The 113,999-nt window shown below is 64.7% G+C and carries 99 protein-coding genes and 2 tRNA genes (2 of these 101 running past the window's edge); 52 read left to right on the top strand and 49 right to left on the bottom strand.

Features of this window, described 5'->3' with window-relative positions; all coding sequences use genetic code 11:
* Both bla and Q8L25_RS25020 read left to right on the top strand, forming a co-directional pair.
* A protein-coding gene (gene bla / locus Q8L25_RS25015) for a subclass B3 metallo-beta-lactamase (RefSeq protein WP_308921972.1) crosses the window boundary here: on the top strand, positions 1 to 453 show its 3' portion. 402 nt of this gene lie to the left of the window's left edge; 453 of the gene's 855 nt are visible here — the last part of the coding sequence; its start codon lies off the left edge, out of view; it ends in the stop codon at positions 451 to 453.
* A 73-nt stretch (positions 454 to 526) separates the two neighbouring features.
* The gene (locus Q8L25_RS25020) at positions 527 to 997 is read left to right on the top strand and encodes an META domain-containing protein (RefSeq protein WP_308921973.1); all 471 of its coding nucleotides are present in this window, start codon (positions 527 to 529) and stop codon (positions 995 to 997) included.
* On the opposite strand, the gene epsC is transcribed toward Q8L25_RS25020, so the two are convergent.
* Positions 998 to 1,933 carry a serine O-acetyltransferase EpsC gene (gene epsC / locus Q8L25_RS25025; RefSeq protein WP_308921974.1) on the bottom strand — a complete coding sequence of 312 codons (936 nt, stop codon included), beginning with the start codon at positions 1,931 to 1,933 and terminating at the stop codon, positions 998 to 1,000.
* A 191-nt stretch (positions 1,934 to 2,124) separates the two neighbouring features.
* On the opposite strand from epsC, the gene Q8L25_RS25030 reads away from it, so the two are divergent.
* Positions 2,125 to 3,303 (top strand): multidrug effflux MFS transporter, encoded by a 1,179-nt coding sequence (locus Q8L25_RS25030; RefSeq protein WP_308921975.1) that lies wholly within the window; start codon positions 2,125 to 2,127, stop codon positions 3,301 to 3,303.
* Positions 3,304 to 3,356: 53 nt separating this feature from the next.
* Here the strand turns inward: Q8L25_RS25030 and Q8L25_RS25035 are convergent, their stop codons facing one another.
* Together Q8L25_RS25035 and Q8L25_RS25040 are read right to left on the bottom strand one after the other, a co-directional pair.
* The gene (locus tag Q8L25_RS25035; protein ID WP_308921976.1) at positions 3,357 to 3,653 is read right to left on the bottom strand and encodes a hypothetical protein; all 297 of its coding nucleotides are present in this window, start codon (positions 3,651 to 3,653) and stop codon (positions 3,357 to 3,359) included.
* Between the two features lie 79 nt (positions 3,654 to 3,732).
* Positions 3,733 to 4,173, bottom strand: coding sequence for a carboxymuconolactone decarboxylase family protein (locus Q8L25_RS25040; protein WP_308921977.1), 441 nt, complete (start codon positions 4,171 to 4,173; stop codon positions 3,733 to 3,735).
* Positions 4,174 to 4,269: 96 nt separating this feature from the next.
* Between Q8L25_RS25040 and Q8L25_RS25045 the strand changes: the two genes are divergently transcribed.
* Entirely contained in the window at positions 4,270 to 5,712 is a 1,443-nt protein-coding gene (locus Q8L25_RS25045; protein WP_308921978.1) for a PLP-dependent aminotransferase family protein, read from the top strand.
* Here the strand turns inward: Q8L25_RS25045 and Q8L25_RS25050 are convergent, their stop codons facing one another.
* Positions 5,713 to 6,300 (bottom strand): DUF1287 domain-containing protein, encoded by a 588-nt coding sequence (locus Q8L25_RS25050; protein ID WP_308921979.1) that lies wholly within the window; start codon positions 6,298 to 6,300, stop codon positions 5,713 to 5,715.
* A gap of 130 nt (positions 6,301 to 6,430) precedes the next feature.
* On the opposite strand from Q8L25_RS25050, the gene Q8L25_RS25055 reads away from it, so the two are divergent.
* Together Q8L25_RS25055 and Q8L25_RS25060 are read left to right on the top strand one after the other, a co-directional pair.
* A complete protein-coding gene (locus Q8L25_RS25055; protein ID WP_308921980.1) occupies positions 6,431 to 6,910 on the top strand; it encodes a hypothetical protein in 480 nt (159 codons plus the stop codon).
* 98 nt (positions 6,911 to 7,008) lie between these two features.
* Complete coding sequence (locus tag Q8L25_RS25060; RefSeq protein ID WP_308921981.1) at positions 7,009 to 7,413, top strand: barstar family protein; 405 nt, start codon at positions 7,009 to 7,011, stop codon at positions 7,411 to 7,413.
* 16 nt (positions 7,414 to 7,429) lie between these two features.
* Here Q8L25_RS25060 and trxC read toward each other — a convergent pair whose 3' ends face one another.
* Positions 7,430 to 7,879 (bottom strand): thioredoxin TrxC, encoded by a 450-nt coding sequence (trxC, locus tag Q8L25_RS25065; protein ID WP_308921982.1) that lies wholly within the window; start codon positions 7,877 to 7,879, stop codon positions 7,430 to 7,432.
* A 72-nt stretch (positions 7,880 to 7,951) separates the two neighbouring features.
* Positions 7,952 to 8,557 carry a LysE/ArgO family amino acid transporter gene (locus tag Q8L25_RS25070; RefSeq protein WP_308921983.1) on the bottom strand — a complete coding sequence of 202 codons (606 nt, stop codon included), beginning with the start codon at positions 8,555 to 8,557 and terminating at the stop codon, positions 7,952 to 7,954.
* A 227-nt stretch (positions 8,558 to 8,784) separates the two neighbouring features.
* Between Q8L25_RS25070 and Q8L25_RS25075 the strand changes: the two genes are divergently transcribed.
* Positions 8,785 to 9,675, top strand: a complete 891-nt coding sequence (locus Q8L25_RS25075) for a LysR family transcriptional regulator ArgP (RefSeq protein ID WP_308921984.1) — start codon at positions 8,785 to 8,787, stop codon at positions 9,673 to 9,675.
* A 76-nt stretch (positions 9,676 to 9,751) separates the two neighbouring features.
* Complete coding sequence (locus tag Q8L25_RS25080) at positions 9,752 to 10,696, top strand: alpha/beta hydrolase (protein WP_308921985.1); 945 nt, start codon at positions 9,752 to 9,754, stop codon at positions 10,694 to 10,696.
* Positions 10,697 to 10,791: 95 nt separating this feature from the next.
* Here Q8L25_RS25080 and phaP read toward each other — a convergent pair whose 3' ends face one another.
* The 7 genes from phaP to Q8L25_RS25115 form a co-directional block, all read right to left on the bottom strand.
* A complete protein-coding gene (phaP, locus tag Q8L25_RS25085; RefSeq protein WP_308921986.1) occupies positions 10,792 to 11,415 on the bottom strand; it encodes a TIGR01841 family phasin in 624 nt (207 codons plus the stop codon).
* Positions 11,416 to 11,664: 249 nt separating this feature from the next.
* Positions 11,665 to 11,979 (bottom strand): DUF2628 domain-containing protein, encoded by a 315-nt coding sequence (locus Q8L25_RS25090; RefSeq protein WP_308921987.1) that lies wholly within the window; start codon positions 11,977 to 11,979, stop codon positions 11,665 to 11,667.
* Positions 11,980 to 11,986: 7 nt separating this feature from the next.
* Complete coding sequence (locus tag Q8L25_RS25095) at positions 11,987 to 13,261, bottom strand: YncE family protein (protein ID WP_308921988.1); 1,275 nt, start codon at positions 13,259 to 13,261, stop codon at positions 11,987 to 11,989.
* A 60-nt stretch (positions 13,262 to 13,321) separates the two neighbouring features.
* The gene (locus Q8L25_RS25100; protein ID WP_308921989.1) at positions 13,322 to 14,170 is read right to left on the bottom strand and encodes a creatininase family protein; all 849 of its coding nucleotides are present in this window, start codon (positions 14,168 to 14,170) and stop codon (positions 13,322 to 13,324) included.
* Positions 14,171 to 14,313: 143 nt separating this feature from the next.
* Positions 14,314 to 15,951 (bottom strand): methyl-accepting chemotaxis protein, encoded by a 1,638-nt coding sequence (locus Q8L25_RS25105; protein ID WP_308921990.1) that lies wholly within the window; start codon positions 15,949 to 15,951, stop codon positions 14,314 to 14,316.
* A 73-nt stretch (positions 15,952 to 16,024) separates the two neighbouring features.
* Entirely contained in the window at positions 16,025 to 17,134 is a 1,110-nt protein-coding gene (locus tag Q8L25_RS25110; RefSeq protein WP_308921991.1) for a patatin-like phospholipase family protein, read from the bottom strand.
* Between the two features lie 303 nt (positions 17,135 to 17,437).
* Positions 17,438 to 18,355 (bottom strand): LysR family transcriptional regulator, encoded by a 918-nt coding sequence (locus tag Q8L25_RS25115; RefSeq protein WP_308925802.1) that lies wholly within the window; start codon positions 18,353 to 18,355, stop codon positions 17,438 to 17,440.
* Positions 18,356 to 18,460: 105 nt separating this feature from the next.
* Between Q8L25_RS25115 and Q8L25_RS25120 the strand changes: the two genes are divergently transcribed.
* The 11 genes from Q8L25_RS25120 (at position 18,461) to Q8L25_RS25170 (ending at position 33,516) form a co-directional block, all read left to right on the top strand.
* Positions 18,461 to 19,972, top strand: a complete 1,512-nt coding sequence (locus tag Q8L25_RS25120; protein ID WP_308921992.1) for an MFS transporter — start codon at positions 18,461 to 18,463, stop codon at positions 19,970 to 19,972.
* A gap of 169 nt (positions 19,973 to 20,141) precedes the next feature.
* Positions 20,142 to 21,362 (top strand): carbohydrate porin, encoded by a 1,221-nt coding sequence (locus Q8L25_RS25125; protein ID WP_308921993.1) that lies wholly within the window; start codon positions 20,142 to 20,144, stop codon positions 21,360 to 21,362.
* Positions 21,363 to 21,632: 270 nt separating this feature from the next.
* Positions 21,633 to 22,643 (top strand): substrate-binding domain-containing protein, encoded by a 1,011-nt coding sequence (locus Q8L25_RS25130; RefSeq protein WP_308921994.1) that lies wholly within the window; start codon positions 21,633 to 21,635, stop codon positions 22,641 to 22,643.
* A 259-nt stretch (positions 22,644 to 22,902) separates the two neighbouring features.
* Positions 22,903 to 24,543, top strand: coding sequence for an alpha-amylase family glycosyl hydrolase (locus Q8L25_RS25135; protein WP_308921995.1), 1,641 nt, complete (start codon positions 22,903 to 22,905; stop codon positions 24,541 to 24,543).
* An 81-nt stretch (positions 24,544 to 24,624) separates the two neighbouring features.
* On the top strand, positions 24,625 to 25,719 hold the full coding sequence (locus Q8L25_RS25140; RefSeq protein WP_308921996.1) for a sn-glycerol-3-phosphate ABC transporter ATP-binding protein UgpC: 1,095 nt from the start codon (positions 24,625 to 24,627) through the stop codon (positions 25,717 to 25,719).
* A gap of 94 nt (positions 25,720 to 25,813) precedes the next feature.
* Positions 25,814 to 27,034, top strand: a complete 1,221-nt coding sequence (gene malE / locus Q8L25_RS25145) for a maltose/maltodextrin ABC transporter substrate-binding protein MalE (RefSeq protein WP_308921997.1) — start codon at positions 25,814 to 25,816, stop codon at positions 27,032 to 27,034.
* A gap of 152 nt (positions 27,035 to 27,186) precedes the next feature.
* Positions 27,187 to 28,698 (top strand): maltose ABC transporter permease MalF, encoded by a 1,512-nt coding sequence (gene malF, locus Q8L25_RS25150; protein ID WP_308921998.1) that lies wholly within the window; start codon positions 27,187 to 27,189, stop codon positions 28,696 to 28,698.
* Positions 28,699 to 28,708: 10 nt separating this feature from the next.
* Complete coding sequence (gene malG / locus Q8L25_RS25155; RefSeq protein WP_308921999.1) at positions 28,709 to 29,599, top strand: maltose ABC transporter permease MalG; 891 nt, start codon at positions 28,709 to 28,711, stop codon at positions 29,597 to 29,599.
* A 1-nt stretch (position 29,600) separates the two neighbouring features.
* Positions 29,601 to 31,229 carry an alpha-amylase family glycosyl hydrolase gene (locus Q8L25_RS25160; protein WP_308922000.1) on the top strand — a complete coding sequence of 543 codons (1,629 nt, stop codon included), beginning with the start codon at positions 29,601 to 29,603 and terminating at the stop codon, positions 31,227 to 31,229.
* Positions 31,226 to 32,137 (top strand): PfkB family carbohydrate kinase, encoded by a 912-nt coding sequence (locus Q8L25_RS25165; RefSeq protein WP_308922001.1) that lies wholly within the window; start codon positions 31,226 to 31,228, stop codon positions 32,135 to 32,137. The genes Q8L25_RS25160 and Q8L25_RS25165 overlap by 4 nt, the downstream gene beginning before the upstream one ends.
* Before the next feature lie 92 nt (positions 32,138 to 32,229).
* Positions 32,230 to 33,516: an aminotransferase class I/II-fold pyridoxal phosphate-dependent enzyme gene (locus Q8L25_RS25170; protein ID WP_308922002.1), complete on the top strand. Its 1,287-nt coding sequence runs from the start codon at positions 32,230 to 32,232 to the stop codon at positions 33,514 to 33,516.
* A 133-nt stretch (positions 33,517 to 33,649) separates the two neighbouring features.
* On the opposite strand, the gene Q8L25_RS25175 is transcribed toward Q8L25_RS25170, so the two are convergent.
* From Q8L25_RS25175 to Q8L25_RS25230, 12 genes are all read right to left on the bottom strand, one after another.
* Entirely contained in the window at positions 33,650 to 34,687 is a 1,038-nt protein-coding gene (locus tag Q8L25_RS25175) for an AAA family ATPase (RefSeq protein ID WP_308922003.1), read from the bottom strand.
* Entirely contained in the window at positions 34,684 to 36,060 is a 1,377-nt protein-coding gene (locus Q8L25_RS25180) for a capsule biosynthesis protein CapK (RefSeq protein WP_308922004.1), read from the bottom strand. Before Q8L25_RS25180 ends, Q8L25_RS25175 begins: the two co-directional genes overlap by 4 nt.
* Positions 36,057 to 36,650: a hypothetical protein gene (locus Q8L25_RS25185; RefSeq protein ID WP_308922005.1), complete on the bottom strand. Its 594-nt coding sequence runs from the start codon at positions 36,648 to 36,650 to the stop codon at positions 36,057 to 36,059. Before Q8L25_RS25185 ends, Q8L25_RS25180 begins: the two co-directional genes overlap by 4 nt.
* A gap of 3 nt (positions 36,651 to 36,653) precedes the next feature.
* A complete protein-coding gene (locus Q8L25_RS25190; protein WP_308922006.1) occupies positions 36,654 to 38,444 on the bottom strand; it encodes a VWA domain-containing protein in 1,791 nt (596 codons plus the stop codon).
* Positions 38,441 to 39,391 (bottom strand): hypothetical protein, encoded by a 951-nt coding sequence (locus Q8L25_RS25195; RefSeq protein ID WP_308922007.1) that lies wholly within the window; start codon positions 39,389 to 39,391, stop codon positions 38,441 to 38,443. The genes Q8L25_RS25190 and Q8L25_RS25195 overlap by 4 nt, the downstream gene beginning before the upstream one ends.
* A 3-nt stretch (positions 39,392 to 39,394) precedes the next feature.
* Positions 39,395 to 39,862 carry a hypothetical protein gene (locus Q8L25_RS25200; RefSeq protein WP_308922008.1) on the bottom strand — a complete coding sequence of 156 codons (468 nt, stop codon included), beginning with the start codon at positions 39,860 to 39,862 and terminating at the stop codon, positions 39,395 to 39,397.
* Positions 39,859 to 41,439 carry an AAA family ATPase gene (locus tag Q8L25_RS25205; protein ID WP_308922009.1) on the bottom strand — a complete coding sequence of 527 codons (1,581 nt, stop codon included), beginning with the start codon at positions 41,437 to 41,439 and terminating at the stop codon, positions 39,859 to 39,861. Before Q8L25_RS25205 ends, Q8L25_RS25200 begins: the two co-directional genes overlap by 4 nt.
* Before the next feature lie 74 nt (positions 41,440 to 41,513).
* A complete protein-coding gene (locus Q8L25_RS25210; protein ID WP_308922010.1) occupies positions 41,514 to 42,191 on the bottom strand; it encodes a DUF1906 domain-containing protein in 678 nt (225 codons plus the stop codon).
* A 68-nt stretch (positions 42,192 to 42,259) separates the two neighbouring features.
* The gene (locus Q8L25_RS25215) at positions 42,260 to 43,393 is read right to left on the bottom strand and encodes an ABC transporter permease (protein WP_308922011.1); all 1,134 of its coding nucleotides are present in this window, start codon (positions 43,391 to 43,393) and stop codon (positions 42,260 to 42,262) included.
* The gene (locus tag Q8L25_RS25220; protein ID WP_308922012.1) at positions 43,390 to 44,574 is read right to left on the bottom strand and encodes an ABC transporter permease; all 1,185 of its coding nucleotides are present in this window, start codon (positions 44,572 to 44,574) and stop codon (positions 43,390 to 43,392) included. The genes Q8L25_RS25215 and Q8L25_RS25220 overlap by 4 nt, the downstream gene beginning before the upstream one ends.
* A 6-nt stretch (positions 44,575 to 44,580) precedes the next feature.
* Positions 44,581 to 45,555 (bottom strand): HlyD family efflux transporter periplasmic adaptor subunit, encoded by a 975-nt coding sequence (locus tag Q8L25_RS25225; RefSeq protein ID WP_308922013.1) that lies wholly within the window; start codon positions 45,553 to 45,555, stop codon positions 44,581 to 44,583.
* A complete protein-coding gene (locus Q8L25_RS25230; protein ID WP_308922014.1) occupies positions 45,552 to 46,952 on the bottom strand; it encodes a TolC family protein in 1,401 nt (466 codons plus the stop codon). The genes Q8L25_RS25225 and Q8L25_RS25230 overlap by 4 nt, the downstream gene beginning before the upstream one ends.
* Positions 46,953 to 47,202: 250 nt before the next feature.
* Here Q8L25_RS25230 and Q8L25_RS25235 point away from each other — a divergent pair, with 250 nt between their 5' ends.
* Positions 47,203 to 47,481 carry a heavy-metal-associated domain-containing protein gene (locus Q8L25_RS25235; RefSeq protein WP_308922015.1) on the top strand — a complete coding sequence of 93 codons (279 nt, stop codon included), beginning with the start codon at positions 47,203 to 47,205 and terminating at the stop codon, positions 47,479 to 47,481.
* On the opposite strand, the gene Q8L25_RS25240 is transcribed toward Q8L25_RS25235, so the two are convergent.
* From Q8L25_RS25240 to Q8L25_RS25250, 3 genes are all read right to left on the bottom strand, one after another.
* Complete coding sequence (locus Q8L25_RS25240) at positions 47,478 to 47,966, bottom strand: SCP2 sterol-binding domain-containing protein (protein WP_308922016.1); 489 nt, start codon at positions 47,964 to 47,966, stop codon at positions 47,478 to 47,480. The genes Q8L25_RS25235 and Q8L25_RS25240 overlap by 4 nt on opposite strands.
* Positions 47,967 to 47,982: 16 nt before the next feature.
* Positions 47,983 to 48,897 (bottom strand): U32 family peptidase, encoded by a 915-nt coding sequence (locus Q8L25_RS25245; protein WP_308922017.1) that lies wholly within the window; start codon positions 48,895 to 48,897, stop codon positions 47,983 to 47,985.
* A 125-nt stretch (positions 48,898 to 49,022) separates the two neighbouring features.
* Positions 49,023 to 50,060: a peptidase U32 family protein gene (locus Q8L25_RS25250; RefSeq protein WP_308922018.1), complete on the bottom strand. Its 1,038-nt coding sequence runs from the start codon at positions 50,058 to 50,060 to the stop codon at positions 49,023 to 49,025.
* Positions 50,061 to 50,221: 161 nt separating this feature from the next.
* On the opposite strand from Q8L25_RS25250, the gene Q8L25_RS25255 reads away from it, so the two are divergent.
* The 7 genes from Q8L25_RS25255 to Q8L25_RS25285 all read left to right on the top strand — a co-directional run bounded on the left by Q8L25_RS25255 (position 50,222) and on the right by Q8L25_RS25285 (position 59,244).
* Positions 50,222 to 50,635: a hypothetical protein gene (locus Q8L25_RS25255; protein WP_308922019.1), complete on the top strand. Its 414-nt coding sequence runs from the start codon at positions 50,222 to 50,224 to the stop codon at positions 50,633 to 50,635.
* Between the two features lie 122 nt (positions 50,636 to 50,757).
* The gene (locus Q8L25_RS25260; RefSeq protein WP_308922020.1) at positions 50,758 to 52,518 is read left to right on the top strand and encodes a ribonucleoside triphosphate reductase; all 1,761 of its coding nucleotides are present in this window, start codon (positions 50,758 to 50,760) and stop codon (positions 52,516 to 52,518) included.
* Positions 52,515 to 52,712 carry an anaerobic ribonucleoside-triphosphate reductase gene (gene nrdD, locus Q8L25_RS25265; RefSeq protein WP_308922021.1) on the top strand — a complete coding sequence of 66 codons (198 nt, stop codon included), beginning with the start codon at positions 52,515 to 52,517 and terminating at the stop codon, positions 52,710 to 52,712. The genes Q8L25_RS25260 and nrdD overlap by 4 nt, the downstream gene beginning before the upstream one ends.
* On the top strand, positions 52,712 to 53,419 hold the full coding sequence (locus tag Q8L25_RS25270) for an anaerobic ribonucleoside-triphosphate reductase activating protein (protein ID WP_308925803.1): 708 nt from the start codon (positions 52,712 to 52,714) through the stop codon (positions 53,417 to 53,419). Before nrdD ends, Q8L25_RS25270 begins: the two co-directional genes overlap by 1 nt.
* 148 nt (positions 53,420 to 53,567) lie before the next feature.
* Positions 53,568 to 57,614, top strand: coding sequence for a Pls/PosA family non-ribosomal peptide synthetase (locus Q8L25_RS25275; RefSeq protein ID WP_308922022.1), 4,047 nt, complete (start codon positions 53,568 to 53,570; stop codon positions 57,612 to 57,614).
* A complete protein-coding gene (locus Q8L25_RS25280; protein ID WP_308922023.1) occupies positions 57,611 to 58,138 on the top strand; it encodes a 4'-phosphopantetheinyl transferase superfamily protein in 528 nt (175 codons plus the stop codon). The genes Q8L25_RS25275 and Q8L25_RS25280 overlap by 4 nt, the downstream gene beginning before the upstream one ends.
* Positions 58,139 to 58,335: 197 nt before the next feature.
* Positions 58,336 to 59,244, top strand: coding sequence for a LysR substrate-binding domain-containing protein (locus Q8L25_RS25285; RefSeq protein WP_308922024.1), 909 nt, complete (start codon positions 58,336 to 58,338; stop codon positions 59,242 to 59,244).
* Here the strand turns inward: Q8L25_RS25285 and Q8L25_RS25290 are convergent.
* From Q8L25_RS25290 to Q8L25_RS25305, 4 genes are all read right to left on the bottom strand, one after another.
* Positions 59,229 to 59,906: a phosphoribosylanthranilate isomerase gene (locus Q8L25_RS25290; RefSeq protein WP_308922025.1), complete on the bottom strand. Its 678-nt coding sequence runs from the start codon at positions 59,904 to 59,906 to the stop codon at positions 59,229 to 59,231. The genes Q8L25_RS25285 and Q8L25_RS25290 overlap by 16 nt on opposite strands.
* Positions 59,907 to 60,472: 566 nt before the next feature.
* Positions 60,473 to 61,432 carry an IS110 family transposase gene (locus tag Q8L25_RS25295; protein WP_308921843.1) on the bottom strand — a complete coding sequence of 320 codons (960 nt, stop codon included), beginning with the start codon at positions 61,430 to 61,432 and terminating at the stop codon, positions 60,473 to 60,475.
* 327 nt (positions 61,433 to 61,759) lie between these two features.
* Entirely contained in the window at positions 61,760 to 62,788 is a 1,029-nt protein-coding gene (locus Q8L25_RS25300) for an RNA methyltransferase (protein ID WP_308922026.1), read from the bottom strand.
* Positions 62,789 to 62,807: 19 nt separating this feature from the next.
* Positions 62,808 to 63,149 carry a zinc ribbon domain-containing protein YjdM gene (locus Q8L25_RS25305; RefSeq protein ID WP_065308841.1) on the bottom strand — a complete coding sequence of 114 codons (342 nt, stop codon included), beginning with the start codon at positions 63,147 to 63,149 and terminating at the stop codon, positions 62,808 to 62,810.
* A gap of 242 nt (positions 63,150 to 63,391) precedes the next feature.
* Between Q8L25_RS25305 and Q8L25_RS25310 the strand changes: the two genes are divergently transcribed.
* Entirely contained in the window at positions 63,392 to 64,837 is a 1,446-nt protein-coding gene (locus tag Q8L25_RS25310; RefSeq protein WP_308922027.1) for an NAD-dependent succinate-semialdehyde dehydrogenase, read from the top strand.
* 22 nt (positions 64,838 to 64,859) lie between these two features.
* Here Q8L25_RS25310 and dmeF read toward each other — a convergent pair whose 3' ends face one another.
* Together dmeF and Q8L25_RS25320 are read right to left on the bottom strand one after the other, a co-directional pair.
* Positions 64,860 to 65,825: a CDF family Co(II)/Ni(II) efflux transporter DmeF gene (gene dmeF / locus Q8L25_RS25315; protein ID WP_308922028.1), complete on the bottom strand. Its 966-nt coding sequence runs from the start codon at positions 65,823 to 65,825 to the stop codon at positions 64,860 to 64,862.
* A gap of 13 nt (positions 65,826 to 65,838) precedes the next feature.
* The gene (locus Q8L25_RS25320; protein WP_308922029.1) at positions 65,839 to 66,117 is read right to left on the bottom strand and encodes a metal/formaldehyde-sensitive transcriptional repressor; all 279 of its coding nucleotides are present in this window, start codon (positions 66,115 to 66,117) and stop codon (positions 65,839 to 65,841) included.
* A gap of 204 nt (positions 66,118 to 66,321) precedes the next feature.
* Here Q8L25_RS25320 and Q8L25_RS25325 point away from each other — a divergent pair, with 204 nt between their 5' ends.
* Both Q8L25_RS25325 and Q8L25_RS25330 read left to right on the top strand, forming a co-directional pair.
* The gene (locus Q8L25_RS25325; protein ID WP_308922030.1) at positions 66,322 to 67,890 is read left to right on the top strand and encodes a methyl-accepting chemotaxis protein; all 1,569 of its coding nucleotides are present in this window, start codon (positions 66,322 to 66,324) and stop codon (positions 67,888 to 67,890) included.
* Positions 67,891 to 67,931: 41 nt separating this feature from the next.
* Positions 67,932 to 68,519, top strand: a complete 588-nt coding sequence (locus Q8L25_RS25330; protein WP_308922031.1) for a hypothetical protein — start codon at positions 67,932 to 67,934, stop codon at positions 68,517 to 68,519.
* A gap of 5 nt (positions 68,520 to 68,524) precedes the next feature.
* Here the strand turns inward: Q8L25_RS25330 and Q8L25_RS25335 are convergent, their stop codons facing one another.
* Complete coding sequence (locus tag Q8L25_RS25335; RefSeq protein WP_308922032.1) at positions 68,525 to 69,229, bottom strand: DUF2325 domain-containing protein; 705 nt, start codon at positions 69,227 to 69,229, stop codon at positions 68,525 to 68,527.
* Positions 69,230 to 69,457: 228 nt separating this feature from the next.
* On the opposite strand from Q8L25_RS25335, the gene Q8L25_RS25340 reads away from it, so the two are divergent.
* Both Q8L25_RS25340 and Q8L25_RS25345 read left to right on the top strand, forming a co-directional pair.
* Positions 69,458 to 69,640 carry a type II toxin-antitoxin system HicA family toxin gene (locus Q8L25_RS25340; protein WP_308922033.1) on the top strand — a complete coding sequence of 61 codons (183 nt, stop codon included), beginning with the start codon at positions 69,458 to 69,460 and terminating at the stop codon, positions 69,638 to 69,640.
* Between the two features lie 8 nt (positions 69,641 to 69,648).
* The gene (locus Q8L25_RS25345; protein ID WP_308922034.1) at positions 69,649 to 70,032 is read left to right on the top strand and encodes a type II toxin-antitoxin system HicB family antitoxin; all 384 of its coding nucleotides are present in this window, start codon (positions 69,649 to 69,651) and stop codon (positions 70,030 to 70,032) included.
* Positions 70,033 to 70,053: 21 nt separating this feature from the next.
* Here Q8L25_RS25345 and Q8L25_RS25350 read toward each other — a convergent pair whose 3' ends face one another.
* Positions 70,054 to 71,400: a glucoamylase family protein gene (locus Q8L25_RS25350; RefSeq protein WP_308922035.1), complete on the bottom strand. Its 1,347-nt coding sequence runs from the start codon at positions 71,398 to 71,400 to the stop codon at positions 70,054 to 70,056.
* A 78-nt stretch (positions 71,401 to 71,478) separates the two neighbouring features.
* Here Q8L25_RS25350 and Q8L25_RS25355 point away from each other — a divergent pair, with 78 nt between their 5' ends.
* Both Q8L25_RS25355 and Q8L25_RS25360 read left to right on the top strand, forming a co-directional pair.
* Positions 71,479 to 71,904, top strand: a complete 426-nt coding sequence (locus Q8L25_RS25355) for a MarR family transcriptional regulator (protein WP_308922036.1) — start codon at positions 71,479 to 71,481, stop codon at positions 71,902 to 71,904.
* Complete coding sequence (locus Q8L25_RS25360) at positions 71,897 to 73,660, top strand: chloride channel protein (RefSeq protein ID WP_308922037.1); 1,764 nt, start codon at positions 71,897 to 71,899, stop codon at positions 73,658 to 73,660. The genes Q8L25_RS25355 and Q8L25_RS25360 overlap by 8 nt, the downstream gene beginning before the upstream one ends.
* A gap of 9 nt (positions 73,661 to 73,669) precedes the next feature.
* Here the strand turns inward: Q8L25_RS25360 and Q8L25_RS25365 are convergent, their stop codons facing one another.
* The 7 genes from Q8L25_RS25365 to cysS all read right to left on the bottom strand — a co-directional run bounded on the left by Q8L25_RS25365 (position 73,670) and on the right by cysS (position 80,844).
* Entirely contained in the window at positions 73,670 to 74,152 is a 483-nt protein-coding gene (locus tag Q8L25_RS25365) for a VOC family protein (protein ID WP_308922038.1), read from the bottom strand.
* Between the two features lie 341 nt (positions 74,153 to 74,493).
* Positions 74,494 to 74,586 (bottom strand) — tRNA-Ser (locus tag Q8L25_RS25370).
* 110 nt (positions 74,587 to 74,696) lie between these two features.
* The gene (locus tag Q8L25_RS25375) at positions 74,697 to 75,944 is read right to left on the bottom strand and encodes an aspartate kinase (RefSeq protein ID WP_308922039.1); all 1,248 of its coding nucleotides are present in this window, start codon (positions 75,942 to 75,944) and stop codon (positions 74,697 to 74,699) included.
* A gap of 164 nt (positions 75,945 to 76,108) precedes the next feature.
* Positions 76,109 to 77,527 carry a tRNA lysidine(34) synthetase TilS gene (gene tilS / locus Q8L25_RS25380; RefSeq protein ID WP_308922040.1) on the bottom strand — a complete coding sequence of 473 codons (1,419 nt, stop codon included), beginning with the start codon at positions 77,525 to 77,527 and terminating at the stop codon, positions 76,109 to 76,111.
* A gap of 170 nt (positions 77,528 to 77,697) precedes the next feature.
* Positions 77,698 to 78,672 (bottom strand): acetyl-CoA carboxylase carboxyltransferase subunit alpha, encoded by a 975-nt coding sequence (locus Q8L25_RS25385; protein WP_308922041.1) that lies wholly within the window; start codon positions 78,670 to 78,672, stop codon positions 77,698 to 77,700.
* A gap of 73 nt (positions 78,673 to 78,745) precedes the next feature.
* Positions 78,746 to 79,450, bottom strand: coding sequence for a DNA-3-methyladenine glycosylase 2 family protein (locus Q8L25_RS25390; RefSeq protein ID WP_308922042.1), 705 nt, complete (start codon positions 79,448 to 79,450; stop codon positions 78,746 to 78,748).
* Positions 79,447 to 80,844 carry a cysteine--tRNA ligase gene (gene cysS / locus Q8L25_RS25395; protein WP_308922043.1) on the bottom strand — a complete coding sequence of 466 codons (1,398 nt, stop codon included), beginning with the start codon at positions 80,842 to 80,844 and terminating at the stop codon, positions 79,447 to 79,449. The genes Q8L25_RS25390 and cysS overlap by 4 nt, the downstream gene beginning before the upstream one ends.
* A gap of 289 nt (positions 80,845 to 81,133) precedes the next feature.
* Here cysS and Q8L25_RS25400 point away from each other — a divergent pair, with 289 nt between their 5' ends.
* The 16 genes from Q8L25_RS25400 (at position 81,134) to Q8L25_RS25475 (ending at position 106,814) form a co-directional block, all read left to right on the top strand.
* Entirely contained in the window at positions 81,134 to 81,760 is a 627-nt protein-coding gene (locus Q8L25_RS25400) for a peptidylprolyl isomerase (protein WP_308922044.1), read from the top strand.
* A gap of 78 nt (positions 81,761 to 81,838) precedes the next feature.
* On the top strand, positions 81,839 to 82,330 hold the full coding sequence (locus Q8L25_RS25405) for a peptidylprolyl isomerase (RefSeq protein WP_308922045.1): 492 nt from the start codon (positions 81,839 to 81,841) through the stop codon (positions 82,328 to 82,330).
* 90 nt (positions 82,331 to 82,420) lie between these two features.
* Positions 82,421 to 83,176, top strand: coding sequence for a UDP-2,3-diacylglucosamine diphosphatase (locus Q8L25_RS25410; RefSeq protein WP_308922046.1), 756 nt, complete (start codon positions 82,421 to 82,423; stop codon positions 83,174 to 83,176).
* 69 nt (positions 83,177 to 83,245) lie between these two features.
* Entirely contained in the window at positions 83,246 to 83,965 is a 720-nt protein-coding gene (locus Q8L25_RS25415; protein WP_308922047.1) for a DUF72 domain-containing protein, read from the top strand.
* A 130-nt stretch (positions 83,966 to 84,095) separates the two neighbouring features.
* Positions 84,096 to 84,461: a GntR family transcriptional regulator gene (locus Q8L25_RS25420; protein ID WP_308922048.1), complete on the top strand. Its 366-nt coding sequence runs from the start codon at positions 84,096 to 84,098 to the stop codon at positions 84,459 to 84,461.
* The gene (locus tag Q8L25_RS25425; RefSeq protein WP_308922049.1) at positions 84,458 to 85,333 is read left to right on the top strand and encodes an ABC transporter ATP-binding protein; all 876 of its coding nucleotides are present in this window, start codon (positions 84,458 to 84,460) and stop codon (positions 85,331 to 85,333) included. The genes Q8L25_RS25420 and Q8L25_RS25425 overlap by 4 nt, the downstream gene beginning before the upstream one ends.
* On the top strand, positions 85,330 to 86,322 hold the full coding sequence (locus Q8L25_RS25430) for a hypothetical protein (protein ID WP_308922050.1): 993 nt from the start codon (positions 85,330 to 85,332) through the stop codon (positions 86,320 to 86,322). Before Q8L25_RS25425 ends, Q8L25_RS25430 begins: the two co-directional genes overlap by 4 nt.
* Positions 86,323 to 86,838: 516 nt before the next feature.
* Positions 86,839 to 87,048, top strand: a complete 210-nt coding sequence (locus tag Q8L25_RS25435; RefSeq protein ID WP_308922051.1) for a hypothetical protein — start codon at positions 86,839 to 86,841, stop codon at positions 87,046 to 87,048.
* A gap of 39 nt (positions 87,049 to 87,087) precedes the next feature.
* A complete protein-coding gene (locus Q8L25_RS25440; protein WP_308922052.1) occupies positions 87,088 to 91,470 on the top strand; it encodes a hypothetical protein in 4,383 nt (1,460 codons plus the stop codon).
* Positions 91,471 to 91,805: 335 nt separating this feature from the next.
* Complete coding sequence (locus Q8L25_RS25445; protein ID WP_308922053.1) at positions 91,806 to 96,629, top strand: hypothetical protein; 4,824 nt, start codon at positions 91,806 to 91,808, stop codon at positions 96,627 to 96,629.
* 87 nt (positions 96,630 to 96,716) lie between these two features.
* Positions 96,717 to 98,018, top strand: coding sequence for a TolC family protein (locus tag Q8L25_RS25450; protein WP_308922054.1), 1,302 nt, complete (start codon positions 96,717 to 96,719; stop codon positions 98,016 to 98,018).
* 22 nt (positions 98,019 to 98,040) lie between these two features.
* On the top strand, positions 98,041 to 100,188 hold the full coding sequence (locus tag Q8L25_RS25455; protein ID WP_308922055.1) for an ATP-binding cassette domain-containing protein: 2,148 nt from the start codon (positions 98,041 to 98,043) through the stop codon (positions 100,186 to 100,188).
* The gene (locus tag Q8L25_RS25460) at positions 100,185 to 101,366 is read left to right on the top strand and encodes an HlyD family type I secretion periplasmic adaptor subunit (protein WP_308922056.1); all 1,182 of its coding nucleotides are present in this window, start codon (positions 100,185 to 100,187) and stop codon (positions 101,364 to 101,366) included. Before Q8L25_RS25455 ends, Q8L25_RS25460 begins: the two co-directional genes overlap by 4 nt.
* A gap of 101 nt (positions 101,367 to 101,467) precedes the next feature.
* Positions 101,468 to 103,804: a DUF3274 domain-containing protein gene (locus Q8L25_RS25465; protein WP_308922057.1), complete on the top strand. Its 2,337-nt coding sequence runs from the start codon at positions 101,468 to 101,470 to the stop codon at positions 103,802 to 103,804.
* Between the two features lie 28 nt (positions 103,805 to 103,832).
* Positions 103,833 to 105,455: a DUF2875 family protein gene (locus Q8L25_RS25470; RefSeq protein ID WP_308922058.1), complete on the top strand. Its 1,623-nt coding sequence runs from the start codon at positions 103,833 to 103,835 to the stop codon at positions 105,453 to 105,455.
* 210 nt (positions 105,456 to 105,665) lie between these two features.
* Entirely contained in the window at positions 105,666 to 106,814 is a 1,149-nt protein-coding gene (locus tag Q8L25_RS25475; protein ID WP_308922059.1) for a GGDEF domain-containing protein, read from the top strand.
* 187 nt (positions 106,815 to 107,001) lie between these two features.
* Here the strand turns inward: Q8L25_RS25475 and Q8L25_RS25480 are convergent, their stop codons facing one another.
* From Q8L25_RS25480 to rnr, 6 genes are all read right to left on the bottom strand, one after another.
* Positions 107,002 to 107,184, bottom strand: coding sequence for a type II toxin-antitoxin system YafQ family toxin (locus Q8L25_RS25480; protein ID WP_308922060.1), 183 nt, complete (start codon positions 107,182 to 107,184; stop codon positions 107,002 to 107,004).
* A 116-nt stretch (positions 107,185 to 107,300) separates the two neighbouring features.
* Positions 107,301 to 107,579, bottom strand: coding sequence for a type II toxin-antitoxin system RelB/DinJ family antitoxin (locus tag Q8L25_RS25485; RefSeq protein ID WP_308922061.1), 279 nt, complete (start codon positions 107,577 to 107,579; stop codon positions 107,301 to 107,303).
* An 87-nt stretch (positions 107,580 to 107,666) separates the two neighbouring features.
* Positions 107,667 to 108,359, bottom strand: a complete 693-nt coding sequence (locus Q8L25_RS25490) for a YceH family protein (RefSeq protein ID WP_308922062.1) — start codon at positions 108,357 to 108,359, stop codon at positions 107,667 to 107,669.
* A gap of 16 nt (positions 108,360 to 108,375) precedes the next feature.
* The gene (gene cysE, locus Q8L25_RS25495; protein WP_308922063.1) at positions 108,376 to 109,125 is read right to left on the bottom strand and encodes a serine O-acetyltransferase; all 750 of its coding nucleotides are present in this window, start codon (positions 109,123 to 109,125) and stop codon (positions 108,376 to 108,378) included.
* Positions 109,126 to 109,327: 202 nt separating this feature from the next.
* The gene (rlmB, locus tag Q8L25_RS25500) at positions 109,328 to 110,071 is read right to left on the bottom strand and encodes a 23S rRNA (guanosine(2251)-2'-O)-methyltransferase RlmB (RefSeq protein WP_308922064.1); all 744 of its coding nucleotides are present in this window, start codon (positions 110,069 to 110,071) and stop codon (positions 109,328 to 109,330) included.
* Positions 110,072 to 110,086: 15 nt separating this feature from the next.
* Entirely contained in the window at positions 110,087 to 112,555 is a 2,469-nt protein-coding gene (gene rnr, locus Q8L25_RS25505; RefSeq protein ID WP_308922065.1) for a ribonuclease R, read from the bottom strand.
* A gap of 369 nt (positions 112,556 to 112,924) precedes the next feature.
* Between rnr and Q8L25_RS25510 the strand changes: the two genes are divergently transcribed.
* Positions 112,925 to 113,009: transfer RNA gene (locus tag Q8L25_RS25510), tRNA-Leu, on the top strand.
* 199 nt (positions 113,010 to 113,208) lie between these two features.
* Positions 113,209 to 113,999 carry the 5' portion of an NF038122 family metalloprotease gene (locus tag Q8L25_RS25515; RefSeq protein ID WP_308922066.1) on the top strand. Its footprint extends 295 nt past the window's final position, so the window shows 791 of its 1,086 coding nt (coding positions 1–791); its start codon is at positions 113,209 to 113,211; the stop codon falls past the right edge of the window.

Here is a 113,999-nt window from a genome sequence, read left to right on the forward strand (position 1 = left end):
GCGGCCGCCACATTCCCTCCCGTGAGCGACATGCGCCTGGCGCGCGACGGCAACCATTTTACGGCGGGCCCACTCAAGCTGACGGCGCATGCCACGCCCGGCCATACGCCGGGCGGCCTGTCGTGGAGCTGGCAATCGTGCGAGGCCGGCCGCTGCCTGGAGATGGTGTATGCGGACAGTCTGGAACCCGTGTCGCGCCCCGGCTTCAAGTTCAGCGCCAGCAGCGAATATCCGAACGCGCTGGACGACTTCGCGCACAGTTTTGACCTGCTGGAAAAGCTGCCCTGCGATGTGCTGGTGTCGGCGCTGCCGCAAGCATCGACGCTGTGGCAAAGGCTGGCGGCGAGCGCCGACAAAGGGGTTGACGCGTTTGTCGATGCCGGCGCCTGCCGCGCCTATGCGGCAGCCGCGCGCAGCGCGCTGGCCACGCGCCTGGACAGCGAAAAACAATAAGCGCCGGGCAAGCGTACGCACCTGCAGGCGCACTTCTGCTAATCTGCCGCCATTCTTTACACTGAGGACCGCCATGTTGACGTTTTCCCGCACCCTGTCCCTGCTTGCCGCAGCCGCCCTGATCGCCGGCTGCGCGCAAACCCCGCCCGCCGGCCAGGCCGCCGGCGCGCCTGTCGCCAATACTCCCGCCAAGCCGGCGCCGCCGCTGGCCGGCACCATCTGGAAGCTCAAGCAGTTCAATGGCCAGCCGGTGACGCGCACGCCGCCGCGCCAGCGCGACGTGACCATCGTCTTCAACGACGGCCGTGTCAGCGGCCACAGCGGCTGCAACCAGATGATGGGCGCCTACGGCACCAACGGCAGCAGCACGCTGACGTTCTCGCAGTTCGCCGGCACCATGATGGCCTGTGAAAAAGCCGACATGGACCTGGAAAACCAGCTGCTGAAAAGCCTGGGCACCGTCAATGGCTACCGCTTTGACGGCCAGCAGCTGCTGCTGTTGAAGGATGGCGTGGCGGTGGCGCGCTATGAGGCGGTGAAATAATCAATCATGCCGTGACTGGGCCTGCGACACATTGCTGTTCGCCGGCACGCTATGCGTCAGCCACACATTGCCGCCCACGGTGCTGCCGGCGCCGATCGTGATGCGCCCCAGCACCGTGGCGCCCGCGTAGATCACCACGTCGTCTTCGACGATGGGGTGGCGCGGCGTGCCCTTGATCAGCACGCCCGATGCGTCGGCCGGGAAGCGCTTGGCGCCCAGGGTCACGGCCTGGTACAGGCGCACGCGCTCGCCGATGATGGCCGTCTCGCCGATCACCACGCCGGTGCCATGGTCGATGAAGAAGCTCGCGCCGATCCGCGCGCCAGGGTGGATGTCGATGCCGGTCAGGGTATGGGCGATATCGGCCACCAGGCGCGCCAGGAACGGTGAGCCGAGCGTGTGCAGCCGGTGCGCCAGGCGGTGGTACAAGATGGCGATGGTGCCCGGATAGCACAGCATGATCTCGGCCACCGAGGTGGCGGCCGGGTCGCCCGCGTAGGCGGCCTGCACGTCGGACACCAGCAGCGCGCGTATGTCGGGCAGGCTGGCGGCGAACTCGCGCGTGATGTCGCGCGCTTTTGATGCCAGCGCGTCGTCGCTGGCCTCGGTGTGTGGATCCCCCGGCGCCACGGAAAACAGCAGGCCGCGCCGCACTTGCTCGCTCAAGCGGTTGAGCGTGGTGTTGAGCGTGTCGCCGACAAAATAATCGATGCTTTCATCGGTCAGGTTGGGCCGCCCGTAATGGGTGGGAAACAGCGCCGCCGACAGGCCGTTGACGATGGTGGTCAGGGCCTCGCGCGACGGCAGTTCGCGCACGCGGCCATTGTGGCGGATCTTGTGCTTTTCTTCGCGCGACACGCGCAGCGCGGCGATCACGGGACCTAGGTTCCACTGGACCGTGTCGTCGACGCCGGCCGGAGTATCAATGCTGTGCATGGCTGTTCATTTCAAATAAAACGGCGCGCAGGCCGGGTCGCCCCAGCTTAGCGGCTGCGGGCCGCAAGTCCAAGGAAGCATTTCATGCATCGATATGCGAAAAACGCATATCGGCAGCCGGAACAAGGCGGCCGCCAACAGCATCCGGCCCGCTAGCGTAAAATGGCGGACTAACAAAATCACTGTAGAACATGACTAAATTATTAACCTGGATACTGGCGGGCCTGGCGATGGTCGGACCGCTGGCCATCGATACCTATCTGCCGTCTTTCCCCGCCATCGTCCACGACTTCAACGCCAGCCCCTTGCTGGTGCAGCAGACCCTGAGCTTTTTCCTGTTTTGCTTTGCCTTCATGATGCTGTTCTACGGCACCCTGTCAGACTCGTTCGGCCGCCGCCCGGTGATCCTGGTGTCGCTGGTGCTGTACGTGATCGCCTCGGTCGGCGCCGCGCTGGCGCCCTCGCTGGGCGCTCTGCTGGCCTGGCGCGTGCTGCAGGGCCTGTCGGCCGGCGCCGGTTCCGTCATCGGCCGCGCCATCGTGCAGGACCGCTACTCGGGCGCCGAAGCGCAAAAAATCCTCTCGCACATCATGATGGTGTTTGCGCTGGCGCCGGCGATCGCGCCCGTGCTGGGCGGCTGGCTGCAGGTGGGCCTGGGCTGGCGCTGGATCTTCTGGTTCCTGACTGCCTTCGGCGTGCTGATGTTTGTCGTCGTCTGGCGCGCCCTGCCGGAAAGCCTGCCGAAGGAACAGCGCCACGCCTTCCACCTGGGCAGCATCGCCGTCAACTACTGGAATGTGCTGCGCCACCGCCAGTTCCTGCTGCTGTCGACGGCCATCGGCGCGGCCTTCGGCGGCTTCGCCCTGTATATCGGTTCGGCCGCCTACTTCATCATCAATATCCTGCACCTGCCGGAAACGGCGTTTGCCTGGCTGTTCATTCCCTTGATCAGCGGCATGGTGTTCGGTTCGGCCCTGTCGAGCAAGGTCGCCCACCGCTACAGCCAGCGCCAGATGGTGTGGGCCGGCTTTGCCCTGATGCTGGTGGCGGCCGCCGTCAATATCGTCTATAACTATTTCTTTGCCGCCGAAGTGCCATGGGCCGTGCTGCCCTTGTTCTTCTACTCGTTCGCCCTGTCGCTGGCGATGCCGCCGATGACCCTGATGGCGCTGAACCACTTCCCCAACAACAGCGGCCTGGCGTCGTCGATGCAGTCATTCATCCAGATGCTGCTGTTCGCGCTGGTGTCGGGATTGGTCGCGCCGCTGCTGTTCGACAGCGCCTTGAACCTGGCGTATGGGGTGATGGGTGGACTGGTGGTGGCGCTGGCGTGCTGGGTGCTGGCGCAGGGAATGCGTAGGTCGGATTAGCGCTACGCGCGTAATCCGACAACATTGTTAACGCGGCCAACGGTGGTGTCGGATTACGGCCAGGGCGCCGGTGTCACATCGCGGTACTGCGCCCCGCCATCCTCCGGCTCCGCTTCGCCCTGTTGCGACGGCTGGCCCAAGGGCCCGGCCGGCGAGCGCAGGCCGAGGATTTCCTTGCGCGACTCGACGAAGTCGGCCGAACTCAGGGGATGCTGCTGGTCGGGCCAGTGGCCCACCGCCCATTCCTGCAAGGCTTCGAAGCGCCGCCACAGTTCGGCGATGAACTCGCGGCGTGCCGCTTCCTGCTGCTCGGACGTCTTTTCGGTAACGTCGCCCACATTTGCTTCCATGGCTGCTCCTGGCTGATAAGTCGTGCCCTCAGCTTAAGCACGGCCACGGCCAGCGTCTGTACGCGAACGAACGCTCAGCTTATGCCGGCATCTTGCCGAAACCCACGGCCAGGCGATTCCAGGTATTGATGGCGCCGATGGCCAGGGTGACGTTGACCATTTCGGCCGGCGTCAGTTCGGCCGCCAGCGCCGCATACGCCTCGTCGGACGGATGGGCTTGCGCGATCAGGGTCTGCGCTTCGGTCCAGGCCAGCACCGCCCGTTCGCGCGCGGTGAAGAACGGCGTTTCGTGCCAGACCGAGACGGCGTACAGGCGACGCTCGGTTTCGCCGGCCTTGCGCGCGTCGTTGGTATGCATGTCGACGCAAAAGGCGCAGCCATTGATTTGCGAGGCGCGCAGGCGGATCAGTTCCATCAGCGAATGCTCGATACCGAGTTTGGCGATGGCCGCTTCGAGCGCATACATGGCCTTGTTGGCGTCGGGCGAAGCCTGGGCAAAATCGTGTCGTTGCTGTGTCATGATGGCTTTCCTTGATAAAGTAGAGATGCACCATTGTAGAAGCGCGGCCACTGGCCGCGGCAGGCCAATTTCCCCTGAAAACAGCAGACCATCACCATGGAATTACATATCAGCCTGGAAGGCAGGCGCGACCTGGGCGGCCAGTTGTACCGCCAGTTGAGCGAGGCGATACGCGGCGGGCGCCTGGCCGACGGCCAGCAACTGCCGCCGTCGCGCCTGCTGGCCAGCCAGCTGGGGCTGTCACGCAAGACCGTCTCGGACGTGTATGACAGGCTGGGCTATGAACAGCTGCTGGTGGGCAAGGTCGGCGTCGGCAGCTTCGTGCAGGCGCCGCCAGCTTCACCGCCGCCCCGCCCTTCCGGCGCCCCGCTTGCCAGCAGCGCACGCCTGGCGCACTGGGACGCCATGCCGCTGCCGCTGGTGCAGGGCCCGCGCAGCGAATTTCCGCGCTACACCTTTATCGGCGGACGCGCCACGCCGGCCCTGTTTCCGCACGACGAATGGCGGCGCTGCGTGCAACACGCGCTGCGCGAGGAGCGCGGCGAGCGCGGCAACTACGCGCCGGTGGCCGGGCTGCCGGTGCTGCGCACGGCCATCGCCGGCCACGCGGCATTCAGCCGCGGCATCGTCTGCACTCCCGAACAGATCGTGGTCACCAATGGCGCCCAGCAAGCCTTGTCGCTACTGGCACAGGCCCTGCTGGAAGCGGGCGACATGGTGGTGGTGGAAGAGCCGGGCTATCCGATGGCGCGCCAGCTGTTCGAGGCCATGGGCGCGCATGTGGTGGGCGTGGAGGTGGACGAGGAAGGCATGGTGGTGGCGCAAATTCCCGATGGCGCCAGGCTGATCTATGCGACGCCGACCCACCAGTTCCCGCTCGGCATGCCGATGAGCACGGCGCGCCGCCAGGCGCTGCTGGCGCGCGCGGGCGAGTTGGGCGCCATCATTATCGAAGACGATTACGACAGCGCCTTCCGCTACGAAGGCCGGCCCACCGACGCGCTGCAAAGCATGGACCGCCACGGCCTGGTGGCCCATGTGGGCAGTTTTTCCAAGACCATGCTGCCGGAATTGCGCATGGGTTATGTGGTGCTGCCGCCAGCGCTGGTGCGCGCCGTGCAGACCGTGAAACACCTGACGGACTGGCACACGCCCAGCCTGGTGCAACTGGCGCTGGCCCGCTTTATCGAGGACGGCCACTTGCTGCGCCATATCCGCCGCTGCCACGATGTGTATGCGGGCCGGCGCGAACGGCTGCGGCACTGGTTCGACGGCCCGCTGGCGCCGTGGTTTGCACTGGTGCCGGCCACGGCCGGCTTTCACGTGGCCGCGCTGGTCAACGAACACGTGCCGCTCGATGTGGCGCAACTGCTGCGCCGCGCGCGCCGGGACGGCGTGGGGCTGCTGTCGATCGCGCCGTTTTATCACGGCGTGCCACACCGGCAAGGGCTGTACCTGGGTTATGGCGCCATCGACACGCTGGACATCGATGCGGCGCTGGGCATACTGATGGGCATCTTGCAGGACATGGCGCCCTGATTATTTGCCCTGCCAGCGGTAATGGCCGGTGACGGGATAGGCGAACAGGATGTTTTCTTCCCTGGCGCCGGCGCCGATATTGTGGATCACCAGCGGCACGCCGCCAGCGGCCTGTTTGTCGCTGACGATGCCGATATGCGTGAGGTTGCCCGGCAACATCCAGGTCACGATATCGCCCGGCTTGTAGTTGCCGCCATCCTTGCTGACCGGCAGGCTGCTGCCGTGGCGGCCGAAAAACGTCGCCAGGTTCGGTACGCGGCGGTGATCGATATTGCGGTCCGGCGCCTTCATCTGCCAACGCCCCTTCTTCTGGTAGACCTCCCACGCCTGTTTCATGTCCTGGTGCACCAGCACCTGCAAGTCGGCCCCCAGCTTGCGGTAGGCGCGCACCACCACGTCGGTGCACACGCCGCGCTCGAGCGGCACGTCGCCACCCGGATAGGCCAGCCGTTCGTAGCGCGGATCGTAAGACAGGGTCACGCCGACCTGGCTGCGGGCGGCGGCCACCAGGCCAGTGGCGGAGGTGCTTGCCAGCGCGCCAGACGACAGCACTGCCAGCAGGATCATCGGTAACAGTTTGACGCGCATAAATGTGCTTGACCGGTAAAGGAAACAGGCGGACTGTACACCATCGGCCCGGCATGCGGCGCACCACGCCAGCCCGAGGCGCCTGGGCTATACTCCCAGCCTTTACTTCATGCCAGAAAGTTTTTCACCCATGTCAACAGCGGCCGAATTTTTCCACGCGATACTGCGCGCGGCGATCGACGATATCAAGTCGCGCAACGTCCCCGTGTACACCTTTGCGTTTTACCATGACCATGCAGCGCGCGCCGTCTCGGTCTGCGTCGATACGAAAGCGAGCTCGCAACGCGCGGTGCAGGAATCGAACTCGGTCAGCCTCGAGTATTTCCTGGAAGCGCTGGCCGACGGCGACCTCAAGGAGGCAAGCCAGTGGCCGGCCAATGGCGGCAGAAGCCTGACGCTGGGCGACTTCGCCCTGGTCAATGTCGCGCGCCAGGAGATCGTCGACCTGCGTGTCAACAAACAGTTTCATGGCCAGATGATACGGGCGGTGATGGCGTTCCAGGATGAAATCGCCACCTTGTCGCAGGAACCCGCGGAGCTGCTGCTGACATGCTCGGGCGTTGACGAAGAAGTCGAGTATGTCTGGTCGCTGCCGCCGGCCGGCCAGTAATGGCTGGTCCCTGCGCAGGCAGTGATGCCGGCCAGGGCACGGATACGGCCGACAAGCAGGCCTTACACACACACTGCATGTCCAGGAAATGAACACCCATGAAACCCGCTATTTATATCGATGGCGAACGCTTTTCCACGCTTGACGAGTTTTTCAGGCATTTTCAGGAGCAGGCGCTGGGAGGCGCACGCTGGGGCAGCAATCTCGATGCGTTCCACGATGTCCTGCGCGGCGGCTTCGGCACGCCTGAAGACGGCTTTTTGCTCATCTGGAAAAACCATCTGTTATCCGGAAGCCGTCTTGGATATGCCGAGACGCAACGGGTACTGCGGCGGCGGCTCACGACCTGTCATCCAGCCAATCTTGACCATGTGCAGGCAGAGCTGGCGCTCGCGGAACAGCATCAGGGGGAGACTGTGTTCGACTGGCTGGTGGAGATCATCAGGATGCACGGCCCTGGCGGGTTGGAACAGGAAGACGGCGTCGAACTATTCCTGCAGTGAATCACTCCGGCCATGCCTACCGCGCCTTCGACCGTGCCCAGCTGATGATGGTATTGGCATCGACCGCCCCGGGCTGGCGCGCCACTTCCATGCCGTTCTGAAACAGTGCCAAGGTGGGAATGCTGCGGATGGCGAAGCGGGCGGCGATATCCTGCGACGCTTCGGTATTGACTTTGACCACGCGAAAGGCCGGCTCCAGGGTCTTGGCGGCCTGGGCGTAGAACGGGGTCATGGTGCGGCACGGGCCACACCATGGGGCCCAGAAGTCGACCAGCACGGGAATGTCGGTGCGCTCGATATGCTTCAAAAAGCGTGCGCTGGACAGGTCGACCGGCAGGCCGGTGAACAGGTCCTTCTGGCATTTGCCGCAGGTGGGCTGTTCACGCAGGCGCGCCGGTGGCAGGCGGTTGACGGCGTCGCAATGGGGGCAGACGATATGCAGGGCTTCTGGCGGGGTCGGGGTCATGATAATGGAGCCGTTGGCTGATTCATAAAACCCTACCTTAGCAGAAATCCCTGCCGCCTTCCGCAGGCGTGCTTACAGGAACAGCGAAGCGGCAATCGCCCACATCACCAGCGCGATGATGCCGTCGAGCACGCGCCAGGCCACGGGCTTGGCGAACACGGGCGCGAGGTAGCGCGCGCCAAAACCCAGCACGAAAAACCACAGGGCCGAGGCCATGATGGCGCCGCCGGCAAAATACACGCGGCCGCTGCCTTCGTGCTGGCCGCCGATCGAACCGAGCAAGATCACCGTGTCGAGAAAGGCGTGCGGGTTCAGCAGGCTGAACGCCAGCGCCGCGCCGATCACGGCCCAGTAGCCGTCCGGCGCCTTGGCGGTCGAGGCCGTCAGGGCGGCGGGACGCCAGGCCGATTTCGCCGCCCGCAGCCCGTAGGCGATCAGGAAGGTGGCGCCGCCAGCCTTGGCCCACAGCAGGAAGCTGGGGTTGTTGGCGATCACCGTGCCCATGCCGGCCACGCCGGCCGAGATCAGCAAGGCGTCGCACACCAGGCAGACCAGGATGCAGGTCAGCACATAATGGCGTTTCAGGCCCTGTTTCAGCAAGAACGCGTTTTGCGTGCCGATGGCCACGATCAGGCTGGCGCCCAGGCCCATGCCTTTCAAGAAGATTGCGCTATCCATGATAATTCCTTTATCGATGCTTTCCCCTGGCGCGCAGCTGCCCACGCCCGGCCGGCAAGACGCTCGGCGAGGCTGTAAAAGGTAGAAGACGGTGGGCGCGAATGTCAGCGTTGCCGGCAGTGCCGGCGGTGCCGCGCGCGGAGGAAGTTGTTACCCTAAGACAGCAGTGTAAAGAAAAAGTAAATATAAGTATAATCAATGATTCTAACTATATATAAGAGATACTTATGCGCGTGGTCGATTACCGTGGGCTGGCGGCGCTCGACGCCGTGATCGGCCTAGGCAGTTTTGAAAAGGCCGCGCAGTCGCTGGCGATCAGCCAGCCGGCCGTGTCGCAGCGCATCCGCACCCTGGAAAACCTGGAAGGCACTTTGCTGGTCATCCGCAGCCACCCGCCGCTGCCGACCGAAGCGGGCCAGCGCCTGATCGCCCACTACCGCCAGGTCAAGCTGCTGGAGGCGGCGCTCGACGCCCAGCCCGGCCCCTCTACCCGCTTGCCCGAGCTGGCGATCGCCGTCAACGCCGACAGCGCCGCCACCTGGATACCGGAAGCGCTGGGGCCGCTGTTGACGCCGCCATCGTGCCTGCTCGATATTCGCCTCGATGACCAGGATCACACCCTGAGCCAGTTGCGCGAGGGACGCGTATTTGCCTGCGTTACCAGCGCCACCGACCTGGTGGCGGGCACCACCGCCACCCCGCTGGGCGGCATGCGCTATCTGTGCGTGGCCGCGCCCGCGTTTGCCCAGCGCTGGTTCGGCGACGGATTTACCGCCGAGGCCGTCAGCCAGGCGCCCGCCATCACCTTCGGCAGCAAGGACGCGCTGCACGAGCGCTACCTGGAACACCGGCTCGGCTATACGGGCCGCTACCCGCACCATGTGCTGGGCTCGGCGCGCGACTTCGTGCGCCTGATCGAAATGGGCTACGCCTATGGCATGGTGCCGCTGCTGCAGGCGGAAACGGCGCTGGCCGCCGGCCGGCTGGTCGACGTGGCGGCCGGCCAGGCGCTCGACGTACCGTTGATCTGGCATGCCTGGGATATCCAGACGCCGCTCACGCGCACCTTGTCCGACGCGGTGATCGCGACGGCCCGCAGATGGCTGCTGCAGCCATGAACATTGACACCAGCAGTGTGCGCCTGCAGTCCCGCTTGACCTACACTGAGGCAACAATGACAAACAGGCGGATCCCATGAGCATTGCGCGCACCTCCATGCTGGCTTTGCTGGCCATCCTTCCCCTGACGGCCAGCCTGGTCGCCTGTACACCGCTGACCGCCATCAACGCGCTGTCCTCCAGCAGCGAGTCGAGCGTCACGCCTGAGCTGCCGTACGGCCCCCTGCCGCGGCAAAAACTCGATGTGTATGCGCCGAAAAGCCATGCGGGCCTGGCACCGGTGGTGGTGTTTTTTTACGGCGGCAACTGGAGCACCGGCGAGCGGGCCGACTACGCCTTTGTCGGCCATGCGCTGGCCTCGCGCGGCTATGTGGCCGTGATCGCCGACTACCGTTTGTATCCCGAGGTGCATTACCCGGAAATATTGCAGGACGCGGCGCGCGCGGTGGCCTGGACGGCGGTCGAAGTACGCCGTTATGGTGGCGACCCGGCCCGCCTGTTCGTGATGGGCCATAGCGCGGGCGCCTATAACGCGGCCATGGTGGCGCTCGACGCCAGTCTGCTGGGCCGCCACGGCATGCGCCCGCAAGACTTGCGCGGCTGGATCGGCCTGGCCGGCCCGTATGACTTTTTGCCGATCGAAAACCCGGACGCCAGGCCCGTGTTTTTCTTCCCCGACACCCCCGCTTCCTCGCAGCCGATCAACCATGTGACGGCGGGGGCGCCGCCGGCGCTGTTGATCGCGCCCCAGCCCGGCCACGACAAGCTGGTCAATCCGCAGCGCAATACCGGTGGCCTGGCCGCCGCCCTGCGCGCGCAAGGCCGGCCCGTGACGGAACAGTATCTCGATGGCGTCAGCCACGCCACCCTGGTCGCCTCGCTGGCCAGTCCCCTGCGCATGCTGGCGCCCACCCTGGACCGGGTCAGCACCTTTATCGACGCCAACAGCACACCCGAGGCGAACGCCGGCAACAGCACCCTGGCCCAGCCGGCGCCGCAAACAAAAACGCCCGTCCGGTAAGGGACGGGCGTACGAGGTCAGGCATCGCCTATGGACTTGCACCGCCAGTCCGGGTCTCGGCCCCCGTGCAGGCGGTTCAGTCCTGGCCGGCAGGATTACTCCTTGCGGCTGCTGGCCTTGCTTTGCGTGCCGGTAGCCTGGCTGGCCGACGCTTGCGCACCTTCACTGGCCGACTGGGCGCTGCCCTGGCTGCCGCTTTGCAGGCTTTGACCTTCACGGCCCTGTGCGCCGCGCTGGTCACGGCTGAAGCCGTTGCCATTCTGGAAGCCCTGGAAAGGCTCGGCGATGCGCTGCATGGTTTCCTGCTGCTTGCGCAGGTTTTTTTCCGTTTCTTCCGATGCCGTACGGGCTACTTCCTCGGCCAGCGCCTTGGCCGTGCGGCTGGTTTCGGACACATGCTGTTCAGCCACATTGGCCAGTTCCACCTGGGCGTCGGCAGCCACGCGCGACAGTTGTTGCTGATACACACGCAGCTGTTCGGCGGCCGGCTGGCCGGCGGCGGCGGCCACGCGGAACGCATCTTCCGGACGTTCCACCGTGATCAGGTTATGCGTGGCGATGGTGGCTTCTTCCAGCAGGCTTTGCGCCAGTTGCACATGCAGGTCGCTGATTTGCTGCACCGAATGGAACAACGATTTCGAGATACCGTTAAAGAACGACAATTGGGCTTCCAGGTGGTTTTTGGCGGCAGGGGTGACATTACGCGAGTATGGATACATGGAGTTTCCTTTAACGTGAACATGGGGTTGAGATGCCAAAGCGGCATCAGGCAATACGCGAGAAACATGACTGCTGTTGGAGGACAGCTGCTTGGCAACGCGAGTCCCAAGGCTACGTGAGCACGACTGGCGCGGGATGATCTATATCAAAGATGCGCAGGGCTGCGCAAAGAATGTTGAGGAGGCGGCACGCCCTTGGCGCGGCGCAAAATAGTGGAGGAGAAACTATGCGAACCGGGTAGAAACTTCTCAGGCGACCCGCGTGTAGCCCTGGCGCATGAGTGATGCTTCCAGCCAGCGGTTGCCATACCAGCCGCGCAGCAGCAGGTAGGACAGTTGCACGCTGCTGGCCAGCAGCATCGCCGCCTCCCTGCCCTGGATGTCGGCCAGCCCGCTGCAGGCCGACAAGGCCAGGTCCAGGCACAACATCGGCAGCAGCCACCACCAGCGCCGCTTGGCGATCGCCCACAGGGTGCCGAGGAAAAACGCGGGCCAGGAAAAGCCCGCGTGCACATAGGCATAACGGCCGGCGCCGTCAGCGTACAGGGTACTGCCTGGTTTCATGCCATCCTTAACGCAGGTTGCCCGTATGGCCCAGCGAATAGCGGCCCGGCTGCGGCCACACGGTCAGGCCGTGCGGCTCCTGGCCCACTTTCACTTTCGACACCTCGCCGCTGGTGGTATTGATGCGGTAGACCACGTCGTCGAAGCGGCCGGACAGCCACAGGTATTTGCCGTCGGCCGACACATTGCCCATGTCGGGACTGCCGCCGCCCGGGATCACCCACTGCGTCACCACTTTTTCGGTGGCGAAATCGATCACGCTGACGCTGCCCTTGCCATTGCGCTTGCCATGGATGCGGTGCGTGCCGCGGTTGGCCACATACAGCTTCTTGCCGTCGCGGCTCGGGTACAGGCCGTGCGCACCGACGCCGGTCTGGATAAAGCCGATTTCCTTCAGGGTGGCGCCATCGACGATGTGCACGCCGTCGGCGTCCATGTCGGCGATAAAGAATTTCTTGCCGTCAGGCGAGATGCGTATGTCTTGCGGCATGCCCTTCTTGACGCTGCAGATTTCATTCGCCGGGCCGCCCACCGGGCCGGACTCGGCAAAACGCTTGGCCGGCATCTGCAGTTTCAGGTAGCCATCGACCTTGCGATTGACCAGGTCGATCTTGGCGATGGTGCCGTCGAACTCGCAGGTAAACATGGCATAGCGGCCGTCGTTCGAGAAATCGGCATGGTTGATGCCGCCGCACTGGGGCGTGTCGATCGAATACTGCACTGCCATGGTCTTCGGATCCCTGAAGTCCAGGCGGTGGCGCGCTTCGGCCACCACGATGGCCGACTTGCCGTCCGGCGTGTAATACATATTATACGGGTCGTCGACCGCCACTTCCTTGCCGTGCTTGCCCGTCAGCGGGTCGATCGGCGTCAGGCTGCCCTTGTCGGTACGCTCGGCATTGTTGGCCACCCACAGGGTGCGCAAGTCCCACGACGGCACCACGTGCTGCGGGCCCAGGCCGACCTTGAACTTGTCGACCACTTTCAGGCTTTCCTGGTCGATCACGTACACATCGTTCGAACGCAGGTTGGGCACATAGACGCGCGGCAAATGGTCCTTCACCACGGCGCTCATGTTGGACGGGCCGATGCTGCCGTAGACATTTTTCGGGTCGACCAGCGGCGGCATGCCGGGCAGCGGAGAATAGGCTGGCGCGGCGGCAGGCGCCGCTGCAGGCCCGGGAACCGCCGCGCCGATGACCTGGCTGGCCACGCCCAGGCCGGCGAGTGCGGCGGCCAGGGCGGAAACGGTGACGATGGTGCGTCGTTGGAGTGTTTTCATGTCAGTTCGCGTGTTTTCGTTGCAAATGCCGGACGCCCACTGGCGTCCGGGTGGAAAAAGTTATTTGTGCTGCAGCAATTGCTTGATGGCCGCCACCGAGGTGTCGACCTGCAGCTTGATGCCGATCTGGCCCAGTTCGGCCGTGGCCCGCGTGGCGTCGCCGCGCACGCCGTCGGCCACGCCTGGTTTGATGCCATGGGCCATGGCCTCACTGCGCACCATGGTGGGATCGGTTGCCAGCATCAGCGCCGCGTCGGCCAGGCCCGCATGCAGGCCGATGTCGGCCGCGCTGAAACCGCGCTTCTGCAGTTCGGCAATATATTTTGTCTGGGTAATGTCATAGTAGTCGAGCAAGGCCCAGGCGCGCGCATCTTGCCCTTTGCCGCCCTTGCTCCAGGCACGGTTCAGTTTGGCGGCGACATTCTGTTCGTTCTTCTGGTAGCCGCCATGGTCGCCGATAAAAATAATGTCGCGAAAGCCATGCTGGCGCAGGCTGGCGGCCGCGCCCTCGAGCACGGCCTCAAACGCGGCCGGCGGTATCGAGATGGTCCCCGCATGGCGCATATGGCCGGCCGGCGGGGAAATGCCGCCTTCCGGCACGTAGCTCACGACCGGCGCGACGATGGTATTGCCCAGCTTTTGCGCGATCTGGCGCGCCAGCATGCCGGCACGTACATTGTGCTTGCCCAGCGCGATATACGGACCGCTCTGCTCGACGCCGCCGATCGGAATCAGCACCGTGGTGGCGCCGTGATTGATGCGATCGCGCAATTCGGTACTGGTCAGTTCTTCCAGCACCACGCTGGACGACGGCGCGGCCAGGCACGACAAGGGCAAGGCAAAGGTCAGGGAGAGGGCAAGCAGGCAGGCGCGTGGCGCCAATGGCAGGCGGTACTGCAAATTCATCATCAAACTTCTTTCGTGGTCATCAAGCGTGACGCCCTGCCTGGCGAGACCAGGCAAGCTGCTGCCACGAGGAATTGTATTCCATCGGGGCAGCAACAGCACGTTAATTTGACACGATTTGGTGCGAATTGACTACAGGCAAACTTTTAGGCCAGCAGGCGCTGCGCAGGCTCCGAGGGACGGCGTGGCGCCTGTTGCTCCGGCAAACCACCCGCCACGCTCAGCTTGCGGCCACCCGCTTCGCCGCGCAGGCGGAACACGGCCACCACGTCGACCAGTTCCACGGCGCGATCCTGCAGCGAAGCGGCGGCAGCGGCGGCCTCTTCCACCAGCGAGGCGTTCTGCTGGGTGACCTGGTCCATCTGCGAGATGGCCTGGTTGACCTGCTCGATGCCGGCGCTCTGCTCGTGGCTGGCGTTGGCGATCTCGCCCATGATATCGGTGACGCGGCGGATGCTGATGACGATCTCTTCCATCGTGGCGCCGGCCTGGTCGACCAGCGCGCTGCCGGTGTTGACTTTCTCGACCGAATCCTCGATCAGTCCCTTGATTTCCTTGGCCGCCGCCGCGCTGCGCTGCGCCAGGTTGCGCACTTCGGTGGCGACCACGGCAAAGCCACGGCCCTGTTCGCCGGCTCGCGCCGCTTCGACCGCCGCATTCAGCGCCAGAATATTGGTCTGGAAGGCAATGCCGTCGATCACGCCGATAATGTCGGCGATCTTCTTCGCCGACGCGTTGATCGAGCCCATCGTGCCGACCACTTGCGCCACCACGGCGCCGCCCTTGCTGGCCACTTCCGAGGCCGACACGGCCAGGGTATTGGCCTGGCGCGCATTGTCCGTGTTCTGGCGCACGGCCGAGGTCAGTTCCTCCAGGCTGGACGCGGTTTCTTCCAGCGACGAGGCTTGCTGCTCGGTACGTACCGACAGGTCGGCATTGCCGGCCGTGATCTGGCCGGCGGCCACGCTGACCGTATCGGCCGAGGTGCGCACGGTGGCGATCACGTCGACGATGCGCTCGAGGAACTGGTTGAAGGCGGTCGCCGTGCGGCCCACTTCATCCATGCGCGCCACGGGCATGGCCGACGACAGGTCCAGGGTCGAGCTGACGCGCTCGAGCGTGCTCTGGATATTGCCCAGGCCGCCACTGATGGTGCGGTAGATATGCCAGGCCAGGGTGCCGGTCAGCAGCATGGCCACGGCCAGCACGGCCAGCATGGTGTACAAGGAGGTATCGTAGGCGGCCAGGCTTTCGGCCTTGACGTCCGACACCAGTTTGTTGTTGTAGGCAATATGATCATCCAGGCTTTTCTTGGCGGCGGCGGCCGTCAGGGCCAGCGGCGTACCGGCGAGCAAGGTGGCGCGCACGCCCTCGATGTCGTCCGCATAGGCGGCGGCAAAGAACGGCACCAGCGCGCGGCGATACGCTTCCATCGCGGCCTGGTCGGCGTCGAGCATCTTGCGGTCGGTTTCATCGTAGATGCGTTCGGCGCGGTATTTGGCGACCAGGTCGTCGAAATCCTTGTTGGCGGCGGCCAGCGACTTGTCCAGCGCGGTCTTGTCGGCCAGGTTCGAAAACACCGACAGGCGGTAGCCGGCCAGGCGCGAGTCGGTCAGAGCGGCCTTGGCCGCGTTCAAGCCCTGGATGCTGGGAATAATGCGGTTTTGCACGGTGTCAAAACGCTCTTGCGCGCGCTTGAGCTGGACGGCGCCGCCGGCGCCCAGCAACAGCAGGGCCAGCAAGGCGATGGATAAAGTCAGTATTAATTGCTTGGTGATATTCATGGTGTGCTCATCAGTGAAGCAGAACTAGGTAAATGAAGTAACTACGTAAAGTGACTCAGTGACATTGAATGCATCATGCCGCCAGCGCCGAGTCTTCGGCTGTGCGGCGCAGCAGATCGCCATGTTCGCGGCAGAAGGCGGCGCCCGCCTTGTAGCCCACGTCGAACAGCAGTTGCATGTTCGAACTGGACCAGTCCAGCGTATCGGGCCAGTGCTGTTCCGGGATGCCTTTCATCAGGTCGAGCTTGAGCAGGCGGCGCTTGGGCTGGCCCGTGCGCGCGTCCGTGTTGTGCTCGAGCTCGAACAGGCGCAGCTCGGTCTTGGAAATTTTCACCAGGGGCGTGATGATGGAACGCACCCAGGCGTCATACAGGTTGCGCGGCTTGCGCAACAGGCGTTCATCGCCGAGGATATCGAGGATGACCAGGGTATCGGCGTCGTGGTGTTCGCCTTTGCCTTCGATAAAAGGGTCGAAATTGAGCGTGTCGAGCGCCGCGCCTTCGATATAGTCGCTGCCGGCGATGTTGGTCGGCGCGTACAGGAAGGGAAACGACAGCGCCGCGCGCACGTGCTCGGGGGCGATTTCATGCTTGCCCCAGTTCTGCATGCGGTGTTCGGTCAGGTTGTAGGCATTGATGTAGAACTGCGGGCGCATGGTTTTCACGCCGGAAAAATCCACCGCCTTTTCCAGGAAGGGCAAATGCGCGCACAGGCCCAGGCTTTTCGACGACAGGTCCGATGGCGACAGCGACGACAGCATCAGCTTGCCCCAGTCCGACCAGGCCGTCGGCGCACCCGCAAACGTATGCTTGAACGCTTGCACGAAGGGGTTGCTGGCCGGTGGCTGGAACGCGTCGCGGAAGGTGCTTGCCTGCATGCCCGGCTTCTGGAAAATCTTGTAGTTAATCGGGATCATCTTGTAGATGCTGTCGGCCACGCCCGTATCGGCCCAGCTCTGCAGCGCCTGGCGTGGCGTGGCCTCGTGCGGCGTGGTGTACAGCAAACCCATCAACACGCCCGCACCCGAGGCCGAAATCACGTCGAACTCCAGGCCGTCGTCGACAAAGGCGGCCAGCGCACCGGCGATCAGGGTGGAATTGGGCGCACCACCACCGAGCAGCAAACCGGTCTTGCGGGCCGGCATCGAGCTCACGGCGGGGGCTTTTACATTGACTGATTTCATGCACACTCCTGTATGGCGGAGCAGACCTGCGCCCCTGGGATCAAACATCGCTCGACTTGTACACCACATTATTCCAGCGGAACAATGTTGCAAAATGAGATATTAAATTAACATAAATAAATTCCACATGGCAATTTAGTTAACGTATATGTGACATTCAGAAAGGACATAAGTCGTGCCCATGCGGCTTGCGGGTGCTGCGGTGCAGCAAAAAAAAATTATAAAAGACTGATAATAAGTGTTGCTACATAGAAAATTTAACAACTTCGGGCAAGCACGCGAACGTGGTGTCGGGACACCGCCTCAACGACGGGCGGAAAAATGCAGATGGGTGCACAGGAAGTCGACAAAAACCCGCAACTTGGGCGACAGGTGACGGCTCGATGGCCACAGTACCCAGAATTTGCTCGACGTTAGCAGATATTGTTGCAATACAGGCTGTAGTTCGCCGCGCGCGACGGCGTCCGCCACGATAAAGTCGGGCAGGTAGGCCAGGCCGACGCCCTGGCTGGCCGCGCCGATCAGCGCCTCGATATTGTTGCAGGTGAGCGCGGTACGCAGGCGCAACTCCGGTGCGCCCGCGCTTTCCGCATCGCCCTGCCGCAGCGCCCACTCCTGCAATTTGCCGGTACTGGGAAATTTGTAGCGCACGCAGGCATGCGATTCCGCTTCCAGTGCCTGCGGCGTGGCCGGCACGCCATGGCGGGCAAAATAGGCCGGGGAACCGACGATGGAAAACGCGAACGGCCCCAACTCGCGCGCCATCAGGCGCGAATCGGTCAGGGTGCCGCTGCGCACGGCCACGTCGACGCCCTCGGCCACCACGTCGACCAGGCGGTCGTTGAAATCGAGGTCGAGTTCGATCTCGGGATACTGGCGCGTAAATTCGGCCAGCAGCGGCAGGACGATGCGGTAGCCGATCACCGGCAGGCTGACCTTGAGCTTGCCGCGCGGCGCCTCGGCCAGGTGCGACAGTTCCGCCTGCGCATCATCGATATCGGCCAGGATGCGCAGGCAGCGCTCGTAGAACAGCGCGCCCTCATTGCTGAGACTGATCCTGCGCGTGCTGCGGTTGAGCAGCCGCACGCCCAGCTTTTCCTCCAGCCGCGCCACGCTCTTGCCCACCGCCGAGGCCGATACACCGAGCAGGCGCCCGGCCACCACAAAGCTGCAGGTTTGCGCCGCCTGCACGAAGGCGGCAATGCCGTTGAGCTGATCGATTGCCATGATTAGAGCGTTTTTGTCCGTTATGAATGGATTTACAGCCACTTTTTCTATGATTCCAGCCATCCTATCATGGAATCCCCCTCTTACTGGATGTTTCCCATGACCCATATTTCCCACAAGGCGCGCCGCCTGCTGGTGCTGGCCGCCGTCTGCCTGGCCGCGCTATGCATGCCGTTCAGCTTTACCGGCCCCGCGATTGCCATCCCGGCGATCGCCCTTGACCTGCACGGCAGCCCGCTGGCGCTGGCCTGGATCAGCAATGCCTTCATGCTCAGCTTTGGCGGCTGCCTGATGGCGGCCGGCGCCCTGGCCGACCGCTATGGCCGCAAGCGTTTGTTCCTGCTCGGCTTGTCCGTATTCACCGCCGCCGCCCTGGCCCTGGCGTGCGCGCCGACTATCGAAGCGCTGGGCCTGCTGCGCGCGGTGCAGGGCCTCGGCTGCGCGCTGGCCCTGTCCAGCGGCCTGGCGGCGCTGGCCCAGGAATTCGACGGCGCGGCCAGGGCGCGCGCCTTCAGCCTGATCGGCACGGCGTTCGGCGCCGGCCTGGCCTTCGGCCCCATCGTCGCCGGTACCCTGGTCGCGGCCAGCGGCTGGCGCAGCCTGTTTGCCGTCACGGCGCTGGTGGGCCTCTCGGCGCTGCTGCTGGCGGCACGCACCCTGCGCGAATCGCGCGATCCGCATGCGGCCGGGCTGGACTGGGCCGGCGCGCTCGGCTTTACGGGCGCCCTGTCGCTCCTGACCTATGGCCTGCTGCAGGCGCCGCACAGCGGCTGGACCAGCCTGGCCAGTTGTGCCCTGCTGGGCGGCGCGGCGCTGCTGCTGGCCGTTTTTGTCGCGCTCGAAAAACGCCAGCCGCAGCCCATGCTGGACCTGTCGCTGTTCCGCCTGCCCGCGTTTGCCGGCGTGCAGCTGCTGGCGGCCGCGCCCGCGTTTTCCTATGTGGTGCTGCTGGTGCTGCTGCCGGCGCGCCTGATCGGCATCGAAGGCTACAGCGCAACGCAGGCCGGCGGCATGATGCTGGCCCTGTCGGCTCCCATGCTGGTGCTGCCGATGCTGGCCGGCCTGGCAGCGCAACGCATCGCCGCCGCCCATATCTGCGGCGCCGGCCTCCTGATCACCGGCGGCGGCCTGCTGTGGCTGTCCCACTGTGCGCCGGGCCTGCCCGCCACTACCCTGCTCGGCCCGCTGCTGCTGATCGGCGCCGGCATCAGCCTGCCCTGGGGCCTGATGGATGGGCTGGCAGTGAGCGTGGTGCCGGTGGAACGGGCCGGCATGGCGGCCGGCATCTTCAACACCACGCGCGTGGCTGGCGAAGGCATTGCGCTGGCCATCGTCGCCGCGCTGCTGGCGACATTGACCGTGACGGCACTGCACGCGCTGCCCGGCGTGACGGCGCAGGACGCCACCCTGGCGGCGCCCTTGCTGGCGATCGGCGAACTGCGCCAGGCTGGCGTGCTGCTGCCGCACGCCAGCGTGCAGGAGCTGTCGCAGGCCTATGGCGCGGCGTTTCGCCAGTTGCTGCAGGTGCTGGCAGGCATCAGCACGGCCTCGGCGCTGCTGATCCTGGTCTTCCTGCGCCAGAGCGCCGGCGCCCCGGCCACCGCGCGCTGACGTTTCTTCGCAACACGCATCGCAATCTCCGGGCTTAAACGAGTTTACTTATCAAAGCGCTTTGAACTATACTCCAAAGCGCTTTGAAACATAACTAAAGCGCTTTGGCTACGCCAGTTCATGCAATGAACGGCGCCGGCCCTGCCCCTATAAAAATACTGGAGATACGATGAACAAGCATTTCTTGAAAACCTTGCCGGCCGCCGTCGCCCTGGCCCTGAGCACCTCCGCTGCCCAGGCCGCATTGCCGATCGATTTCGGCGGCTACTTCCGCTCGGGCTTCGGCACCAGCAGCGAAGGCGGCAAGGAATCATGCTTCGGCCTGGCCGGCGCCTCGTCGAAATACCGCCTGGGTAACGAGTGCGAAACCTACGGCGAATTGAAATTCGGCGGCGAAGCCTTCAAGGCCGCCAACGGCACCACCTTCCGCATCAATACCCTGGTGGCGTTTTCCGTCAACCAGAACTTCGACTGGGAACAATCGGACCCGGCCTGGCGCGAAATGAACGTGGTGGCCGACAAGATCGGCACCGGCGCCTTCGCCGAAGCGCGCGCCTGGGTCGGCAAGCGCTACTACGACCGCCAGGACGTGCATATCACCGATTACTACTTCTGGAATAACAGCGGCCCAGGCGCCGGCCTGGAAAACATCGACCTGGGCGCGGCCAAGCTGGCCTACGCCATCGTGCGCACCGCCGACGACACCGACAGCAAGCGCATGGCGCTGTCGCACGACCTGCGCTTCTCCGGCATCAAGGTCAACCCGGACGGCGAGCTGACCGTCGGCGCGCAATTCAACCAGAAGCGCAACGCCGACGGCGCCGCGCCCGTCGCCAGCGGCCACCTGCTGACCCTGATGCACACACAAGGTAATCTGCTGGGCGGCTACAACAAGGTCGCGCTGCAGTACGGCAAGGGCAGCGGCGCCAACACGGGCGGCGCCACCCTCTCCGCCAACCGCGACGACAAGGTGCTGCGCCTGACGGAACAGCTGATGGTGCAGCCGAAAGGCGCCTGGTCCGGCATGGCCACCTTTGTCTACGAAGACAAGGAAACGGCTGGCGTCAGCAGCAAATGGACCTCGGTCGGCGCGCGTCCGATCTACCATTTCACCGACAACTACAGCCTGGCGGTGGAACTGGGCCACGACATCGTCAAGCCGGAAGGCGACAAGACGCGCAATCTGACCAAGCTGACCATTGCGCCGCAACTGTCGGCCGGCAACAGCTTCTGGTCGCGCCCGGTGCTGCGCGCCTTCTACACCTATGCCAAATGGAACAAGGCGGCCCAGTCGGCGGCCGTGGCCGAATCGGCCCTGTCGTCGACCGGCGTGTTTGGCGGCAAGACCAATGGCAGCTCGATGGGTTTCCAGGTCGAGAGCTGGTGGTAAGAACAATGGCCGCGTTTTCATAAGCGGCCACTGGCAGCAACACCGCAGTCACCGGAACCACCATCGCAACGCTGCATGCCATGGCCGGCAGTTTCATTGTAGTGATTCAGCAATCCTCTTTTTGCGCGGGCGCCCTCGGGTTGGCCCGCGTCTTTTTTTGCGCCCGCCGCTGCAACGGTTCCCTGATCACGCGCGCCATTATCAGATAAACTACCTGCCATTCCACCGCGCCGGCCACCGGCCGCGGCATTCACCCCTGACGCAGCATCCATGAACCTCAAAAATCTCGCCAAAACGCTAGGAATTTCCGAAACCACCGTCAGCCGCGCCTTGAATGGCTATCCGGAAGTGAGTGAACGCACGCGCGAACGGGTGCTGGCCGCCGCGCAGGCGGCCGGCTACCGGCCCAATCCGATGGCGCGCAGCCTGGCCGTAGGCCGCACCAATATCGTCGGCATCATCTACCCGCTGCTGCCGAACGACCTGGCCGACCCGATGTTCATCGATATCGTCGGCGGCATGTCCGAAGTGCTGGAAGCGCAGCAGATGGACATGATGATCTCGCCCGCCTCGGCCACCAACGAGTTCCATACCTATGAACGGATGGTCAAGGGCCGCCGCATCGACGGCCTGATCGTCGGGCGCACCAAGCCGTTCGACGAGCGCATTGCCTACCTGGCGCAGCAGAACATGCCGTTCGTGGCCCACGGCCGCACCCAGCTGAACCAGCCGCACGCCTGGTTCGACTACGACAACGAAGCCGGCATGCGCCTGGCCGTCGAGCGCCTGATGTCGCTGGGGCACCAGCGCATCGGCCTGATCAGCGCCACGCCCGACCTGAACTTCGTGCGCCAGCGGGTGGAGAGTTTTCAGCACGCCATGCGCGACGGCGGCCTGCCGGTCGATCCCGACAACCTGGTCGACAACGCCCATGACCGCCGTGCCGGCTACCAGGCCATGCAGCGCCTGCTGGCCCGCTCGCCGCGCCCCACCGCCATCATCGTCGACAACCATATGTCGGGCGTGGGCGCCGTGCGCGCCCTGCTGGACGCCGGCGTGGCCATCGGCAGCGATATGTCGCTGATCGTCTGGGGCGTGATGGAGGATTCCCTGGCCGGCCACAACGTCACCACCGTGGTCCAGCCCGACCCGCGCGGCGCCGGCGCCAAGATGATCCAGATGCTGCTGGCCCTGCTGGACGGCACGCCGGCCACCGACCTGCAGGAACTGTGGCCTTGCGAGCTGTTGCCGGGGGAGTCGGCTGGGCGTATACTCAGCTAGCAGGTTGAAAACCCTACCGTAGTCCGCAGCGGAAATCTGGGGCCAGTCACTTCGTGATCGGAATGCGTCCCACTGGGACGCATTCCCCCTTCGGGTCTGACCCCGGCCTTTTTCATCCATACCTCCAATACAAATTTACGACTTCGAACGGGTATTCGCTTTACTTTTCAAAGCGCTTTGAACTATACTCATTTCAAATCCAAAGCGCTTTGAAATTCAAACAAGACGCTACCACCCAACCAGCGTTCAGAAATCATCCATGCCGACCATCAAGAACAATCTCGCCAACCTGCCCGCCGACTGGTGGCGCAGCGCCGTCATCTACCAGGTGTATCCACGCAGCTTCCTCGACAGCAATGGCGACGGCATCGGCGACCTGCCCGGCATCACCTCGAAACTCGATTACATCGCCGCTCTGGGCGCCGACATTGTCTGGATCTCGCCTTTCTTTACCTCGCCGATGAAGGACTTCGGCTACGACGTGGCCAACTTCTGCGATGTCGACCCGATGTTTGGTACCCTGGCCGATTTCGACCGCCTGGTGGCGCGCGCCCATGAACTGGGCCTGAAAGTGATGATCGACCAGGTGCTGTCGCACTCGTCCGACGACCATCCATGGTTTGTCGAAAGCCGCGAAAGCCGCGACAATCCGAAAGCCGACTGGTATGTATGGGCCGACCAGCAGCCGGACGGCACGGCGCCGAACAACTGGCTGTCCGTGTTTGGCGGTTCGGCCTGGCAATGGGAGCCGCGCCGCGGCCAGTATTTCCTGCACGACTTCCTGGCCAGCCAGCCCGACCTGAATTTCCATAACCCGGCCGTGCAGCAGGCGCAGCTGGACAACCTGCGCTTCTGGCTGGAACGCGGCGTCGACGGTTTCCGTTTCGACTCCTGCAATTTCCCCTACCACGACCAGCTGCTGCGCAATAATCCGCCAGCCGTCCAGCGCGACGCCAGCAGCGTCTCGGCCATCAATCCGTACGGCATGCAGTCCCACGTCTACGACAAGACCCAGCCGGAAAACATCGCCTACCTGCAGCGCGTGCGCGCCGTGCTCGACGAATACCAGGCCATCTCGATCGGCGAAGTGGGCGACGACGATGCGCTGGCCACCATGGCGGCCTACACCACGGGCGGCGACAAGCTGCACATGGCCTACAGTTTCAACCTGCTGACGGCCGAGTTTTCGGCCGCGCATATCCGCAAGCAGGTGGAAGAATTCGAAGCCAAGGTCACCGACGGCTGGGCCTCCTGGTCGGTGGGCAACCACGACAGCGTGCGCGTGATGACGCGCTGGGGCGGCAACAACCCTGCGCCATCGCTGGCCAAGGTGGTGCTGGCGGTGCAGGCCGCGCTGAAAGGCACGCCATGTTTGTACCAGGGCGACGAACTGGCGCTGACGGAAGCGGACATTCCTTTCGAGGCCTTGCAGGACCCGTACGGCATTCCGTTCTGGCCGCAGTTCAAGGGCCGCGACGGCTGCCGCACGCCGATTCCGTGGGTCGCCGACGCGCCACACGGCGGTTTTACCACTGCCAAGCCCTGGCTGCCGGTGCCGCCCGAACATCTGGCGCGCGCAGTCGATGTGGAAGAAAACGACGCCACTTCGCCACTGCGCTTTGCGCAAAATATCCTGGTCTGGCGCCGCAGCCAGCCGCAGCTGCTGCGTGGCGAGATCGTCTTCTTCGACGCCCCGGAACCGGTGCTGGCCTTCCGGCGCGACCTGGACGGCCACCCCGCCATCCTGGCCGCCTTCAACCTCGGCACCGAGGCCGTGACGTTCGACTGGCCAGCGGCGGCCACAGCGACTGACCTCGCCGGCCACGGCCTGGCGGGCAGCGCGCAAGGCGCCAGCATCACCCTGCCCGCACACGGCGGCTGGTTCGGCACCCTCGATTGAAGACACCTTGGCGGCAGGGCCGCCGACTACAATAATGAGCCCCGCGTTTCAGCGGGGCCGGATTGACATAGTGAGGACGACATGGCTGGACTGAAGTTAACGGGCTTGAAAAAAGCCTATGGCGACGTGCAAACCCTGCACGGCATCGACCTGGAGATCGCCGACGGCGAGTTCATGGTCTTCGTGGGGCCGTCCGGTTGCGGCAAATCGACCCTGCTGCGCAGCATCTGCGGGCTGGAAGAAATCAGCGGCGGCGACCTGTATATCGGCAAGACGCGCATGAACGACGTGCCGCCTGCCAAGCGCGGCATCGCCATGGTGTTCCAGAGCTATGCCCTGTACCCGCACATGAGCGTGGCGCAGAACATGGCCTTCGGCCTGAAACTGGCCGGCATGAACAAGGTGCAGATTGCCGACGCCGTGCAGCGCGCCGCGCAGATCCTGCGTATCGAGCCGCTGCTGGAACGCAAACCGAAAGACCTGTCCGGCGGCCAGCGCCAGCGCGTGGCCATCGGCCGCGCCATCGTGCGCAAACCCGACGTGTTCCTGTTCGACGAACCGCTGTCCAACCTGGACGCCTCGCTGCGCGTGCAGATGCGCATCGAACTGGCGAACTTGCACCGCGAACTGCGCTCGACGATGATCTACGTCACCCACGACCAGGTCGAAGCGATGACCCTGGCCGACCGCATCGTGGTGCTGAACGCGGGCCGCATCGAGCAGGTGGGCGCGCCCCTGGAACTGTATCACCACCCCGCCAACCTGTTCGTGGCCGGCTTCCTCGGTTCGCCGCGCATGAATTTCTTGAAAGGCAAAATCCAGTCGCACGCCGATGGCGTGGCGACGATTGCCACCACGGCCGGCGGCCTGCTGCAGGCCAACCTGGCGCAGCCGCTGCCGAACGGCGCGGCAGTGACGGTCGGTGCGCGTCCCGAACATGTGCAGGCCTGCGCGCCGGGCACGGTGGCCTCGGCCTCGGCGATCAAGGCAACCGTGCAGGCGGTGGAAAAACTGGGCGACATCAGCTATCTGTACGTGGCGGTACCGGGTGGCGACGAGCCGCTGGTAGTGCGCGCCGACGCCGAAACCGACTGGGCCATCGGCCAGCAGGTGGCGCTGCAGGTGGCTGCCTCGCGCGTGCACGTGTTCGACGAACACGGCCAGACGCGCACCTGACATATTGAACTTTCGGGCCAGGCGCTACGGGCGCCGCCTGGCCGCTTGCATTTTCAGCCTTGACACCATCATAAAAACAGCACTGGAGATCGACATGTCCTTACAGAACACAAAACGCAGCCTCATCAAAACCACCCTGCTCGCCGCCGCGCTGGCCGGCATCGGCAACCTGGCCGCCGTCACCATGGCGCAGGCGGCCGAAGCGGGCACCCTGCTGATCTGGATCAATGGCGACAAGGGCTACAAAGGCCTGGCCAAGGTCGGCGAGGAATTTACCAAAAAGACCGGCGTGAAAGTCGTGGTCGAGCATCCGGAAGACGCACCGAACAAATTCCAGCAGGCGGCCGCCGCCGGCAAGGGCCCGGACATCTGGATCTGGCCGCATGACCGCCTGGGCGGCTGGATCGACGCCGGCCTGCTGCAGCCGGTCAACCCGGGCAAGGACGCGCGCGCCGCCATCCTGCCGCTGGCATGGAACGCCTTTACGGTGGGCGGCAAGACCTGGGGCTACCCGATGTCGATCGAAGCCGTGGCCCTGGTCTACAACAAGGACCTGGTGCCGACCCCGCCGAAAACGTTTGAAGAAATCGCCGCGCTGGACAAAAAGCTGTCCGCGCAAGGCAAGAAAGCCATCCTGTGGGATTACACGAACACCTATTTCACCTGGCCGCTGCTGGGCGCCGGTGGCGGCTTCCCGTTTGAAGTCAAGGCCGATGGCCGCTACGACGCGTCGAAAACGGGCGTCAACAACGCCGGCTCGGTGGCGGGCGTGAATGCCGTCATGAACCTGATCAACAGCGGCGCCATGGCCAAGGGCGCCGGCTACGCCGAAATGGAAGCGGGCTTCAACCAGGGCAAGATCGCCATGATGATCAACGGTCCATGGTCGTGGGACAATGCGCGCAAATCGAAGATCAACTTCGGCGTGGCGACCATTCCTACCGTGGCCGGCAAAACCGCCACGCCATTCGTGGGCGTGCTCGGCGCGATGATCTCGAAAGCCAGCCCGAACAAGGACCTGGCCGTCGAATTCCTGGAAAACCAGATGTTGCAGATCAATGGCCTGAAAACCATCAACGCCGACGTCCCGCTGGGCACGCCCGCCAACAAGGCGCTGTTCGCGGAACTGAAGTCGAATCCGAACATCCAGGCCACCATGGAAAGCGCGCAGGCCGGCCGCCCGATGCCGAACAACCCGGAAATGGGCCGCTTCTGGTCGTCGATGCAGTCGGCGCTGGAAAATATCACGCAGGGCCGCCAGTCGACCAAGGAAGGCCTTGATGCGGCGGCGAAGCGCATTACCACCGCCAATTAAGACATATTTTGATTGAGCGTAGGTCGGATTAGCGCGTAGCGCGTAATCCGACATGTGCCGCCAACAATGTTGTCGGATTACGGCCCTTCGGGCCTAATCCGACCTACGCCAAAACGCATCATATTCAGCACCATTCTCACAGGTATCCCATCGTGCGCAAGTTTATCGGCCCTACGGTACTGACCATCAGCATGGCGCTGGGTCTGTACCTGCTGTTCCTGTTGTATCTCTCCGGCCAGACCATGCTGGCCGCCGTCTTCCTCGGCCTGCTGACCCTGACGACGTTTGTCTTCACGTCGCCGCGGGCCTATGCCTACCGCTATCTGTTCCCCGGCATCACGGCGGTGATCGTCTTCGTGCTGCTGCCGCTGGTGTACACGGTGTCGATCGGCTTTACCAACTTCAGTTCGCGCAATCTGCTGACCTACGAACGCGCCACGCAATACCTGCTGGACGAAACCCAGCGCGTGGAAAGCGCCGGCTATGCGATGACGGTGCACCGCGACGACAATCAATACCGTTTGCGGCTGGAAAGCCCGGACACGGGCGAAGTGCTGCTCACCGCCCCGCTGGCGCTGAAGCGCGCCGTGCCACTGAACGTGGACGTCGCTCCTGCCGATCCTGTGCAAGCGCCCGTGCTGGCCGAGCCGCTGGGTATCAAGGACATTATCGCCCTGCAAAAAGATTTGAAGATGCTCACCTTGGTCTTGCCCAACAAGATAGAGCTGCGCATGGTGGGCCTGCGCGAATTCGGCCCGGTCGCGCATGTCTACAAGCAACTGCCGGACGAGACCCTGAAAAAAGTCGCCACCGGCGAGCTGGTCAAACCCAATTTCAAGACGGGTTTTTATGAAATGCCGGATGGCACAAAACTGGAGCCGGGCTTCAAGGTCAATGTGGGCTTCGCCAACTTCGTCAAGATCTTCTCGGACGAAGCGTTCCGTGGCCCCTTCCTGCGCATTTTCGTGTGGACCATCGTGTTCGCCCTGATCAGCGTGGCCACCACCACCGGTCTCGGCATGGTGCTGGCCGTGCTGCTGAACTGGGACGCGCTGCGCTTCCGTGGCCTGTACCGCACCCTGCTGTTCCTGCCGTATGCCGTGCCGGGCTTTATTTCCATCCTGGTGTTCAAGGGCCTGTTCAACAATAACTTCGGCGAGATCAACCTGGTGCTCGACGCCCTGTTCGGCATCAAGCCGGCCTGGTTCTCCGACACCACCCTGGCCAAGGCCATGATTTTGATCGTCAATACCTGGCTGGGCTACCCCTACATGATGGTGGTGTGCATGGGCCTGATCAAGGCGATTCCGGCCGACCTGTACGAAGCGTCGGCGCTGGCCGGCGCCGGGCCGCTGACCAACTTCTTCAAGATCACCCTGCCCCTGATCATCAAGCCGTTGATGCCGCTGATGGTGGCCAGCCTGGGCTTCAATTTCAATAATTTCGTCTTGATCAGTTTGCTCACCGGCGGCCGCCCCGACTTCCTCGACACCACCCTGCCGGCCGGCACCACCGACCTGCTGGTGTCCTACACCTACCGCATCGCGTTCGAGGATTCGGGCCAGAACTTCGGTTTGGCCGCCGCCATCTCGACCCTGATTTTCTTCCTCGTGGCCGCGATTTCGCTGGTCAACATGCGCCTGACACGCATGAACAAAGCATAAAGGACAGCATATGGCTATCGTTGTCGACCGTTCCAACCGCTGGCGCATCGTCGCGGCCCACGTCGCCGTGATCGCGCTGATCGCGCTGGTGATGTTTCCCTTCCTGATGATCCTGTCGATCTCTCTGCGCCCGGGCAATTTCGCCTCGGGCAGTTTGATCCCGCCCGAGATCAGCTTCGAACACTGGCGCCTGGCGCTGGGCATGTCCTACCAGGCGCCCAACGGCACCCTGGTCGAACCCGACTTCCCTGTGCTGCTGTGGCTGTGGAATTCGATCAAGGTGGCCACCATGAGCGCCACACTCACCGTGCTGCTGTCGACCACCTGCGCCTATGCGTTTGCGCGCATGCAGTTCCGCTTCAAGTCGCAGACCCTGTCCGCGCTGCTGCTGTTGCAGATGTTCCCGGCCGTGCTGGCGCTGGTGGCCATCTATGCCATTTTCGACCTGCTGGGCAGCTATGTGCCGTGGCTGGGCATCGACCACCACGGCAGCCTGGTGCTGGCCTACACGGGCGGCATCGCCATGCATATCTGGACCATCAAGGGCTATTACCAGACCATCCCGATCGAGATCGAGGAAGCGGCCAAGGTCGACGGCGCCTCGCAGTGGCAGGCCTTTGTCTACGTGCTGCTGCCGATGACGGTGCCGATTTTGATGGTGGTGTTTTTGCTGTCATTTATCGGCGCCATCATCGAATACCCGATCGCCTCCGTGCTGCTGCATGAACAGAACAACCTGACCTTGGCGGTCGGCTCCAAGCTGTTCCTGTACGAGCAAAAATACCTGTGGGGCGACTTCGCCGCGGCGGCCATCCTGTCCGGCCTGCCGATCACGGCCGTGTTCCTGCTGGCGCAGAAATGGATGATTTCCGGCCTGACGGCTGGCGGCGTGAAAGGCTGACATGAAGACCGTCCTGGCCACCCTCGCCGTCCTGCTTGCCAGCCTGCCGGCGCAGGCGGCAAGTTTCGCAGACAATCCGATCGTCTACTTTGCCGTCACCGACCGTTTCGCCAATGGCAACCCGGGCAACGACCACAGTTATGGCCGCGCGGCCGACCCGGAAGGCGGCGATATCGGCAGCTTCCATGGCGGCGATATCGCCGGCATCACGCAGAAACTGAAAGCTGGCTGGTTCAAGGAGCTGGGCGTCAACGCGCTGTGGATCACGGCGCCGTACGAGCAGATCCACGGCTGGGTGGTGGGCGGCAAGCAGCAGTTCAAGCACTATGCCTACCACGGCTACTGGGCGCTCGACTACACCACCATGGACGCAAACATGGGCACGCGCGAGGAACTGCGCGAGATGATCACCACCGCACACGCACAGGGCATCCGCGTGCTGTTCGACGTGGTGCTCAATCACCCCGGCTATGCCGACCTGCGCACCCTGGCCGAGTACAAGGTGCCGGTGCTGTGGCCCGGCCATGAACAGGCCAACCTGCGCGACTATCACAGCTTTGTCGACTATAACAATTTCGACTTCAGGCAGTGGTGGGGGCCGGACTGGGTGCGTGCCGGCCTGCCCGGCTATCCCGATGGCGGCCAGGATGACTATACGATGCAGCTGGCTTACCTGCCGGACTTCCGCACGGAGAGTACCAAGGCCGTGGGACTGCCGCCGATTTTGCAACGCAAAAACGATACGCGCGCCATCGCCAGGCCAGATGCGACCGTGCGTTCTTACCTGGTCGGCTGGCTGGCCGACTGGGTGCGCGAATTCGGCGTCGACGGTTTCAGGGCCGACACCGTCAAGCATGTGGAACCGGCAAGCTGGCTGGCCCTGCGCGCGGCCGCCACCGAAGCGCTGGCCGACTGGAAGGCGCGCCACCCGAAACAGGCCATCGATGATGCGCCGTTCTGGATGACGGGCGAAGCCTGGGGCCATGGTCCCGAGCGCAGCAGCTGGCACGACGCCGGCTTCGATTCGATGATCAATTTCGACTTTCAACACCGCGCTGGCGGCGGCTGGAAAGCCATCGACGGCGTGTATCGCCAGTATGCGCAGCTGCTGGGCCAAGGTCCTCGGTACAATATCCTGTCGTATATCTCCTCGCACGACACCAGCCTGTTCCCGCGCGATCAATTGAAGCATGGCCTGTCGGCCCTGCTGCTGGCGCCCGGCGGCGTGCAGCTATTCTATGGCGATGAAAGCGGCCGCCTGCCGGGCACGGCGCCTGCGGGCGACGAGCAGCAGGCGACCAGGTCTGACATGAACTGGACCTCACTCGACAGCGCCATGCTGGCCCATGCCCACAAACTGGGCCAGTTCCGCCTGCGCCATGCTGCGCTGGCGCGTGGCGAGCATCGCTTGAACAGTGAAGCGCCGTATGCGTTTGCCCGCGTGACGGCCGATGACCGCGTGATCGTCGCGCCCGACGCGCAGGGCGCCATCACGTTGAAAGTGCACGGCGTGTTCGCCGATGGCGCCACCGTGCGCGATGCCTATTCCAATCAAATCTACACCGTAAGCAACGGCGCCGTCGCCATTAACGCGACCGGCACCGTCCTGCTGGAGACAACAACACCATGAGCAACTACGATATTTTAGTGGTCGGCGGCGCCGGCATCGACACCATCGTGCGCGTCCCCGACCTGCGCCTGCCCGTCACCGACTCCGTGCATGTGCCGCCGATTATTGATTACGTGGCCCATACGGGCAACGGCGTGGCGCTGGCCAGCCATGCGCTGGGGCTGCGCTGCAAATTCATCGATTTTATCGGCGACGATGCGCAGGGCGCAGCCATCCTGCGGCGCTACCAGGAGGCCAGGCTCGATTTCAGCCATCTGGTCGAACCGTCCGGCACGCGCCGCAGCGTCAACCTGGTCGATCCGCAAGGGCGGCGCTTGTCGCTGTACGACGGGCGCCATCCCGATGATCTGCGCATGCCGGCCAACTTCTACCTGCCCTACCTGGGCCCGGCGCGCCATGCGCACTTTTCCATCATGGCGTGGGTGGCGCATCTGTATGACGATGCTGTGGCCAGCGGCACCACCGTCTCGACCGACCTGCACGACTGGGATGGCCTCAACCCGCACCATCGGGTGTTTGCGCTGCGCTCGGACCTGGTCTTTCTCAGCACGGCGGCATTGGGAGAGCGGCGCGACGAGGTCATGCGCAGCATCGTGGACCAAGGCCGTGCGCTGGCCGTGATCGCCATGGCCGGCGGCGACGGCGCGTATCTGCTGGAACGCGGCAGCGATACGGTACGCCATTTTCCGTGCGCCGACCTCGGCCTGCCGGTGGTCGACACGAATGGCGCCGGCGACTCGTTTGTGGCCGCCTTTTTGCACGCCTGGCTGGCTGGGGAAAGCGTGGACACGGCCATGCGCCAGGGCGCCATCGGCGGCGCGTTTGCCTGCGCCCAGCATGGCACGCATGAGCGTTTCCTGACCGGATCTGAAATGGTTCGCTTAGATCAAGACCGCACTAGCTTATGACTTAAAATTCTATCAAGCATGGCGGCATGCTAACGCCCTCATGGCACAATGGCTGCGGATTTCACCACCTTAGACTTGAAACCGGAGACCCCATGAGAATCGAAACCCTGGCCGTGCATGCCGGCTATTCCCCCGACCCCACCACCAAGGCCGCCGCCGTCCCCATCTACCAGACGGTGGCCTATGCCTTCGACAATGCCCAGCATGGCGCCGACCTGTTCGACCTCAAGGTCGCTGGCAATATCTACACGCGCATCATGAACCCGACCCAGGACGTGCTGGAAAAGCGCGTCGCCGCGCTCGAAGGCGGCGTGGCGGCACTGGCCGTGGCGTCGGGCATGGCGGCGATTACCTATGCGATCCAGACCATCGCCGAAGCGGGCGACAATTTTCTGTCCGCCAGCCAGCTGTACGGCGGCACCTACAATCTGTTTGCCCATACGCTGCCGCAGATCGGCATCGAGGTGCGCTTTGCCGATGCGCGCCAGCCGGAGACTTTCGCCGCGCTGATCGACAGCCGCACCAAGGCGATTTTCTGCGAATCGATCGGCAACCCGCTGGGCAATGTGACCGACGTGGCCAGGCTGGCCGAGATCGCCCATGCGCACGGCATTCCGCTGATCGTCGATAACACCGTGCCGAGTCCCTATCTGTTCCGCCCGATCGAGCACGGCGCCGACATCGTGGTGCACTCGCTGACCAAATACCTGGGCGGCCATGGCACCACGGTGGGCGGCGCCATTGTCGACAGCGGCAAGTTCCCGTGGGCCGAACATAAAGAGCGCTTCAAGCGCCTGAACGAACCGGACGTGTCGTATCACGGCGTGGTCTACACGGAAGCGTTCGGCCCGGCCGCCTTTATCGGCCGCGCCAGGGTCGTCCCGCTGCGCAATATGGGCGCGGCGATTTCTCCGCTGAGCGCCTTCCAGCTGATCCAGGGCATCGAGACCCTGGCCCTGCGCATGGACCGCATCTGCGACAACACGCTGGCGCTGGCCAAACACCTGAAGCAGCATCCGAAAGTCGCGTGGGTCAATTACGCTGGCCTGGAAGACCATGCCGACTACGCGCTGGTGCAGAAATACATGCAGGGCCGCGCCTCAGGCATTCTGTCGTTCGGCCTGAAGCTGGCGGGAGACGAAGATCCGCGCGCAGCCGGCGCCCGCGTGCTCGACGCGCTGCAGCTGTTTACGCGCCTGGTCAATATCGGCGACGCCAAGTCGCTGGCCACACATCCTGCATCGACCACCCACCGCCAGCTGAACCCTGAAGAACTGGCCAAGGCGGGCGTGTCGGAAGACATGCTGCGCCTGTCGGTCGGCATCGAGCATATCGACGATCTGCGCGAGGATCTTGAGCAGGCGCTGGCGGCGGCATAATCCGGAAAACCGCTGGCAGCGCCAACGATGTTGTCGGGTTACGCGCAAGCGCTAACCCGACCTACGGGCGCATGTATCCCAGCGTAGGTCGGATTAGGCGCGCAGCGCCGTAATCCGACAACATTGTTGGCCGTCATACGTGAGGCAACAAGGTAGCTACTTGCCTGATCCGCTGCGCCACGCTGCCCGTCACATCGACATACGCAATCCCCCGCCGCGCCAGCTCTTGCTGGTACCACGCATGCTGGCGCGCGCGAAAATCCTCGTCGCGGCGCGTGCCGTCCTGGATAAACGGGAAGTCCGGTGCGCACAGCAGCACCAGGTCGTAGCGGTGTTCGGCCAGCCGCGCCAGTTCCGGCTCGGCCTTGCCGAACATCTCGACGCAGTAAAAGTAAGTGGTCATGGGCGAGGTGTCGCAGAACAGCCAGCGCCGCGCCTGCCCTGCCGCCAGCTCCTCGCGCCTGAGCTGTTCGCGGCCGATTTTCAGCAGGTCATCGTAGGCCAGCACGCCGTCCTGGCTTTCCCACAGTTCGCGGCCGTATTCGGCCACCCAGGCGGTGTCGAAATGGGCGGCCAGCGCGGCGGTGAGCGTGGTCTTGCCGCTCGACTCGCCGCCCAGCACGCAGATGCGCGTGACCAGGCTGGCGTAGACCAGCGGCGACAGAAAGGCGCGCTGTCCATGCGGATCAAAGCGCACCGCCGTGCCGGACACCGGCACCAGTGTTCTCGCCTGGTCGACGCTGACATGCGCCACTTTTGAGCTGGCATAAAACTCGCCCAGCACATCGGCAAAACCGGGGCCATAGTCCTCGCTGCTAAATACCACATCGACCGGCAGCTTCAACACCGTCCAGCATAGCCAGCCCATAAAGTGGCGGTGCACATCGCCATCGTCGAGGTCATTGTGCGGCAAGGTGCGGGCCGCGACGCCGCGCACCGCGCACAAAGCCGCCAGGCGCTCGTCATCGAGCACGACGACGCTTGCCTGCGGATACAGCGCGCGCAGCCATTGCTCCCTGCGCGCTGGCTCGATGCCGGGAAATTCGGGCTTGGTATAGCTGACGATCAGCAGTTCTTCGCAGGCGTCCCGGGCGCGATTGATCAGAAGTTCATGGCCCTGGTGCAGCGGGCAGAATTTGCCCACCACCAGGCCGCGTTTGTAAAGGTTCATGCCGCCGCTTCCTGCAAATCCGAGGTGTATTGAATGATCTTGTCTTCCGCCAGCAAGGCCGCCACCGTGATGTCGCCGAAGAATGGCGCCAGCAAGGCGCAGGCCTGGGGCGCCTGCGCCATGGCGCCAGGCGCCAGGCGCAGCACGATGGAACCATCCTGCCGCTGGTGCACGCCGAACAGTGCGATGGCCAGCGGTTTCAGCGCGTGCGTGATATCTATATTGTTGATCCATGCGCCGCTGCTGCTGCGGTAGCGCAGCGGGCTGCGCCCGGCCAGGCCCACCAGCACCGGGCCATGCGGGCCGTGCGCCAGCGAGGCATGGTCGCCGGTGCGGTAGCGCAGCAGCGGCAGGCAGAAATTGAAGCCACCGGTGACCGTGATTTCGCCACGCACGCCATCGGGCACCGGCCTGCCGTCGCCATCGAGAATTTCCACATACAGCCGGTGCTGCAGCAGCACATGGCCGCCGGCCGCTTCATCAAACACGGCGACCGGCCCCACTTCATTGAGCGAATAGATATCGAGCACGGGGCAGTTGAACCGCTGCTCCAGCCGCGCGCGCATGCCCGGCAACAGCATCATCGAGACCGACATCAGGGCGGCCGGGCGGTGCGTCATCGGTATGTTGAGCAGCTCGGCAAACGAGATCGGGTCGCCCGCGATCAGCTCGGGCGCCATCGCATCCAGGTACCTTGCGCGGTCATCGGGATGGCGCCAGTCGTCAACGTGCAGGTTCAGCTTGGCCAGCCCCGATTCGCCCATGGTCGGTGTCACCGAAACATAGGTGAAGCAGCGGCGCTGGTGCCCCAGCAGCATCACGCCCACCTGCCCCGCGCCATGGCGCAGTGTCACGCCAAAACGCTTGAGCGCGCGCTTGTGGAAGGCCAGGTAACGCCCCGCCACCACCGGGTGCGAGGCGATCAGCAGCGGGTGGCCCGTCGTTCCCGTGGTATGGAAGTTGATCATGCGCGCCAGGTCGGCGTCGTCCGGCACGAATGCGGCGATATCGTGCGACAGGTCGGCCCGGCTGATGGGTGGCACGTCGAGCAGCCGCGCGGGTGGCGAACCGCAGGCGCGGTAATGCGGCACGGTAGTCCAGGCATGGCGCAGGAAGCCGGCCATCCAGGCTGGCGGCTGGGCCGGCCGCCAGCCGATGACGGCGTCCATCACCTCCTGTTCATATGCGCGCAAGGCGTCCACCTCGCCGGCCAGCAGCTTGTTGCCGCTGCGGTTGCTGTAAACAGGCGCCGCCGGGTGGCTGCGCAAGTGAGCCAGCATGCGCCGGCCCGCCTGCGTCAGGGTGGGACAGTAATCGAGGTCGCTGTCCCAGGCGCCGGCAGGCAGGTTCGCGTCACTATGCAACAAGGTCATTCGCGCGACCATTTGTCGGCCGATTCCTGGGCCGCTTTTTTGGCCAGCGCCTCGCGGATCTCGCGCGAGCGCTGTTCCGCCACGCGGCTCGCCTCCAGCAGGCGGCGCCGCTCGGTGCCGCTGATCGCGGACAGCCGGTCGATGGCTTGCGCCTCGCTTTCGTCACGGGGACGAAAACCCAGGCGCGCCAGCACGATGCGCGCCAGTTCCTCGCGCCGCTCGGGGTCCTGCGTGTATTGATGCGCCGGCGACGCCGCCGCCAGCTCGCGCGCCGCCTCGCCCAGCACCTGCAGCACATCTTCCTGCGCCAGCTTGCCCTCGACAAACCAGTCGTCGGCCAGCAGCCAGCACATGATCATTGCCAGCGCCAGGCGGTTGCGGTCGGCCTTGACCTGGGCGCCGTGAAAGCCCTGCAGCGAGGCGGCCGGCGCGCGCGCGCCGTGCAGCAGCAGGATATCGTTGACCAGCGCGGCCACCGCCACGGCTTGCGGGTTGTGCACGCCGGCGATGCGAGGCTCGCGCAGGAATTCCGCAGGCGTGTCGGCCAGGCGGTGGGTTAATACTTCAAGGTGGGGACCGGAGTGATTCATGCGTTAACTCTTCATATAGTGCCGCTGGCTGAACAGGCGCGCAAACTCGAGCAAATCCTCGTACTGCGCCACGGCATGGATATCCCAGCCCTGCTCGTCACGCGCGCGTTTCAGGGCGCCGAAGATTTTCTGCATCCAATGGGCGCCGCCATCCTGGTCCCAGCTGGTCGAGATATTGAGCGCCATGGTGCCGCCGGCACCGCCGTTCTCCATCGCCTTGGCCGAAATGTCCCAGCCACTGTTGCCCAGTTCATCCTTGTCAAACATGGTGGTGATGCCGTCGTCGGAAATCATCAGGATATGCGTGGGCCGCTTGCGCTTGGCCGCATACGTCTCGCGCAGGCAGTGAATCGGGAATGCCGTGCCGCCGCCATAAAAATCGGTCAGCACGCCGAGTATCATGTCTTCGTCGCGCACGAAACCGGGGGTGCGCATCACCTCGCGCTTGCCGCTCCATAAGGTCACCTGTACTGTCGAGCCGGCGCGCAGCGCGGACAGCGCGATCACGGCGCCAGCCAGGGTCAGCCAGGACGTGTGCTGCTGCGGGTTGGGCATGGAGCCGGAGCTGTCGACATACATGTCCAGGTCAACGGGCATATGGTCGGCCTCGCGCGCCGGTTCGCGCCCATATTCGCGGCGCACGGTGGTCACGCCGGGGATGGGCCGCGGCGACTGCATCACCGATTGCAGCCAGTCGACGTCATCGAGCGGGTCGCCGATATCCCATGGCGACAAGCCTTCCATCTGCGGCTCGGTCGATTCGGGCGCCGGCCGCGAAGGAAAGCGCACCAGGTGCGGCAAGGCCCGTTCACGGTAATAGCGGATGGCGATTTCATGGTCGGTGAGGTCGATGCCGGACGCTTTTAAAATGTCGCCCAGCTCGAACGGCTCGCGCAGCTGGCCACCGCCCTGCTTCTGTGCCTTTTCCTCCGGTTCCTCGCCCACGGCATCGCCTTCGAGTCCCGAGATGCGCTTGTCGTGCACCGGGTGGATGGCGCCGTTTTCCTCGTCATCCTCGATCTGCTGCGCGCCATAGGTCTGGCAGCCGCGCGCCGCGTCGCGAGTGTCGTGGAAATAGCGGCTCGGGTCAATGCCCTTCAAGGCGCCCGTATCGTCCACCAGGTAAGGCAGCAGCAAGGTGGCGAAGCGCCCCGCCGCCAGCATCCAGTCGTTGGCGTAGACGCGGATCAGGCGCGCGCCCAGCCAGGCGTCGGTATCGAGGCGTTCATCGGCGCCGTTATCACTACCTGCGCCACCCAGGTCCCCTTTCGGCAACTGCCACAGGTTTTCATAGATGCGCATATAGAGCAGCCAGACCTTGCCTGGCGCCGGGCTGTCTGTCGCCTTGCCCTGTTCGAGCTTGCGGTAGATATCGGCCATGCGCAGGCCGGCCTGGCGCTGCAGGCGGTCGTTGATGAACAGGTCGGTGTACAGATTGGCCACCATCGGCGCATGCTGCTCCAGCGTCGGCAGGGCGCGGCGCATGCGCGCCAGCAGGCGGAACTGGTCGCCGGCGCTGCCGGGCGCCAGGATATGGTGGCCGATCTCGTGCGCCAGGATTTCCAGTCCATAGTCCTGCAGCCCCAGCTCCACCACCAGCGGCAGGTCGACCACCACACTCTGGTCGAGCAAGCGGATCATGGCAAAACTTCCGCTCAGGCCTTCCTTGCTGGCGGCCACGCGGCTGGCGCACAGGGCCGGGTCGCGCAGGCGCGTGAATTTGCTCCACACGTCCAGCGCCCGCGGCCAGGCGGCGCGCCATTGCGCGATCAGGTCGGCATGCTGGCCTCTCATGGCAAGGGCAGCAGGCGGATCGCATGCGTGTAGGGCGAGGTGATGGCCAGCGTCTGCGCATTGGCGGCCAGCGCAATCTCGCCGGCCGGCAGGTCCGGCGCCAGCTGACGCGCGCCGGCCTGCACGGCGGCGGAGACATCGCCCGAGGCCTGTGCAAATTCGTCCGCGGTGGCGCCATGCAGCACGGCGCCGTGGGCATCGGCCACCAGCAAATAAAAGCGCTCGCCGGCGCTGACGATAAAGCCGTCATCCGTGGCGCGCACCAGCGGCGGCGTGGCGAACTGGCCGCCGAGGCCGGCAAATGCGCCAAACTCGATGCCATCCGCATTGCCGCGCCAGGGCTGATGCAACAGTTCTGCGCGCAAGGCAGGCCAATCGAGCTGCGCCTCGCCGCATGCCGCCAGGGCCAGCGCCGGCGGCAAGGTATCGGCGGCGGCAATCGCGCCCAGGCGAAAATGCGCCACGCCGGCGCGCCAGGCCAATACCTGGCCGACCGCACGCAACTGCCCCAGGGTAGCCACCTGCGGCGCGATGGCGGCCATCTCGTCCTGCCACTGGCCCGTACGCGCGCCAGGCACCCCGCCCAGGTGGATGGCCGCGTTGCTCAGCATGCCCAGCGCATCGACGGGCATTACCGCCAGCAGCGGCGCAAAGCGCGGCGCCAGTTCACGCCAGACGGCGCTTAAAAACGGATTTTTTGCCGCCGGTCCGGCCAGGCCATGGCCGACCAGTTCCAGGGCCATGTCGTAGGCGGCCAGGGTAAAGCTGCCGGCGCGGTCGGGGGCAGCGGCCGCCACTGCCTGCACCACCGGATCGACGCCATCCTGCAGGAACGCGCCAAAGGCCTGCATGTCGAGCGAGGTGAAACGGCGCCGTGCTTCCAGCGCGCGGGCATTGAACTGAGCGCGGCCACCGGCCAGGATCGCGGCGAAGGACGATGAAATCATGGCTTAATCACTATGCGAAAAATGCAGCAGATAGCGTTCGGCGCCACGCACAAACGCGATCTCGTCCCAGTGGATGGCGTACCACATGGGCGGCGCCATGGTTACCGAATGAGCGTCGAAGCCGTCCAGCGCCTGGTCCAGCGCTTCCAGAAACGCCGCGGCCAGGTTGGTGCGAAACTGGCCGGCAGGTGCCGCCTGCATGTGCTGCGACGAAAAAAACCAGCGCTGGCACACCTGCTGCAACTGCGCGCGCGGAATCGGCGTGGTGGCGATCTGCCACAGCGGCGCAGACAGTTCGCGCGAGGGACTGATCTGGTTCCGCGCATGGTCTTCCACGCGCAGGCCGAGCGCCGTGGCGAGATCGGGCGCGTCGGGCAGGCGCACGATCTCGTAACTGGCGCACAGGTCGCTCGCCTCGGAGTTGAGCAGCGCCAGCGCGTCGAGAAATCCCTGGCAATAATCGCAGCTCATTGCGAACGCAGCCACGTGCGGTAATTGGTATAGCGCTGGTGCAGGTACTTCAGTTTCAGCAGGTCGTCGTACAGTGGGCCATACAGCTTGCGCCCCTTGGTCCGTTCGCCGATCAGCTTTTCGATGCGGTTCAGCCGCGCCAGCGTATCGCGCTCGCTCAGGCCATCGAGACCCAGGTCGAATTCGGCGGACAGCACGCCGACCGGATCGTCGCGGTCCAGGTTCAGGCGGTTGTATTCATCGTTGGACAAATCGAACAGGCGGCGCAGCCAGCCCAGCCTGTCGCTGCGGTAGGCGGCGTTTTCGGGCAGCGCAAAGAACGGCGCGTCGAGGTCCGGCTGCAGCTTGTTGTGCAGCACGAACGGCAGCACCTGGCGCAGGTCTTCCAGCGCCACTTCGCCGTTGCCGCGGAAATAAGCCATCGCCTTGGCGTAGATCAGCAGCGCCATCAGGGTGCGCACCGAGATGCCGTTCAGGGTCTGGCAGCCGAGGTCCTTCAGGCGGTCGCGCCCGTTGTCGGCCGCCTGCGCGGCATTGCGGTCGGCGCCGGACAGGCGCGCCGTATCCTTGGTCATGTATTCGAACTGGCCGCCGGCCGTCTCGAACAGCTCGAACTGGCTGGCAAAAAATTCCAGGCGGCGGCGCACGGCGTCGGGCACTGCCACCTGGCGGATATCGTTGCCGATCTGGTCCACTTCGCTTTCCGTGAAGATGATATCGGGTGGCACCAGCTCTTCCGGCCGCACGTTTTCTTCCACGCGCAGCAGCAGTTCGTTCAAAAAGCGCGGGTTGAACGCCAGCGCCTGCACGGTCACGTCGACCCGGTCGCGCAGCGCCTCGATCACCTGGTAGGTGCCGCCACCCTGGTCGTCGTTGGCCGTCAAATACCAGGCCGCTTCCGGGCATTCGTAGATATGGTTCAGCACTTCCGCGTAATTGTCACCCATCACGGTCAGCAGCGCGCTTTGCGTGCGCGTGGGGATGCGGTTGTATTCGTCGACGATTTTCACGCGCATGCCCAGCCAGGCGCGCCAGGCGATGCGGATCTCGTCCATGCTTTGCGCGTTGACCAGGTCGGCCGGCAGCGGATTGCCCAGCAAATCGGCGATCGTCATCTGCGGATGGCCATGCTGCATCGCCCGTTTCACTTCTTTCACCGACGACCCGGCCAGCACTCCCATCAACAGCGCGCTGGCCGTCTTGCCGCGGCCAGGACCGCCGACAAACAGGCATTTGCGGCGCGTGGCAAACGTCAGCAGCGGCAGCAGGATAAAACTCGAATAGCTTTGCGCCGATGGCAAATTCAGCGTGCGCCGGCTGTCGCCCACCATATAGGTTTGCGACGGCCCGTCGTTGTATTCGATATCGTAATGGGGGCTGATAATGGCGTGGTTGACGATCCAGAAATAGGCCTGGCGCAGCTTCTCGTCAAACGGCCGCGTGGTGCTCTCACCCTCCCCGCCCAGCGCCACCGGCCCCTGGTACAAGTCCGCCACATCGAACTGCCGCGCGGCGGGCGCCGTCTTGGGTTTGGTGGGGGCTTGCGAGAGGCGCTGGAACAGATTAAAAGGCGACATGGCAATATTCTTCCGTTAAGGAAATGAAATTATTGCACAACACGCCAAGAAGCACTGTTCGGATGGAAGGCCGCTCAGCCCGCCCTGACCCACCACTGCGGCACGCCGCCCAACTCGTCCACCATGGTGGTGTCCACATCGATCGACAGCCCATTGACGGTACCGGACTGCGGCTTTTGCATCATCTGGTAGCCACGGCCCGGAATCGCCGGCACGGTGCTTTCCGAATGCCAGTAGTGCTGGAACGGCAGGTCGTACAGCTGCTGGCCGTCCAGGCCGCAATTGGCGCCCACATACAGGCCCGGCAGGTAGCCCTTCACCGACACCTCCTGAAACCAGCTGGTGCAGTAAGCGATCACGTCCTGTGGAGCCGCCCCGGCGTTGACGCCCTCGAGGTCCAGCCAGACATTGACTTGTGGCGGCACGCCGATGGCCAGCGCCTGGGCCGCGGCGTTGGCGCCGTGTTCCTCGCCCAGTTGCGCCGTGGGCGACCAGCCCGGCTCCAGCACATGCTGCACCGGCATCAGCGCCAGCCCGCCGGCGAGGATGCCCTGCGCTTCGGCGGCGGTCAGGTCGCCCGGCGCGGTGCTTGCCTGCAGGGACAGGTAGCGCACGCAAAAACGGTAGCCCTGACTGGCAAACGCCTGTGCCGTGCCCTGGCTGATAATGCTGTCGGCGTCAAAGCCGAGGGAGTTGCCGGGTGCCGGCTGGACGGTTCCAGGGGAAGTTGTAAGGGACGGGTTGACTGGCATGGCTATCCTCGCAAAGATGATTGATCGGCCATTGATCGTATCATCTGCCCGCGAAAAATAAAGCCCGGTCAGCTGGTTTTTTCTTCCCTGCGCCAGCGCCGCCATCCCAGCGCCAGGCACGCCAACAGCAAGCCCAGCAGCCCTGCCACTTCATGGCGTATTTCGTACACCGAGGCGCCCATCTGGTTCAGCGCGACAAAACCCTGGATGCCGGCCGTCGATGGCAGCAGCCAGCGCAGCCATTGCAGCACAACCGGCATCGAGCTCACGGGCCAGGTCAGGCCGGCCAGGAACAGGACCGGCATCGAGGTGGCGATCATCAGCTGCGTGCCCCGTTCGCGCGTGCGAAACAGCATCGCCAGCAGCATGCCGAAGGCCGCCACCGTCAGCGAAAACAGCGGCAGCAACAGCAGCAAGCCGCCAAAATTGCCGCCGCGCGGATAGTCCTGGAACCAGAACACGAAGCCGAAGAAATAGCAGCAGTTCAAAAAGGCGACCGAGGCGAACGCCAGCAGCATGCCCAGGTAGCCCCCTGCCGTGCGCGGGCCGGGCAAGGGAAACGTCTTGCGCTGGTACCATGTGCCGAACAACATGGTCATGCCGATCAACAGCGTCTGCTGCACGATCAGGGTGGCCACGCCCGGCACCACGTAGGCGCCATAACCCTCCTTCACATTAAACAGGGGCACGGCGTCGAACGCGACCGGCGCGCGCTGGCCGTTCGCCTGGTAGCTCGATGGCGTGGCGGCCGCCAGGCGTTTCAGTTCGATGCCGGCAGAGACCGTGCCCACCACTTCGGCCAGTCCATTCAGCGCCACCTTGTTGAGCATCAGGTACAGGCCATTGCCGGCCACCTGCGCCTGCGCCGCGCGGCCGGCCAGCACCTCCGTCTGCAAGCCTTCGGGGATGATCAGCACGCCCATGACGTCACCGCGCCACAGCAGGTCCTGGGCGGCGGGCAGCTCGGGGGTGACGGCCACCACGTTCAAGGCCGGATGGGCCATGGCAAAGCGCGTCAGTTGGCGCGACATGCTGCTGCGATCCTGGTCGACCACGGCCACCGGCACCCGCTGCACCACTTCCTTGGTGTAGGGCAGCGGATAGAAGAAGGAATATAAAACACCGCCGACAAACAGCAGGGTCAAGGCGCCCTTGTCCGTCAGCATGGCGCGCCAGGTGGACAGAAATGCTTTCCACATCATGTTTTACCCCAGGCAGCGGGTGCATTCGCGCGACGCGCCAGCAGCAGCAAACCCAGCGCGCCGCAGCCGATGGCAAAGCCGGCCAGCACCAGCAGCTGCGCCGCGCCATAACGCCATGGCGCGCCGGCCAGCCAGTACATTGTTTGCAGTTCCAGGTAATGCGTGAGCGGCAAGGCCTGCGCCCAGGCGCGCGCCGCCGGCGGCATGGCCATCAGCGGAAAAGCCTGACCGGCAAACGCAAACGCCGGCGCGGTAATAAACGCCGTACCCGACAATGACAGGCGCAGCGACAAGGTCGACGCGATCAGCAGCAAGCCCAGGGCGCAATACGCCAGCACCAGCAGCAGCATGCCCAGCACCAGGCCAGGCAGGCTGCCGGCCACCGCCCAGCCCCGCGCCAGGCTGAAAAACAGCAGATACAGCAGCGCCAGCGCCGCATACGCGAGCAGGGGAAACAGCAGCTTGGCGCCCACCGCGCGCCACCAGCTGCCCCCGGCCGAGGCCAGCCATTGCGGCACGGTGCCGTCGCGCAGTTCGCGCCCGACCGTGGTGACCACCGCGATCACGATAAAGATCTGCAGCATGGACGGCATCAGCGCCAGGGTCAAAAACGCCTCATAGCTGGTGTTCTCGTTATACAGGCTGTTCAACTGCGTGCGCACCGGCTCGAACTGGGCGGCCGCCTGCACGCCGGCTACGCCCTTCTTGCCGCGCGCCGTCATCTCGACGCCGGCCGACAAGGTGGTCGACACCGTGCGCACGTCGCGCAGCAAGGCTCCCGCGTGCGAGGAAAACTGCGCGTTGTACAGCCATTGCACGGTGGCCTGGCGCCCTTGCGACAGCTCTTTTTCAAAACCGTCGGGTATCACCAGGTAGCCAAACGCCGAGCGCTCGCGCAGCAGCGCCAAGGCCTGGTCGCTGGAACCCACCTTGGCCGCGACGAGGACGCCGGGCGAGGCATCGAGCCAGCGCGTGAGCTGGCGCGACAACGCCGAGTTGTCGCGGTCGATGACGGCGATCGGCAAGTCGCGCGCAATGCCGGCCGAAAAAATCCACCACAGCAGGCCGCACAGCAGCAGCGGTATCCAGCTCAGCATGCCGAAGTCCCAGAAGTCGGCACGCAGCCGCGCCCACTCGCGCGCCAGCGCCGACGGCTGCTGCTGCCTGATCGCTTCAGTCATGCCGGTTCACAGCGGTGGAAACACGACCGACATGCCGGGGCGCAGGCCCTGGACCCTGATGGCCGGGCGCAGGCGGATCTCGAAGGTGCGCAAGTCGGTGCCGCCCGGGCGCGCCGCGCGCCAGGTGGCAAAGTCCGGCATCACGGCCACCGAGCTGACCTTGAAGGTCAGCTGCTGTTTCAGGGCCGGCACATTGGCCGTGTGCGTGCTGCCCATGGCGAACGCCGCCATCTCGTCTTCGCGCACCTGCAGCACGGCCCAGGCGTCGGCCAGGTTGACCAGGGTCATCACGGGAAAGCCCTGCGGCGCCAGCTCGCCGGGCTGGATCTGGATCTTGCTGACCTGGCCGGCCACGGGCGCGGTGATTTTGGTCTCCGCCAGCGCCACCTGCGCTTCCGTCAGCACGGCGCCCACCTGGCGCGCCTGGGCGTTGGCGGCATTCTTGTCCTCGGGCCGCGCGCCCGCATTGGCCATGTCGTACTGGGCGCGCGCGGCCTGCGCCTGCTGCTCGGCGGCGCGCCACTGGGCTTCGGCTTCGTCGCGCTTCTGGCGCGCGATCACGCCTTCGGCAAACATGTTGTTGACCCTGTCATACGTGGTCCTGGCGATGGCCGCGCCGGTCTGCGCGCGCTGCCAGTTGGCTTTTGCCGCCCGCACCTCCTCGGGCCGTGCGCCGGCCTGCGCTTTCTGCGCCACGGCGTCGGCCGCCTGCGCGGCGGCGGTGGCCTGCGCCACCTTGGCGTCCACTTCGGGGCTGGTCAGCTGGAACAGCAGCTGGCCCTGGCTGACGGTGTCGCCCAGCCGGACGTTGACCTGGCCGACCCGGCCCGCCACCTTGGACGAGACGTTGACTTCCTGCGCATCCATCTGCCCCTGCAAGGGCAGGCGCTGCGGCAGGAAAGCCTGGTACAAGCCCCAGGCGACAAAGATCAACACGATAATGCCGAGCAGCCCGGCGAGCTGTTTCTTGAAAGTGCTCATGGTGCGGTATCCAGAGGTAAGTGTATGTCGGCCGATGCCGCCAGGCTGCCCAGGCGCTGCGTCTCGCCGGCCGCTTCCAGCAGTTGCGCCAGGCCCAGCACATAGTTATAGGCGGTCTGTGCGCGCTGGGTTTCGATCTTCGCCAGGTTCAGGCGCGCATCGACCACTTCCAGCGACGTCACCTGCCCCTGCTGGAAGGCGACCGTCTGCAGGCGGATATTTTCACGCGCCAGTTCCACTGAAGACGTGGTGGAGAGGAACTGGATGCGCGCGTTTTCCACCGTGCGCCAGTTCTTTTCGATCAGGGTGGGAATATCGCGTCCGGCCTGGCGCGCCGTCACTTCCACACGCTCCTGGTCCAGTTTCGCCGCTTCGATCAGCTTGCCCGTATTGATACGGTGCACCAGCGGGACCGAGACCACCACTCCGACCGCCCAGTTCGAGCGCACCACCCGTTCGCCGCCCCGGTTGAGATTGTAGTTACCGACGGCGAACACGGTCGGGCTGTATTCCTTGCCGTGCAGGCGCAACGCCTGTTCCGATTGAAAGCGTTTGCTGGCGATCTTTTTCCAGGCCGCGTTCTCGCGCATGCCGGTGTCGATGAACGATTGCAGGCTGCCCACCGGCAGCGAGTTGACGAACAGCGGCGTGGCGGGGCGCACCTGGGCGCCCGTGTTCAGCAGCCGGTCCAGCGCCACTTGCGCGATTTCCGCATCGCTGCGCGCCTGGGCTTCCTCGCTGCGCGCAGCGTCGAGCGCCACGTCGGCGCGCAGGCGTTCGGCGCGCGAGATCAGGCCGCCCTTTTCCAGCCTGGCCGCGTCGCGCTGGTGCTGCGTCACGCCCGCCGTCACTTCGGCGCGCACGGCCACCACCCGTTGCGCCAGCAGCAGCTGGAAATAGCGCTGCGCCACCTGGGTAGTGAGTTTTTCCTCGGCCTCGACCCGTTCGGCATCGGCCTCCTGCGCCATGCCGGCCGCCACGCCCTTGACGGCGTCGAGCCGCCCCGCCGTGTAGATCGGCCACATGCCGACCAGGCCGAACGAAGTGAGATTGGTCACCACTTCGCGGTCCAGCGAGTTCGGGATTTCCGGTATTGGCAAGTTCGGCAGCGCAGCGCCGATGCCGCCCGCCACGCCGGCAAAGCGGCTGGTATCGAGACTCAGGTCGGTCGACAGGCGGCCGCGAAAGGCCGTCAGGTCCAGCGAGGGGCCGTCGATATTCGACAGGGCTTCCGCCTTCAGGGTCTTGGCGCGCACGTCGAGCGAGGCGCCCTGCACGGCGCCCGAAGCGCCGGCCGCCTGCCGCAGCGCTGCGTCAAAACTGACGCTCTGCGCCTGCGCAGAGGTCGCCAGCGCCAAGGCACTGGCAGTGAAAAAAGAGATTGCGGTGGGGCCCATGTGGTGTCCTGTCCATAAAAAAGCGAAAGCACGGGATGGCCATGTTTATACTTTCACAATAGCAATTATAGGCAAGGATGTCCACGCCAGCCTGCACTGTTGAACCGGGTGGCAGGGCAGTCACAAGCATCGCTGATTGGATGCAGATCAAGGAATCGTGAAAAAGCAAACAAACCGGGCGCGCTGCTCTGGACGGAATATGGCGCCCTCGCCTACGCTGTTTTTTTATCTGAAAAGCAAGAGGGAAGCGATGCAAACAGCGCGATTGACAATTACCGGCATGGACCACGAGGGCTGCGCCGACGCACTGACGGAAGTACTGGAAAATATCAAGGGAGTCGAAACGGTGTGCGTATCGCTGGCGCGCAATGACGCCACGGTGCAGTTCGACGAAACGGTGGCCGCGCAGGAGGGCCTGCTGGCCGCCGTGATCGATGCCGTCAACGGCGCCGGCTTTATCGGCGAGATGGCACAGGCGCAGGCACCGATTCCCTGCACCGGCGCCTGCGGCCACTGCCACCGCAGCTAAGTTTTTTCTACCTTCCCGCACAGCTGCGCCAGCACGCGGCGCGGATGCAGCGACTGCAGGTCGAACGGTGGCAATTCCAGCGCATCGAGCGTGTTCTTGAACAGCAGGCCCAGCTCCGTATCGCCTTCGAGCAACAGGCGGCGGCTGAAGAACAGGGTGTCCGGGTCTTCCTGGCGCCGCGCCAGCAGCAGCAAATCATGCGCGCTGGCGCCGATGGTCAGGTCCGGCGCCTGGCCATGGCGGGCCGGCGCGAACTGCCCTCCCTGCCAGCAAAAATCCACCGCCACACCGGCATCGAGCACCCGCAGGCGCAGGCTGCGTCCTTGTAACAGCGCGCGCACATCGCCGGGCAATTGCGGCGCCAGCAGGCGGTTCAGGCCCTGCACGAAGGCCCAGGAAGCGGGGTATGGCGGCAGCCTGGCCAGCAGCGCGACCAAGGGCACCGGCAGCCGGAATGGCGGCAGTGTTTCTATCGTGTTCAGCATGTGATTCCCGTGAGGTTCAATGGAGCGCTTCGTGAAGCGCATTCGCCTGGCTGTGCATGCCCGGCTGGCCATGCCAGTAGCCGTCGCAGGTACCGGCCGCATGGCAGGCCGCCAGTTGCGCCTGCGCGTCGTCGGCGGAAAGCAGGCCGCGCCGGGCCTGGTCGAAGATGCCGATCACTTCCACCGTATGGTGTTCCTGCGGGCTGAGGCGGGCCACGCCCACGCCCAGCGCGGCCATCGCAACGAGTTCGCGCACCAGGTTGTACACCAGCGCCGACTGCGTCTGCGTGCCGTTCAGCACCAGGAAGGGCTGCGCATCGCGCGTGCGCAGCAACAGGCCGTCGGGCTCCTGCAGGCAGCTGTACTGGCAGTCGTCTTTCGGCAGGTTGCGGTTGCGCGCCGTGAAGCAGCGCGCGGAAAACGCCAGCGGCATGCGGCCATAGGAAAACACTTCGGTCTCGATACCGTCCGGCGCCTGGCGCTGCAGTTCGGCCAATGCATCCTGGCTCATTTCCAGCGGCATCACCCAGCGCCGCGCGCCGAGGCCGGCCAGCAGTTGCAGGCTGGGGCCGTTGAACAGGTTCAGGTGGGGGCCGGCGACGAAGGCTTGGCCCTTTTCCAGGCAGTGCACGGCGCCGAAATCGTTCGCCTCGACCGCATAGCGTCCATTGCCGGCGATGCGGCGCAGGGTAGCCAGCTCGGCGCCGGACTCGATCAGGGCCTGGGTCGACAGCACCACTTCCTTGCCGGCGGCCGCCAGCAGGTCGGCGATATCGAGCCAGTCCGAGAGGCGCAGTTCATGGCGGCGCGAACAGACCGTCTCGCCCAGGTAGACGATATCGACGGCGGTGTCGGCAACCTGCTGGTAGAACTCGAAGACGGTGGCGCGCGGCCAGTAATACAGCAACGGCCCCAATGACAGTTTTAGCATACCTGTTCCTTCATTTTATAGTTACAAAACCGTAGCGAGCGGCTCGCGGCGTGGCCGAGAAGCGCAGCTGTGCTTGAGCACAGTGAGCATCGCAGGCCGCGCCCCGGGTCGCGCAGCAGGTTTTCTTATTTCCAGGAGCGGTGATAGGCGCCCAAAGTGTGCTGCTGGCCCTCGGCCAGCTTGTCCATCGCCGCCATCCAGCCCGGCTTGACGGCGTAGCGCTGCTGCCCTTCCCGGCACGCGTCAATCGCGTCGCGCCAGACGCGCGTGACCTGCGCCACATAGGCGGGGCTGCGCTGGCGGCCTTCGATTTTCACCGCCTTGACGCCCATGGCGATCAACTGCGGCAGCAACGCCAGCGTGTTCAGGCTGGCCGGTTCCTCGATGGCGTAATACTGTTCGCCGTCGACGTCGAAACGGCCCTTGCACAGGGTCGGATAGCTGGCGTTTTCGCCGGGGGCGTAACGGTCGATCAGCACGCCGTTCAGGCGCGACTCCAGGCCGCCTGCGGTTTCCACCCAGCGCACGGCCTTGGCGGGAGAACACACGCCGTGGGTATTGGGCGCTTCGCCGGTCGCATACGACGACAGCGCGCAGCGCCCTTCGACCATCACGCACAGGCTGCCGAAACCGAATACTTCGATCTCGACCGGCGTCTTGGCGATCAGCTGTTCCACCTGCGTCATCGACAGCACGCGCGGCAGCACGGCGCGCGAGACGCCGAAGTGTTCGTGATAAAAATTGATGGCTTCGTAGTTGGTGGCCGAGCCCTGCACCGACAGGTGCAGCCGCAGCTGCGGATGATGCTGCGACGCGTACGCCATCAGCCCCGGATCGGCGACGATAATGGCGTTCAGGCCTGCGTCCGCCGCGCGGTCGATGGCGCTGCGCCAGACCATCCAGTTGTGCGGCTGCGGATAGGTATTCAGCGCCAGCAGCACCTTGCGGCCGTGCTGGTGGGCGTAGCGCACGCCTTCGGCAATCGCCTTTTCGTCGAAATTGAGGCCGGCGAAATTGCGCGCATTGGTGGCGTCGCGAAAGCCGAGGTAGACGGTGTCGGCGCCATTGTCGACCGCCGCTTTCAGGGCCGGCAGGCTGCCGGCCGGGCAGACCAGTTCCAGCGGTCCGGCCACGCGCTGGGCGGTGGAATGTTCAAGCTTCATGATGGGGACTTTCTGTATCGGCTCAGGGTCGAGACTATAGCCCCGCGCCATGTGGGGAGTCCTTGACGCAGGTGAAGGAATGCATGCATCGGCACCCCTCCTTGCGCTGTAGAATGCGGCACTGCCATCGTGCCTAACTCCTATTCATTCCAGCCACCGCCATGACCCGCAAACCCCTGCTGATACTGCTCCTGACCCTGTTCCTGACCGCGCTGCAAGTGCAATGGGCGTCGCCCGTCGAAGGCCATGACATCAACAGCACGCACATGTTTTCGCCCGAGATTCTGGGCGTGTATCCGGGCGTGGTGCTGCTGTTCCTGCTGGCCGTGTTTGCGCGCCGCCAGGTGCCGCTGCTGCGCCAGAGCGCCATCTGCACCGCCATCCTGGCCGCGTACTGGCTGCTGGCCAACTACATCACGTTTGATATCCGCGTGGCCAGCTGGAGCACCTTTTCGCCGGCCGAAATCTGGATCCATGTGCTGCCCGCCTCCGTCATCAGCATCGTCGCCTGCGGCGGCGCATTCTTCGGCACCACGTACATGATCCTGCGCGAAACGCGGTGGGACAAAAAATGATGGCTGCGCGATTTTCACCTGGATCAAGGTTCCGCCAATCGCTTGCACGCGCCCTTTGACGACACTACATTTAGTCGATAACCTTCAATAAAACACCGCATGTTGTGGTTATTGGAGGTTTCATGTCAGCTAGCGCACTACCCGTCACAGCGTCGAAAAAACACGGCCAGGTCGACGTCGCCGCATCCATCAACGAGTACCTGGAACGGCGCGACTGGAGGGTCAACGCCAACGCCAACCAGGGCTATTCGCTGGGCGGCCTGATACTCAATGTGTCGGGCAAGGTGATCGCCAACTACTGGCTCGACCAGGTCTATCCGCCGGAAGTGGGCGCGGCCCACCGCGAGGCGGCCCTGCATATCCACGACCTCGACATGCTGGCCGGCTACTGCGCCGGCTGGTCGCTGCGCACCCTGCTGCATGAAGGCCTGAACGGCGTGCCGGGCAAGGTCGAGTCAAGCCCGCCGAAACACATGTCATCGGCCATCGGCCAGATCGTCAATTTTCTCGGCACCCTGCAGAACGAGTGGGCCGGCGCGCAGGCCTTCAGCTCCTTCGACACCTATATGGCGCCGTTTATCCGCAAGGATGGCCTGGCCTATGCCGACGTGCTGCAGTATATGCAGGAGCTGATCTACAACCTCAACGTGCCGTCGCGCTGGGGCACGCAAACGCCGTTCACCAACCTGACCTTCGACTGGGTCTGCCCGGAAGATTTGCGCGAGCAGATACCGGTGGTCGCCGGCGTCGAAATGCCGTTTTCCTACGGCGAGCTGCAGCTTGAAATGGACATGATCAACCGCGCGTATATCGAGATCATGATGGCGGGCGACGCCAAGGGCCGCGTGTTCACCTTCCCGATCCCGACCTACAACATCACCGAGGACTTCGACTGGCACAGCGAAAACGCAGAGCGCCTGTTCGAGATGACGGCGCGCTACGGCCTGCCCTACTTCCAGAATTTCATCAATTCGGAACTGAAACCGAACATGATACGTTCCATGTGCTGCCGCCTGCAGCTGGACCTGCGCGAACTGCTCAAACGCGGCAATGGCCTGTTCGGTTCGGCCGAGCAAACGGGTTCCCTGGGCGTGGTCACCATCAACTGCGCGCGCCTGGGCTATCTGTGGCGCGGCGACGAAGCGGCCTTGCTGGCCGACCTGGACCGCCTGCTGGAGCTGGGCAAGACCAGCCTGGAAATCAAGCGCGCCACCATCGAGGACCTGATGCAGCAAGGCCTGTTCCCGTACACGAAACGCTATCTGGGCACCCTGCGCAATCATTTTTCCACCCTGGGCGTCAACGGCATCAACGAGATGATCCGCAATTTCAGCGGCAACGAATACGACATCACCAGCAAGGAGGGCCATGCGCTGGCGATCCGTCTGCTCGACCATGTACGTGCGCGCATGATCGCGTTCCAGGAGCAGACGGGCCATATGTACAACCTGGAAGCGACGCCGGCCGAAGGCACGACCTACCGCTTTGCGCGCGAAGACCGCAAGCGCTATCCGGCCATCCTGCAGGCCGGCACGGTGGACAACCCCTACTACACGAATTCCTCGCAACTGCCGGTCGGCCATACCGACGACCCGTTCGAGGCGCTGGAATTGCAGGACGCGCTGCAGCGCAAATACACGGGCGGCACGGTGCTGCACCTGTACATGACGGAAGCGCTGTCGGACGCGAATGCCTGCCGCGAACTGGTCAAGCGTGCATTGAGCCGCTTTTCTCTGCCGTATATCACCATCACGCCCACTTTTTCGATCTGTCCGCGCCATGGCTACCTGGCCGGCAAGCACGAGTTTTGCCCCACCTGCGACGCGGAGCTGATCGCCCGCAAGCAGGCCAACCTGAACGCCATACTGGAGGAAACACCATGAACGCACGACCAAACCTGACACCCGCGATTGAACTCGACGACAGCGAACGCCAGCGCTGCGAAATCTGGACCCGCGTGATGGGCTATCACCGCCCCGTCGCCTCGTTCAATATCGGCAAGCAGGGCGAATTCCACGAGCGCCAGTACTTCAGCGAAGCGTGCGCCTCGGTCTCGGGTCCTTTGACCTGTCGCTGATGGCCAGGGAGCTCAAGGTGGGCGGCGTCACGCCGTTCTCCGCCACCGACTATCCCGGCCAGCTGGCGGCCGTGGTGTTCGTGCAGGGCTGCCCCTGGCGCTGCGGCTATTGCCACAATCCGCATCTGCAGCCGCGCGCCAGCGACGCCCTGACGCCATGGGCCGACGTGCTGGCGCTGCTGCGCCGCCGCGTGGGCCTGGTCGACGCGGTGGTCTTCAGCGGCGGCGAAGCGTGCATGGACCCTGCCTTGGAAAACGCCATGCGCGACGTGAAAGCGCTGGGATTCAATGTAGGCCTGCACACGGCCTGTATCTACCCGCAGCGCCTGACGCAAGTGCTGCCGCTGGTGGACTGGGTGGGTTTCGATATCAAGGCCCCTTTTGCACACTATCGCGCGATTACCGGCGTGGCGGGCAGCGGCGACCCGGCACGCTTCTGCCTGGACGCCATCGTGGAAAGCGGCGTGGCCCACGAATGCCGCACCACCATCCATCCCGCCCTGCTGCCCGACGCGGCGCTGCTGGAACTGGCTGAAACGCTGGCAAACAAAGGCGTCAGCAACTATGTGCTGCAGCAGTTCCGCGCCGAGGGGTGTAGCGATACACGACTGGCCGGCAGCGCCCTGCATGGCTACCCTGCAGCGGCCACGCTGGCGCACATTGCCGCCATGTTTCCGCGATTTACATTCCGTAATCATGGCAATTGACGCCGAAGACACGCAATTGCTTAAAAATTATTTAAAGTCCCCGTTCTGCAACGCTGAAAACTCTTGCTTGCTGTAATGTATCAACTGCGCCGCGCACCAGCATGGCGCAAGTTTGATACCTCACAGAGCACCACACATAAGCGTCATCATGAACGATTTCACCGCAGACAGCATCACCCGCCAACCCGACATCCTGTACGGCCCGGAACGACCGGATCTGCTGCAGAACGAGGTGCTGGCCGACCTGCTGGAAGCCACCGCCCGCCGCAGCCCGCAGCAGGTTGCCCTGATCGACGGCGAGCGCCGTATCAGCTACGCCGAACTCGATGCGATGTCCAGCCTGGCCGCCTCGCGCCTGGTGGCGGCCGGCGTGCGGCCCGGCGATATCGTCGGCCTGTGGCTGCCGCGTGGCGCCAACCTGCTCCTGACGCAGGCGGCGATCGCCAAGGCGGGCGCCGCCTGGCTGCCGGTCGATGAAGATACGCCGGTCGAACGGCTGCAGGTGTGCCTCGATGACGCCAATGGCGCGGGCATAGTCAGCTGCGCGCAGTTTGCGCCGCGCCTGGCGGACGCTGGCGTCACGCGCCCCGTCTGGACGGCGGAGTCGCTGCTGGCGCCGCGCGCTGCCGGCGAAGTGCTGCACACACGTCACGAGACGAAGCCGGAACACCCCGCCTATGTCATCTACACCTCGGGCTCGACCGGCAAGCCGAAGGGCATATTGATCAACCAGCGCAGCATCTGCCACTTCCTGCGCAGCGAGAATGCGGTGCTGGGAGTCGCGCAAAGCGACACCGTCTACCAGGGCTTTTCGGTCGCCTTCGACATGTCGTTCGAAGAAATCTGGATCGCCTACCTGGTGGGCGCCACCCTGTGGCTGGGGCCGAAAGAGATCTCGGGCGACCCGGAAGCGCTGCCGCGCGCGCTGGCCGTAAACCAGGTAACCGTCCTCCATGCCGTGCCGACCCTGCTGGCGCTGTTTGCCGAAGAAGTGCCGAGCCTGCGCCTGATCAACCTGGGCGGCGAGATGTGCCCGGAATCCCTGGTCGAGCGCTGGTCGCGCCCCGGCCGCGCCATGTTCAACACCTATGGCCCGACCGAGGCGACCGTCTCGTGCAGCCTGGCCCGTTTGCTGCCGGGCCAGCCGGTCACCATCGGCACGCCGCTGCCCAACTATGGCCTGCTGGTGCTGCAGGTGGCGGAAGCGGGAGAAAACCGTCCATTGACGCTGCTGCCGCGCGGCGAAACGGGGGAACTGTGCATTATCGGCCCCGGCCTGGCCGAAGGCTACCTGGGCCGGCCTGACCTGACGGTGGAAAAATTCCTGCCCAATCCCTGGAGCACGGGGCCGGACGACGCGCGCCTGTACCGCACCGGCGACCTGGCCCGCATCGATGCCGACGGCCAGGTGCTGTGCCTGGGCCGCGCCGACGACCAGGTGAAGATACGCGGTTTTCGCGTGGAGCTGGGCGAGATCGAAGCCGTGCTGGCGCAGCAGAGCGGCGTGGGCACGGTGGCCGTCCTGCTGCGCAAGGATGACGGCATCGATCAGCTGGTGGCGTATATCGTCGGCAGCGACGATGCAAACGATGATGCCCTGACCCCGAAGACCCTGCGCGCGGCGCTGAACCTGCATCTGCCGCCGTATATGGTGCCGGGCCGGTTCGAGCTGCTGCCGCTGATGCCGCGCCTGACCTCCGGCAAGATCGACCGGAAAGCCTTGAAAGCCATGCCCCTGTCCGCGCCGCCGGTGGGTGATGCGGGTGAATCGGACTTGCCGGAAACGCCAGCCGAAGCGGCCCTGTTCGCGGCGCTGGCGCAACTGTTCCCGGGCCAGCCCATCCTGCGCCAGGCCGATTTTTTCAGCGACCTGGGTGGCCACTCGTTTCTCGCCGCGCGCCTGGCCTCCAGCCTGCGCGCCGATCCCCGTTACGCCCATATGACCGTGCGCGATATCTATCACAATCGGGAAGTGGGAAAAATCGCCGCCGTGCTGGGCGAAGCGCCGGCGCTGGCCGTGCCGGAAGCCGAGTGGACGCCACCGTCGCGTATCAAGCGCTGGGCCTGCGGCGCGGCCCAGGCGGCGGCCGTGCCGGTGCTGGTCACCCTGCGCATGGCGCAGTGGCTGGCGCCCTTCTTTACCTATCATTATTTTACGGGCGACCCGGGCGACACCGTGGCGCGTGCCGTGGCCGCCTCGATCGGGGTATTTTTGCTGGCGACCCTGGGCGAGTTTGCCATCGCGATTGCAGGCAAATGGCTGATCGCCGGGCGCCTGAAAGCGGGCAGCTATCCGCTGTGGGGCGTCACCTATTACCGCTGGTGGCTGGCCGACAGGCTGGTCGAATCGGCGCCCACCTATCTGCTCAGTGGCTCGTCACTCAATAGCTGGTGGCTGCGCGCGCTCGGTGCGAAAGTCGGCAAGGAAGTGGTGATCGGTTCCATGACCCTGCGCGCGCCTGAGCTGCTGTCCATCGGCGACAACGTCAGCGTCGGCAATGCCGTCAACTTCGAAAACGCGCGCGTCGAGCGGGGCCGTTTGCTGCTGGGGCATATCACCGTCGGCAATGACGCCTGCATCAGCTCCTACGCGATTTTGGAAGGCAACACAAAGGTCGGCGACTTTGGCCACCTGGAAGGCCAGTCCGCGCTGGCCGATGGCGCATCGGTGCCCGCCGGCCGCATCTGGACCGGTTCGCCCGCGCGCGATATAGGCGCGTTCGACCCGGCCAGCCAGCCGGCGCGGCCCGCCGTGAGCAAGGTCCGCCTGAGCGCCGAAATGCTGTTCTTCTGCTTCGGCATGGTCTTGATCGCGGTGCTGTTCTTTATGCCCGTGTTCCCCAGTTTCGTGCTGATCGACTGGTTCGACGAACGCGAAATGATGCCGTGGCTGCAGGGGCGCGACCCGACCACCCAGCTGGCGCGCTACTTCATCCTGGCCTTCCCGGCCAGCGCCGTGCTGATCGTGCTGACGGCGCTGCTGTCGGCCGCCATCCGCTGGGGCGCGCTGCCGCGCCTGAAGCCTGGTGTGTCTGCAGTGCACAGCAATATCTATTGCGCCAAGTGGCTGGTCAGCCATATCCAGGAGTCGAGCCTGAACGTGCTGCACGGCATTTACGCCACCGTCTTCGCACCGTACTGGTACCGCCTGCTGGGCGCCAAGGTCGGCAAGGGCTCGGAGATTTCCACCGCGCTGGGCGTGGTGCCCGACATGCTGACCCTGGGCGACGACACTTTTATCGCCGACGCCGTGATGCTGGGCGACGAGCAGATCGACGGCGGCTGGATGACCATGCGCCCGACCGTGATTTCGCACCGCAGCTTTGTCGGCAATGGCAGCTATATCCCCGACGGCACCGTGCTGCCCGAGCATGTGCTGATCGGCGTGCACACGCATGCGCCGCGCAATGAGCAGATGCATGGCGGCGACACCTGGCTGGGCTCCCCGCCGATGCACCTGCCGGCGCGCGAACAGGTCAGCGGCTTTGCCGAACACCTGACCTTCAAGCCCTCGCCACTGCGCCGCCTGGGCCGCAGCCTGATCGAAGCGTTCCGCATCGTCGCGCCGCACGCGCTGGTGATCGCCGTCGGCTACACGCTGGTGCTGGACGTGATGCCGCTGGCTGGCGCCGGGCGCTGGGGCGAAGTGGTGGCCGACCTGGCGATGGCCGGCATCGCTTACGGCATCGGCAATTTCCTGCTGGTGGTGCTGCTCAAATGGCTGCTGCTGGGACGCTACCGCAAGCACGCCGCGCCGATGTGGACACCGTTCGTGTGGCTGTCCGAAGGCGTGACGAATCTGTACGAAGGCATCGCCGTACCCAACTTCATGCGCTACCTGCGCGGCACACCATGGCTGCCGATGGCCTTCCGCCTGTTCGGCTGCAAGATCGGCCGCGGCGTCTACATGGACACCACCGACATCACCGAATTCGACTGCGTGCATATCGGCGACCACAGCGAATTGAATGCCTTGACCTGCCCGCAGACCCACTTGTTCGAAGACCGCGTGATGAAGATCGATCATGTGGAAATCGGCCAGCGCGTGTACATGGGGCCGCGCAGCTCGGTGCTGTACAGCGCCAAAGTGGGCGACAACGCGCGGCTGGGTCCCTTGACCCTCGTGATGAAGGGCGAACATATCCCGGCCGGCAGCAACTGGGCGGGATGCCCGGCGGCGCCGCTGCGGTCATGAGTTTTACACGGTACTGGCAAGGCGATGGCGTGCTGGTGATCGGCATTGCCGGCGCCTTGCCACGTACCGAGGCGCGCCAGCGTACTCGTCTTGCCGTGCGCGAGGCGGTGGCGCAGTGGCTGCATATCGCCATCGATGGCGTCAGCGTGGACTCACGGCCCGGTCACGCGCCGCGTTTGCTGCTGACTGGCCGCGCTGCCTGGCTGTCGATCAGTCATGACGATGGTATTTCGCTGGCGGCCATTCATCTGCACGGGCCGGTGGGCATCGATGTGATGCGGGCGCAGGAGATCGATGACTGGTTTGCCGTGGCGATGGATTACCTGGGGCCTGATGTGGCGGCACAACTGGGCGCCTGTCCGCATGACCAGCGTCCGCTGGCCCTGGCGCAGGCCTGGACGGCGCGCGAGGCGGCGCTCAAGTACGCCGGCCGGGCCCTGGACGAATGGAATGGCGCCGCCATCGATTGCCGCTTGCAGGCACTGCCCATGCCGGCCCGATTCGTGGCGACGCTCGCGTATTAATCCTCTTGTTTGGCTGAGCGTCCGCAAACCTGGACAAAAATCAGTTTGACGATAATACTGACGAGCACTCCCAGCACTCCGATCAGTTCCAGCATGGCGTTTCCCTTGCAGTGGTGACGACGAGGCCACTGTAACGCGCACGGATCGCCACGGCCAATATCAAATAGGGCGCCCTGCGATCTCGAAAAGGCATAGGCATGATTTCTCTCAAACAGTTCCGCTACTTTGTCGAAGTCGTCGATGCGGGCAGCTATTCGCGCGCGGCGGAAAAGCTGTTTATTGCGCAGTCGGCCCTGAGCCGGCAGATCAAGGAACTGGAAAACGAGGTGCAGGCGCTGCTGCTGACGCGTGACGCGCGCCATATCGAGCTGACCGCCGCCGGCCAGGTCTTTCATGAGCGCGCCAAACGCATCCTCGACGATATCGAGGAAACCGTGCGCCAGACGCGCCATGTGGGCCAGGGTTCGGCCGGCATCATCCGCCTGCTCCACTCCAGTTCCGTCACGCTGACACCGGCCATCGGCGCCGTGCTGCATCGCCTGCTGGCGCAGTTTCCCGGCGTCTCGCTCGATGTGTCGAAAGGCTCGTCGGAAAACCAGGCGGCGGACATCGAAGAAGGCCGCGCCGACCTGGGCCTGGTGCGCCTGCCCACCCTGCGCAAGCACGCCAATATCGTCGTGCGCGAGCTGTACAGCGAAAAGCTGGTGGTGGCGGTGTCGCAGGATTCGCCGCTGGCCGCGCAATCACATACCACCATCGCCGCTCTGCGCGACGAGGCGTTCGTGTCGATTCCGCACAAGGATCGTGGTGGCTTGAGTTACCTGGTGGCGGGCCTGTGCCTGGCCCAGGGATTTTTTCCGAAGGCGGCGCGCGCGCTGTCGCGCAAGACCTCGCAGCTGAACCTGATCGAGGCGAACCTTGGCATTGCGATTGTCCCCGACAGCATGCGCCTGGCGGCGCCGCCCGGCGTGCATTTCCTGACGCTGCCGGAGGACGAATCATCGTCCGTGGTCGGCCTGATCTCACCGCGCGCCACCAGCGGCATGGTGGCGGCGTTTACCGAGGCATTCGTACGCGAGATGGCGGCAGTTCAGCCTTCGGCATAAAGCAGCGCATCGGCCTCGCGCACGGCCGACGTCAGGAGCGCCAGCTTCATGATATCGAGGTGGCCATCGGTGCGCACGCGCGAGCACAGGTCGATGCCGTAGGGGCGTACCTGGCGCAGGGCCGCGGCCACATTGCCGGCGTCGAGGCCGCCGGCCAGGAACACGGGCACGGGGCTGGCGCGCACGAAGCGCGCGCTGATGGCCCAGTCGTGGGTGCGGCCGGTGCCGCCCAGTTCCGGCACCGCGCCGCAGGGGCGGCCCGAATCGAGCAGGAAGGCATGCACATGGGGGGCATAGGCGGGGATCAGGTCGAGCGCGTCGTCGCCTTCCACATGGATCACCTGCACCCGTTTGACATGGGGAACCAGGCGCGCCAGTTCGGCCAGTTCACGCGGATCGATATGGCTGACGATCTGCACCGTGGTCGGTTGGGTGGCGGCGATATGGCCGGCGATGCGCGCCGCCGTGGTCTCGGCCGTCAACAGAAAGGTGGACACGGGCGGCGGCGTCCAGGCGGCGATCTGCGCGATGCGGGCGTCGGGAATCACGCCGGGGCCGGACGGCATGGCAGCCACCAGGCCCAGCGCGTCGGCGCCGGCAGCGATTGCCAGTTGCGCTTCGTCGATGGAGGCGATGCAGCAGATCTTGATGCGGGTTCTCATGATGGCCAACATTACAACACGGGGCGGCGCCCAATGCCAGCCGCGCGGTCAAGCCGGCGCACTATCGTGCATCCGATTGACAGGCGGCGGGCGGCGGTCGATACTGGTTCGTCCCCTATTGCGCGCACAGGAAGCAGGCTCATGGCCGATTTTGAAATCCGCAAGGAATGCCCGCCGCAGCTGTGCGACTGCGAACGCGAACGGCTGCTGGGCGGCGAGCAAGCCGAGCTGGCCATCCTGCGCCTGAACCTGACGGAAGAAAAGCGCCTGCTCGCGCATATAGAAACCATCGCCACGTACGAACAGCTGAAAAAACTGGAAAAGAATATGCAGAAAAACCTGGGCGTGGTGCTGCGCATCGCGCCCGGCAGCGGCGAGGTACGCACCGTGCGCGGCTTCCAGATTCAATTGCTGGAGCAGCCCGGCCTGTGCCGCAAGACGCGCGCGGCAATTCCCGCCGCGGTGCGGCGCTGTTTGGCCAGGCATCCGGAGATTGCGTTTGCGATCCTGGATGAACATGATTTGTTGGGCAGAATCGGTGGGTCGCGTAGATACTGTTATCCCCGTCAAGCGTTGTGCAAGGTTGGATCAAATATTTTTCCCGACCTGAGCACGCCGAATGCCACGTGCACCAGCTTGCGCATCATGGCGCCGATGATCAGTTTCGGTGCCTTGCCGGCAGCGCTGAGCCGCTGGCCAAAGCGCTGACCCCATGGTGTCCTGTATACGGTCACCATGGCTGGCATGTACAGCGCCTTTCGCAGGAAACTGTGACCAATCTTCGACATGCGTGGCTTGCCACGTACGCTCGATCCTGACTCGTGCTGGCGCGGGTCGAGTCCCGCAAACGCCACGGCTTGCTTGGCGTTGTCGAAGCGCTCGGTATCGGCATAGTACGACAGCAACACTGGTATCGTGCGCTCACCCAGACCAGGGATGCTGTCGAGCAGCTCGCGCTTATCGCGTAAATCCGGATCATCGTCGATATGGCGCTTGATGGCGCGAATGAGTTCCTTGATTTCTTTGTCGAGCCAGGCAATGTGATCCTCGATACCCTGGCGTACCGCTTCTCGCGCGACGTCGAGCCGATTCGTTTCCTGCAACCGCATCGCTTGCACCGCTTCGAGGCGCAGCACCAAGGCGCGCAGTGCCTGCGCGGCGGGCGACGGCGCTGTCCACGGCTGCGGTTGGCGCTCATGGGCAAAGTCGGCAATCAACTGCGCGTCGACCTTGTCGGTCTTGGTGCGTACCATGCGCGAGGCGCCAAAGGCCTTCATCTGTGCCGGATTGATGACACTGACCACCATGCCAAGTCCGGCCAGATATTCGGCAACCCCTTCCCAGTAAGTGCCAGTCGCTTCCATACATACTCTCGGGTTGCCGGCATCATGCTTGAGCAGCCATTCGCTCAGTGCAGCAAATCCTTTGTGATTGTTCTCTACTACCTTGTTACGGTGCTTGCCATTGGGCAGGCGCAGTGCGCAGTCCAGCTTGGCCTTGGCAACGTCGATTCCTAAATTAAACATGCTGTGGTCCTCTTGCGATCTACCTTGTGAATGCGGGCTACCGGCGTGCCGGTGCCAAAGATACTGTCCGATCTTGACATGGAGGGTGGGTAACTGGTGCGAGATCTACATCGCTGGCTTTGAGCCTAAGGGCGGATACGGCATCCAGTTACCCGGTCTTGATATGCCTACCAAGAATTTTGACAGCGGTCGATGTTGTTCGCAACACCACCAACCGCATGAGAGGAATAATACAAGGTCGGATTAGCGCACAAGCGCGTAATCCGACAACACCACGATCGGCGCCAACAATGTTGTCGGATTACGGCCCTGCGGGCCTAATCCGACCTACGCGGCCCGTATTTCAATTACTTTTCTGCCCTTGGCCTCACGCGCCCGCAACTGCCCGCAGCCGCCCTCCACATCCTGCCCGGCCGAATCGCGCAGCTTGGTCAGCACGCCGCGCTCGTGCAGGCGGGCGGCGATCGCGCGCGCCTGGTCCCAGCTGGGGCGCTTGAACGGCAGGTCGGCGATGGTGTTATACGGGATCATGTTCAGCACCGCATATTTGCCCTTGAGGAGCTCCACGATGCCGTCCAGTTCATCGTCGCCATCGTTGATGCCTTCCATCAAGGTCCACTGGTACTGCACCGGATAACCGGTCAGGCGCGCATACGACTCGCCGAACGCCACCAGCTCGCGCGGAGACAGTTTGGGTGCGCGCGGCAGCAGCTGTTCGCGCAGGTCCGGCTTCGTGGTGTGCAGGGACAGGGCCAGCGCCGGTTTGACACGTCCCTGCGGCAGGCGCTCGAAGGCGCGCGGGTCGCCGACGGTGGAGAACACCAGGTTCTTGTGGCCGATATTGCCTTCCGTGCCCAGCAGCTCGATCGCTTCCATCACATTATTGAGGTTATGGGCCGGTTCGCCCATGCCCATGAAAACGACTTTTTTCACCGGCCGCATGGTCCGCGCCAGCACCACCTGCGCGACGATTTCGCCGCTGGTGACTTGCCGTATCAGGCCGTCGCGGCCCGTCATGCAGAACTGACAGCCGACGGCGCAGCCCACCTGGCTCGACACGCACAGCCCATCGCGCGGCAGCAGCACGCTTTCCACCGTCTGCCCGTCGTGCAGGCCGACCAGCAGCCGCGCCGAACCATCGGCGCCGGGGTGGGTGCTGAGCAGCTTGAGCATGCCCCGCAACTCCAAGTCGAGCGCCGGCAAGGCGGCGCGCACCGGCAGCGGCAAGAAATCTTCGGCGCGGCGCCGGCCCTGGTCGTGCGGCTGCGCCTGTATCCAGTCGCGCAGCACGCGCTGTTCATGCAGGGGCTTGGCGCCCAGCGCGCGCAGGCGCTGGCGGATGGTATCGATTTGCATGGGGATGAACTGAAAGCGATCAGACCTTCTTGACGAACTCGGTCTTCAGGCTCATCTGGCCGAAACCGTCGATCTTGCAGTCGATATCGTGATCGCTGTCGACCAGGCGGATATTCTTGACCTTGGTGCCCATCTTGACGACGCCGCCGCCACCCTTCAGTTTCAAATCCTTGATGACGCTGACCGTGTCGCCGTCCTGCAGGATATTGCCGGCCGCATCGCGGTAGACTTTGGCGCCCTCTTCCACCGCTTCACCGGCCGTGGCCGACCATTCATGCGCGCACTCAGGGCAGACGAGGTTGCTGCCGTCTTCGTAGGTGTATTCGGATTGGCATTGCGGGCATGGAGGTAATGTGCTCATTCGTTTCTCTGTGTGGTGGACGGCGCCTGGCCGTAAAAGCCGACATTATAATTGCTACGCCGGCCATCGGCGGGCTTTTTTACGCCTTCATGCCAGCGGCCCGGCGACAGCAAACCTTCGCCCCTGCCGCTTTTCCGGCACGGTAGTACACTGGCGCTTTTCGGCTGCCGACTATCGCCCCTGCCAGGCAAGGCGCCCGGCCGGCAGCAAGACCGACTCACCACCGACAGGAGCTCCAAGCAATGACAATCTCCAGCTATCCCGATACCCGTTTGCTGATCGCCAATCAATGGGTGGACGCCACCGGCGGCAAATCCATTCCCGTGCTCAACCCCGCCACCGGACAGGCGATCGGCACGGTCGCCCATGCCAGCATCGCCGACCTGGATCGCGCGCTGGCCGCCGCCCAGCAGGGTTTCGAGACGTGGCGCGCCGTGCCGGCCGCCGAACGGGCCGCCATCATGCGCCGCGCCGCATCGCTGCTGCGCGAACGCGCCGTCGACATTGCGCAGCAGATGACCCGGGAGCAGGGCAAGCCGGTGGGCGAAGCGAAAGGTGAAATTCTGGCCGGCGCCGACATCATCGACTGGTTTGCCGCCGAAGGCATGCGCGTCTATGGCCGCATCGTGCCGTCGCGCAACCCGGCCGCGCAGCAGCTGGTGCTGAAAGAGCCGGTCGGCCCGGTCGCCGCCTTCACGCCGTGGAATTTCCCGATCAACCAGATCGTGCGCAAATTGTCGGCCGCACTGGCCACCGGTTGCTCGTTCCTGTGCAAGGCGCCGGAAGAAACGCCGGCTTCGCCTGCGGCGCTGATGCAATGCTTCGTCGACGCCGGCCTGCCGCCGGGCGTGGTGGGCCTGGTGTTCGGCGACCCGGCCGAAATCTCCGGCTACCTGATTCCCCACCCGATCATCCGTAAAGTCACGTTCACCGGCTCGACGCCGGTGGGCAAGCAGCTGGCCGCGCTGGCCGGCGCCCACATGAAACGCGTGACGATGGAGCTGGGCGGCCACGCCCCGGTGATCATTGCCGAAGACGCCGATGTGGCGCTGGCCGTCAAGGCCGCCGGCGGCGCCAAGTTCCGCAATGCCGGCCAGGTATGCATTTCGCCGACCCGCTTCCTGGTGCACAATGCCGTCAAGGCCGAATTCACCAGCGCGCTGGTCAAACACGCCGAAAGCCTGAAACTCGGTGATGGCCTGCAACAGGGCACCACGCTGGGGCCGCTGGCCAACGCGCGCCGCCTCGCCGCCATGGCGAAGGTGGTGGAAGACGCGCAGGCGAAGGGCGCCACCCTGGCCACCGGCGGCAGCCGCATCGGCGACACCGGCAACTTTTTCGCGCCGACGGTGTTCGCCGATGTGCCGCTCGACGCGAGCATCTTCAACGACGAACCGTTCGGCCCGATCGCCGGCATCCGCGGCTTCGACAGCCTCGAGGAAGCCATCCTCGAAGCGAACCGCCTGCCGTTCGGCCTGGCCGGCTATGCCTTCACGCGCTCGATCAAGAACGCCCACCTGCTGATGAACCGCATGGAGGTGGGCATGTTGTGGATCAACCAGGGCGCCGCCCCGAGCGCCGAAATGCCATTTGGCGGCATCAAGGATTCGGGCCATGGCACGGAAGGCGGGCCGGAGGCGCTGGAATCGTACCTGAATACCAAGGCCGTATCGCTGGTGGGCGTGTAAGCCGGCGCCGGCAGCGCGTGGCTCAGGTCCGCCGCACGATCTCGATGGTGCTGTGGACGATTTCCTCGTGGATGCTGATACGGGCGCGCAGCCGCGCCGCCGTCAGGGTGGGGTCGCGGCTGACCACCGACAGCGCGCACGCATACAGCTGCTTGCCGACGCGCCAGACGTGCAGGTCGACGACGCGCGGCGTGTCGCCGCCCTCTTCCACCTCCACCGCCTCGCGGATTTCCCGCACCACCGGGTGGTCCATCTCGCGGTCCAGCAGGACCGTGCCCGTCTGCTGCGTCAGCTTTTTCGCCCACAGCGCCACCAGCACCGCACCGGCGATGCCCATCACGGGGTCGAGCCAGTTCCAGCCATAAGCCCACGCGCCGGCCAGCGCGACGATGGCCAGCACCGAAGTGGCCGCATCGGCCAGCACATGGACATAGGCGGCCTTCAGGTTCAGATCTTCACCGTGACCATGGTGGTGATGATCGTGCTCGTGATGGTCGTGGCCGTGCTCATGTCCATGATCGTGGTGCCCGCCCAGGATCAGCGCGCAGACCAGGTTCACCGCCAGGCCGAAACCGGCCACCGCCATGGCCTGCGGATAATGAATCGCCTGCGGCGCGAACAGGCGCTCGACGGAGGCGGCCACCATCAGCACCGCCACGCACAGCAGCAGGATGGCGCTGGTGTAGCCGGCCAGGATTTCGATCTTCCAGGTACCGAAGGCAAAGCGCGGGTCGCGCGCATGGCGGCGCGAAGCGGCATAGGCAAACGCCGCCAGGCCGATCGCCAGCGCGTGCGAGCTCATGTGCCAGCCGTCGGCCAGCAGCGCCATCGAGTTGTACCACCAGCCGGCCACGATCTCGAGCGCCATGGTGGCCAGGGTGATCCACATGACGATGCGCGCGCGGCGCTCGGCCTTGCCATCGCTGCTGTCGAATACGTGCTCATGGGTCCAGGCGGACAGGTCTTCCGCTGCTTGTGCTTGCGTCATGATGGTCTTTCGCTTATTTGAGATAGGTGCGCAGGATGGCGACGATCTCGTCGGCGCCCTTGGCCCGCTCGGCGTCGCTGGCGATCGCGGGGCTGGCCACGTGTTCGCGCAGATGCTCTTCGATCACCTCGGCCATCAGGCCATTGACCGCGCCGCGCACGGCCGCGATCAGCTGCAGCATGTCGCCGCAGTCGCGCCCTTCCTCCAGCCCCCGCTCGATGCCTTCCACCTGGCCCTTGATGCGCTTGACGCGGTTCAAGAGCTTGTCCTTGTTGTGCGAGATATGTCCCATGCCTGCCTCCAATAAATACCATAGGGGGGTATGGTATCAGATTCGTCGCTGTTATTGAAAAAGTTGCTACCCTGACTCATACCGAAATTGATATTAGGCACTAATAATTATTGATTGGATAAATAACCGGGCGCGCTCTACCATCATCCAACCACAGGGGCATTGCCACCGCGCGGACCATAAAAATATCAGGAGACTTGTCACATGAAATTCAATGATTTGAAAATCGGCCGCCGGCTGGGCGTCAGCTTTGGCGCCATCATCGCCCTGCTCCTGATCCTGGCGCTGGTGGCGATTACCCGGGTCAGCGAACTGGGCAGCGAAATTCGCCGCATGAACGAAGACAATTATCCAAAAACCGTGCTGGTGCACGCGATCAAGGACGATGTGAACGAAACCATGCTCGCCATGCGCAATATCTTCCTGACCGTCGACGCCGAACTGGCCGCCAAGGAAGTGCAACATGTGGACCAGATCGCGCGCCGCATCGACACGGTGGTTGGCAAGCTGGAACGCTTGCCGGCGTCCGCCGAGGGCCGCAGCCGCCTTGCCCGGCTGAACACGGCGCGCCAGCAATTCGACGCCGTCAGGAAAGACGTGCTCAAGCTGGTGGCGGAAGAGCGCAAATTCGAAGCCAAGAGCCTGATGCTCAAGCAGCTGCAGCCGCGCCAGCAAGCCTATTTTGCCGCGCTCGAACAGCTGGTCAGCTACCAGACCGGCCTGATGGAAGCGGCCGGCCAGTCCTCGGTACAACAAGCCGAGCAGACCCGCCTGATCATTATCTTGCTATCAAGCGGCGCGGCGCTGGCCGGCATCCTGCTGGCGATACAGGCCAGCAACAGCATCACGCGCCCCTTGCTGCAGGCGCTGGGCGTGGCGCGGCAGGTGGCGGCCGGCGACCTGACCAGCACGGTGATCGTGGGCGCGCGCGACGAAACGGGCCAGCTGCTGCAGGCCCTGAACGCCATGAACACCAGCCTGCAGGACATCGTCGGCCAGGTGCGCGGCGGCACCGACACCATCGCCGACGCCTCGCAGCGCATCGCCAGCGGCAACCTCGATCTGTCGGCCCGCACCGGCCAGCAGGCGGGATCATTGCGCAACACGGCCGACTCGATGGCGCAGCTGACGTCGACCGTGAAACAGAACGCCGGCCATGCCCGCCAGGCCAACCAGATGGCGGCGCTGGCCTCCGAGGTGGCGGTGCGCGGCGGCGCCGTAGTGGCGCAGGTGGTCGGCACCATGGGCGCGATCAACACGTCGTCGAAAAAAATCGTCGATATTATCGCCGTGATCGACGGCATCGCCTTCCAGACCAATATCCTGGCACTGAACGCGGCGGTGGAAGCGGCGCGCGCCGGCGAACAGGGGCGCGGCTTCGCGGTGGTGGCGTCCGAAGTGCGCAACCTGGCGCAGCGTTCCAGCCAGGCCGCGCGCGAGGTCAAGGCGCTGATCGACGATTCCGTCAGCCAGGTGGCGGCCGGCAGCAAGCTGGTCAACGAAGCGGGCGCGACGATGGACCAGATCGTCGACAGCGTGCGCGGCGTGACCGACATCATGGGCGACATCAATGGCGCCAGCCAGGCCCAGGAGGCGGGCATCGAGCAGATCAACCTGGCGATCGCCGAAATGGACAAGGTGACGCGCCAGAACGCCGCCCTGGTCGAACAGGCGGCGTCGGGCGCCGAGTCCTTGCAGGATGAAGCAAGCCGGCTGGCGCAGGTGGTCAGCCGCTTCCGGCTGGAGCGCGGCGCGGTGATGCTGCGCTCGTAAGGCCATGCGACAATGTGTTTTTAACTGATCAGAAAGCAAGCATGCCCAGCCTTTGCGTTGAACTCGATGGCGCCCGCGTTACCACCATCAGCCTGGCCGACGGGGACATCGTCAATGTTTCGGTGCGTGGCGCGCTGGACAGAAATCCGAAAGCGGCACTGGACGCGGCCGGCGGCAACTTCGGACAAGGCGGACGTGGCTACCTGACTTGGGCGGAACTTCCGGTGCCGGCCGGAGCAGTGCTGAAAGTGACCCTGCATGAGGCATGCGAAAACCCGGACGTGGGCAAGACCTTGCAGGAACTTTTCCCTGGGGAAGAGCTGTCCACGCAAACCGATTTCACGCTCAATAATGAGATGGTCGCGGAAATACGCGCCCGGCCACAGCTGCACCAGGCATTCTCGGTGCAGGCCGGCACGTCACGGGGCGAGCAGGCGATGGCGGCAAGTGACGCCCACAACACGAGTTTCACCTTCCACGTCGTCTGGGAATACACCCGCCCAGACCAGGCGCGCGTGCATCTGGCGACGCACTGCCTCGACGACATCGTGGCACGACGCCTTGGCACTTCCCACCTGCAAACCATGCTGTCATTGGGCGACAGCGCCTCGTTCGTGCTGACCGCCTGACAGCGTCATGCCTGGCTGGCCAGCGCTTCCTTGCGTATGAAATGCATGGCTTGCGGCTGGTCGACCAGCACGCACTGCTTGCCGGTGCGCTGGCAGTGGTCGTGCACGCGCCAGTAGGCGTCGTGGCTGACGCAGCCGGTCTGGCAGATCACCAGGTCGGCCGCCACCAGGCTCGCTTCGAGCGCCGCCACGTCGTCGACGCCATCATCGCCGCCCGCATGGTGCAGGAAGCGCCCGCCGGCCTGCTCGATGGCCTGCCGGGCGGCGTTGGCGCCGTCGATGGCCTGGCCCAAGTCCTGTCCGATGCAGAGCACGGATTTTTCACGCACGCCGGCCAGCAGGTCTGCTTGCAGCGCCGGCTTGTTCGACAACGAAGGCGCCGGCACCCATTGCAAGCGCAGCAGCTCGCGCATCAGGTCCTGCACCCGTACACTGAGCCACTCGACGCGGCGCGCCAGTTTGACCCGTGTCGGCAAGCCGGGTGCGGCCGCAGCCAGTTCCGCCAGTTCTTCACGCGCCAGCGCCAGCCTGGTATCGCGGATCACGATCTGCGCCTGCGCGCGCATCAGCTGCGCTTCCAGTTCGGCGATACGCGCCGCCTGTTCGGCCAGTTGGGCGCTGCAGCGCGCCTGCGCCCGTCCATACGCACTCAGCAGCACGCGGTGCTCTTGCGCGATCATGTCCCCGGTACTCACCAATTTCTCCATCATGCCTCCTTTGCCACTAGCCCCCGGCCACAGTCCATTGCATTATAAATGAGAATCATTACTATTCATGTATGAGCCGTGCTCGCGGTAGGGGTATGGTCCGGCATTGCCCCCACACCCTCGACCTCAATTGACAAACTGTCCATTTTCGATGGCTTTCAAGGCTGGCAAACCACACAAAACTTACACAAACTGTGAATACGTGTGTAGTTTTTGTGTATGATTTACACCATGGACAGCGCATACCTTATCAAACAACTCCAATCCGCTGGATGGGAACATGTGTCGACGCGCGGCAGCCATCACAAGTACCGCCATCCTGGAACCGGCAAATCCGTGATCGTTCCGCATCCAAAAAAAGACTTGCCGATAGGTACTGCCAATTCAATATTGAAACAAGCTGACTTGAAATGAGGCGATAAATGTTTTACCCACTCTATGTATGGAAGGATACCAACAGCGCCTACGGCGCTACTTTTCCCGATCTGCCAGGCGTCCATACCGCCGCCGACAAGCAAGGTGATCTTCAACATGCGGCGCAGGAGGCTGTCGAAACCATGTACGAAGACGAGGACAGTATTCCCGCCGCCTCGGCCATCGAGCAATGGACTGGCGATGCGCAGTATGCGGGGGGTTTCTGGATGCTGGTCGACATCGATTTGTCGAAGGTGAGGACGAAACCGGTACGTCTGAATATATCCCTGCCGGCAACCCTGCTGCGCGACATCGACGTGTTTGCGAAGTCACGCCACCTGAGCCGCTCGAGCTTTCTGGCGCAGGCAGCAATGAAAGCCATGGCGGAATAGCCAAGCTCGGCGCATGCGCGCTTATTGCTCCGCCAGCCACTCGCCCGCAAACCCCGCCTTCACCAGCCCATCGCGCAGATAGGTATTGCCGCGCATCAACCGCCATGGAAAATCGTGCAGGTGGTTGTCCAGCATCAGCAGCACCGGCCCGTCGTTGATGCCGAAGCGGTAAGGCGAGACCCAGCGTGGGCCCTGCTTCGTGACAAACACCGTCGAACGCGCATGGAAGATGTCGTGCTGCTGCGCCAGTGCCGGCAGCACGATCTCGGGCGCGAACGGCAGCGCGGCCGCCACCGCCCATGGCGCCAGGGTGCCGTCGTCGATGCCATACGGTGCGCCACGGCCCGCATAGTCGCGGAAGCAGCGCCGCACGCCATGGGATTGCTGGGTGGCGGGACCGGGACCGTCGCTGGCGCTGATGCCCCAGCAGTGTTCGCCGTAGCCGGGAAAGCCGAGCGGATTGTCGAGCGCATAGCGCTGCTGCACCAGGGTCGCGCGGCGGCTGTTCTCAAAATAATCGAGAGCGTGGGCACGCATGAAATCGTCCTGGATGCCGTGCAAATCGAGCCAGGCATGCGACATCTGGTGGATGAACAGCGAGCCCGCGTACAGGTAATCGATGCCGTAGACGGACTTCCATTCGAAGCTGTCGGTCCAGGCATCGTAACTGGCCCGTTCGACGGGAAAGGTGGGCGAACCGAGCGCCAGCACGTACAGGATCAGCGCCTCGTCATAGCCGCGCCAGCATTTGCGCAAAAAACCCGTTTCCGGTTTCCAGCCATGACGCAGCAACTGGCAGCGCGCGCGCATCCACTGCCAGTCCACCCGGCGATACAGGAAATCGGCCAGCGCGCGGATCTCCAGTTCGTCCTTGCCAGCGCCATTGAAGTATGCGGCGGCAGCCAGCACGCCGGCGATCAACAGCGCCGTGTCGATGCTCGACAGCTCGCAATTCCAGGCGCGCCGGCCGTTGTCCATGTCGAGGAAGTGATAATAAAAGCCCTTGTGGCCGGTCGCGGCGGGCGAGTCGCCCTGCTCGCTGCCGGCAAAGAACCGCAAGGTAGCCAAGGTGCGCTCGACGGCATCATCGCGTGCCAGCCAGCCGCGTTCGACGCCGACGCCATAGCTGGTCAAGGCCAGGCCGACGGCGGCGATGCTGGCCGGCCAGCCATGCTTGTCCTTGTCGCGGACCAGGCCATTGGCCGGGTTGACCTGCTCCATAAAATAGTCGAAGGCCGCGCGCTGCACGGCCAGCAGCATGACCTGTTCGTCGACAAGATCGGGCGGGAGAGGAAAACTGGCCGGTTTCATGGAGGCGGGCGCGGGGCGCTTGGTGGCGATACAGGGCAGTATGGCAGCGAAGGCCAAATGTTGCCCACGGCGACGCGAACCATTTATATCACGTTGTGATATATTGAGAGCCCTTCCTTTTGCCGGAACCCCGTCATGCCACTCTCCCCCACCGCCCTGGGCAAAGCCGATTTCACCACCCTGTCGGAATTTCGCTACCAGATGCGCCGCTTCGAGCGCTTTTCCGACGATGTGATCCAGACCCATGGCATCACGCCGCTGCAATACCTGCTGCTGCTGCATATCAAGGGCTATCCGGGCCGCGACTGGGCCACCGTGGGCGAGCTGGCCGAGCGGCTGCAGGCCAAGCCGCACGGCGTGGTGGCGCTGGTCACGCGCTGCGAAACGGCCAGGCTGGTGCAGCGCCGCCACAGCAGCACCGACCGGCGCCGCGTCGAAATCCACTTGCTGCCCGAGGGCGAGGCCCTGCTGGCCAAGCTAGCGCAGCTGCACCGCACCGAACTGCTGTCGCTGGCCGGCGTGTTCACCATCCCGACCGTGGCAGGAGAGCAGCATGAGTAAAGTTCACTACGACAACCGGCGCGACTTCGACGGCCAGGCGCGGCTGATCCTGATCTCCAGCCTGGCCGCCGTGATCGGCGCGCTGAGCACCGTCACCGCCTGGGTGCTGCTGCACGCCATCCATTTCTTCACCAATCTGTTTTTCTTCCAGCAGCTGTCTACCTCGTTCATGTCACCGGCGGGCCATGCGCTGGGTGCCTGGGTCATCGGCATCCCGGTGCTGGGCGGGCTGCTGATCGGCCTGATCGCGCGCTACGGCACCGAGCAGATACGGGGTCACGGCATTCCCGAGGCGATCGAGGCGATCCTGTTCAAGAAAAGCATGATGTCGCCCAAGGTGGCGGTGCTCAAGCCGCTCGCCTCGGCGATCGCCATCGGCAGCGGCGGCCCGTTCGGCGCGGAAGGCCCGATCATCATGACGGGCGGCGCGGTCGGCTCCTTGCTGGCGCAGCATTTCCACCTGAGCGCCGGCGAGCGCAAGACCTTGCTGGTGGCCGGCGCCGTGGCGGGCATGACGGCGGTGTTCGGCACGCCGGTGGCGGCCTTGCTGCTGGCGGTGGAACTGCTGCTGTTCGAACTGCGTCCGCGCAGTCTTGCACCGGTGGCGATCGCCTGCGTGATCGCCGGCTTCCTGCGCCCCCTGCTGATCGACAGCGGCCCGCTGTTCCCGCTGCACACGGCCGTGCTGCCGCCGTCGGCGCTGCTGTCGTGCCTGGTCGCCGGCCTGCTGTGCGGCGCCATGGCGTGGTTGCTGTCGACCTCACTGTACAAGGTGGAAGACCTGTTCCACCGCCTGCCCGTGCACTGGATGTGGTGGCCGGCCATCGGCGGCCTGGCCGTCGGCATCGGCGGCTACCTGCAGCCACGCGCGCTGGGCGTGGGCTACGACGTGATCGCCGACCTGCTTAACAACCATCTCGCCGCCGGCGCGCTGCTGGCGCTCTTGGGCGTGAAAGCCGTGATCTGGCTGCTGGCGCTGGGCTCGGGCACCTCGGGCGGCGTGCTGGCGCCGCTGCTGATGCTGGGCGCGGGCCTGGGCGCTTTGCTCGGGCCCTATTTGCCCGGCAACGAACCGGCCATCTGGCCGCTGGTATTCATGGCCGCCACCCTGGGCGGCATGATGCGCGCACCCATCATGGCGGTCGCCTTTGCGTTCGAGCTGACCTGGGACGCCAACGCCCTGCTGCCCGTGATGGCCGCCTCGGCCGTGGCCTATGCGTTTACGGTGATGTTCATGCAGCGCTCCATACTGACCGAAAAAATCGCCCGCCGCGGTTATCACATCTACCGCGAATACGGCATCGATCCGCTGGAACGCCATAGCGTGGCCGAGGTGATGACGGCGCTGCCGGCCAGCATCGCCGCCGATATGCCTCTCGCCGAGGCCATGGCCAGCCACTTCGGCAGCACCCAGCGCCACCGCGCCTTTCCCGTCACGCGCGACGGCGCGCTGGTCGGCATGGTCGACCGCGCCATCCTGGAGCAGGGTCTGGCCTCACACGCCGGCATGACGGTGGGTCAGTTGTTCGGCGCAAACATGCCGGTGGTGGCGCTGGCCGGCGAAACCTGCCGCACCCTGGCCACCCGCCTGGCCGTGCACGCGCTGGAACGGCTGCCGGTGGTCAGCGACGCGCACAGCCTGCGCCTGATCGGCATCGTCAGCCGCAGCGACCTGGTCAAGCCGGCGCTGGGCTTGCAGGCGGAGGAGTGGCAGCGGCAGGCGGTGCGCACGGTGTGGCCGTTTGGCGCGCGCTGAAGCGGCGGCTCAGGACTGGGCGCCGCACTCAGGCTGCATGTTCTGCATGGCCGCCTTCATCTCTTCCGGCGTCACATCCTTGACGTGGCTGGCCAGCGACCAGCTGTGGCCGAAGGGATCGGTGACGATGCCGTAGCGGTCGCCCCAGAACTGGTTTTCCAGCGGCATCTTGACGGTGGCGCCGGCGGCGACCGCCTGTGCGAAGGCCCGGTCCACGTCCTGCACGTACATATGCAGGGTGACGGGCGTGCCCTTGAGCTTGTTGGGGCCGATGCTGCCATAGTCGGGAAACTCGTCGACCAGCATCAGGTGCGAGTCGCCGATCATGATCATGGCGTGCATGATCTTGCCGTCCGGCGTCTGCATGCGTGCATCTTCGACGGCATTGAAGGCTTTTTTATAGAATTCGATGGCCTCGGCCGCGCCGTCGCAGACCAGGTGCGGGGTGATGGTATGCATGTCTTGGGGTATGGCTTGCACTTGTGCTGTCATGATGGGCTCCTTGGGTTGAAACGCATAGGTCATCTCACTGTAGCGCCGTGACTGAGCAACTCAAGCCATATTGGTATTATTTTTGAATATTTTTGGGTTTGTTTTAATGGCAGGAAAAAGCGGCGCAGGCTTGCCCGCAATCAGGCCAGGGGTGTGCTGGCTGCCAGTGCCTGATATGAGGGGGAGGCGTTGGCCGCTGCGCGGCCAACGTCGCCGCGCGGGGCGCGGCAGATGGGCGATTCGGGGAGGGCTGGGCCGGCATGGCCCAGCCCTTCGAATCCCACCGTTCCGTCCAGACAAATAAAAAAGCCTCCCGCAGGGGAGGCTTTTTTATTTGATTCTGGCGGAGACGGTGGGATTCGAACCCACGATACAGGTATAAGCCGTATGCATCCTTAGCAGGGATGTGCCTTCGGCCACTCGGCCACGTCTCCTAGCTGATTACTCAACTATGTCGCTTCAGTAAGTTGCGCTGCAGCGACGAACGTCATAATATCGACTGCACCCTCTTTGGTCAAGGGCGTGGGGCGATATTTTTACTTGTTTAAGCTTTTTCCAGCTCGAACGCCTTGTGCAGAGCGCGCACGGCCAGTTCCATGTACTTTTCGTCGATCAGGACCGAGATCTTGATTTCCGAGGTCGAGATCATCATGATGTTGATGCTCTCTTCCGACAGGGTGCGGAACATTTGGGAGGCGACGCCGACGTGGCTGCGCATGCCCACGCCGACCACCGACAGTTTCGACACCTTGGCGTCGCCGGTGATGCTGGCCGCGCCCAGTTGTTCGCGGTTCGCTTCCAGCACGGCCAGGGCGCGTGCATATTCGCCGCGCGAGACGGTGAAGGTGAAGTCCGTTTTACCGTCGACCGACTGATTCTGTATGATCATGTCGACTTCGATATTGGCGTCGGCCACCGGTCCCAGGATGTGGTAGGCCACGCCCGGACGGTCAGGCACGCCGAGCACGGTGATTTTGGCTTCGTCGCGGTTGAAGGCGATGCCGGAGATAACTGCTTGTTCCATGTTGGTGTCTTCCTCAAACGAAATCAGGGTGCCCGAATTGGCTTCTACTTCCAAAGGCAGCATCGGGTCGGTCAGCGACGACAATACGCGCGTCGGGACGCGGTAGTTGCCGGCAAATTCCACCGAACGGGTTTGCAGCACTTTGGAGCCCAGCGAAGCCAGTTCCAGCATTTCTTCAAAGGTGATGGTCTTCAGGCGGCGCGCCTCGGAGACCACGCGCGGATCGGTCGTGTAGACGCCGTCCACATCGGTAAAGATCAGGCATTCGGCCGCCTTCATGGCGGCGGCGATCGCCACGGCCGACGTGTCGGAACCGCCGCGGCCCAGGGTCGCGATATTGTCGTTCTCGTCGACGCCCTGGAAACCGGTAATGATGACAACCTTGCCGGCATCGAGGTCGCGTTTGACTTTTTCGTCATCGATCGACTGGATGCGGGCTTTGGTAAAGGCGGAATCGGTTTTGATCGCGACTTGCCAGCCAGCATAGGATACGGCTTGTTTGCCGATCGCCAGCAGTGCCATCGACAATAGGCCGACGGACACTTGTTCGCCTGTCGAGGCGATCATGTCAAGTTCACGCGGATCGGGTTGATCCATGATTTCCCTGGCCAGTCCAATCAGGCGGTTGGTCTCGCCCGACATGGCGGATGGCACCACCACGATTTGATGCCCAGCGTCGTGCCACTTGGCAACGCGCTTGGCGACATTCTTGATACGGTCAGTCGAGCCCATCGACGTACCGCCATATTTGTGGACGATTAAAGCCATAAGAGTGAAGTTTCCGCTCAAGAAGAATAAAAAAGAGGGCTTTACTCTACATGCCGCAATGCAAAATAACAAGCTATTAAGCGCATTAGCTCATACCGATTACGCATATGGAAATAACCGATCCATGCAGTGTGCGCGCCAGCCCACACCGCATGGCAGGCCGCTCAGACGGCGGCCCAGCGCAAGCTCACGCGTGAGGCGTCCGGCAAACCGAGGCAATGGCAATCGAGGCCGATGCCGGCCGCAAACAACAATTGTTGCGCCGCACAGACAAGCGGCAGGCGCTCGCGCTCCCAGGCCGGCACGTCAAATGCCTGGTAGTGGTATTTCAGGCTCTTGGTCGGGCGGTTGTGCGCCAGCTTCAGGCGCTCGCCACCCTGGCGGAAATCGATGGTCAACAGCTGCGACTTGAGCCAGGCGATATCGATGCCCTGCCCGTCTTCCTCTACCGGGTCGAAATGCAGCACGCCGCCATACGCGGGAAACGCCAGGCTGGCTTCGCCCTGCCAATGAAAATCCTGGCCGGCTTTTTCCAGGCCCGGGATATTCGCGTCATCACGCTCGCGCATGCCGGCCAGGTCACCCAGTTTGGGCGTCAGGTAGAGGCGGTCGCGGTGGCGCCGCACATGGCATTCCGGATGCGTCACCAGCAACTGCGCGTCGGGCCGCGCTTCGAGCAGCTGCGCCAGCATTTCCGCCAGCCATGCCGTCGACGGCATGCGCAAGTTGCGCGTGCCGAACCAGTGGCGCAGCAGGTTGTAGCAGCGGTCCTGGCTCAGTTCGCGCAATTTGCCCAGCTCGATGCAATCGCCATCGAGGCAGTTGGCCAAGTCCTGCGTGGCCAGTTCCGTCAGCAGCCGCTGCGCCGACTGCGCATGCTGGGCGCTGCGCGCAAAACGTTCCTGGAAGCCGGGAAAGGCCTGCGCCAGCACCGGCATCACCTGGTGCCGCAAGGCATTCCTGGCAAAGCGCGCATCGTCGTTCGATTCGTCGTGGATATGTGCAATCGCATGTTTCTCCACATACGCTTCCAGCTGCTTGCGCGATACCGGCAGCAGCGGGCGCGCCATCACCAGATCCGGATTGGCCAGCAATTCCGGTGCGCTGTTGGCGCCATCCATGCCCGACAGACCGGCCGTACCCGAACCGCGCAGCAGCTGCAACAGCACGGTTTCGGCCTGGTCGTCCTGGTGGTGGGCCGTCAGCAGCAGGCGCACGCCGTATTGCGCGCACAAGGCGCCCAAGGCGGCGTAGCGGCGCTTGCGGGCCGCTTCTTCGGTGCCGGTCTTCGGATTGATCTCGATCGTGACGCGGGTGGCCTCGAACGGCACGTTCATGCTGGCGCACAGTTGCTCGCAATGGGCCAGCCAGGCTTCGGCGTTCGGACTCAGGCCGTGATGCACGTGGAAGGCACGCAGCGCCACGCCCTGCTCTTGTGCCCAGGCATGGGCCAGGTGCAGCAGGGCCGAGGAATCGAGGCCACCGCTCAAGGCAATGGCGATCGTTTCACCGTTCCTGGGCGCACAGACGTCGAGTGCGCGGGCGAAGATATCGGCGACGCTGGCGGTTTGTTGCTTTTTCATATGGGTTCCGGGAATGCAAAGAGGGACAGGCAGGTAGTCGAAGATGTTCGGCTACCTGCCTGTCCCTGGTGTTTTTTTTACTGTCATGTCAGGTTGCGTCATGTCGGATTACGCTGCGCTAATCCGACCTACCCGACCTGCTCCGACCTACCCGACCTGCGCGGGTTGGATTACTCGCTCGGCGTAGTTTCCTTGAACTTGCCATAGCTCAGCAGCTTTTCATGGCGCGCTTGCAGCAGGTCCTTGGTTTTCATGCCGTGGAACTGGCGCAGGGTGTCGGCCAGCGCGCGTTTCAGCAGGGTCGCCATCTGTTTCGGATCGCGGTGGGCGCCGCCCAGCGGTTCGTTGATGATCTTGTCGATCAGGCCCATGGCTTTCAGGCGGTGCGCGGTCAGGCCCAGCGCTTCGGCCGCGTCGGCGGCGCGCTCTGCGCTCTTCCACAGGATGGAGGCGCAGCCTTCCGGCGAGATCACGGCGTAGGTCGAGTATTGCAGCATCAGCACGGCGTCGCCGACGGCGATCGCCAGCGCGCCGCCGGAACCGCCTTCACCGATAATGGTGGCGATCAGCGGCACTTTCAATTCGGCCATCACGTACAGATTGTGGCCGATGGCTTCGGACTGGCCGCGCTCTTCGGCGTCGATGCCGGGGAATGCGCCCGGGGTGTCGACAAAGGTGAAGATCGGCAGGTTGAATTTTTCGGCGACCTTCATCAGGCGCATGGCCTTGCGGTAGCCTTCCGGTTTCGGCATGCCGAAGTTGCGCATGGCGCGCTCTTTCGTGTCGCGGCCCTTCTGGTGGCCGATGACCATGCAGGGCTGGCCGTTGAAGCGGGCCAGGCCGCCGACGACGGACAGGTCGTCGGCATAGCTGCGGTCGCCATGCAGTTCGTGGAAATCGGTAAAGATTTCGTTCACATAATCCATGGTGTAGGGGCGCTGCGGGTGGCGCGCGATCTGCGCCACTTGCCAGGGTGTCAGCTTGGCGTAGATATCCTTGGTCAGCTGCTGGCTCTTCTTGGCCAGGCGGTCGATCTCTTCCGAGATGTCGACGGCCGAATCGTCTTGCACGAAGCGCAACTCTTCGATCTTGGAATCGAGTTCCGCGATCGGCTGTTCAAAATTGAGGAAAGTCGTTTTAGTCATTGTACCTCCAGGGTTTTACCAGCCGCGTCGCCAGGGCGCGCGGCGTTATTGATGGTTATTTTACCGTACCGGCTCAGGCGCGGGGGCCTGTATCGCTGGCAGAAGCAGCCGCAGCAGGGTCGAGACTGCGCCATAAATACCAGGTTGCCACGGTGCGCCACGGTTCCCAATTGGCGGACACCTCGCGCGCATCGCTGCGTGAAACAGGTTCGCCGGAAAAATAATTGACGCTGATGCCCTGGATCAAGCCAGGGTCATCGAGCGGCAGCACATTCGGGCGCAACAAATTAAAAATCAGGAACATCTCGGCGGTCCAGCGGCCGATGCCGCGGATTTGCACCAGTTCGGCGATGACGGCTTCGTCATCCATTTCGCCCCACTGGCTGGCGTGCACGCGCTTGGCCTTGAAGTGGTCGGCCAGGTCCAACAGGTATTCGGTCTTGCGCTTGGACAAGCCACAGGCCGACAATTGCTCGGCGCCCGCCTTCAGCACTTGCGAGGGCGTGCATTTCGGGCAAGCCAGCAGCAGCTTTTTCCAGGCCAGGTCGGCGGCCTTGGGCGTGATCTGCTGGCCCACCAGCGAGCGGGCCAGGGTGGTAAACGGGTCGCTATGGCCGACCAGGTGCAGGTCGCCAAATTGCGGGATCAGCTTTTTCATGATGCGGTCGCGCTTCATCAGCTCGATCTTCGCCTCTTCCCAGTAGGACGGCACCTGGATCACAGTCGCCGACGCCGCCGCGCTGGGGGTTTCCCCGTTTTCCCTGGTGTTGGACATCATGCGCGGCGCCAGTTGGTCGAGCCGTCAGGCTTGTCTTCCAGGATAATGCCGGCCTGCAACAGCTCGGCGCGGATCTTGTCGGACTCGGCAAAGTCGCGCGCTTTCTTGGCGGCGCTGCGGGCGGCAATCGCGTGCTCGATGGTTGCCGCCTCGTCATTGCCGCCGGCGGCGCTGCCCACGGTCGCTTGCAGGAATTGCTGCGGCGTGCGCTCCAGCAAGCCCAATACGCCTGCCAGGCCCTTCAATTGACGCGCCAGCGCGGGCGACTTGCTCTTGTTCACTTCCGTGGCCAGGTCGAACAGGGCGGCCACCGCCAGCGGCGTATTGAAGTCGTCGTCCATCGCCTCGGCAAAACGCACGGCATGGGCTTCGCTCCAGTCGATCGCGCCTGCTTCCACCGTCACCTCGGCCAGCGCCGTGTACAGGCGCGTCAGCGCCAGGCGCGCGTCGTCCAGGTGCACGTCGGAATAATTCAGGGGGCTGCGGTAGTGCGCGCGCAGGATGAAGAAGCGGATCACTTCGGCATCGAACTTTTGCAGCACTTCGCGGATGGTAAAGAAGTTGCCCAGGGATTTGGACATTTTTTCATTGTCCAGGCGCACGAAGCCGTTATGGATCCAGTAATTGACGCTGGTGTGGCCAAACGCGCCTTCGGACTGGGCGATCTCGTTTTCATGGTGCGGAAACTGCAGGTCGGCGCCGCCGCCATGGATGTCGAACTGTTCCCCCAGCAAGGCGCAGGCCATGGCCGAGCACTCGATATGCCAGCCCGGACGGCCCTTGCCCCATTTCGAATCCCATTTGACTTCCTCGGGTTCCGATTCTTTTGATGACTTCCACAGCACGAAGTCGAGCGGATCGCGCTTGCCCGTATTCACATCGACGCGCTCGCCGGCGCGCAGGTCGTCGAGCGACTTGCCCGACAGTTTGCCGTAGCCGGGGAAATTGCGCACCGCGTAATTGACGTCGCCATCCTCGCCCTGGTAGGCCAGGTGATTGCTTTCCAGGCGCTCGATCAGGCTCAGCATCTGTGGCACGTACTCGGTGGCGCGCGGCACGTGGTCGGGCGTCAAGATGCCCAGCGCCGCCGTGTCCTCGTCCATGTACTGCGTGAAACGGGTGGTCAGCTGCGAGATGGTTTCGCTGTTTTCCACCGCGCGGCGGATGATCTTGTCGTCGATGTCCGTAATATTGCGCACATAGGTCACGTCCAGGCCGGAGGCTTTCAGCCAGCGGTAGATCACGTCGAACGCCATCATCATGCGCGCATGGCCGATATGGCAGTAATCGTAGATGGTCATGCCGCACACATACATGCGGACCTTGCCCGCTTCCATCGGGACAAAGACCTGCTTTTCGCGTGCCAGGGTGTTGTAAATCTTTAGATTGCTCATCGTACTTTACTGGTGGAGCGGCAGCCAGCCCGGGGAAAACGACAGACAGGCGCGGACACCGTTGGTGCCGCGCCACTGAACCGCCGTGTGCGCCGAGACTGAGCTACCCGCTGTATTGTTGTTCTTGTTTGTTAGAATTAGGCGTTAGCGGGCAAGTATAACATTGATAAAAACCATACTGGCCCGATATGAATCAGGTTTTTACGAAGTTCAACCGAAGTTCAACACTTCTTTCACTTCTTTACATTTTGAACAAGCTTAAAGAAAAATAACGCTCAAGGACATTCTTATGCAAGAGACAAAATCCCCGCGCCTGCCCTTTCTGGCGCGCTTTTTCACGCTGTTCGCCGGCCTGGCCCTGGGTGGCGCGGTGGTGGCGGCCAACCCTGCTACGCTGGACCCGACCCCGCACGTGGCCCTGAAAACCAGCATGGGCGAAATCGTGCTGGAACTGGATCAGCAAAAAGCGCCGAAAAGCGTGGCGAACTTTCTGCAGTATGTCAAAAGCGGCTACTACAAGGGCACCGTGTTTCACCGCGTTATCGACGGCTTCATGATACAGGGCGGCGGCTTCGACAAGAACATGAAGCAGAAAGCCACCAAGCCGGCGATCCAGAACGAAGCGCAGAACGGCTTGCAGAACGTCACCTACAGCATCGCCATGGCGCGCACCGGCGACCCGCATTCGGCCACCTCGCAATTCTTCATCAATGTCGGCAATAACGGCGCACTCGACTACCCGGGACGCGATGGTTACGGCTACACCGTGTTCGGCAAAGTCGTCAGCGGCATGGACGTGGTCGACAAGATCAAGGCCGTGCCGGTGGCCGACAAGGGCCCGCACCAGAACGTGCCCGTCACGCCGGTGGTGATCGAATCGGCCACCTTGCTCAAACAAGCGCCCGCAAAACTGTAAAATAGCGTTTTTGCCGCCCCGGCTTGCCGACACAGCCTGCCAGGGCACGAAATATTTCACCCAAACAAAAGGACTATCATGACTTCCGTAATCATCACCACCAACCTGGGCAAGATCACCGCTGAGCTGGACGCTGAAAAAGCGCCGAAAACGGTTGCCAACTTCCTGGCCTATATGGAAGCCGGCCACTACAACAACACGATTTTCCACCGCGTGATCGACGGTTTCATGATCCAGGGCGGCGGCTTCGAGCCAGGCATGAAACAAAAGCCAGCCGACACCACCGTCGAAAACGAAGCCAAGAACGGCCTGAAAAACGATACCTACACCCTGGCCATGGCCCGCACCTCGGACCCGCACTCGGCATCGGCCCAGTTCTTCATCAATATCAAGAACAACAGCTTCCTCGACTATCCAGGCCAGGACGGCTGGGGCTACGCCGTGTTCGGTAAAGTTACCGAAGGCAAGGAAGTGGTCGACGCCATCCGCGCCGTGAAAACCACGCGCGCCGGCATGTTTGCCGATGTGCCGACCACCGATGTCATCATCGAAAAAGTCGAAGCCGCGTAATTTCGGCGCACGCAACATGAATCACAGGCATTGCCACGTTCTTCTTGTTTCCATGAACCATCTTGATCAGGGGAGCGTTGAACGATGACAATGCCTGCCGCACTCTTCATTTCCGACCTGCACCTGCAGCGCTCGCACCCGCGCACCAGCGCCGCTTTTCTTTCCTTTCTTGAACACCATGCGCAACACGCGCACGCCCTGTATTTATTGGGCGACCTGTTCGAATACTGGGCCGGCGACGACGACCTGGAAGACCCGTTCAATGCGCGCATGACAGCGGCGATACGCGCCGTCAGCGATGCGGGCGTGCACGTCTACTGGATCGCCGGCAACCGCGATTTCCTGGTCGGCTCCGGCTTTGCCGCCGCCGCCGGTGCCACCCTGCTGAGCGAACCGCACGTCACCACGATTGCCGGCCAGCGCATCGTGCTGCTGCATGGCGACGCCGAATGCACCAAGGATGCGGCGTATATGGAATTTCGCGCCATGGTGCGCCAGCCGGCCTGGCAACAGCAGTTCCTGGCCATGCCTTTGGCACAGCGCAAGGCCATCATCGACGGCTTGCGCAAGAACAGCCGCGAGCAGAACGGCGAAAAGGCGATGGACATCATGGACGTCAGCCCCGATGCGGTGGCGCAGGTATTTGCCGAACAGGCCAGCACCATCATGATCCACGGCCACACGCACCGCCCTGCACTGCATGAAATCGACGGCACCTTGCGCTATGTGCTGCCGGACTGGGAATGCGATCTGGGCCCCGGCGAACCCGAGCGCGGTGGCTGGATCGCCGTCGATGGCCACGGCGCCATCACGCGCCACGCGCTGGACGGCGCCATGATCGACTAGCCTTTTACCGACGCCGCCACAAGGCGGCGTCCGACAGGCGCTCGCACCTGCCTCTGCTGTAATAAGGGCATGAATCCCTTGTATATCGGCACCGCCGGCTGGGGTATTTCCAGCGCGGCCTCCACTCACTTTCCCGGCGAAGGCAGCCATCTGCAACGCTATGGCCGGGTGCTCGACTGCGCCGAAATCAATACCTCGTTCTACCGCCCGCACCAGCCGACGACCTATGCGCGCTGGGCCGACAGCGTGCCCGAACACTTTCGCTTCAGCGTCAAGCTGCCGCGCACCATCACGCACGAACTACGCCTGAAACATTACACGGCGGAGCTGGAGCGGTTTGCCGGCGAAGTCGCGCACCTGGAAGACAAGCTGGGCTGCGTGCTGGTGCAACTGCCGCCCAGCCTGCGTTTCGACGCCGCCGTGGCCGCCAGCTTTTTCGATCACTTGCGCACGCATTTCCAGGGCATGCTGGCGTTCGAAGCGCGCCACGCCAGCTGGTTCGGCGAGGCCGCCACCGCCCTGCTGCGCGCACGCCACATCACGCGCGTGCGCGCCGACCCGCCCGCCGGCCAGCCGGGCCCGCATGTACCGACCACCGAGGTCGCCTATCTCCGCCTGCACGGCAGCCCGAAGATCTATTATTCGGACTACTCCGCCGAATTTCTCGCCGCGCTGGCCACCGAGCTGCGCACGCAGACGGCAAACGGCAGCTGGTGCATCTTCGACAATACGGCGTCCGGTGCGGCCTTGCTCAATGCGCTGGACTTGCAACAGCGCCTGCACGCATAAGGTTGTTGATTTTTTAAACTTTAGTGTTATAGTTAACTACAACACCAATTCATCAAATCACCCAAGGAGCTTCGATGCCTGCCGCATGGTCCACACGCCCCTCCCTGTCACCCTTGCCGGAGCGCATCCCATGAGCGCCGACTGGAATGACAATAGTCCGATCTATCGCCAGCTCAAGGCGAAAGTGGTCGGCATGATGCTCGATGGCGCGCTGCAGTCCGGCGACGTCCTGCCTTCGGTGCGCCAGGTGGCGGCCGATTATCAACTCAATCCCATTACCGTCTCGCGCGCCTACCAGGAACTGGTGGACGAGGCGCTGGTGGAAAAACGCAGAGGACTTGGCATGTATGTACTCGATGGCGCCCGCGACAAACTGCTGGCAAGCGAACGCGAACGCTTCATGCGCGAAGAATGGCCGGCCATGCTGGAACGCATCACACGCCTGGGCCTCGACGTGGAACAACTGCTGCTGGCCCATAAAGGAGCGACCCCATGAGCGCGCAACTCAATACGGGCAGCGTGATCAGCGCGCGCGGCTTGCGCAAGCAATACGGCAAGCAGGCGGCGCTCGACAACCTCAGCTTCGATATCGCTCCCGGGCGCATCGTCGGCCTGATCGGGCCGAATGGCTCGGGCAAGACCACCACCCTGAAAGCCATCCTCGGTTTGACGGGTTTCGAGGGCGAACTGTCGGTGCTGGGGCGCGACCCACGCCTTGCGCGCGATGCGCTGATGGACGACGTATGCTTTATTGCCGACGTGGCGATCCTGCCGGGCTGGCTGCGCGTGGCCGATGCGGTCGACTTCGTGGCGGGCGTGCATCCGCGCTTTGACCGCGCCAAAGCCGAGCGCTATCTGGCGCTGACCAAGCTGTCGCCGAAGATGAAGGTGAAAGCCATGTCCAAGGGCATGGTGGTGCAGCTGCACCTGGCGCTGGTGATGGCGATCGACGCGAAACTGCTGGTGCTCGACGAGCCGACCCTGGGCCTGGACATCCTTTACCGCAAGCAGTTCTACCAGAATCTGCTGGAAGACTATTTTGACGAAAACAAGACCATCGTCATCACCACCCACCAGATCGAGGAAGTCGAGCACATCCTCAGCGACCTGATGTTCATCCGCGACGGCAGGATCGTGCTGGCCGCCACGATGGAGGAAGTGGGCGAACGCTATATCGAGGTGATGGTGGGGCCGCAGCAGGTCAATGCGGCGCGCGCCTTGCAGCCGATCAGCGAACGCAGCGTGTTCGGCAAGTCGGTGATGCTGTTCGATGGCGTCGCCCGCGAGCAACTGGCGCTGCTGGGAGAACTGCATACGCCCAGCCTGGCCGACCTGTTTGTCGCCACCATGAAAGGAGCGCAGCAATGAGCATTTCCCCTGTCGACAAGATGAAATGGCTGGTCCGGCGCGAGCTGTGGGAGCACAAGGGCATGCTGCTGTGGACGCCTGCCGTGATCGGCATCGTGCTGACGGTGCTCGGTACCCTGCTGACCATGACCACCATCGCCAGGACCAAAACGCGCACCGCGCTGACGGTCAATGGCGAGGATGTATCCTGGAGCGCCATCTTCAATGCGCCGTCCTTCGCGCGGCAAAAGAACGAATTCATCGATGCCGTCGCCAACAATTACGCCTACCTGGCCGCGCCGCTGTTCCTGGCGCTGGGCTTCCTGGTGTTTTTCTATTGCCTGAGCGCCCTGCACGATGACCGCCGCGACCGCAGCATCCTGTTCTGGAAGTCGCTGCCCGTGTCGGACCTGCAGACGGTGCTGTCGAAGGCCGCCATCGCGCTGCTGGTAGCGCCCGTCATCGTGCTGGCCGCCGCCTGCCTGAGTTCGCTGGCATTGTTGCTGGGCCTGGCGACCGTGATGGAAATGAACGGCATTCACGTGTTCGGCGAACTGGCCACCAGGCCTGGCCTGTACCTGGGTCCGCTGCGCCTGTTCGGGCTGCTGCCCGTATATTGCCTGTGGGCCTTGCCAACCGTCGGCTGGCTGCTGATGGTGTCGAGCTGGGCACGCAGCAAGGTCTTCCTCTGGGCCGTCGGCGTGCCGCTGCTGCTGGCCGTGCTGCTGGTATGGGGCGGCGAACTGGCGCAGCTGCAAGCGCAGGCCAACTGGATACAGTCGAAGGTGATCGCGCGCACCCTGCTCGGCACCTTGCCGGGCAACTGGTATCTGTTCGAACCTGGACTGCTGCCGCAGTTGCACGCCAGTGGCCCGCGCATGGCGCAGATCGACGTATTCGGCAATTCCTGGTCCAGCCTGGGCCTGCCGGCCGCCTGGCTGGGCGCGGCGGCGGGCGCGGCCATGATCTGGGCCGCAGTCCGTTTGCGCCGCTGGCGCGAGGAAGGCTGACCGAGGGCCGACAGAGCGCCAAGCCTGTCCATTTTTGCATTACCCAACGCCCCGCCAGCCGGGGCGTTTTTCATGGAACGATGTTTTTATTTTCACTCCCAGATAATAACTATTTTCTTGATAGTTATTCATCCCAGACCATTCCTTCGATCAGGCTATTAAATCAATACCCTGAATTGCATATCAAAATAATAAATAATTATTTCTATCGCACAGCCACTGCAATTAAATTAATCAATAACAAGACTGAAAAGCCACAACTACATTTTCGATAGTCGAATAATTTCTCACGAAAATACACGGAAATAGCGCGATTCAGAGAAAAACCCGTGCCAGCTTATCCATTTGGTGAGTATTGGTGATTATTTCCGTGAAAAAACTTTGTCAGAATATAGTTATCGACTGTGATTAAAATGAAATTGAAAGTTTCGAAATTGAAACTACCATCATAGGGAAGACAGCGAGTTCAAGCGTGCAAAACAGCGGCTCCCCCCGCATGCGGCCCAAACAACGCCCATGCCTGCCGAAAAAAACCGGCACAAGAATAAACAAGGAAGGGCAGCGACCTTATTGAATGCACGCCTGATTCTTTTCAATCAGCAACGCTTAAATAAATATGCTTTACTTGCACTATCCACAGCAGGGATGCATCAACACAACAACACGGCCCAAGCCACGCCGGAGAAACCAGGGATGACGACTTACTCATCCTTCAATGAATTCTGAGAAACAAGCGGCACTCACAACCTATTCGGAGATCTTCAAATGGCCACCACCCCAACCCCAGCCCAAGTTCCTGCCAGCACCAGTGGTGCAGCAAGCATAATCGCCGCGCAAGCAGGCAATCCAGCTGCGGTGCCGCCTGCCCAAGCCGCCGCCAAAGCGCAAAGCAATCAGCGCAAGCTGCTCGACGAAGACGAGCTGGAGCAAGGTGCGGATGCGGGCCAATCGATGCCACCGGAAAACGTGGTCGAAGTGATCGGCGAAGCGGGCATGGGCATCTCCGGTGCCGCGCTGGCAGGCACGGCTGCCGCCATCGCGGCCGCAGCGGCCGCCGGTGGCAGCGGCGCCGGCGAAGCGGCTGGCCAGGCAGGTGGCGATGGCACGGGCAATAGCGGTGGCGCGGCAGCCATCCCCAGCGGCAACGTGGTCGACGTCGCCGGCAGCAGCACCCTGACCGGCGCCGGCACAGGCGGTTTTGGCTCCATCAGCGGCCTGGGCGCCTTGGGTGCGCTGGGCGGCATCGGCTTGATCGCCGCCGCGGCAACCGGTGGCAGCAGCGCCGCGGCAGCCGGCATTGGCGGCGGCACCGGAGGTACCGGCGGTGGCACTGGAGGTACCGGCGGCACGGGTGGCACCGGTGGCAACACCGGCGGCGGTGTCGGCGGCCAGGGCGACGGTAGTTCCACTTTTATCGTCACCGGCGCCGCCATCGCCGCCGCCACGGCGGCACTGGCCGCCGCCAACACCGCGCAAGCCGCGGACGCCGCTGCGGCAACCGCCGCCAGCAATGCGGCGGCAACACAGGCCGCGGCCAATGCGGCCGTGCTGGCCGACCAGCAAGCTGCACAAGCACAAGCTGCGGCAACGCAGGCGCAAGCGGCCGCCACGGCGGCAGCGGCCGCACAAAACGCGGTCGCCGCCGACAATGCGGCAGCTGCCGCCAACAATACTGCCGCCGCATCCCAAGCAGCCGCCAATGCCGCACAAAATGCCGATGCGGCGGTCGGCACCACCACCCAGGCGGCGAACGCCGCAGCAGCCGCACAGGCGGCCGCCGCCGCGCAAGCCAACCTCAGCGATGCGCAAGCGCTGCAGGCAGCGTCCAACAGCGCCGCCGCGGCGGCCGCCGCCGCCAACCAGCAAGCCAGCCTCAGCGATGCACAGGCGCTGGCCGTGAATGCCAACGATGACGCCGCCAACGCCGCCAACACGGCCGCGCTGGCCAATGCCTCCGACGCCAATGCGCTGGCCACGGCGGCCGCCGCTGCCGCCGCACAAGCCGACAACGCCGCCGCCATTGCCGGCCAGACCGATGCCGCCGCCCTGAGTGCAAACGCCGACACGGCCACCGCGCAAGCGGGCGCGGCCCAGGCGCAAGCCAACGCCACCGATGCCGGCGCGCTGCAGCAAGCGGCCAACGCCGCGCAAGCCAACGCCCAAGCGGCAGCCACGCAAGCGGCCGCCACCGATGCCGCCGCCCTGAACGCAGCGGCGGCCGCCGCCGCACAAAACGCCGCCAGCGCCACCGCTGTGGCCAACCAGACCGATGCCGCCGCGCTGGGGCAAGCCTCGAACAACGCCGCCGCGCAAGCGGCCGCCGCCCAGGCGCAAGCCGATGCCACCGATGCGCCGGCACTGGCCGTGGCGGCCAACGCCGCCGCCAATGCCGCCATCGCCGCCAATGTTGCGGCACAGACGGATGCCGACGCCCTCGGCGCCGCTGCCGCGGCCGCCGCCGCGCAAGCGGCCAGCGCCAATGCCATTGCCAACCAGACCGACGCCGCCGCGCTGCAAACGGCGTCCAACAACGCCCAGGCGGCATCCGATGCTGCCGCCGCGCAAGCGGCCGCCAGCGACGCCACCGCGCTGGCGCAAGCCGCCGCAGCCGCCAATGCCGCAGCCCAGGCCGCCGCCAACCTGGCCAACCAGACCGACGCCGCCGCGCTGGGCGCCGCGTCCGCCAGCGCCAACCAGGCCGCCAGCGACGCTGCCGCCATCGCCAACCAGACCGATGCCGCCGCCCTGCAAACGGTGTACAACAACGCCCAGGCGGCATCCGACGCCGCCGCCGCGCAGGCGGCCGCCAATGACGCCACCGTACTGGGCCAGGCCGCCAACGCCGCCAATGCCACAGCCCAGGCCGCCGCCACCCTGGCCAACCAGACCGACGCCGCCGCGCTGGGCGCCGCCTCGACCGCCGCCACGCAAACGGCCAACAACGCCACCTCGATTGCCAACCAGACCGACGCGGCCGCCCTGCAAACGGCGTACAACAACGCCCAGGCAGCATCCGATGCCGCCGCCGCGCAGGCGGCCGCCAATGACGCCACCGTACTGGGCCAGGCCGCCACCGCCGCCAATGCGGCCGCCCAGGCCGCCGCCACCCTGGCCAACCAGACCGATGCCGCCGCGCTGGGCGCCGCCTCGACCGCCGCCACGCAAGCGGCCAACAATGCCGCCACCATTGCCAACCAGACCGACGCCGCCGCGCTGCAAATCGCTTCCGACGCCGCCCAGGCCGCTGCCGCAGCGGCCGCAGCGCAAGCGGCCGCCACCGATGCCACCGTGCTGGGCCAGGCCGCCACTGCCGCCAATGCGGCCGCCCAGGCCGCCGCCACGCTGGCCAACCAGACCGACGCCGCCGCACTGGGCGCCGCGTCAAACGCCGCCACGCAAGCGGCCAACAACGCGGCCACCCTGGCCAATCAGACCGATGCGGCCGCACTGCAAGCCGCCTCCGACGCCGCCCAGGCCGCTGCCGCAGCGGCCGCCACGCAGGCGGCCGCCACCGACGCCACCGTGCTGGGCCAGGCATCGAATGTTGCCGCCGCCGCCGCGCTGGCCGCCGCCACCCTGGCCAATGCCACCGACGCCGCCGTGCTGACCGGCATCTCGACCGCCGACGACCAGCTGGCCGCCGCCGCCCTGGCGCTGGCCAACGCCACCGATGCGGCCGCCTTGCAGCTTGCCTACGACGCCGCCCAGCTCGCAGCGACCAACGCCGCGACGGTGGCCGCCGCCACCGACACCGACGCCCTCAACCCGGCCGCCAACGCCGCCAATGCGCTGTCCGCCAACGCCGTCACCCTGGCCAACGCCACCGATGCAGGCCTGCTGGCCGCTGCCGCCGCCACCACCGCGCAAACGGCCAGCAACGCCGCCACCCTGGCCGGCGCCACCGACGCCACCGCGCTGGGCCTGGTGTCCGATGCGGCCGCCGCCACTGCCGCCAACGCACAGACGCTGGCCGACGCCACCGACGCCGCCGCCCTGGCGCTGGCGTCCGGCGCGGCGGCCGTCACCGCCGCCAACGCACAGACACTGGCCGACGCCACCGACGCCGCCGTGCTGGCCACGGCCGCCGCCACCGCCGCCAATGCGGCCGCCACCGCGCAAACGCTGGCCGACGCCACCAATGCGGCCGCCCTGCAAATCACCTCCGATGCGGCCGCCGCCGTGGCGCAAGGCGCCGCCACCCAGGCCGGCCTGACCGACGCCGCCGCGCTGGCCATCGTCTCGGGCAACGACGCCGCCGCCGCGCTGGCCGCGCAGACGCTGGCCGACGCCACCGACGCCAACGCGCTGCAAGCCGCCTCGAACACGGCCGCTTCCGTCGCGGCCAACGCGCAGACGGTGGCCGACATGACCGATGTCCCCACGTTGCAGGCTGCCTATGATGCGGCCGCCGCCAATGCCGCCACCGCCAATGCGAATGCCGCCGGCATCAACCTGAATGCGGACATCAGCGCCGCCAACGCCAGCTCCCTGGCCGCGATTGCCGCCCAACTGACGGCCAGCCAGGCCAATGTCGTCGACCTGACCGTCATCGTCAACAATCTGCAGGTGCTGGCCGATGCGGCCGACGCCCTGGCTGACGCCACCGACGCCAATGTGCTGGGCCTGGTCTCGGCCGCCGACGCCATCACCGCGCAAAACCTGCAGGCAATCGCCGACGCGACCGACGCCGATGCGCTGGGCGTGATTTCCACCGCCGACGCCGTTGCGGCTGCCGCCGCCTCACTGCTGGCGTCGCAAAGCGACGCCAGCGCACTGGGTCTGGCGTCCACCGCAGCGGCCGCCGCCGCCACCGCCGCGCAAGCCACCGCCGACCTGACCGACGCCGTGACACTGGGCGCGGCATCGACCGCCGCAGCGGCCGCCGCCACGGCCGCGCAGGCTGCCGCCGACGCCAGCGACGCCGTCGCGCTGGGACTCGTCTCGACCGCCGATGCCGCCACCGCCAATGCGCTGGCGACCATCGCCAACCTGACCGACGCCACCGCGCTGGGCGTGACTTCGACGGCCGACGCCGCGCTGGCCGCCACGGCCCAGGCCACCGCCAGCCTGACCGACGCCGTCGCGCTGGGCCTGATCTCGACAGCCGCCGCCACCGCGTCCACCGCCGCCACCAACCTGGCAACCTGACCGACGCTGTTGCGCTGGGCACGGTCTCGACCGCCGCCACGGCCGCCGCCAATGCCGCGCAAGCGACCGCCAACCTGACCGACGCCGCCGCGCTGGGCCTGATCGCCACCGCCGATGCGGCGCTGGCCGCCACGGCCCAGGCCACCGCCAACCTGACCGACGCCGTCGCCCTGAACCTGGTCTCGACAGCCGCCAATACGGCCGCCGCCGCCGCCCTGGCGACGGCCAACCTGACCGATGCCGTCGCACTGGGCACGATCTCGACCGCCGCCACGCAGGCGGCCAATGCGGCCGCCGCCACCGCCAACCTGACCGACGCCGTCGCGTTGGGCCTGGTGTCGACGGTCAACGCGGCCACTGCGGCCACCCTGCAGAACACCGCCAACCTGACCGATGCCGCCGCGCTGCAACTGATTGCGACCGCCGACGCGGCCGCCGTCACCACCACCAATGTGCTGGCCTCGGTGCTCGACGCCGTGGTGCTGGGCACCGCGCATACGCTGGATGCCACCGCGGCACTGCTGGCGACCACGGTTGCCGCCCTGACCGACGCCGCCGCGTTGACCGTGACCGCCAACAATGACGCCGCCGCCGCTGCCGCCGCTGCCGCCTACTCGGCCTCGCGGCCGCTCGACTTGGTCGCCGCCCTGGCCGCCACGGTGGCCGCCACCACCGCCACCCTGTCGCGCGCCGCCGCCGATGGCGCCATTGCCGACGACGCCAATGCCGCGACCGCGGTCGCCAGGTCGGCCGCCTCGCTGGCCCTGCTCAACCAAGCCATTGCGGCCGATAACGCGGCCACCGCCGCCGCCGCCCAGGCAGCACTGTCGCAAGCAGCCGCGCAAACCGCCCTGGCTGACGATGCCGCCGCCGCCGCCGCCGCCACCGTCGCGGCCACTTCGCTGGCCGCCACCCAGGCCGCGCAGGCTGCCGACGCGGCGGCCGCATCGACGGCGGCCACCGCCGCCAATGCGCTGAACGCGCTGAACGCCGCCCTGGCAGCCGACGCCGCCGCCGCGTCGACCGCCGCCAACGCCGTGCTGGCCAATGCCGCCACCGCCGCAGCCGTGGCCGATGACGCCGCCGCCGCACTGGCCGCCACCACGGCAGCCGCCTCGCAAGCGGCCGCCAGCGCCGTCACCATCGCCAACAATGCCATCGCCGCACTGAACAGCGCGCTGGCCGACGATGCCGCCGCCGTCAACGCGGCACTGAACGCGACCAATACGCTGGCCGCCACCAATGCCGCCATCGCCGCCGATACGGCCGCCGCCGTCGCCGCGAATGTCGCCGCGCTGTCGGCCGCCGCCACCGCAGCGGCCCAGGCCGACGACCTGGCCGCCGCCACCGCCGCCACGGTGGCCGGCCTGTCGCTGGCCGTCACGCAGGCGGCGCAGGCGCTGGACGCCACCGCCGCCGCCGCCGTGGTCACCGCCAACAACGCGCTGGCGGTCCTGAACAGCGCGCTGGCGGACGACGCCACCGCCGCCACCGCCGTCGTCGCCGCCGCCAATGCGCTGGCGGCCCTGAACGCGGCCCTCGCCGCCGATGCCGCCGTCGCCACCACCGCCGCCACGGCGGCGGCCTCGCTGCTGGCCACCACCAATGCCCAGGCGGACGACGCCGCAGCTGCCGCCGCGGCGACAGCCGCCGTGCTTGCGCAAAACGCCGCCGACGCCGCACTGCTGCTTGATGCAGGCGCCGCCTTTATCGCCGCCGCCGCCGCCACGGCGCTGGCGCAAGCCAATGCAGCGCTTAATGACGACAATGCCGCCGCCAATGCCGCGCACGTCGCCGGCATCTCGCTGGCCGCCACGCTGGCGGCGCTGAACGACGACGCCGCCGCCGTCGTCGCCAACACGGCGCTGAATGCGGCGATCGGCGACCTGAACATTGCCGTCGCCGCCGACGCCAATGCCCTCAGCCTGCAAAGCGTGGCCGACGCCGACGCGCTGGTGGTGATCAATTCGCGCTCCGCCGTCGACGCCGCCAACCAGGCCAATGCCGATGCCGCCGCCGCGCTGGCGGCCTTGAACGCCGCGCAGGCCGACGATGCCGCCGCCGCTGCTGCCGCCACCGCCGCCGCAGCAGCGCTGGTGGCCGCCAATGCGGCGCAAGCGGACGACCTGGCAGCGGCAGCCGCCGCCGCCCAGGCCGCCATTTCAGCCGCCGCCACCGCCGCCGCGCAAAGCGACGATGCGGCCGCCGCCACCGCCGCCACGGCCGCCGCCGCCGCGCTGGCCGCGCTGAACACGGCCCTGGCCGACGACGCCGCCGCCGTCACCGCGCAGGCGGCCGCCATTGCCGCGCAAGCGGCTGCGACCAACGCACAGAACGACGACGCGGCGGCGCTGGCCGCCGCTGCCGCCGCCGCACTGGCGCTGGCCGCCACCACCGCCGCCCAGGCGGACGACACCTCGGCCGCCACGGCCGCCACCAACGCCGCCGCCGCCCTCACCGCCTACAACAATGCGCTGGCCGACGACGCAGCGGCAAGTGCTGCGCAAGCCGCCGCCGCCATCGCGCAGGCCGCGGCAACGGCGGCGCAAAACGACGATGCGGCCGCCGCCGCCGCTGCCGCCAGCGCAGGCGCCGCCCTGGTCGCGCTGAACGCCGCGCTGGCCGATGACGCGGCCGCCGCCAACGCCGCGGCGATTGCCGCCACGGCTGCCACCGCCGCAGCCGCTGCCACCGCCGACGACGCGGCTGCCGCTGCCGCCGCTGCCGCTGCCGCAGTGGCGCTGGCCGCCGCCACCGCCGCGCAAAACGACGACGCCGCCGCCGCCCAGGCTGCGGCGGACGCCGCCGCCGCGCTCGCCGCGCTCAACGCCGCCCTGGCGGCGGACGCGGCCGCCGTCACCACGGCCACTGCCGCCGTGGCCGCCGCCGCCGCCGCGCAAGCGGCCTTGAATGACGATGCCGCCGCACTCGCAGCCGCCACGGTGGCAGCCAATGCGCTGGCCGCCGCCACCGGCGCGCAAAACGATGACGCCGCCGCCGCCCAGGCTGCACTGGCCGCCGCCGCCGCGCTGGCCGCGCTCAATGCCGCCCTGGCCGACGACGCCACCGCCGCCACCAATGCGGCGCTGGCCGCCGCCGCCGCCCAGGCGGCGCAAGCCGACGACACGGCCGCCCTGGCCGCTGCCGCCAACGCCGCTGCGGCAGTCGCCGCCGCCACCGCCGCGCAAAACGACGACGCTGCCGCGCAAGCGGCCGCCGCCAACGCCGCCGCCGCCCTGGCCGCCCTGAATGCGGCGCTGGCCGACGACGCCACCGCCGCGCAGGCAACCGCTGTCGCCGCCGTGGCCGCCGCCGCCGCACAAGCGGCGCAAAACGACGATGCGGCCGCCCTGGCCGCCGCCGCAGCAGCGGCCAATGCCGTCGCTGCCGCCACGGCTGCGCAAAACGACGATGCCGCCGCCGCCCAGGCCGCCGCCAACGCCGCCGCCGCCCTGGCCGCCCTGAACGCGGCGCTGGCCGCCGATACGGCCGCCGCCAATGCGGCCCAGGCAGCGCTGGTGGCAGCCAGCGCGGCACAGGCGGCGCAAGCCGCCGATACGGCCGCCCTGGCCGCTGCCGCCCAAGCGGCGCAGGCCGCCGCCACGCTCGCCGCCGCGCAAAACGACGACGCGGCCGCCGCGACAGCCGCCGCCAATGCCGCCGCCGCCCTCGCCGCGCTGAACGCCGCACTGGCTGACGACGCAGCCGCTGCGGCCGCCACGCAAAACGCCGCCACCGCCCTGGCAGCGGCCCAGGCCGCGCAAAGCGACGATACGGCCGCCCTGGCCGCCGCCGCCCAAGCTTCGGCCGCACTGGCCGCCGCCAACGCCGCGCAAAACGACGACGCCGCAGCGCAAGCGGCCGCCGCCAATGCCGCCGCCGCCCTGGCCGCCTACAATGCGGCCTTGGCCGACGACGCCAGCGCCGCCGCCGCCGTGCAATTCGCCGCACAGGCCCAGGCCAGCGCCCAAGCCGCGCAAGCGGACGATGACGCCGCCGCGCAAGCGGCCGCACAGGCCGTCATTGCGCAGGCCGCCGCCACCGCGGCGCAAAACGATGACGCAGCCGCAGCAGCGGCGGCCGTCATCGCCGCCGCCGCCGTGGCCGCGCGCGACGCCGCCCTGGCCGATGACGCCAATGCGGCAGCCACCGCCAATGCCGCCAGCGCCGCGCTGGCCGCTGCCAGCGCCGCACAGGCGGCCGATGCCGCCGCAGCGGCGGCCGCGATCCAGGCCGCCAACTCGCAGGCGGCGCTGCAGGCCGCGCTGGCCGACGATGCGGCAGCCGCCGTCGCCAGCCAGAATGCCGCCGCCGCCCTGGCGGCGTATAACGCGGCCCAAGCCGATGATGCCGCCGCCGTGCAGGCGCTGGCGGCTTACGACGCGGCGCAAGCGGCGATGCTGCAGGCGATCACCGTGGCGGCGCAAACCGACGCCGGCGCGCTGGGCGCCATCGCCGCCAGCGATGCGCAAACGGCGGCCGGCCTGCAATCGATCGCCGACCAGACCGACGCCAGCGCCCTGACCCTGCAAGCGCAGGCTGACGCGGCAGCGGCCACCGCCGCCGCCAACGCGGCGCAAGCGACCGACGCGCAAGCCCTGAGCGTGGCGGCCGATGCGGCCATCGCCAGCGCACTGCAAGTGCAGGCACAAGCCGACCTGACGGACGCCGCATCGCTGACAGTGGCCGCCAATGCCAGTGCGGCGACGGCGGCCGCGGCGCAAGCCCAGGCCGACCTGACCGACGCGGCGCAGCTATTCACCTTGAGCCAGCTGGCACAGCACAGCCCGCAGATCCTGTCCGACTTCCAGGGCGGCCTGCCGGCCGCCGGCGGCGACGTGATCGACATGTCGCCGATTGCCGACCTGACGGCGTCGGTGGCGGTCGGCGTGTCGCTGGGCACCGACTTCGGCAACGACAACATCTTCATTTTCAATGAGACGGCGGTGTCGATCGGTGCGGCGGCCAGCGCGATTGCGGCCGACAACAGCGTGCTGTCGGGCCAGGGTTATATCGTGATCCGCGATATCGACAATGGCGGCGCGGTGACGGTCTACCACTCGAGCGACCTGAGTTCGGCGCAGTCGCTCGACACGGCGCTGGTATTGCTCAGCAACGTCAATATCACGCAACTGACGGCGGCCAACTTCATCGTCTGATCGCGGCGATCGGCAGTCGCAGGCGGGGGCGCCGGCAGCCCCCGCCATCTCTTGAATCCGCAGGCACCCAAGGGCCAGAAAGACGCAATGAGATTACCTGTTTTACCAGTTTCGACCACAGGCCGCGCCTCCCCGCGCGGCTTCCCGACCTGTCTCGTGGCCGTGCTGGCCGCCGCGAGCCTGGCCTTCACCTCCCCTTGCGCGCAGGCGCAAAGCGCCACCGCCTGGAGCTTCGACCAGGTGCTGCGGCAAGCGCTGCAAAGCCACCCCGCGATCCAGGGCAAACGCTCCGTGCAGGCCGCCGCGCGGGCCGACCTCGATGGCGCGCAGTGGCAGCGCTTTCCCAGCCTGTCGGCCGAAGTGCCGACCGGCTCGCAGGAAACCGGCGGCGTGGTGCGCATCGACCAGCCGCTGTGGAGCGGCGGACGGATCGACGCCGGCATCGATGCGGCGGGCAGCCGGGTCGACGCGGCCGGCGCCGGCATCGAGGAAGAACGCCTGACCTTGTCGCTGCGCGTGATCGCAGCCTACACCGAAGCGCTGCGCCAGACGGCGCGCGTGCAGGTGGCCCAGACCGGCATGGCCGAACACGACCGCCTGCTCGACATGATACGGCGCCGCGTGGAGCAGTCGGTCAGCTCGCAAACCGACCAGCGCCTGGCCGAATCGCGCGCCTACCAGGCCGCCAATGACGTGTCGAACGCGCGCCAGGCGCTGGCCAATGCGCTGGCGCAGCTGTCGCAGCTGGCCGGCAAACCGGTGCGCATCGTCACCCCGGCCGGCATCGGCGTGGGCGAGCTGCTGCCGGACGCCAACCTGGAACGCGTGATGCGCCAGGCCGTGGCCTATTCGCCGACCCTGCGCCGGCTCGACTTCGAGGCGCAGGCGGCCGACTCCGAGATCGCCCTGCAGCGTTCGGCCTACATGCCGAAGGTGCTGCTGCGCGTGGAAAAACCCACCGGCGGCATCAACGCCGACAACCGCACGCGCGCCATGCTGGTGCTGCAGGCGCAGCCGGGCGCGGGCCTGTCGGCCAAGGCCGGCGTCGACGCCGCCGTGGCGCGGCGCGAAGGCGCCCGCTCGGCCCACGACGCGGCCGAACGCGACGTGCGCGAACGCTTCACCATCGACTGGAACGAGGCCGAATCCAGCCGCGAGCGCCTGGGCAATGCGGGCGAATCGAGCACCACCTCGACCCAGGTGTTCGAATCGTATGCGCGCCAGTACGTGATCGGCCGCAAGAGCTGGAACGACGTGCTCAACGCCGTGCGCGAAGCCACGCAGGCGCAGTTCGTGCTGGAAGACACGCGCGCCCAGGCGATCGCCGCCAGCCTGCGCCTGGCGGCGCAAACCGGCACCCTGGCCGGCCGTACCGCGCCATCCAACTGAACACATGCATCAAGGAGACAGCATGGACACTTCCATCAAACACGGCCTGCTGCCACTGGTCGACCAGGCGGCACGGCTCACCGGCCAGCACCTGGCCGCCGCCCGCCTGGCCGACCTGCAGCGCCAGCTGGACCACCTGGACGAAGACGGCGGCGCCGCGGCAGTACTGAGCCAGGTCTGGCAGGCGGCCGGCCTGGAAGGCGCGGCGCGCCTGCTGCACGATCCGACGCCGGGCGAGCTGCCCTTCGCCATCCATAGCGACAGTACCGGCTGGGGCCTGCTGCAGGCGCGCGCCGGCGACGGCGCCTGGCGCGGCGAAGGCATGGATGGCCGCCCTTTGCTGCTGGCGTCGCTGGCCGGCCTGGCCTGCGTGGGCCTGCCAAGGCGCAACGCCCAGGGTGCCGGCAAGCTCGGCGCCCTGGACCTGGTGCGGCGCGCGCTGTGGCTGAAAAAAAGCGTGTTTGTCGACGCCGTGCTGGCCACCGCCATCGTCACCCTGCTGACCATGGCCACGTCATTGTTTTCGATGCAGGTCTACGACCGCGTGATTCCGAACCAGAGCTTTTCCACCTTGTGGGTGCTGGTGGTGGGCGTGGCGCTGTCGATCGGCCTGGAATTCATTCTCAAGCAGGTACGCAGCCGCATCGTCGACCACTCGTGCAAAGAAGTCGATCATGAACTGTCGGAGTGGTTTTTCCAGCGCATGCTGGGCATCCGCATGGAAGCGCGTCCGGCCTCGGTGGGCACCCTGGCGGCGCAGGTGAAAGGCTTTGAAATGGTGCGCGGCGTGCTGACCTCCACCTCGCTGTTCGTGCTGACCGACGTGCCGTTCGCGCTGCTGTTCCTGATCATGATCACCATCATCGGCGGCTGGCTGGTGGTGGTGCCGCTGGTGGCGCTGCCGCTGGCCCTGGTGTGCGGACTGATGTTCCAGCGCGCGATCCAGGCGCATACGCGCAACAACCTCAATGCCAGCAACCGCAAGGCCGGGCTGCTGGTTGAAGCGGTCGATGGCGTCGAAACCCTCAAGGGCAGCAGCGCCGAATGGATGATGCAGGCGCGCTGGGGCGAACTGGTGGCCGAGACCAGCCACGCGGAACAGAATATCCGCGACTATGCGGCCCTGTCGCAAAACATCACGGCCGGCTTCCAGCAACTGACGAACGTGGCACTGATCTCGATGGGCGCCTGGTTCGTGGCCGAAAACCAGATGACCATGGGCGCGCTGATGGCCTGCACCATCATCAGCAACCGCGCCCTGATGCCGATCGTGCAGCTGCCCGCCGTGATGGTGCAATGGGCACATGCGCGCGCCGCCATCGACGGCCTGGAACAGGTGATCAGCCTGCCCAATGAAGCGGACAACGCGGCCCATGCGCTGACGCCGCGCGGCCTGGACAAGGGCCTGCGCTTCGAACGCATCCGTTTCAGCTACGGCGGCGCGCAGAAGGTGGCGCTGGAGGTCGATGCGCTGGCGATCCGCCCTGGCGAAAAAGTCGGCCTGGTGGGCGCCATCGGTTCCGGCAAGAGCACCCTGCTCAAACTCGCTTCGGGCCTGTTCCAGCCGTCCGAAGGCAAAGTGTACCTGGGCGATGTCGACATGGCCCTGCTGGCGCCGCCGGTGGTACGTGAAATGATCGGCTACCTGCCGCAGGATACGCGGCTGTTCAGCGGCACCCTGCGCGACAATCTGCTGCTGGGCCTGGCCGATCCGGGCGAGGAAGCGATTCTGGCGGCCGCCCGGCGCACGGGCCTGATCGACCTGATCACCGGCCAGCCCCGCGGCCTGGCGCTGGCGATTACCGAAGGCGGGCGCGGCGTGTCGGGCGGCCAGCGCCAGCTGATCGCGGTCACGCGCATGCTGCTGGCGAAACCGAAGATCTGGCTGCTGGACGAGCCGACCGGCGCGATGGACGCCAAGACCGAGGCGCGCATCGTGGCCCTGCTCGGTGAATTGTCGGCCGAAGGCGTGACGATGGTCGCCACCACCCACAAGAACGCCCTGCTGCCCTTGCTGGACCGGCTGGTGGTGCTGCAGGCCGGCCGCGTGCTGCTGGACGGCCCGCGCGACGCCGTACTGGCCAAACTGTCGGGCAAGCCACCCACCATGCAGGCGGTACCGGCCTCTCCGGCGCCCGCCCCCGTCGTTGTACAAGGAGCCGTGGCATGAACAACACCAGCCGAGTGACGAAAATCGAGGTCAGGAAGGAAGCCAAACGGGGCCGCATGCTGATCTGGACCTGCAGCATCGCCCTGCTGGGCGTGATCGGCTGGGCCTCGTGGGCGGAACTGGACCAGGTGACGCGCGCCAACGGCCAGGTGATCGCCAGCTCGCGCAACCAGATCATCCAGGTGGCCGACGGCGGCGTGCTGGCCGAGCTGCGCGTGCACGAGGGCAGCATCGTCAAGCGCGGCGCCCTGCTGGCGCGTTTCGACCGCACGCGGGCCGAATCGAGCTACCTGGAAAGCACGGCCAAGGCGGCCGGCCTGAAGGCGGCCGTGGCGCGCCTGCAGGCCGAGGTGTTCGGCGGCACGCCGAAGTTCCCGGCCGAACTGCAGGATTTCCCCGAGTTCCGCGCCAACCAGCTGGCCTTTTTCGGCAAGCGGCAGGGCGCGGTGCAGGCCGAAGTGAGCGCTTTAAGCAGCAGCATGCAGCTGATCAAGGAAGAGCTGGAAATGAACTTGCCGCTGCTGGAAACGGGCGACGTCAGCCGTGCCGAGATATTGAAACTCAAGCGCCAGGTGGTCGACATCCAGGCGCAGATCACGAATCGCCGCAACAAATATCTGCAAGAATCGCAGACCGACCTGGTGAAAGCGCAGGAAGACCTGGCCGGCGTGCTGCAAACGGTGACCCAGCGCAAGGAGCAGCTCGGTTCGACCGATATCTACGCGCCCACCGACGGCATCGTGCGCAACGTCAGGCTCACCACCCTGGGCGGCGTGGCCAAGCCCGGCGAAGAGATCCTGCAGATCGTGCCCACCGACGACGACCTGATCATCGAAGCGAAGGTGAAACCGGCCGATATCGCCTTTATCAAGCCGGGCCTGCCCACCGCCGTGAAACTGGACGCCTACGACTACGCCATCTACGGCCGCCTGCGCGGCACCGTCAGCTATATCAGCGCCGATACCCTGAGCGAAGACAACAAGGGCAACGAACAACCCTACTATCGCGTGCAGATCAAGACCAGCGGGCGCAATCTGCTGGGCAAGAACGGAGAGCCGATCCTGATCCAGCCCGGCATGACGGCCACGGTGGAGATCAACACCGGCCGCAAGACGGTGCTGCGTTATCTGACGAAACCGATCACCAAGACGTTTTCGGAGTCGATGGGGGAACGGTAGTCCCACTTGCGCCACCGCAAACAAGCACTAACTGAGTCACTGCAAGCAGCCGCCATCGCCCTACACTGTGTTTCCCAGCAGCATGGAACACAGGCGCGGCGATGGCATATCCGAAGATTCCCTATGTGACCGGCAGCGAACAGGCGCTGCTGCAGTGTGGACGTCCACCGCAGCAACTGGCGCATGTACGCGTGCGGCGCGAGCTGCCCGGCAATGTGATCGTGATCCACGGCGTCAACGATGTAGGCACCAGCTTCGAGGCGATTGAAAAGGGACTGTGCCAGGGGCTCGATGCGCGCCTGTATGGCATGCGTGAAGGCGGGCCGGCGATCTTGCGCCCCGCAGTCTGGCGCATGCCGCAGCCAGGCGACAAGGACAAGCTGGAGCCGGACCCGGATGCGATCTACTTCAAGCGCCATCTGGTCGATACCACCAACAGCCCGGTGATCCCGTTTTACTGGGGTTTCCGGGAGCGCAGCAATGCGGCCAAGGTCGTCAATGGCCAGAACACCGACCGCCACGGCAACCGGCTCGACAAGGACATGTCGAAAAATGGCGGCCCCTTCGGCAACGCCACCAATACCCTGCCCGACATGTGGAACAAGGGTCTGTATTCGCCGCTCGACGTGGGCGGCGATCCGGTGCAGCCATTGATGACGGCGCCGGGACGCATGTACATGGTGCTGGCCGCCAGGCGCCTGGCGGCCCTGATCGCCATGATCCGCGACTACGACAGCAACGAAGTGGTCTCCATCGTCGCGCACAGCCAGGGCTGCCTGATTTCGCTGCTGGCGCAAGCATTTTTGCTGGACGAAGGCAAGCGGCCGGCCGATACCCTGATCCTCACGCATCCGCCCTACAGCCTGGTGGAAGAGACCACCATGTTTTTCGGCACCATCGAAACAAGCCGAATCTTTGGCGGCGGCCAGGACCCGGCGATGGAAGGCCAATATGACGCCATCAACAACCGCCAGACTTTCCATGCCCGCCTGCAGACCTTGGTGAATATCGTGCAGGGCGTGGTCGCGAAAAAGCACGCCACGCCCGCCTTCGGCCAGATCAAGGACGATACGCTGTGCCACGGCATGGCAGGCGCACCGTGGAAAGCCGAGGCGGACCGCGACAACCGCGGCAAGGTGTATCTGTACTTCTGCCCGGAAGACATGACGGTCGCGCTGGACAATATGCAGGGCATCGGCTGGCAGGGCGTGCCCGATCACCTGGGCGGCAACCGCCTGTCGACGACAAAAGGCAAGAAGGAAAAAAGCATCTGGGGCGACGGCCCCACCTACTGGGAAAAGGAATACCAGCGCCGCCAGCCTTTGCGGGAGCTCGGCGCGGGATTTTACCAGCGCGTGTTTACCGCCAAACGGTGCCTCGATCCGGCAAAGAAAACCACCGGCCCGGTGCTGGTCGGCCTGCCGCCGCACGATTTCGCCCTGCGCCTTGATGGCGAGGACGACCACGCCCATGTGGCCGGCGCCAACCGGGGTCATCGCGCCAGCCACGACGAGGCCCGGTGGCCGCCCGTGCCGCCCGGCAAATGGAATATCTTTTCGACCGGAGCGGGCCGGCGTGAAGGCCTGCGCACCATCAACGGCGAAGCGCTGAACGTGCCCACGGCCGCCGTGCTCGATGGCGGAGAACTGCGTCCCGGCCAGTTCCCCGCCGACTCAAGCCAGACCACGCTGCCGCGCAAGGAGCAAGGCCCGTGCGAAGAAGTCGACCCGATCGACGCCGCCATCGCCGTGACCAGCGGCCAGGGCTTGCGCAAGCTTCCGAGAGAAGTCGTCACGGATCCTCGTGCCGAGCCTGACCGGAAAGCAGTACATGACTATGGCCCTTTCAGCCCGGCTGCGCACAAACAGGTGGAGCAAGCACTCAATCTGGGCAAGACGCCAGGAGACTGGCGCAAGCTCGAACGTGTCGCGCGCTACCCGTACGGCGGCGACCAGCTGTATATCGATCCCCTGGAAACGCCCAATGCGGCGCGCAAGCGCTGGCAGCATGAAATCAGCCCCAAGTCCTTCCACGGCGCGATTATCGGCAACGCGGAAAATCATCGCCATGTGACCGCGTATGACGTGGCGATTGGCGGCGGCAAAGCAAGCAGTGATCCCAAGTTCTACCGGTATTTATGTGCGGTGGCGGATTGGCGGTTGCAAAACGATCTACGTAATCCAGTACGGCCATCCATCCTTAGATGGGATGATTTTTTAACAAAATTTTCAGTTTACTGGGCTGCAGAACCAGCACAACGCAAGAAAGTTATTGAAGGCAATGCTGACTACTATAGTTCGGGACGATTGCCTGCCTGTGTTCCAGCTTTGCAGGCAGGTTTGCCTTCCACTGTTGTGTGCGAAACGGTCAATGGACGGCGCACCGAATCTGTCTTTCCTCCCCTCAGCCGTCGAGCCATCAACGATATTCCAAAATGAAAAACAGGTCCTCTTACAGGAGCGCACGATGACCAGCCAGGCCGGAAAGTACCTCCAATCGCTTTTGCTGATACCACCTATCGTTGCCGCAAGCTTGCTTGGCACGCGCTGGTTCAATCAACAGAACCCCGTGCCAGCGGCCAAGCCGATCGTACAAGCTGCGCCGGTCACCGAGCAATCCCGGCGCGAATATATGCTGGAAGTGATCGGGCTTGGCGTGACGCTGGATAAATATCGCCAGGGCAAGCTATGGGAAGCCCTGCAAAAAGGAAATGCGCATGCGAGCATACGCGAGCAAGATGTCCGGAAATATACATGGGATGAAATGGAAAGGTCAGGCATTGCCGGCGGCCGTGGTGGCGACACGCTGGAAAACGGTGCGAAATACCTGCCCATGTATTTCGGTGTGCCTGTATTTAATGCCGAGCCACCCATTTATAACACCCGAATGTTGGACAGTCCCGACTCACCAGCAATAGGCTTGGCCGGTGGCTACTCCTCATCCGGCTTGCATTGGCATCTGTTTGCTGCCGGTCCGCGCCACCTCAGTGAACACCCTGATCGTATTCTGGAAGATGTATTTGCCTTTTTCGATGCCAACCCCGACGTGCCTTACATCGTGCTCAATTCCGAGGACAGCATGTCCACGCGCGACTTGTACCGTCCTGATGGATCATTATCGCTGGTCAGGAACGGTTACTACATCCCTGAAATGCCTGATGCATCCGCCCTGTTTGTGCTGGCCCGGCGCGATCGCATTGATGCCGTACGCAAGTTTGCGTTTGAAGATGCGCCGCCCGAGGACAGCGTCGATGACCTGAACAATTACGGGGTGGCGCGACGGCTGTATCTCGCGTATGACGCGCTGATGAGTAGCGTGCCTCATCCCCGCAAGAAAGAGAACCCGGACGCATTTACCATGCGCCAGCCCACCATCGAAGAATGGCTGCCCGTCGCCGCCCAGTTCGCCCGCCGTACCGATATTCGCGGCACCGGCAGCTTCAGCCGGCTCGACAAGCTGCATGGCCGCAATTACCACCCGCCGAAGGACTGGCAGCCGACGCCCTGGTTTCCGATGCCTTTCAACCGTGAACAGCTGGCCCAGCTGGACCGCCTGCCCACCCTGGGCTTTATCCACCGCCCCACCTTCGTGACAATGGTCGACGCGGACGGCAAGCTCCTGACGCGCCGCGACCAGCGCGAACAGGCTTTGCAGGCGGGCTGGCGGGAAGCGCTGCGCAGCCTGCCCGAGACAGAACGGCCGGCGGCGCCGGCACGCCTGGTGGCCGCCACCGGCGGCGACACGCAACAGTTAATCACGCTGCACAGGACCTTGATGAAGCACGCAGAAGATGGCGGCACCGAACTCGACAGCGGCAACCCCGCACAGTGGATCGACACCGACCGGCGTCTCGGCAACACGGGTGCGGCTACCTGGTTCGTGCAAATCGCCATCGGCTTGATGGGCAGCTACCGCGATGGCGGCGTCAGCGCGGCGGTCAACCTGCGCAACCCTCGGGAAGCGTCCATCGTGCTGGTCAGTCCGCCGCCGGAGGAAAAACGCCGCACACAACAGCACCCGAACGGCGGCGACGTGTTTGGCCACCATGGCACGCCGGCCATCGATCCGGCGAATTACCCGGCGAATTAGTCAGTTTCAGAAGGTGACGCAACAGCCGCTGTAGCAAAACGGGCACATCGCGTGCCTGCAATCTCATAAGCTTCAGCCAGCGGGTGAGACATCGCCTCCAGCTTGATACTTGTGGTCGATAAAGATGGGCTACACTTGTCGTGAAGAACGCTAAAATAGCGTCCCTCACTTCATCGGTTAATCCGAGGATACTCACGTCCCTCCTGATACATGGCACTCGATCCCTCCACCATCCTTATCCTCTCGACCGCGCTGGCCGCTGCCGCCGCGCTTTACCTGGCCGTGGAGTGGCGCAGCGTGCGCGAAAAATCGCTGCTGTTCTGGAGCGCGGGGTTCGCCGTCATCACCGTCGGCTGCACCCTGGCCCTGCTGCGCACCAGCGGCTACTTGCTGATCGGTATCTGGTTTGCCAACGGCTTGCTGATCGCCGCCCACTGGCTGTTCCTGGCTGGCGTCGCCAGGTTCACGGACACGCGCCTGTCGCGCGCGTGGTACCTGCTTGCCCTTGCCTGGCTGGCCGTGCTGCTGCTGCCCGACGCGGCGTGGTGGTCCAGGGTCATGTTCGTCATCCAGTCGCTGCTCATTGCAGGCGTCAGCCTGCGCGCCAGCTTCCTGCTGCGCCCCCATGGCGTTTCACTGAGTGTGGGCGCGGTGCAGCTGCGCTACGTCCTGCTGCTGCATGGCCTGTTTTACTTTGCCAAGGCCGCATCGATCGTTGCGCTCGATGCCTTCGTCGACCTGGCCGCCTTCCATGGCGAGGTGATCCGGATTTCGCTGGTGGAGGGCGCCATGGCGATCATGCTGATCGCCTTGTCCATGACCGGCACGGAGCGCCACCGCCGCGAAGAACGCATCGGGCAGCTGGCCGCGCGCGACCCGCTCACGGCGCTGTACAACCGCCGCGCCCTGGACCAGCGCGCGCCCGGCCTGCTGGCACAGGCCACGCCGCACAGTCCCGGTGCCTTGCTGCTGATCGATATCGACAACTTCAAGCAGGTCAACGACCTGCACGGCCACAGTGCCGGCGACAGATTGCTGGTGGCGCTGAGCGAAATGATCTGCAATACCTTGCCGCAGAGCGCCCTGGCCGCCAGGCTGGGTGGGGATGAGTTCGTGATCCTGCTGCGCGGCGCCAGCAGCGACAGCGTGGTCACGCTGGGGAATGCCTTGCGCGGCATGTTCGGACAGATGGCGCAGCAGGCGTTTGCCACGCCCAAGGCGGTGACCCTGAGCGTGGGCGCCACGCTGTTCGAGCAGCCGCCGGCAAGTTTATCCGCGCTGCTCGAACTGGGTGACGCCGCCTTGTACGCGTCCAAGCGCGAGGGGCGTGACAGCGTGCGAGTGGTGCGGGCCGCCTGATACCGGCCGGCGCCGCGAAATCAGGTAGACGCTGAAAAAGCGAAAGAACTGGCGCCAGCTGACAGCAAGATAAATATCCTGCCAGAGGAAAAGCGCCGCACACAAAAGCACCCGAACGGCGGCGACGTGTTTGGCCACCATGGCACGCCGGCCATCGATCCGGCCAATTATCAGGCGAATTAGTCAGTTACTCGAAGAGATCGGCATGTGAGCCGGCACGTACAAAGATGATCAAACCAGGTTTTGCGGTGTCGTCCAGCTTGTAGAGCAGCAGATAGTCGCCCCCGATATGACATTCCCGGTGGCCCGCCCAGTTGCCAATGAGCGGATGATCGAGCCATTCCGCGCCGAGAGCGATATCATTTGCCACGAGCAGACATCGCTTCTTTCAAACGATGCATGTCATAGCGCCCAGCACGAGACAGACGTTCCCAGTCCTTCAGGAAAGACTTGGCATAGTCCGCCGCTCTTGGAAAAGGAGCTCGCTTACTGGCTGCTGGCTTTTTCGAGGTCATCAAACAGTTCAGAAGCAGTCGCAAAACGGGCACGCCGCGTGCCTGCAATCTCATCCGCTTCAGCCATGGCCGCACGTGTTTCCTCGTTCGGTACCTTGAGCGTGAATGGCATCTGTTTTTCTGCCACCACACGCATCAAAAAAACACGTACCGCATCTGAAACGGACAGGCCCATGGCGTTCAATGCCTCGGTAGCATCTGCCTTGAGCTGCTCGTCCACGCGAACGTGGACCATTGTTGTCGTAGCCATCCTGGGTCTCCATTGCATGATTGAGATACCTTGTATCTCAAATTTTATATGCCGCAGTGATGGCGCGCCTCTGGCTCCAAGCCAGACTTATTCAAACTGCTTGCGGAACGCCTCGAACTGCGCCGCCAGGCCATCGAAATCGCTGCGCAGCTGCAGCACTTCCTGTTCCAGCTGGGCCACCCTGCTGCCCTGCTGCGGCGCGCTGACGGCGCCGGCGTAGCCTGCCGCCGTCTCGATCTGCGCCAGCGCTTCCGCGCCACCCAACAGGTGGCCGTAGCGCGGCTCTTTCGCGCCGGGGGCGACGGCCAGCTTGGCCACCAGCGGCGGGTATTTGTCGATCAGGAATTGCAGGCCGGATTCCACTTCGGCCACGGATTTGAATTCATGCACGCGGCCGCTGCGGCTGCGGATTTCGCCGGCCGTCTGCAGGCCGCGCAGCATCAGGATGGTGAGGATGGCCAGCTTGTCCTGTTCCAGCGACCATTTGATGCGCATGCGGTGTTCGTACTTGGCGACGCGCGCGCCGGCCTGGGTGATGCCGTTGACGAATTTGCGCTGCATCAGGCGCTGCAGCACGTCGTACACGGTTTCTTCGGACAGGGCCATCACGGGGTCGCGGCTGGACAACTGGTTGCAGCCGTTGGTCAGGGCGTTGAGCGACAGCGGGTAGCTGTCCGGCGTCAGTGCTTCCTTTTCGGCCAGCACGGCCAGTACGCGGATCTCGAACGGGTCGAGCAGGTTGGGATTATCGGTGTTTGCTGCGCTTGCTTCAGTACTCATGCGTCATCCTCTTTCACTAGTCCACCAGCTTGTTCATCTGTTCCGTATCCAATTTATCACACTCGGGCACACCCTGGCAGCAAATGCCGGCCCGCTTCAGGGTCGCCAGGATGGTTTCGATGCGCTGCTCCTGCGCCACGGCGTGCGTGATCAGGCCCTGCAGCGCTTTCGACAGCGGATCGTCGCCGTTCGGCGTGACGCCGTAGGCGGCGAACAGATGGGCGGTGCTGCCTTCGCGCAGGGCGTTGAGGTCCTTCTGCACGATATGCGCGGGGTTGCCGACGGCCGTGGCGCCGGACGGCACGGGTTTCAGCAACACCGCGTTCGAGCCGACCTTGGCGTAGGCGCCCACCGTGAAGCTGCCCAGCACCTGGGCGCCGGCGCCGACGATCACGCCGCGCTCCAAGGTGGGATGACGCTTGCTGCCCGTATGCAGCGAGGTGCCGCCCAGGGTCACGCCCTGGTAGATGGTGCAGTCGTCGCCGACCACGGCCGTCTCGCCGATCACCACGCCGAAGCCATGGTCGATAAACACGCGGCGGCCGATCACGGCGCCAGGATGGATTTCGATGCCGGTGATGATGCGCGCGACATACGAGATAAAACGGCCCAGCCACTTCATGTGCCGCAGCCAGCACCAGTGCGCCCAGCCGTGCATGACGATGGCGTGCAGGCCGGCATAACAGGTCAGCACCTCCCAGCCATTGCGGGCGGCCGGGTCACGTTCGATGATGCTGTTGATGTCTTCGCGCAGGTGGTGGAACATGGGACGTGGTTCGTAATAGGTAACAGGATGCAAATGGTAGCGTATTCGGCGGCGTGCTGCCGGAGAGGCAGATAAACAACCGCCGCCTCGAGGGCGGCGGCTGATCTTTTTGGAAGCGCTACAAAACGTTCAGGGCAAGGCGCATTGCCGAAGACAGTACGAATAGTACGGCGAGGCAATGCAACGCCGCCATGGACGTTTTTCAGGCTTCCAGCGCGATACGCTGGCGGCGAGCCTCGTAGAGACACACACCGGAGGCGACCGACACGTTCAGACTCTCGACCGAGCCGAACATCGGAATATTGACCAGAATATCGCAAGTGTCGCGCGTCAAACGGCGCATGCCTTCGCCTTCGGAACCCATCACCAGGGCAGTCGGGCCCGTGAAGTCGGCTTCGTACAGGCCTTTTTCGCCGTCGTCCGAGGTGCCGATCAGCCAGATGCCGCGCTCTTTCAGTTCGCGCATGGTGCGCGCCAGATTCGTCACGGTGATGTAGGGCACGGTCTCGGCGGCGCCGCTGGCGACCTTGGCGGCGGTGGCGTTCAGGCCCACGGCGCGGTCTTTCGGCACGATCACGGCATGCGCGCCGACACCGTCGGCCACGCGCAGGCAGGCGCCCAGGTTGTGCGGGTCGGTGATGCCGTCGAGGATCAGCAGCAGCGGCGGGCCGTCGACCGCGTCCAGCAGCTCATCAAGGTTGCGCGCCAGCGACAGTTGCGAGGCAAACGCGATCACGCCCTGGTGGCGGCGGGTGCCGACGATCTTGTCCAGGCGCGCCGAATCGACGGGCATGACGCGCACGCCGGCGGCCTTGGCGGCGGCGATCATGTCCTTCATGCGGCCGTCGACGCGGCTGGCGTCGACAAAAATTTCTTCCACCGACGACGCTTCATGACGCAGGCGCGAGGTCACGGCGTGGAAGCCGAAAATCATTTTATTCTTCATGGTGTATCGTTTCTTCTATCGCTTCTTCTTGCTTGTTTTCGAACCAGTTCTTGCTGCGCGTGGCGCCGCCGCGGCAGGTGCCGCGACTGGGGTGTTGCTGGCGGACTTGCCGCGTTTCGGCTTGGCCGCGCCATTGCTGCCATTGGCGCCGCCGGCCTTGATTTCATGGCGCTGCTCGGTCGCGGGACCGGGCTTGACCATGGATTTCTTGTTACGCTTGCCACCGGCCGGCTTGTCCGACACTTCTTCGCCCGCCACTTCGCCTTCCGTGACCAGGCGCAGATCGATCTTGCGCGTTTCCAGGTCGACACGGGCGACCTGCACCGTCAGGCGGTCGGTCAGCTGATAGCGCTTGCCGGTGCGTTCGCCGCGCAGTTCATGGCGCGCATCGTCGTACTGGAAGTAGTCGGTGCCCAGTTCGGTGACGTGCACCAGGCCTTCGACAAACAGGGTGTCCAGTTGCACGAACACGCCGAAGGTGGTCACGCCGGTGATGGTGCCGGTGAATTCCTCGCCCAGTTTATCCTGCATGAAGTAGCACTTGAGCCAGGCTTCGACGTCGCGCGACGCTTCGTCGGCGCGGCGTTCGTTGGCCGAGCAATGCACGCCGAGCGCATCCCAGATCGTCAGATCGGTTTTCTTCGGCTTGCCTTCCGCCTTGTCTTTCGCCTGCTGCTTGCGCGTGGCGTTCGACACGTTGGTGTTGAGCACGGTCTTGTCGGACAATTTCGGCTCGTACTTCTTGCCTTGCAAGATGGCCTTGATGGCGCGGTGCGTCAGCAGGTCGGGATAGCGGCGGATCGGGCTGGTGAAGTGGGCATACGCTTCGTATGCCAGGCCGAAGTGACCGATATTGTCCGGGCTGTAGACGGCTTGCTGCATCGAGCGCAGCAGCATGGTCTGCAGCAGGGCCGCGTCGGGACGCAGCTTGATCTGCTGCATCAGAGTCTGGTAATCGGTGGCTGTCGGCGTGTCGCCGCCGGTCAGGTTCAGGCCGACTTGCTTGAGGAAGGTGCGCACTTGCGTGAGCTTTTCCTTGGTCGGGCTGGCGTGGATGCGGTAGGTGCCCGGATGCTTGTGGCGCAGCAGCAAGTCCGCCGCACACACGTTGGCCGCCAGCATGCACTCTTCGATGATCTTGTGCGCCTCGTTGCGGGTGCGCGGGATGATCTTTTCAATCTTGCCGGCGCTGTTGCAGACGATATAGGTTTCGGTGGTCTCGAAATCGATGGCGCCACGCTCGCTGCGCGCTTTCAACAAGGCGCGGTAAACCAGTTCCAGGTTTTGCAGGTGCGGCAGGATATCGGCGCGGCGCGCGGCTTCGGGACCCTTGGTGTTGCCCAGTACGGCGGCCACTTCGTCATACGTCAGGCGCGCGGCGGAATGGATCACGGCCGGGTAGAACTGGTAGGCTTTCAGCTCGCCCTTCTCGCTGACGACGGCGTCGCACACCAGGGTCAAACGGTCGACCGCCGGGTTCAGCGAGCACAGGCCATTCGACAGTTTTTCCGGCAGCATCGGGATCACGCGGCGCGGGAAATAGACGGAGGTGCTGCGTTCGAGCGCGTCGGTGTCGAGCGCGTCGTTCGGTTTCACGTAATGGCTGACGTCGGCGATCGCCACGATCAGGCGGAAGCATTTGGTGCGGCCGATCTTGACCGGCTCGCAGTACACGGCATCGTCGAAGTCGCGTGCGTCTTCGCCATCGATGGTGACCAGCGGCACGTCGCGCAGGTCGACACGCTCTTTCAGGTCGGCGGCGCGCACTTCGAACGGCAGCTTTTCAGCTTGTTTGAGGGCAGCGGCGGAAAAGATATGCGGCACATTGAACTTGCGCACGGCGATTTCGATTTCCATGCCGGGGTCGTCCAGCGCACCGAGCACTTCGACGATCTTGCCGACCGGCTGCTTGAAGCGCATCGGCTGCTCGGTCAGTTCAACGCTGACGATCTGGCCGGCTTTCGCCTTGCCAACCGAACCGGTCACCAGGATGTCCTGGCCAATGCGCTGGTCTTCCGGCGCCACCACCCAGGTGCCGTTTTCCTGGATCAGACGGCCGATCACATGGGTATTGGCGCGGTAGGTGACTTCCACGATCGTGCCTTCCGGGCGGCCGCGGCGGTCGGTGCCGACGATGCGGGCCATGACCTTGTCGCCATGCAGCACTTTCTGCATTTCCTTTTCAGGCAGGAACAGGTCGGCGCTGGCGTCGTCGGGTATCACGAAACCGAAACCGTCGCGGTGGCTGGTCACGCGACCGGCCACCAGCGCGCTCTGGTCGGCCAGGCTGAAGATGCCGCTGGCGTCAGACTTGAGCTGGCCGTCGCGCTCCATCGCCTTCAGGCGACGAACCAGGACATCCATGGAATCGGCATGCACTTGCAGCGTTTTCCCGAGTGACTGCGGATCGAGAGGCGCGTTGACGCTGCGGAATATGCCGAGAATGTCCTCCCGGCTGGGGATGGTGTGGGTATTTTGGCTCAAAAGTATTTCTATAGTTGTATTGACAGTGATCAAACGGAAAACAGGCCGATGACATCACCGTCAATTGACACGGTGATAGGCCGTAGTGTACCGGACGACGCCTTGGTTTGCCTAACAGACAGCGTACTGGAAACAGGCCTGCTCGCTCCTTGATGAAAATTTGTGGAAAAGCGCACCAGGCATTTGACATCGGCAAATATTGCTCTATAATCCTTGTCTCTTGCAGCGAATCACCTTCAACGGTGAGGCGTTACAGGAAAGCGGTACAGGGTTGATGTGCAGTATGGAGCGAAAGCTCATCTGGCGCAAAACTCTTCAAGTCGCTATAATAGCAGAATTGGCAGGTATTACTTGTCAAGCAGCATCAGTGCCCACGTGGCGGAATTGGTAGACGCGCATGGTTCAGGTCCATGTGCCTTTGGGTGTGGGGGTTCGAGTCCCTCCGTGGGCACCATTACCGGATTCGCAAAAAAGCCGCAAACTTTCACGAGTTTGCGGCTTTTTTTCATTTCTTGCCGGCATATCCTGGCTGTCGGACTTTCTGACAATCCACGGCGTCAATCCCCCTGTCTTCAACGCAAGCCCCTGATTATTAAAGACGAGCACGCTTTTTGCGTGGTGGTGGCATACCCCCCTCACTCCGTGGAGCCACCATGAAAGCCCGTTCATTTTTCCTGTGCCTGGCCGCCAGCCTGCCCCTGACCTGCCTGGCCGCCCCCATCTTCAACCTGCAATATGTTCCCGGCACCTCGCTGCAGGCGCAGCAGGGCTTCCAGGCCGCCGCCGCGCAATGGTCGCGCGTGCTGAAAGACAACGTCACGATCGAACTGACGGTCGGCTTCAATTCGCTGGGCAACAGCATCCTGGGCCAGACCGGCTCCAGCGAAGCGTTCTACCGCTACGGCGACGTGCGCAACGCCTTGGCGCAGGACGTCACCTCGGCCTACGACAATCAGGCACTGGCGCATCTGCCCGGCGGCGGCGATTTCGGCGTACTGATCAACAATACGGCCAACAATCCGAACGGTCCCGGCAGCGCCGTGCCGTATATCGACAACAACGGCGACGACAATAATCAGTACCTGTACATGAGCAACGCGGAAGCCAAGGCGCTGGGCCTGGCACCACCGGGCCAGTCACTGCCCGGCTGCCTGGGCGACTGCGACGGCTTTATCCAGTTCAATAGCGACTTCACCTTCGATTTCGATCCCGGCAATGGCATCGCCACCAACGCGATCGACTTTATCGGCGTCGCCATGCACGAGATCGGCCACGCGCTGGGCTTCCTGAGCGGCGTCGACATCCTCGATTACAACTCGCCGCCGCTGGGCGGGCCATATGACGACATCGAATTTACCTATGTCTCGCCGCTGGACCTGTTTCGCTACTCCGATGACAGCACGGCGGCCGGCGTGATCGACTGGACGGCCGACAACCGCGACAA

The sequence above is a fragment of the Janthinobacterium sp. J1-1 genome (assembly GCF_030944405.1).
Lineage (GTDB): Bacteria > Pseudomonadota > Gammaproteobacteria > Burkholderiales > Burkholderiaceae_D > Janthinobacterium.

What these genes read in the sequence shown, in the direction of transcription:
- Q8L25_RS25020 (WP_308921973.1), top strand. Translation starts at nt 527, where the DNA reads ATGTTGACGTTTTCCCGCACCCTGTCCCTGCTTGCCGCAGCCGCCCTG.
- epsC (WP_308921974.1), bottom strand. Translation starts at nt 1,933, where the DNA reads ATGCACAGCATTGATACTCCGGCCGGCGTCGACGACACGGTCCAGTGG.
- Q8L25_RS25030 (WP_308921975.1), top strand. Translation starts at nt 2,125, where the DNA reads ATGACTAAATTATTAACCTGGATACTGGCGGGCCTGGCGATGGTCGGA.
- Q8L25_RS25035 (WP_308921976.1), bottom strand. Translation starts at nt 3,653, where the DNA reads ATGGAAGCAAATGTGGGCGACGTTACCGAAAAGACGTCCGAGCAGCAG.
- Q8L25_RS25040 (WP_308921977.1), bottom strand. Translation starts at nt 4,173, where the DNA reads ATGACACAGCAACGACACGATTTTGCCCAGGCTTCGCCCGACGCCAAC.
- Q8L25_RS25045 (WP_308921978.1), top strand. Translation starts at nt 4,270, where the DNA reads ATGGAATTACATATCAGCCTGGAAGGCAGGCGCGACCTGGGCGGCCAG.
- Q8L25_RS25050 (WP_308921979.1), bottom strand. Translation starts at nt 6,300, where the DNA reads ATGCGCGTCAAACTGTTACCGATGATCCTGCTGGCAGTGCTGTCGTCT.
- Q8L25_RS25055 (WP_308921980.1), top strand. Translation starts at nt 6,431, where the DNA reads ATGTCAACAGCGGCCGAATTTTTCCACGCGATACTGCGCGCGGCGATC.
- Q8L25_RS25060 (WP_308921981.1), top strand. Translation starts at nt 7,009, where the DNA reads ATGAAACCCGCTATTTATATCGATGGCGAACGCTTTTCCACGCTTGAC.
- trxC (WP_308921982.1), bottom strand. Translation starts at nt 7,879, where the DNA reads ATGACCCCGACCCCGCCAGAAGCCCTGCATATCGTCTGCCCCCATTGC.
- Q8L25_RS25070 (WP_308921983.1), bottom strand. Translation starts at nt 8,557, where the DNA reads ATGGATAGCGCAATCTTCTTGAAAGGCATGGGCCTGGGCGCCAGCCTG.
- Q8L25_RS25075 (WP_308921984.1), top strand. Translation starts at nt 8,785, where the DNA reads ATGCGCGTGGTCGATTACCGTGGGCTGGCGGCGCTCGACGCCGTGATC.
- Q8L25_RS25080 (WP_308921985.1), top strand. Translation starts at nt 9,752, where the DNA reads ATGAGCATTGCGCGCACCTCCATGCTGGCTTTGCTGGCCATCCTTCCC.
- phaP (WP_308921986.1), bottom strand. Translation starts at nt 11,415, where the DNA reads ATGTATCCATACTCGCGTAATGTCACCCCTGCCGCCAAAAACCACCTG.
- Q8L25_RS25090 (WP_308921987.1), bottom strand. Translation starts at nt 11,979, where the DNA reads ATGAAACCAGGCAGTACCCTGTACGCTGACGGCGCCGGCCGTTATGCC.
- Q8L25_RS25095 (WP_308921988.1), bottom strand. Translation starts at nt 13,261, where the DNA reads ATGAAAACACTCCAACGACGCACCATCGTCACCGTTTCCGCCCTGGCC.
- Q8L25_RS25100 (WP_308921989.1), bottom strand. Translation starts at nt 14,170, where the DNA reads ATGATGAATTTGCAGTACCGCCTGCCATTGGCGCCACGCGCCTGCCTG.
- Q8L25_RS25105 (WP_308921990.1), bottom strand. Translation starts at nt 15,951, where the DNA reads ATGAATATCACCAAGCAATTAATACTGACTTTATCCATCGCCTTGCTG.
- Q8L25_RS25110 (WP_308921991.1), bottom strand. Translation starts at nt 17,134, where the DNA reads ATGAAATCAGTCAATGTAAAAGCCCCCGCCGTGAGCTCGATGCCGGCC.
- Q8L25_RS25120 (WP_308921992.1), top strand. Translation starts at nt 18,461, where the DNA reads ATGACCCATATTTCCCACAAGGCGCGCCGCCTGCTGGTGCTGGCCGCC.
- Q8L25_RS25125 (WP_308921993.1), top strand. Translation starts at nt 20,142, where the DNA reads ATGAACAAGCATTTCTTGAAAACCTTGCCGGCCGCCGTCGCCCTGGCC.
- Q8L25_RS25130 (WP_308921994.1), top strand. Translation starts at nt 21,633, where the DNA reads ATGAACCTCAAAAATCTCGCCAAAACGCTAGGAATTTCCGAAACCACC.
- Q8L25_RS25135 (WP_308921995.1), top strand. Translation starts at nt 22,903, where the DNA reads ATGCCGACCATCAAGAACAATCTCGCCAACCTGCCCGCCGACTGGTGG.
- Q8L25_RS25140 (WP_308921996.1), top strand. Translation starts at nt 24,625, where the DNA reads ATGGCTGGACTGAAGTTAACGGGCTTGAAAAAAGCCTATGGCGACGTG.
- malE (WP_308921997.1), top strand. Translation starts at nt 25,814, where the DNA reads ATGTCCTTACAGAACACAAAACGCAGCCTCATCAAAACCACCCTGCTC.
- malG (WP_308921999.1), top strand. Translation starts at nt 28,709, where the DNA reads ATGGCTATCGTTGTCGACCGTTCCAACCGCTGGCGCATCGTCGCGGCC.
- Q8L25_RS25160 (WP_308922000.1), top strand. Translation starts at nt 29,601, where the DNA reads ATGAAGACCGTCCTGGCCACCCTCGCCGTCCTGCTTGCCAGCCTGCCG.
- Q8L25_RS25165 (WP_308922001.1), top strand. Translation starts at nt 31,226, where the DNA reads ATGAGCAACTACGATATTTTAGTGGTCGGCGGCGCCGGCATCGACACC.
- Q8L25_RS25170 (WP_308922002.1), top strand. Translation starts at nt 32,230, where the DNA reads ATGAGAATCGAAACCCTGGCCGTGCATGCCGGCTATTCCCCCGACCCC.
- Q8L25_RS25175 (WP_308922003.1), bottom strand. Translation starts at nt 34,687, where the DNA reads ATGAACCTTTACAAACGCGGCCTGGTGGTGGGCAAATTCTGCCCGCTG.
- Q8L25_RS25180 (WP_308922004.1), bottom strand. Translation starts at nt 36,060, where the DNA reads ATGACCTTGTTGCATAGTGACGCGAACCTGCCTGCCGGCGCCTGGGAC.
- Q8L25_RS25185 (WP_308922005.1), bottom strand. Translation starts at nt 36,650, where the DNA reads ATGAATCACTCCGGTCCCCACCTTGAAGTATTAACCCACCGCCTGGCC.
- Q8L25_RS25190 (WP_308922006.1), bottom strand. Translation starts at nt 38,444, where the DNA reads ATGAGAGGCCAGCATGCCGACCTGATCGCGCAATGGCGCGCCGCCTGG.
- Q8L25_RS25195 (WP_308922007.1), bottom strand. Translation starts at nt 39,391, where the DNA reads ATGATTTCATCGTCCTTCGCCGCGATCCTGGCCGGTGGCCGCGCTCAG.
- Q8L25_RS25200 (WP_308922008.1), bottom strand. Translation starts at nt 39,862, where the DNA reads ATGAGCTGCGATTATTGCCAGGGATTTCTCGACGCGCTGGCGCTGCTC.
- Q8L25_RS25205 (WP_308922009.1), bottom strand. Translation starts at nt 41,439, where the DNA reads ATGTCGCCTTTTAATCTGTTCCAGCGCCTCTCGCAAGCCCCCACCAAA.
- Q8L25_RS25210 (WP_308922010.1), bottom strand. Translation starts at nt 42,191, where the DNA reads ATGCCAGTCAACCCGTCCCTTACAACTTCCCCTGGAACCGTCCAGCCG.
- Q8L25_RS25215 (WP_308922011.1), bottom strand. Translation starts at nt 43,393, where the DNA reads ATGATGTGGAAAGCATTTCTGTCCACCTGGCGCGCCATGCTGACGGAC.
- Q8L25_RS25220 (WP_308922012.1), bottom strand. Translation starts at nt 44,574, where the DNA reads ATGACTGAAGCGATCAGGCAGCAGCAGCCGTCGGCGCTGGCGCGCGAG.
- Q8L25_RS25225 (WP_308922013.1), bottom strand. Translation starts at nt 45,555, where the DNA reads ATGAGCACTTTCAAGAAACAGCTCGCCGGGCTGCTCGGCATTATCGTG.
- Q8L25_RS25230 (WP_308922014.1), bottom strand. Translation starts at nt 46,952, where the DNA reads ATGGGCCCCACCGCAATCTCTTTTTTCACTGCCAGTGCCTTGGCGCTG.
- Q8L25_RS25235 (WP_308922015.1), top strand. Translation starts at nt 47,203, where the DNA reads ATGCAAACAGCGCGATTGACAATTACCGGCATGGACCACGAGGGCTGC.
- Q8L25_RS25240 (WP_308922016.1), bottom strand. Translation starts at nt 47,966, where the DNA reads ATGCTGAACACGATAGAAACACTGCCGCCATTCCGGCTGCCGGTGCCC.
- Q8L25_RS25245 (WP_308922017.1), bottom strand. Translation starts at nt 48,897, where the DNA reads ATGCTAAAACTGTCATTGGGGCCGTTGCTGTATTACTGGCCGCGCGCC.
- Q8L25_RS25250 (WP_308922018.1), bottom strand. Translation starts at nt 50,060, where the DNA reads ATGAAGCTTGAACATTCCACCGCCCAGCGCGTGGCCGGACCGCTGGAA.
- Q8L25_RS25255 (WP_308922019.1), top strand. Translation starts at nt 50,222, where the DNA reads ATGACCCGCAAACCCCTGCTGATACTGCTCCTGACCCTGTTCCTGACC.
- Q8L25_RS25260 (WP_308922020.1), top strand. Translation starts at nt 50,758, where the DNA reads ATGTCAGCTAGCGCACTACCCGTCACAGCGTCGAAAAAACACGGCCAG.
- nrdD (WP_308922021.1), top strand. Translation starts at nt 52,515, where the DNA reads ATGAACGCACGACCAAACCTGACACCCGCGATTGAACTCGACGACAGC.
- Q8L25_RS25270 (WP_308925803.1), top strand. Translation starts at nt 52,712, where the DNA reads ATGGCCAGGGAGCTCAAGGTGGGCGGCGTCACGCCGTTCTCCGCCACC.
- Q8L25_RS25275 (WP_308922022.1), top strand. Translation starts at nt 53,568, where the DNA reads ATGAACGATTTCACCGCAGACAGCATCACCCGCCAACCCGACATCCTG.
- Q8L25_RS25280 (WP_308922023.1), top strand. Translation starts at nt 57,611, where the DNA reads ATGAGTTTTACACGGTACTGGCAAGGCGATGGCGTGCTGGTGATCGGC.
- Q8L25_RS25285 (WP_308922024.1), top strand. Translation starts at nt 58,336, where the DNA reads ATGATTTCTCTCAAACAGTTCCGCTACTTTGTCGAAGTCGTCGATGCG.
- Q8L25_RS25290 (WP_308922025.1), bottom strand. Translation starts at nt 59,906, where the DNA reads ATGAGAACCCGCATCAAGATCTGCTGCATCGCCTCCATCGACGAAGCG.
- Q8L25_RS25295 (WP_308921843.1), bottom strand. Translation starts at nt 61,432, where the DNA reads ATGTTTAATTTAGGAATCGACGTTGCCAAGGCCAAGCTGGACTGCGCA.
- Q8L25_RS25300 (WP_308922026.1), bottom strand. Translation starts at nt 62,788, where the DNA reads ATGCAAATCGATACCATCCGCCAGCGCCTGCGCGCGCTGGGCGCCAAG.
- Q8L25_RS25305 (WP_065308841.1), bottom strand. Translation starts at nt 63,149, where the DNA reads ATGAGCACATTACCTCCATGCCCGCAATGCCAATCCGAATACACCTAC.
- Q8L25_RS25310 (WP_308922027.1), top strand. Translation starts at nt 63,392, where the DNA reads ATGACAATCTCCAGCTATCCCGATACCCGTTTGCTGATCGCCAATCAA.
- dmeF (WP_308922028.1), bottom strand. Translation starts at nt 65,825, where the DNA reads ATGACGCAAGCACAAGCAGCGGAAGACCTGTCCGCCTGGACCCATGAG.
- Q8L25_RS25320 (WP_308922029.1), bottom strand. Translation starts at nt 66,117, where the DNA reads ATGGGACATATCTCGCACAACAAGGACAAGCTCTTGAACCGCGTCAAG.
- Q8L25_RS25325 (WP_308922030.1), top strand. Translation starts at nt 66,322, where the DNA reads ATGAAATTCAATGATTTGAAAATCGGCCGCCGGCTGGGCGTCAGCTTT.
- Q8L25_RS25330 (WP_308922031.1), top strand. Translation starts at nt 67,932, where the DNA reads ATGCCCAGCCTTTGCGTTGAACTCGATGGCGCCCGCGTTACCACCATC.
- Q8L25_RS25335 (WP_308922032.1), bottom strand. Translation starts at nt 69,229, where the DNA reads ATGATGGAGAAATTGGTGAGTACCGGGGACATGATCGCGCAAGAGCAC.
- Q8L25_RS25340 (WP_308922033.1), top strand. Translation starts at nt 69,458, where the DNA reads ATGGACAGCGCATACCTTATCAAACAACTCCAATCCGCTGGATGGGAA.
- Q8L25_RS25345 (WP_308922034.1), top strand. Translation starts at nt 69,649, where the DNA reads ATGTTTTACCCACTCTATGTATGGAAGGATACCAACAGCGCCTACGGC.
- Q8L25_RS25355 (WP_308922036.1), top strand. Translation starts at nt 71,479, where the DNA reads ATGCCACTCTCCCCCACCGCCCTGGGCAAAGCCGATTTCACCACCCTG.
- Q8L25_RS25360 (WP_308922037.1), top strand. Translation starts at nt 71,897, where the DNA reads ATGAGTAAAGTTCACTACGACAACCGGCGCGACTTCGACGGCCAGGCG.
- Q8L25_RS25365 (WP_308922038.1), bottom strand. Translation starts at nt 74,152, where the DNA reads ATGACAGCACAAGTGCAAGCCATACCCCAAGACATGCATACCATCACC.
- Q8L25_RS25375 (WP_308922039.1), bottom strand. Translation starts at nt 75,944, where the DNA reads ATGGCTTTAATCGTCCACAAATATGGCGGTACGTCGATGGGCTCGACT.
- tilS (WP_308922040.1), bottom strand. Translation starts at nt 77,527, where the DNA reads ATGAAAAAGCAACAAACCGCCAGCGTCGCCGATATCTTCGCCCGCGCA.
- Q8L25_RS25385 (WP_308922041.1), bottom strand. Translation starts at nt 78,672, where the DNA reads ATGACTAAAACGACTTTCCTCAATTTTGAACAGCCGATCGCGGAACTC.
- Q8L25_RS25390 (WP_308922042.1), bottom strand. Translation starts at nt 79,450, where the DNA reads ATGATGTCCAACACCAGGGAAAACGGGGAAACCCCCAGCGCGGCGGCG.
- cysS (WP_308922043.1), bottom strand. Translation starts at nt 80,844, where the DNA reads ATGAGCAATCTAAAGATTTACAACACCCTGGCACGCGAAAAGCAGGTC.
- Q8L25_RS25400 (WP_308922044.1), top strand. Translation starts at nt 81,134, where the DNA reads ATGCAAGAGACAAAATCCCCGCGCCTGCCCTTTCTGGCGCGCTTTTTC.
- Q8L25_RS25405 (WP_308922045.1), top strand. Translation starts at nt 81,839, where the DNA reads ATGACTTCCGTAATCATCACCACCAACCTGGGCAAGATCACCGCTGAG.
- Q8L25_RS25410 (WP_308922046.1), top strand. Translation starts at nt 82,421, where the DNA reads ATGCCTGCCGCACTCTTCATTTCCGACCTGCACCTGCAGCGCTCGCAC.
- Q8L25_RS25415 (WP_308922047.1), top strand. Translation starts at nt 83,246, where the DNA reads ATGAATCCCTTGTATATCGGCACCGCCGGCTGGGGTATTTCCAGCGCG.
- Q8L25_RS25420 (WP_308922048.1), top strand. Translation starts at nt 84,096, where the DNA reads ATGAGCGCCGACTGGAATGACAATAGTCCGATCTATCGCCAGCTCAAG.
- Q8L25_RS25425 (WP_308922049.1), top strand. Translation starts at nt 84,458, where the DNA reads ATGAGCGCGCAACTCAATACGGGCAGCGTGATCAGCGCGCGCGGCTTG.
- Q8L25_RS25430 (WP_308922050.1), top strand. Translation starts at nt 85,330, where the DNA reads ATGAGCATTTCCCCTGTCGACAAGATGAAATGGCTGGTCCGGCGCGAG.
- Q8L25_RS25435 (WP_308922051.1), top strand. Translation starts at nt 86,839, where the DNA reads ATGCCTGCCGAAAAAAACCGGCACAAGAATAAACAAGGAAGGGCAGCG.
- Q8L25_RS25440 (WP_308922052.1), top strand. Translation starts at nt 87,088, where the DNA reads ATGGCCACCACCCCAACCCCAGCCCAAGTTCCTGCCAGCACCAGTGGT.
- Q8L25_RS25450 (WP_308922054.1), top strand. Translation starts at nt 96,717, where the DNA reads ATGAGATTACCTGTTTTACCAGTTTCGACCACAGGCCGCGCCTCCCCG.
- Q8L25_RS25455 (WP_308922055.1), top strand. Translation starts at nt 98,041, where the DNA reads ATGGACACTTCCATCAAACACGGCCTGCTGCCACTGGTCGACCAGGCG.
- Q8L25_RS25460 (WP_308922056.1), top strand. Translation starts at nt 100,185, where the DNA reads ATGAACAACACCAGCCGAGTGACGAAAATCGAGGTCAGGAAGGAAGCC.
- Q8L25_RS25465 (WP_308922057.1), top strand. Translation starts at nt 101,468, where the DNA reads ATGGCATATCCGAAGATTCCCTATGTGACCGGCAGCGAACAGGCGCTG.
- Q8L25_RS25470 (WP_308922058.1), top strand. Translation starts at nt 103,833, where the DNA reads ATGACCAGCCAGGCCGGAAAGTACCTCCAATCGCTTTTGCTGATACCA.
- Q8L25_RS25475 (WP_308922059.1), top strand. Translation starts at nt 105,666, where the DNA reads ATGGCACTCGATCCCTCCACCATCCTTATCCTCTCGACCGCGCTGGCC.
- Q8L25_RS25485 (WP_308922061.1), bottom strand. Translation starts at nt 107,579, where the DNA reads ATGGCTACGACAACAATGGTCCACGTTCGCGTGGACGAGCAGCTCAAG.
- Q8L25_RS25490 (WP_308922062.1), bottom strand. Translation starts at nt 108,359, where the DNA reads ATGAGTACTGAAGCAAGCGCAGCAAACACCGATAATCCCAACCTGCTC.
- cysE (WP_308922063.1), bottom strand. Translation starts at nt 109,125, where the DNA reads ATGTTCCACCACCTGCGCGAAGACATCAACAGCATCATCGAACGTGAC.
- rlmB (WP_308922064.1), bottom strand. Translation starts at nt 110,071, where the DNA reads ATGAAGAATAAAATGATTTTCGGCTTCCACGCCGTGACCTCGCGCCTG.